The 115,343-nt window shown below is 45.8% G+C and carries 107 protein-coding genes, 1 tRNA gene, 6 pseudogenes and 1 riboswitch (2 of these 115 cut by a window edge); of the genes and pseudogenes, 78 read left to right on the forward strand and 36 right to left on the reverse strand.

All coding sequences use genetic code 11. The annotated features are described in order from the left end of the window. Positions 1 to 745: the 5' portion of an aspartate kinase gene (locus RBH91_RS02560; protein ID WP_307893372.1), read on the reverse strand. It extends 617 nt beyond the left edge of the window; only the first 745 of its 1,362 coding nucleotides appear in the window; its start codon is at positions 743 to 745; the stop codon falls past the left edge of the window. 281 nt (positions 746 to 1,026) lie between these two features. Between RBH91_RS02560 and RBH91_RS02565 the strand changes: the two genes are divergently transcribed. The 4 genes from RBH91_RS02565 to RBH91_RS02580 are packed head-to-tail and all read left to right on the forward strand — an operon-like array spanning position 1,027 to position 4,636. Continuing rightward, on the forward strand, positions 1,027 to 1,980 hold the full coding sequence (locus RBH91_RS02565) for an ABC transporter permease (protein ID WP_307893373.1): 954 nt from the start codon (positions 1,027 to 1,029) through the stop codon (positions 1,978 to 1,980). Then, positions 1,970 to 2,914: an iron chelate uptake ABC transporter family permease subunit gene (locus RBH91_RS02570; RefSeq protein ID WP_307893375.1), complete on the forward strand. Its 945-nt coding sequence runs from the start codon at positions 1,970 to 1,972 to the stop codon at positions 2,912 to 2,914. Before RBH91_RS02565 ends, RBH91_RS02570 begins: the two co-directional genes overlap by 11 nt. Continuing rightward, positions 2,914 to 3,675, forward strand: coding sequence for an iron ABC transporter ATP-binding protein (locus tag RBH91_RS02575; RefSeq protein ID WP_307893376.1), 762 nt, complete (start codon positions 2,914 to 2,916; stop codon positions 3,673 to 3,675). The genes RBH91_RS02570 and RBH91_RS02575 overlap by 1 nt, the downstream gene beginning before the upstream one ends. A 10-nt stretch (positions 3,676 to 3,685) precedes the next feature. After that, positions 3,686 to 4,636 carry a siderophore ABC transporter substrate-binding protein gene (locus tag RBH91_RS02580; protein ID WP_307893377.1) on the forward strand — a complete coding sequence of 317 codons (951 nt, stop codon included), beginning with the start codon at positions 3,686 to 3,688 and terminating at the stop codon, positions 4,634 to 4,636. A 269-nt stretch (positions 4,637 to 4,905) separates the two neighbouring features. On the opposite strand, the gene hxlB is transcribed toward RBH91_RS02580, so the two are convergent. Then, entirely contained in the window at positions 4,906 to 5,463 is a 558-nt protein-coding gene (gene hxlB, locus RBH91_RS02585; protein ID WP_307893379.1) for a 6-phospho-3-hexuloisomerase, read from the reverse strand. A gap of 4 nt (positions 5,464 to 5,467) precedes the next feature. Further along, positions 5,468 to 6,100, reverse strand: a complete 633-nt coding sequence (gene hxlA / locus RBH91_RS02590; protein WP_076761185.1) for a 3-hexulose-6-phosphate synthase — start codon at positions 6,098 to 6,100, stop codon at positions 5,468 to 5,470. A gap of 171 nt (positions 6,101 to 6,271) precedes the next feature. Here hxlA and RBH91_RS02595 point away from each other — a divergent pair. Beyond that, a pseudogene (locus RBH91_RS02595) lies at positions 6,272 to 6,613 on the forward strand (winged helix-turn-helix transcriptional regulator); the annotation flags it as partial. Beyond that, on the forward strand, positions 6,596 to 6,934 hold the full coding sequence (locus RBH91_RS02600) for a winged helix-turn-helix transcriptional regulator (RefSeq protein ID WP_223831685.1): 339 nt from the start codon (positions 6,596 to 6,598) through the stop codon (positions 6,932 to 6,934). The pseudogene RBH91_RS02595 and the gene RBH91_RS02600, both read left to right, overlap by 18 nt. 330 nt (positions 6,935 to 7,264) lie before the next feature. Here RBH91_RS02600 and RBH91_RS02605 read toward each other — a convergent pair whose 3' ends face one another. The 5 genes from RBH91_RS02605 to RBH91_RS02625 all read right to left on the reverse strand — a co-directional run bounded on the left by RBH91_RS02605 (position 7,265) and on the right by RBH91_RS02625 (position 11,673). Next, a complete protein-coding gene (locus tag RBH91_RS02605) occupies positions 7,265 to 8,680 on the reverse strand; it encodes an MDR family MFS transporter (protein ID WP_307893380.1) in 1,416 nt (471 codons plus the stop codon). A 12-nt stretch (positions 8,681 to 8,692) separates the two neighbouring features. Then, positions 8,693 to 9,577, reverse strand: coding sequence for a TetR/AcrR family transcriptional regulator (locus RBH91_RS02610; protein ID WP_307893381.1), 885 nt, complete (start codon positions 9,575 to 9,577; stop codon positions 8,693 to 8,695). A 94-nt stretch (positions 9,578 to 9,671) separates the two neighbouring features. Next, positions 9,672 to 10,514 carry an isocitrate lyase/PEP mutase family protein gene (locus RBH91_RS02615; protein ID WP_307893383.1) on the reverse strand — a complete coding sequence of 281 codons (843 nt, stop codon included), beginning with the start codon at positions 10,512 to 10,514 and terminating at the stop codon, positions 9,672 to 9,674. 112 nt (positions 10,515 to 10,626) lie between these two features. Next, positions 10,627 to 11,364 carry an NADPH-dependent oxidoreductase gene (locus RBH91_RS02620; RefSeq protein ID WP_307893385.1) on the reverse strand — a complete coding sequence of 246 codons (738 nt, stop codon included), beginning with the start codon at positions 11,362 to 11,364 and terminating at the stop codon, positions 10,627 to 10,629. A 24-nt stretch (positions 11,365 to 11,388) separates the two neighbouring features. Next, the gene (locus RBH91_RS02625; protein WP_307893386.1) at positions 11,389 to 11,673 is read right to left on the reverse strand and encodes a putative quinol monooxygenase; all 285 of its coding nucleotides are present in this window, start codon (positions 11,671 to 11,673) and stop codon (positions 11,389 to 11,391) included. Between the two features lie 175 nt (positions 11,674 to 11,848). On the opposite strand from RBH91_RS02625, the gene RBH91_RS02630 reads away from it, so the two are divergent. Then, positions 11,849 to 12,145, forward strand: coding sequence for an ArsR/SmtB family transcription factor (locus tag RBH91_RS02630; protein ID WP_307893387.1), 297 nt, complete (start codon positions 11,849 to 11,851; stop codon positions 12,143 to 12,145). A 78-nt stretch (positions 12,146 to 12,223) separates the two neighbouring features. Here the strand turns inward: RBH91_RS02630 and gabR are convergent, their stop codons facing one another. Then, on the reverse strand, positions 12,224 to 13,642 hold the full coding sequence (gene gabR, locus RBH91_RS02635) for a MocR-like transcriptional regulator GabR (RefSeq protein WP_307893388.1): 1,419 nt from the start codon (positions 13,640 to 13,642) through the stop codon (positions 12,224 to 12,226). 101 nt (positions 13,643 to 13,743) lie between these two features. On the opposite strand from gabR, the gene gabT reads away from it, so the two are divergent. Genes gabT through gabD form a run of 3 tightly spaced genes read left to right on the forward strand, consistent with a single transcriptional unit; the run spans position 13,744 to position 17,850 of the window. Next, positions 13,744 to 15,057 carry a 4-aminobutyrate--2-oxoglutarate transaminase gene (gene gabT / locus RBH91_RS02640; RefSeq protein WP_307893389.1) on the forward strand — a complete coding sequence of 438 codons (1,314 nt, stop codon included), beginning with the start codon at positions 13,744 to 13,746 and terminating at the stop codon, positions 15,055 to 15,057. Between the two features lie 32 nt (positions 15,058 to 15,089). Further along, a complete protein-coding gene (locus RBH91_RS02645) occupies positions 15,090 to 16,481 on the forward strand; it encodes an APC family permease (RefSeq protein WP_076761195.1) in 1,392 nt (463 codons plus the stop codon). Beyond that, positions 16,456 to 17,850 carry a succinate-semialdehyde dehydrogenase gene (gabD, locus tag RBH91_RS02650; protein ID WP_076761196.1) on the forward strand — a complete coding sequence of 465 codons (1,395 nt, stop codon included), beginning with the start codon at positions 16,456 to 16,458 and terminating at the stop codon, positions 17,848 to 17,850. Before RBH91_RS02645 ends, gabD begins: the two co-directional genes overlap by 26 nt. Before the next feature lie 44 nt (positions 17,851 to 17,894). Here the strand turns inward: gabD and RBH91_RS02655 are convergent, their stop codons facing one another. The 4 genes from RBH91_RS02655 to RBH91_RS02670 form a co-directional block, all read right to left on the reverse strand. Beyond that, positions 17,895 to 18,779 carry a DMT family transporter gene (locus RBH91_RS02655; RefSeq protein WP_307893391.1) on the reverse strand — a complete coding sequence of 295 codons (885 nt, stop codon included), beginning with the start codon at positions 18,777 to 18,779 and terminating at the stop codon, positions 17,895 to 17,897. 640 nt (positions 18,780 to 19,419) lie between these two features. Beyond that, on the reverse strand, positions 19,420 to 20,049 hold the full coding sequence (locus RBH91_RS02660) for a YcnI family copper-binding membrane protein (RefSeq protein WP_404802464.1): 630 nt from the start codon (positions 20,047 to 20,049) through the stop codon (positions 19,420 to 19,422). A gap of 5 nt (positions 20,050 to 20,054) precedes the next feature. Next, the gene (locus tag RBH91_RS02665; protein ID WP_404802465.1) at positions 20,055 to 21,689 is read right to left on the reverse strand and encodes a copper resistance protein CopC; all 1,635 of its coding nucleotides are present in this window, start codon (positions 21,687 to 21,689) and stop codon (positions 20,055 to 20,057) included. A gap of 29 nt (positions 21,690 to 21,718) precedes the next feature. Beyond that, on the reverse strand, positions 21,719 to 22,294 hold the full coding sequence (locus RBH91_RS02670) for a DeoR family transcriptional regulator (protein WP_076761199.1): 576 nt from the start codon (positions 22,292 to 22,294) through the stop codon (positions 21,719 to 21,721). A gap of 260 nt (positions 22,295 to 22,554) precedes the next feature. Here RBH91_RS02670 and nirB (RBH91_RS02675) point away from each other — a divergent pair, with 260 nt between their 5' ends. The 5 genes from nirB (RBH91_RS02675) (at position 22,555) to cobA (ending at position 31,606) form a co-directional block, all read left to right on the forward strand. Further along, entirely contained in the window at positions 22,555 to 24,864 is a 2,310-nt protein-coding gene (gene nirB, locus RBH91_RS02675; RefSeq protein WP_307893392.1) for a nitrite reductase large subunit NirB, read from the forward strand. Between the two features lies 1 nt (position 24,865). Next, positions 24,866 to 27,025, forward strand: coding sequence for an assimilatory nitrate reductase catalytic subunit NasC (gene nasC / locus RBH91_RS02680; protein WP_307893393.1), 2,160 nt, complete (start codon positions 24,866 to 24,868; stop codon positions 27,023 to 27,025). A 114-nt stretch (positions 27,026 to 27,139) separates the two neighbouring features. Continuing rightward, positions 27,140 to 29,560 carry a nitrite reductase large subunit NirB gene (nirB, locus tag RBH91_RS02685; RefSeq protein WP_307893395.1) on the forward strand — a complete coding sequence of 807 codons (2,421 nt, stop codon included), beginning with the start codon at positions 27,140 to 27,142 and terminating at the stop codon, positions 29,558 to 29,560. A gap of 30 nt (positions 29,561 to 29,590) precedes the next feature. Next, positions 29,591 to 29,911: a nitrite reductase small subunit NirD gene (gene nirD / locus RBH91_RS02690; protein ID WP_076761203.1), complete on the forward strand. Its 321-nt coding sequence runs from the start codon at positions 29,591 to 29,593 to the stop codon at positions 29,909 to 29,911. 231 nt (positions 29,912 to 30,142) lie between these two features. Then, a complete protein-coding gene (cobA, locus tag RBH91_RS02695) occupies positions 30,143 to 31,606 on the forward strand; it encodes a uroporphyrinogen-III C-methyltransferase (protein ID WP_307893397.1) in 1,464 nt (487 codons plus the stop codon). A gap of 37 nt (positions 31,607 to 31,643) precedes the next feature. Here the strand turns inward: cobA and RBH91_RS02700 are convergent, their stop codons facing one another. Further along, on the reverse strand, positions 31,644 to 32,627 hold the full coding sequence (locus tag RBH91_RS02700; RefSeq protein ID WP_307893399.1) for a glycerophosphodiester phosphodiesterase family protein: 984 nt from the start codon (positions 32,625 to 32,627) through the stop codon (positions 31,644 to 31,646). Next, positions 32,624 to 33,307, reverse strand: coding sequence for a GntR family transcriptional regulator (locus tag RBH91_RS02705; protein WP_076761206.1), 684 nt, complete (start codon positions 33,305 to 33,307; stop codon positions 32,624 to 32,626). The genes RBH91_RS02700 and RBH91_RS02705 overlap by 4 nt, the downstream gene beginning before the upstream one ends. 228 nt (positions 33,308 to 33,535) lie before the next feature. Here RBH91_RS02705 and RBH91_RS02710 point away from each other — a divergent pair, with 228 nt between their 5' ends. Then, entirely contained in the window at positions 33,536 to 35,176 is a 1,641-nt protein-coding gene (locus tag RBH91_RS02710; RefSeq protein WP_307893400.1) for an SLC13 family permease, read from the forward strand. Positions 35,177 to 35,235: 59 nt separating this feature from the next. Here the strand turns inward: RBH91_RS02710 and RBH91_RS02715 are convergent, their stop codons facing one another. Together RBH91_RS02715 and RBH91_RS02720 are read right to left on the reverse strand one after the other, a co-directional pair. Further along, positions 35,236 to 35,517: a VOC family protein gene (locus RBH91_RS02715; RefSeq protein WP_307893401.1), complete on the reverse strand. Its 282-nt coding sequence runs from the start codon at positions 35,515 to 35,517 to the stop codon at positions 35,236 to 35,238. Beyond that, positions 35,501 to 35,632 (reverse strand): hypothetical protein, encoded by a 132-nt coding sequence (locus tag RBH91_RS02720; RefSeq protein ID WP_307893402.1) that lies wholly within the window; start codon positions 35,630 to 35,632, stop codon positions 35,501 to 35,503. Before RBH91_RS02720 ends, RBH91_RS02715 begins: the two co-directional genes overlap by 17 nt. Before the next feature lie 61 nt (positions 35,633 to 35,693). Between RBH91_RS02720 and RBH91_RS02725 the strand changes: the two genes are divergently transcribed. Beyond that, positions 35,694 to 36,116, forward strand: a complete 423-nt coding sequence (locus tag RBH91_RS02725; RefSeq protein WP_076761209.1) for a 3-hydroxyacyl-ACP dehydratase FabZ family protein — start codon at positions 35,694 to 35,696, stop codon at positions 36,114 to 36,116. A gap of 47 nt (positions 36,117 to 36,163) precedes the next feature. On the opposite strand, the gene RBH91_RS02730 is transcribed toward RBH91_RS02725, so the two are convergent. Next, positions 36,164 to 36,880 (reverse strand): YrpD family protein, encoded by a 717-nt coding sequence (locus tag RBH91_RS02730; protein WP_125921359.1) that lies wholly within the window; start codon positions 36,878 to 36,880, stop codon positions 36,164 to 36,166. Positions 36,881 to 37,523: 643 nt separating this feature from the next. On the opposite strand from RBH91_RS02730, the gene RBH91_RS02735 reads away from it, so the two are divergent. The 19 genes from RBH91_RS02735 to RBH91_RS02825 all read left to right on the forward strand — a co-directional run bounded on the left by RBH91_RS02735 (position 37,524) and on the right by RBH91_RS02825 (position 61,142). Next, positions 37,524 to 41,375 carry an isopeptide-forming domain-containing fimbrial protein gene (locus RBH91_RS02735; protein WP_307893403.1) on the forward strand — a complete coding sequence of 1,284 codons (3,852 nt, stop codon included), beginning with the start codon at positions 37,524 to 37,526 and terminating at the stop codon, positions 41,373 to 41,375. A gap of 333 nt (positions 41,376 to 41,708) precedes the next feature. Then, on the forward strand, positions 41,709 to 43,757 hold the full coding sequence (locus tag RBH91_RS02740) for a BglG family transcription antiterminator (RefSeq protein ID WP_307893404.1): 2,049 nt from the start codon (positions 41,709 to 41,711) through the stop codon (positions 43,755 to 43,757). 17 nt (positions 43,758 to 43,774) lie between these two features. Beyond that, positions 43,775 to 44,056: a PTS sugar transporter subunit IIB gene (locus RBH91_RS02745; RefSeq protein WP_307893405.1), complete on the forward strand. Its 282-nt coding sequence runs from the start codon at positions 43,775 to 43,777 to the stop codon at positions 44,054 to 44,056. Between the two features lie 21 nt (positions 44,057 to 44,077). Then, complete coding sequence (locus RBH91_RS02750; protein WP_307893406.1) at positions 44,078 to 45,451, forward strand: PTS ascorbate transporter subunit IIC; 1,374 nt, start codon at positions 44,078 to 44,080, stop codon at positions 45,449 to 45,451. A 21-nt stretch (positions 45,452 to 45,472) separates the two neighbouring features. Next, positions 45,473 to 46,306, forward strand: a complete 834-nt coding sequence (locus tag RBH91_RS02755; protein WP_307894635.1) for a transketolase — start codon at positions 45,473 to 45,475, stop codon at positions 46,304 to 46,306. Beyond that, positions 46,303 to 47,256 carry a transketolase family protein gene (locus tag RBH91_RS02760; RefSeq protein WP_307893407.1) on the forward strand — a complete coding sequence of 318 codons (954 nt, stop codon included), beginning with the start codon at positions 46,303 to 46,305 and terminating at the stop codon, positions 47,254 to 47,256. The genes RBH91_RS02755 and RBH91_RS02760 overlap by 4 nt, the downstream gene beginning before the upstream one ends. A gap of 73 nt (positions 47,257 to 47,329) precedes the next feature. Continuing rightward, complete coding sequence (locus RBH91_RS02765; RefSeq protein WP_307893408.1) at positions 47,330 to 48,085, forward strand: Cof-type HAD-IIB family hydrolase; 756 nt, start codon at positions 47,330 to 47,332, stop codon at positions 48,083 to 48,085. Positions 48,086 to 48,373: 288 nt separating this feature from the next. After that, positions 48,374 to 49,135, forward strand: coding sequence for a 5-oxoprolinase subunit PxpA (gene pxpA / locus RBH91_RS02770; RefSeq protein WP_076761218.1), 762 nt, complete (start codon positions 48,374 to 48,376; stop codon positions 49,133 to 49,135). A gap of 24 nt (positions 49,136 to 49,159) precedes the next feature. Then, the gene (locus RBH91_RS02775) at positions 49,160 to 50,371 is read left to right on the forward strand and encodes an NRAMP family divalent metal transporter (protein WP_076761219.1); all 1,212 of its coding nucleotides are present in this window, start codon (positions 49,160 to 49,162) and stop codon (positions 50,369 to 50,371) included. Then, positions 50,362 to 51,165: a putative hydro-lyase gene (locus RBH91_RS02780; protein WP_076761220.1), complete on the forward strand. Its 804-nt coding sequence runs from the start codon at positions 50,362 to 50,364 to the stop codon at positions 51,163 to 51,165. Before RBH91_RS02775 ends, RBH91_RS02780 begins: the two co-directional genes overlap by 10 nt. 91 nt (positions 51,166 to 51,256) lie before the next feature. Then, on the forward strand, positions 51,257 to 51,967 hold the full coding sequence (gene pxpB, locus RBH91_RS02785; RefSeq protein ID WP_307894637.1) for a 5-oxoprolinase subunit PxpB: 711 nt from the start codon (positions 51,257 to 51,259) through the stop codon (positions 51,965 to 51,967). Continuing rightward, positions 51,964 to 52,977 carry a 5-oxoprolinase subunit C family protein gene (locus tag RBH91_RS02790; protein WP_307893409.1) on the forward strand — a complete coding sequence of 338 codons (1,014 nt, stop codon included), beginning with the start codon at positions 51,964 to 51,966 and terminating at the stop codon, positions 52,975 to 52,977. Before pxpB ends, RBH91_RS02790 begins: the two co-directional genes overlap by 4 nt. 22 nt (positions 52,978 to 52,999) lie before the next feature. After that, positions 53,000 to 53,749, forward strand: a complete 750-nt coding sequence (locus tag RBH91_RS02795; RefSeq protein ID WP_076761222.1) for an IclR family transcriptional regulator — start codon at positions 53,000 to 53,002, stop codon at positions 53,747 to 53,749. Between the two features lie 92 nt (positions 53,750 to 53,841). Then, positions 53,842 to 54,480 carry a GDSL-type esterase/lipase family protein gene (locus RBH91_RS02800; RefSeq protein WP_076761223.1) on the forward strand — a complete coding sequence of 213 codons (639 nt, stop codon included), beginning with the start codon at positions 53,842 to 53,844 and terminating at the stop codon, positions 54,478 to 54,480. A gap of 277 nt (positions 54,481 to 54,757) precedes the next feature. Beyond that, positions 54,758 to 56,185 (forward strand): PTS mannitol transporter subunit IIBC, encoded by a 1,428-nt coding sequence (locus RBH91_RS02805; RefSeq protein WP_076761224.1) that lies wholly within the window; start codon positions 54,758 to 54,760, stop codon positions 56,183 to 56,185. Positions 56,186 to 56,256: 71 nt separating this feature from the next. Continuing rightward, complete coding sequence (locus RBH91_RS02810) at positions 56,257 to 56,697, forward strand: PTS mannitol transporter subunit IIA (RefSeq protein ID WP_307893411.1); 441 nt, start codon at positions 56,257 to 56,259, stop codon at positions 56,695 to 56,697. Then, positions 56,694 to 57,827 carry a mannitol-1-phosphate 5-dehydrogenase gene (locus RBH91_RS02815; protein ID WP_307893413.1) on the forward strand — a complete coding sequence of 378 codons (1,134 nt, stop codon included), beginning with the start codon at positions 56,694 to 56,696 and terminating at the stop codon, positions 57,825 to 57,827. Before RBH91_RS02810 ends, RBH91_RS02815 begins: the two co-directional genes overlap by 4 nt. A gap of 255 nt (positions 57,828 to 58,082) precedes the next feature. Beyond that, positions 58,083 to 60,161 carry a BglG family transcription antiterminator gene (locus RBH91_RS02820; protein ID WP_076761227.1) on the forward strand — a complete coding sequence of 693 codons (2,079 nt, stop codon included), beginning with the start codon at positions 58,083 to 58,085 and terminating at the stop codon, positions 60,159 to 60,161. Between the two features lie 111 nt (positions 60,162 to 60,272). Next, positions 60,273 to 61,142: an SDR family oxidoreductase gene (locus RBH91_RS02825; RefSeq protein WP_076761228.1), complete on the forward strand. Its 870-nt coding sequence runs from the start codon at positions 60,273 to 60,275 to the stop codon at positions 61,140 to 61,142. A 438-nt stretch (positions 61,143 to 61,580) separates the two neighbouring features. On the opposite strand, the gene RBH91_RS02830 is transcribed toward RBH91_RS02825, so the two are convergent. After that, positions 61,581 to 61,958 (reverse strand): DUF2283 domain-containing protein, encoded by a 378-nt coding sequence (locus RBH91_RS02830; RefSeq protein WP_076761229.1) that lies wholly within the window; start codon positions 61,956 to 61,958, stop codon positions 61,581 to 61,583. 82 nt (positions 61,959 to 62,040) lie between these two features. Between RBH91_RS02830 and RBH91_RS02835 the strand changes: the two genes are divergently transcribed. From RBH91_RS02835 to RBH91_RS02845, 3 genes are all read left to right on the forward strand, one after another. Next, a complete protein-coding gene (locus tag RBH91_RS02835) occupies positions 62,041 to 62,463 on the forward strand; it encodes a pyridoxamine 5'-phosphate oxidase family protein (RefSeq protein ID WP_076761230.1) in 423 nt (140 codons plus the stop codon). A 471-nt stretch (positions 62,464 to 62,934) separates the two neighbouring features. Next, a complete protein-coding gene (locus RBH91_RS02840; protein ID WP_307893415.1) occupies positions 62,935 to 63,744 on the forward strand; it encodes a lipid II flippase Amj in 810 nt (269 codons plus the stop codon). Positions 63,745 to 63,902: 158 nt separating this feature from the next. After that, on the forward strand, positions 63,903 to 64,847 hold the full coding sequence (locus tag RBH91_RS02845) for an LCP family protein (protein ID WP_307894638.1): 945 nt from the start codon (positions 63,903 to 63,905) through the stop codon (positions 64,845 to 64,847). Positions 64,848 to 64,884: 37 nt separating this feature from the next. Here RBH91_RS02845 and RBH91_RS02850 read toward each other — a convergent pair whose 3' ends face one another. Both RBH91_RS02850 and RBH91_RS02855 read right to left on the reverse strand, forming a co-directional pair. Then, positions 64,885 to 65,178: a DUF3817 domain-containing protein gene (locus RBH91_RS02850; RefSeq protein WP_076761232.1), complete on the reverse strand. Its 294-nt coding sequence runs from the start codon at positions 65,176 to 65,178 to the stop codon at positions 64,885 to 64,887. Positions 65,179 to 65,259: 81 nt separating this feature from the next. Beyond that, positions 65,260 to 65,670: a carboxymuconolactone decarboxylase family protein gene (locus RBH91_RS02855; protein WP_307893416.1), complete on the reverse strand. Its 411-nt coding sequence runs from the start codon at positions 65,668 to 65,670 to the stop codon at positions 65,260 to 65,262. A gap of 117 nt (positions 65,671 to 65,787) precedes the next feature. On the opposite strand from RBH91_RS02855, the gene RBH91_RS02860 reads away from it, so the two are divergent. The 3 genes and pseudogenes from RBH91_RS02860 to solA all read left to right on the forward strand — a co-directional run bounded on the left by RBH91_RS02860 (position 65,788) and on the right by solA (position 69,663). Then, positions 65,788 to 66,216, forward strand: a complete 429-nt coding sequence (locus RBH91_RS02860) for a transcriptional regulator LrpC (protein ID WP_150195470.1) — start codon at positions 65,788 to 65,790, stop codon at positions 66,214 to 66,216. Positions 66,217 to 66,286: 70 nt separating this feature from the next. Next, complete coding sequence (locus tag RBH91_RS02865) at positions 66,287 to 68,470, forward strand: DNA topoisomerase III (protein WP_307894639.1); 2,184 nt, start codon at positions 66,287 to 66,289, stop codon at positions 68,468 to 68,470. Positions 68,471 to 68,575: 105 nt separating this feature from the next. Continuing rightward, positions 68,576 to 69,663: pseudogene (gene solA, locus RBH91_RS02870) on the forward strand (N-methyl-L-tryptophan oxidase). A gap of 520 nt (positions 69,664 to 70,183) precedes the next feature. Here the strand turns inward: solA and RBH91_RS02875 are convergent. From RBH91_RS02875 to RBH91_RS02885, 3 genes are read right to left on the reverse strand one after another with little or no spacing between them, the layout of a single operon-like run. Beyond that, positions 70,184 to 71,113: a prephenate dehydrogenase dimerization domain-containing protein gene (locus tag RBH91_RS02875; protein ID WP_307893417.1), complete on the reverse strand. Its 930-nt coding sequence runs from the start codon at positions 71,111 to 71,113 to the stop codon at positions 70,184 to 70,186. After that, positions 71,110 to 73,206 (reverse strand): aminodeoxychorismate synthase component I, encoded by a 2,097-nt coding sequence (gene pabB / locus RBH91_RS02880; RefSeq protein WP_307893418.1) that lies wholly within the window; start codon positions 73,204 to 73,206, stop codon positions 71,110 to 71,112. Before pabB ends, RBH91_RS02875 begins: the two co-directional genes overlap by 4 nt. After that, a complete protein-coding gene (locus RBH91_RS02885; protein ID WP_307893420.1) occupies positions 73,175 to 73,564 on the reverse strand; it encodes a chorismate mutase family protein in 390 nt (129 codons plus the stop codon). Before RBH91_RS02885 ends, pabB begins: the two co-directional genes overlap by 32 nt. 770 nt (positions 73,565 to 74,334) lie before the next feature. Here RBH91_RS02885 and RBH91_RS02890 point away from each other — a divergent pair. From RBH91_RS02890 to RBH91_RS02905, 4 genes and pseudogenes are all read left to right on the forward strand, one after another. Next, positions 74,335 to 74,880 (forward strand): annotated as a pseudogene (locus RBH91_RS02890) (helix-turn-helix domain-containing protein); the annotation flags it as partial. 206 nt (positions 74,881 to 75,086) lie between these two features. Continuing rightward, positions 75,087 to 75,407 (forward strand): N-methyl-L-tryptophan oxidase family protein, encoded by a 321-nt coding sequence (locus RBH91_RS02895; RefSeq protein ID WP_307894838.1) that lies wholly within the window; start codon positions 75,087 to 75,089, stop codon positions 75,405 to 75,407. Between the two features lie 254 nt (positions 75,408 to 75,661). Further along, positions 75,662 to 77,383 (forward strand): pyruvate oxidase, encoded by a 1,722-nt coding sequence (locus RBH91_RS02900; protein ID WP_307893422.1) that lies wholly within the window; start codon positions 75,662 to 75,664, stop codon positions 77,381 to 77,383. A gap of 192 nt (positions 77,384 to 77,575) precedes the next feature. Next, positions 77,576 to 78,193 (forward strand): annotated as a pseudogene (locus RBH91_RS02905) (lytic polysaccharide monooxygenase auxiliary activity family 9 protein); the annotation flags it as partial. A 171-nt stretch (positions 78,194 to 78,364) separates the two neighbouring features. On the opposite strand, the gene RBH91_RS02910 reads toward RBH91_RS02905, so the two are convergent. The 5 genes from RBH91_RS02910 to aspA all read right to left on the reverse strand — a co-directional run bounded on the left by RBH91_RS02910 (position 78,365) and on the right by aspA (position 82,536). Beyond that, complete coding sequence (locus RBH91_RS02910) at positions 78,365 to 78,616, reverse strand: hypothetical protein (protein ID WP_076761241.1); 252 nt, start codon at positions 78,614 to 78,616, stop codon at positions 78,365 to 78,367. Positions 78,617 to 78,687: 71 nt separating this feature from the next. Then, complete coding sequence (locus RBH91_RS02915) at positions 78,688 to 79,239, reverse strand: GNAT family N-acetyltransferase (RefSeq protein ID WP_076761242.1); 552 nt, start codon at positions 79,237 to 79,239, stop codon at positions 78,688 to 78,690. 56 nt (positions 79,240 to 79,295) lie between these two features. Beyond that, entirely contained in the window at positions 79,296 to 80,576 is a 1,281-nt protein-coding gene (locus tag RBH91_RS02920) for an Nramp family divalent metal transporter (RefSeq protein ID WP_307894641.1), read from the reverse strand. 176 nt (positions 80,577 to 80,752) lie between these two features. Then, positions 80,753 to 81,019 carry a GlsB/YeaQ/YmgE family stress response membrane protein gene (locus tag RBH91_RS02925; protein WP_076761321.1) on the reverse strand — a complete coding sequence of 89 codons (267 nt, stop codon included), beginning with the start codon at positions 81,017 to 81,019 and terminating at the stop codon, positions 80,753 to 80,755. 95 nt (positions 81,020 to 81,114) lie between these two features. After that, positions 81,115 to 82,536: an aspartate ammonia-lyase gene (gene aspA, locus RBH91_RS02930; protein ID WP_307893423.1), complete on the reverse strand. Its 1,422-nt coding sequence runs from the start codon at positions 82,534 to 82,536 to the stop codon at positions 81,115 to 81,117. A 307-nt stretch (positions 82,537 to 82,843) separates the two neighbouring features. On the opposite strand from aspA, the gene RBH91_RS02935 reads away from it, so the two are divergent. Further along, positions 82,844 to 84,043, forward strand: coding sequence for a macrolide family glycosyltransferase (locus tag RBH91_RS02935; RefSeq protein ID WP_307893424.1), 1,200 nt, complete (start codon positions 82,844 to 82,846; stop codon positions 84,041 to 84,043). Between the two features lie 241 nt (positions 84,044 to 84,284). Here RBH91_RS02935 and RBH91_RS02940 read toward each other — a convergent pair whose 3' ends face one another. Beyond that, the gene (locus tag RBH91_RS02940) at positions 84,285 to 84,731 is read right to left on the reverse strand and encodes a DUF2188 domain-containing protein (protein WP_307893426.1); all 447 of its coding nucleotides are present in this window, start codon (positions 84,729 to 84,731) and stop codon (positions 84,285 to 84,287) included. Between the two features lie 121 nt (positions 84,732 to 84,852). On the opposite strand from RBH91_RS02940, the gene RBH91_RS02945 reads away from it, so the two are divergent. After that, entirely contained in the window at positions 84,853 to 85,701 is an 849-nt protein-coding gene (locus tag RBH91_RS02945; RefSeq protein ID WP_307893428.1) for an EcsC family protein, read from the forward strand. Between the two features lie 42 nt (positions 85,702 to 85,743). On the opposite strand, the gene RBH91_RS02950 is transcribed toward RBH91_RS02945, so the two are convergent. After that, positions 85,744 to 87,180 carry a Na+/H+ antiporter NhaC family protein gene (locus tag RBH91_RS02950; protein WP_307893429.1) on the reverse strand — a complete coding sequence of 479 codons (1,437 nt, stop codon included), beginning with the start codon at positions 87,178 to 87,180 and terminating at the stop codon, positions 85,744 to 85,746. A gap of 3 nt (positions 87,181 to 87,183) precedes the next feature. Between RBH91_RS02950 and RBH91_RS02955 the strand changes: the two are divergent. The 9 genes and pseudogenes from RBH91_RS02955 to RBH91_RS02995 all read left to right on the forward strand — a co-directional run. After that, a pseudogene (locus tag RBH91_RS02955) lies at positions 87,184 to 87,501 on the forward strand (cupin domain-containing protein); the annotation flags it as partial. 21 nt (positions 87,502 to 87,522) lie between these two features. After that, positions 87,523 to 87,870, forward strand: a pseudogene (locus RBH91_RS02960) (YdbC family protein); the annotation flags it as partial. Positions 87,871 to 87,981: 111 nt separating this feature from the next. Next, the gene (gene gsiB, locus RBH91_RS02965) at positions 87,982 to 88,362 is read left to right on the forward strand and encodes a glucose starvation-inducible protein GsiB (protein WP_307893431.1); all 381 of its coding nucleotides are present in this window, start codon (positions 87,982 to 87,984) and stop codon (positions 88,360 to 88,362) included. 224 nt (positions 88,363 to 88,586) lie between these two features. Then, positions 88,587 to 89,627 (forward strand): AI-2E family transporter, encoded by a 1,041-nt coding sequence (locus tag RBH91_RS02970; RefSeq protein WP_307893432.1) that lies wholly within the window; start codon positions 88,587 to 88,589, stop codon positions 89,625 to 89,627. A 71-nt stretch (positions 89,628 to 89,698) separates the two neighbouring features. Next, positions 89,699 to 89,840, forward strand: a riboswitch (cyclic di-AMP (ydaO/yuaA leader). Positions 89,841 to 89,913: 73 nt separating this feature from the next. Beyond that, positions 89,914 to 91,158 (forward strand): dicarboxylate/amino acid:cation symporter, encoded by a 1,245-nt coding sequence (locus RBH91_RS02975; protein WP_307893433.1) that lies wholly within the window; start codon positions 89,914 to 89,916, stop codon positions 91,156 to 91,158. A 70-nt stretch (positions 91,159 to 91,228) separates the two neighbouring features. Next, on the forward strand, positions 91,229 to 92,155 hold the full coding sequence (locus RBH91_RS02980; RefSeq protein WP_307893435.1) for an ABC transporter ATP-binding protein: 927 nt from the start codon (positions 91,229 to 91,231) through the stop codon (positions 92,153 to 92,155). Next, on the forward strand, positions 92,148 to 92,915 hold the full coding sequence (locus RBH91_RS02985) for an ABC transporter permease (protein WP_307893436.1): 768 nt from the start codon (positions 92,148 to 92,150) through the stop codon (positions 92,913 to 92,915). The genes RBH91_RS02980 and RBH91_RS02985 overlap by 8 nt, the downstream gene beginning before the upstream one ends. Before the next feature lie 123 nt (positions 92,916 to 93,038). Then, entirely contained in the window at positions 93,039 to 93,377 is a 339-nt protein-coding gene (locus tag RBH91_RS02990) for a hypothetical protein (protein ID WP_076761253.1), read from the forward strand. Between the two features lie 130 nt (positions 93,378 to 93,507). Further along, positions 93,508 to 94,656 carry an acyl-CoA dehydrogenase family protein gene (locus tag RBH91_RS02995; RefSeq protein ID WP_076761254.1) on the forward strand — a complete coding sequence of 383 codons (1,149 nt, stop codon included), beginning with the start codon at positions 93,508 to 93,510 and terminating at the stop codon, positions 94,654 to 94,656. Positions 94,657 to 94,699: 43 nt separating this feature from the next. On the opposite strand, the gene fbpB is transcribed toward RBH91_RS02995, so the two are convergent. The 3 genes from fbpB to RBH91_RS03010 all read right to left on the reverse strand — a co-directional run bounded on the left by fbpB (position 94,700) and on the right by RBH91_RS03010 (position 95,789). Continuing rightward, positions 94,700 to 94,855: a Fur-regulated basic protein FbpB gene (fbpB, locus tag RBH91_RS03000; RefSeq protein ID WP_076761255.1), complete on the reverse strand. Its 156-nt coding sequence runs from the start codon at positions 94,853 to 94,855 to the stop codon at positions 94,700 to 94,702. Then, a complete protein-coding gene (locus RBH91_RS03005) occupies positions 94,855 to 95,016 on the reverse strand; it encodes a Fur-regulated basic protein FbpA (protein ID WP_076761256.1) in 162 nt (53 codons plus the stop codon). Before RBH91_RS03005 ends, fbpB begins: the two co-directional genes overlap by 1 nt. Positions 95,017 to 95,468: 452 nt before the next feature. Then, a complete protein-coding gene (locus RBH91_RS03010) occupies positions 95,469 to 95,789 on the reverse strand; it encodes a thioredoxin family protein (RefSeq protein WP_076761258.1) in 321 nt (106 codons plus the stop codon). Positions 95,790 to 95,947: 158 nt separating this feature from the next. Between RBH91_RS03010 and RBH91_RS03015 the strand changes: the two genes are divergently transcribed. The 6 genes from RBH91_RS03015 to RBH91_RS03040 all read left to right on the forward strand — a co-directional run bounded on the left by RBH91_RS03015 (position 95,948) and on the right by RBH91_RS03040 (position 103,269). Beyond that, positions 95,948 to 97,033: a D-alanine--D-alanine ligase gene (locus RBH91_RS03015; protein ID WP_307893439.1), complete on the forward strand. Its 1,086-nt coding sequence runs from the start codon at positions 95,948 to 95,950 to the stop codon at positions 97,031 to 97,033. A gap of 146 nt (positions 97,034 to 97,179) precedes the next feature. Then, complete coding sequence (locus RBH91_RS03020; RefSeq protein WP_307893441.1) at positions 97,180 to 98,550, forward strand: UDP-N-acetylmuramoyl-tripeptide--D-alanyl-D-alanine ligase; 1,371 nt, start codon at positions 97,180 to 97,182, stop codon at positions 98,548 to 98,550. A gap of 59 nt (positions 98,551 to 98,609) precedes the next feature. Then, positions 98,610 to 99,323, forward strand: a complete 714-nt coding sequence (locus RBH91_RS03025; protein WP_307893442.1) for an alpha/beta hydrolase — start codon at positions 98,610 to 98,612, stop codon at positions 99,321 to 99,323. A 411-nt stretch (positions 99,324 to 99,734) separates the two neighbouring features. Next, positions 99,735 to 101,204 (forward strand): degradosome RNA helicase CshA, encoded by a 1,470-nt coding sequence (cshA, locus tag RBH91_RS03030; RefSeq protein ID WP_148958881.1) that lies wholly within the window; start codon positions 99,735 to 99,737, stop codon positions 101,202 to 101,204. Between the two features lie 111 nt (positions 101,205 to 101,315). Continuing rightward, positions 101,316 to 101,795: a PH domain-containing protein gene (locus RBH91_RS03035; protein ID WP_148958882.1), complete on the forward strand. Its 480-nt coding sequence runs from the start codon at positions 101,316 to 101,318 to the stop codon at positions 101,793 to 101,795. After that, positions 101,785 to 103,269: a PH domain-containing protein gene (locus RBH91_RS03040; RefSeq protein ID WP_307893444.1), complete on the forward strand. Its 1,485-nt coding sequence runs from the start codon at positions 101,785 to 101,787 to the stop codon at positions 103,267 to 103,269. Before RBH91_RS03035 ends, RBH91_RS03040 begins: the two co-directional genes overlap by 11 nt. On the opposite strand, the gene RBH91_RS03045 is transcribed toward RBH91_RS03040, so the two are convergent. After that, positions 103,266 to 103,865, reverse strand: coding sequence for a rhomboid family intramembrane serine protease (locus RBH91_RS03045; RefSeq protein ID WP_076761265.1), 600 nt, complete (start codon positions 103,863 to 103,865; stop codon positions 103,266 to 103,268). The two genes, RBH91_RS03040 and RBH91_RS03045, sit on opposite strands and share 4 nt — an antisense overlap. Before the next feature lie 287 nt (positions 103,866 to 104,152). Here RBH91_RS03045 and RBH91_RS03050 point away from each other — a divergent pair, with 287 nt between their 5' ends. The 13 genes from RBH91_RS03050 to RBH91_RS03110 all read left to right on the forward strand — a co-directional run bounded on the left by RBH91_RS03050 (position 104,153) and on the right by RBH91_RS03110 (position 114,506). Further along, entirely contained in the window at positions 104,153 to 105,169 is a 1,017-nt protein-coding gene (locus tag RBH91_RS03050) for a LolA family protein (RefSeq protein ID WP_094777322.1), read from the forward strand. A 226-nt stretch (positions 105,170 to 105,395) separates the two neighbouring features. After that, a complete protein-coding gene (gene alr / locus RBH91_RS03055; RefSeq protein ID WP_307894644.1) occupies positions 105,396 to 106,565 on the forward strand; it encodes an alanine racemase in 1,170 nt (389 codons plus the stop codon). A 110-nt stretch (positions 106,566 to 106,675) separates the two neighbouring features. Then, positions 106,676 to 106,957 (forward strand): CopG family ribbon-helix-helix protein, encoded by a 282-nt coding sequence (locus tag RBH91_RS03060; RefSeq protein WP_026585993.1) that lies wholly within the window; start codon positions 106,676 to 106,678, stop codon positions 106,955 to 106,957. A 4-nt stretch (positions 106,958 to 106,961) separates the two neighbouring features. Continuing rightward, positions 106,962 to 107,312 (forward strand): type II toxin-antitoxin system endoribonuclease NdoA, encoded by a 351-nt coding sequence (gene ndoA, locus RBH91_RS03065; RefSeq protein ID WP_003179128.1) that lies wholly within the window; start codon positions 106,962 to 106,964, stop codon positions 107,310 to 107,312. 118 nt (positions 107,313 to 107,430) lie between these two features. Then, complete coding sequence (locus tag RBH91_RS03070) at positions 107,431 to 108,258, forward strand: RsbT co-antagonist protein RsbRA (RefSeq protein ID WP_076761267.1); 828 nt, start codon at positions 107,431 to 107,433, stop codon at positions 108,256 to 108,258. Between the two features lie 3 nt (positions 108,259 to 108,261). Next, the gene (locus tag RBH91_RS03075; RefSeq protein ID WP_026585995.1) at positions 108,262 to 108,627 is read left to right on the forward strand and encodes an STAS domain-containing protein; all 366 of its coding nucleotides are present in this window, start codon (positions 108,262 to 108,264) and stop codon (positions 108,625 to 108,627) included. A gap of 2 nt (positions 108,628 to 108,629) precedes the next feature. Further along, a complete protein-coding gene (locus RBH91_RS03080; RefSeq protein ID WP_076761268.1) occupies positions 108,630 to 109,031 on the forward strand; it encodes an anti-sigma regulatory factor in 402 nt (133 codons plus the stop codon). A gap of 10 nt (positions 109,032 to 109,041) precedes the next feature. Next, positions 109,042 to 110,049 (forward strand): PP2C family protein-serine/threonine phosphatase, encoded by a 1,008-nt coding sequence (locus RBH91_RS03085; protein ID WP_076761269.1) that lies wholly within the window; start codon positions 109,042 to 109,044, stop codon positions 110,047 to 110,049. A gap of 57 nt (positions 110,050 to 110,106) precedes the next feature. Continuing rightward, entirely contained in the window at positions 110,107 to 110,433 is a 327-nt protein-coding gene (locus RBH91_RS03090; RefSeq protein WP_307893445.1) for an anti-sigma factor antagonist, read from the forward strand. Further along, on the forward strand, positions 110,433 to 110,912 hold the full coding sequence (rsbW, locus tag RBH91_RS03095) for an anti-sigma B factor RsbW (protein ID WP_076761271.1): 480 nt from the start codon (positions 110,433 to 110,435) through the stop codon (positions 110,910 to 110,912). The genes RBH91_RS03090 and rsbW overlap by 1 nt, the downstream gene beginning before the upstream one ends. Continuing rightward, positions 110,878 to 111,669 (forward strand): RNA polymerase sigma factor SigB, encoded by a 792-nt coding sequence (gene sigB, locus RBH91_RS03100; protein ID WP_076761325.1) that lies wholly within the window; start codon positions 110,878 to 110,880, stop codon positions 111,667 to 111,669. The genes rsbW and sigB overlap by 35 nt, the downstream gene beginning before the upstream one ends. Continuing rightward, a complete protein-coding gene (locus RBH91_RS03105) occupies positions 111,666 to 112,265 on the forward strand; it encodes a PP2C family serine/threonine-protein phosphatase (protein WP_307893446.1) in 600 nt (199 codons plus the stop codon). Before sigB ends, RBH91_RS03105 begins: the two co-directional genes overlap by 4 nt. A 78-nt stretch (positions 112,266 to 112,343) precedes the next feature. After that, positions 112,344 to 114,506, forward strand: a complete 2,163-nt coding sequence (locus RBH91_RS03110; protein WP_307893447.1) for a Tex family protein — start codon at positions 112,344 to 112,346, stop codon at positions 114,504 to 114,506. Positions 114,507 to 114,512: 6 nt separating this feature from the next. Here RBH91_RS03110 and cmpA read toward each other — a convergent pair whose 3' ends face one another. Then, positions 114,513 to 114,626 carry a cortex morphogenetic protein CmpA gene (gene cmpA, locus RBH91_RS03115; RefSeq protein ID WP_094777318.1) on the reverse strand — a complete coding sequence of 38 codons (114 nt, stop codon included), beginning with the start codon at positions 114,624 to 114,626 and terminating at the stop codon, positions 114,513 to 114,515. Positions 114,627 to 114,734: 108 nt separating this feature from the next. On the opposite strand from cmpA, the gene RBH91_RS03120 reads away from it, so the two are divergent. Then, entirely contained in the window at positions 114,735 to 115,193 is a 459-nt protein-coding gene (locus RBH91_RS03120) for a SprT family protein (protein WP_076761274.1), read from the forward strand. Between the two features lie 115 nt (positions 115,194 to 115,308). After that, positions 115,309 to 115,343: transfer RNA gene (locus RBH91_RS03125), tRNA-Asn, on the forward strand; it runs 40 nt beyond the window's last position.

The following is a 115,343-nucleotide window of genomic DNA, read 5'->3' on the forward strand; positions in this document are numbered from 1 at the left end:
GCTCGCGCATTTCCCGATATGTCAATTCGCGAATTTCTTTAGGATCGGGAACGATCGATGGGTTGACGGAATATACGGCATCAACATCCGTGAAGTTTTCATACAGCTCCGCTTTTAAGCCGTTGGCCAAAATGGAGCCCGTAATATCTGATCCGCTCCGCGAGAACGTAATGACTTCGCCTTCCTGGTTAAAACCGAAGAAGCCCGGAAATACGATGATGCCCTCCTGCTGTCTCAGCCGAAACAAATTGTCATACGATTCGGGCAGCACTTGGGCGTTCCCCGGTTCACTCGTAACGAAAAGCCCGGCATCTTTTGGACTGACATAATGGGCTTCAGCACCCCGATGCCGGAAATAAGCAGCCACCAGCTTGGCATTGTTATCCTCTCCGCTTGCTTTTATCGCATCGATATAGCGGTCGGGGTCTTGTTTCTCACCTTCAAGCAGATGAAGCAGGTCGGAATGGATGAGATCGATCACATCTTCCGGAAGTCCCAGCTCCACTGCGATGTCGGCATATCGTCCAACAATTGTTTTAACAAGCTCTGGCGCTTCTCCTGATAATAAATACTGCTTGGCGCAGGCAATTAACAGATCAGTGACTTTCGTATCTTGTGCATGCCGTTTCCCGGGTGCTGATACGACGACAGCTCTCCTCTCAGGATCAGAAATGACGATTTGAAAAACCTTTTCAAGCTGAGCCCCTGTTGCTAACGAACTGCCGCCAAATTTAACGACTTTCATTCATGACATCTCCTAAAGTTTAAATTTTCACAATAAATTTAATTTTTATTATCACGCTTTTTACGAGAAGAATCAAGGTTTTTCTTTTCTGAATAAACAAATGTGTTTTTGAGGAGGACTTTATCGTGAGAAATCGCTTCAAGTCCGCGTTTTATCTAGATTGATCATATTGACTATGTGTGAAAAGATGATAATATAATGAAAGGCCCTTATTGATAATGATAATCATTAGCGCTCGGCGCGAGGGGTATGTTTTTGTTGTGCAAGGAGGCTTTTGCAGCATGAAATTACGGTATTTATTGCTACTGCTCATCATTCTTTCTTTCTGTTCTATTTTCATCGGCGTTAAGGAATTGTCGCCTCTCGATCTTTTTCAATTGAATGAGGATGAAATCCAAACGCTTTACATAAGCCGGATTCCGCGTATGATCAGCATTGTGCTCGCGGGAATGAGCCTCAGCATCTGCGGATTGATGATGCAGCAGCTGACGCGCAATAAATTTGTCTCACCGACTACAGCCGGAACAATGGATTGGGCGAGACTCGGCGTCATCATAGCCATCTTGCTTTTTTCTTCCGCCGGCATTTTTGTAAAAATGCTGTTTGCCTTTGTTTTTGCACTGATTGGCAGTTTTCTGTTTGTTAAAATTTTGGACAGAATCAAGTTTAAAGATGCCGTATTTATCCCTCTTGTCGGCTTAATGCTAGGAAGCGTTGTCAGCGCCATCTCCATTTTCATGGCTTATCAGTATAATCTCATTCAAAACGTCAATGCATGGTTTGAGGGGAATTTCTCGCTGATCATGAAGGGGAGGTACGAGCTTTTATACCTGAGTATCCCGCTCGTTATCATTGCCTATCTTTTCGCCAACAAATTTACCGTGGCCGGGATGGGGGAAAGCTTTGCCGTCAATCTGGGACTGAATTATAAGCGGGTCATCAATATCGGGCTGATCATTGTATCTGTTATCTCATCCGTCGTCATTCTGACGGTCGGCACGCTTCCATTTCTGGGTCTGATCATTCCAAACATTGTCTCGATCTACCGCGGGGACCATTTGAAAAACAGTCTGCCTCATACGGCAATGCTCGGCGCCGTTTTTGTCCTGATATGTGATATTTTGGGCCGGCTCGTCATCTATCCGTATGAAATTTCTGTCGGCTTGATGGTCGGCATCATTGGAAGCGGCGTTTTTCTTTATTTGCTTTTAAGGAGAAAAGCCTATGCGTCATAAACAAAAAATGTTCGTACTGATCATCATCGCAGCTGTCTGCATCGGCTTATTCCTTTTTTACGGCCTGCCGTCCGTCTGGGAATATGCCCTGCCGAGAAGACTGACCAAAGTGTTGGCTATTATCATCGTGGGTACAGCGATAGCATATTCTTCGATGATTTTCCAGACGATCACAAACAACAGGATTTTAACGCCCAGCATTCTCGGACTTGATTCGCTTTATGTGCTCTTGCAAACGGCCATTATTTATTTTTTCGGTGCTGCGCAATTGGCCGACCTTGGGAAGATCGGCAACTTTCTCTTATCGACGGGCCTGATGGTCTGCTTTTCATTTGCGCTGTTCGCCCTGATGTTCCGCCGCGGAGGGAAGCACATCTTTTTGCTTCTGCTTGTGGGCATCGTGTTCGGCACTTTGTTCAGAAGTTTGTCTTCCTTTATGCAGATGCTGATTGATCCGAACGAATTCCAGGTCGTCCAAAGCAAGATGTTTGCCAGCTTCAACAATTTGAATACGGACATTTTATGGCTCGCCTCGGTCATTATTCTGGCGGTTCTTGCCTATGCATGGCGGTTTAATCCGTACTTCGATGTGCTGTCGCTCGGCAGGGATCAGGCCGTCAATCTTGGGGTGGATTATGACCGGACCGTGAAGAAAATGCTGATCGTGATCGCCGTGCTTGTTTCTGTATCAACCGCGCTTGTCGGACCTATCACCTTTTTGGGGCTTCTCGTTGTCAATGTGGCGAGGGAAGTGTTCAAAACATATAAGCACAGCATCCTGATTCCAGGAGCGGTTTTGTTCAGCATCATCGCGCTTGTCGGGGGTCAGTTCATGGTTGAAAAGCTGTTTGGTTTAACGGTGACTTTGGTTGTGATCATTGATTTTATTGGCGGGATTTATTTTATTTACCTGCTGCTGAAGGAGCGTAAATGATGATAGAAGTTCAACATGTCAATAAACAGTACGGAGGCCAAACCGTTGTCGAGACGACGTCGCTGGCGATTCCAAAAGGGAAAATCACATCTTTTATCGGTCCGAACGGAGCGGGTAAAAGCACGCTGCTTTCCATGATCAGCAGGCTGATCGGCATGGATTCGGGGAAAGTCCTGATCGACGGCCAAGAAATCAGTGCATACAAAAGCAATGACTTGGCTAAAAAAATCAGCATTTTAAAGCAGTCCAATCAGATCAACGTCAGGCTGACCGTCAGAGAGCTGGTCAGCTTCGGAAGATTTCCTTATTCACAGGGAAGACTGACGAAAGAGGATTGGAGATACGTTGATGAAGCGATCGAATATATGAAACTGAGAGACATTGAATATAAACATTTGGATCAATTGAGCGGAGGTCAGTGCCAGCGGGCGTTTATCGCGATGGTCATCGCGCAGGACACCGACTATATTTTGCTGGATGAACCATTGAATAACCTTGATATGAAACATTCTGTAGATATTATGAAACTTCTGAAAGACCTCGTCGCAAAGTTTGGCAAAACGATTATCATTGTTATTCATGACATCAACTTTGCCTCGGTTTATTCAGACAGGATCGTCGCCCTGAAAAACGGGCGGATCGTAAAAGAGGGGCCGACGGAAGATATCATTCAGACGCCGGTGCTGAAAGAAATCTATGATATGGATATCCCGATTCAGCAAATCGGAGATCAAAAAATCTGTGTTTACTTTAAAGGATGAGGTGATTGTAATGAAAAAACTATCATTATTTTTCATGGCGTTAATAACAGTGCTCGTCATTGCGGCGTGCGGGAGCAAATCTGCGGATTCTGATGGAAAATCTGATTCAAAAAAAGAAGAAACGGTTTCGATTAAACATAGCAGCGATACAACAGAATTCCCGAAAAATCCGAAAAAAGTCGTTGTCTTCAACTTCGGAATGCTTGATACATTGGATGAACTGGGACTGAGTGATCGTGTTGTCGGTCTTCCAAAACAGAATCTTCCTTCATATCTTAAACAATACAAAGATAGCAAATATGAAAGTGTCGGCGGTCTGAAAGAGCCGGATTTTGAAAAAATTGCAGAGCTTGAGCCTGACTTGATCATCATCGAAGGCAGACAGTCTGAACAATATGACGAATTTAAAAAGATTGCTCCAACGATCGACATCCAGCTTGACCAAAAAAACTACATGGAAAGCTTTAAAGAAAATACCGAAAGCATCGGAAAAATCTTCGGCAAAGAAGATGCTGTGAAAGATGCCCTTGCGAAAATTGATGACCAAGTAGAGAAAGTCAATAAATTGTCGAAAGAAAAAGGCGGAAAAGGATTGGTCGTCCTGACGAGCGATAAACAAATCAGCGCTTATGGAAGCGGCTCTAGATTCGGTTTGATCCACGACGTGCTCGGCGTTGCACCTGCTGATCAAAATATCGATGCTTCCCTTCACGGCCAAAGCGTCTCTTCTGAATATATTTCAGAAAAAAATCCGGATTACCTGTTTGTCATTGACAGGAGCGCTGCCATCGGTGAAAAAGGATCAGCTAAAGAAGTGATCGAAAACGACATTGTAAAATCAACAAACGCGTATAAAAACGGACATATCACATACCTTGACCCTGGCTACTGGTACTTGTCAGGCGGCGGTCTTGAGTCTGTGTCTGAAATGACGAAGGAAATCGAAAACGGTTTGAAATAAACAAGCAGGCAGCCGGCAAAGGTCCGGCTGCTTTTTTGTGCACTTTACATAAAAAAAGACACAAAAAAATCGCCCAATCGTTTAAAATAAAGTTACCACAACAAAACCTTAAACGATAGAAGGCGCTTTTTTTGTACCCAAAAGGCTGGCTTAAAAGCAGTATGGATTTTTCCGGTCTCATTCCAGAGAATCATGTTGTGAGCGAAATGGTCGACCAGTTGGACGATCAGCTCTTTGACGAGTGTACAAAGAAGGCGGACGCCCTGCAATTATTCTAGATTGGCATGTTTTCCATACATTTTATTTGTATCTAATCCCTTTTTCTCCATAACTCTTAAGATAACTGCATCATAAAAAAGCAAAAGGGTTTGCTCAAATAGTGACCCCATTGGTTGAATGGTTTTATAATCGCTATCGGTTCGGTCTTTGGTTGCCCCAGGTAGTTGAATCGTAAAATGAGCAAGTTTTCCAATCGTGGATTCTGGCACTAATGTAACAGCGGCAATGGTTCCGCCAATACTTTTTGCTTTTTCGGCAATGGTAACTAAACCCTTCGTTTCTCCTGAACCTGATCCGATAATTAAAATATGATTTTCTTCAAAGTTCGGGGTCACCGTTTCACCTAAAACATAAGCGTCGATCCCCATATGCATCATTCGCATAACAAAGGATTTTGCCATAAACCCTGATCTGCCAGCTCCAGCTACAAAGACCTTTTTGGATTCAAGAATTTCGTCTGCTAATTTTTCAGCTTCCTCATCAGCGATTAAGTCTACTGAATGATTTAGCTCTTTCATGATTTCTTGTAAAAATTCAGTGGTCTTCATCGTATTAACCTTGCTGAATCATTTCTTGCATTTTTGCTGCAACAGCTTTTTTATCCGCTTGTCCAGCAATTCCTCCACCAACAATAACTAAATCCGGTTGGGCTTTGATCACTTCTGGTAGTGTTTCTAGTTTAATTCCGCCAGCGATAGCTGTTTTAGCATGTTTAACAACACGTTTTATTGTTTGAAGATCTTCGAATGAGTTCTTGCCAACGGCTTGAAGATCATAACCCGTATGTACACAAATGTAATCTGCACCGAATGTGTCCAGCTCTTTTGCTCGTGCTTCGATATCTTTCACCGCGATCAAATCAACAAGAACCTTCTTCCCTTGATTTTTCGCTTCTTCAACAGCACCTTTAATCGACTCATCTTCAGCCACACCTAGAATCGTAACGATATCCGCATTTGCTTCAGAAGCTTTCTGTACTTCATACGCTGCAGCATCCATTGTTTTTAAGTCAGCCAATACTTGCAATCCGGGGAAAGCTTCTTTTATTTCCTTCACAGCTTTAAGGCCTTCAATTTTAATAATTGGTGTACCAATCTCTACGATATCAATATGTTCTTCTACCTCTTTGACTACTTCCTTCGCTTCCGGAATGTTGACAAGATCTAACGCTAATTGTAATTTCATTGATTATTGCCTCCTACTATTTTATTTAGGCAGATTTTTATCAAATCACTTAAGGCTTCCTAATGAAAATCTGTCATAATCTATAATAGAGACAAAACTTTATCTATGTAAGTAGGCACTTTTTTCTGATATAGTATCTTAAAATAGACTAATGCAAGAGAGAGGGATTGGATGATTACTAAAACACTCAAAGGAATATATCCTGAAAAAGAATTAACATTGTCTATCCTAGAGGGGAAATGGAAACTTACTCTTTTATGTCATTTAGGTTTAAAAGGGACAAAACGCTTTTGCGAGCTTAAGCAATTAACACCTAAAATCACACAACAAATGTTAACGAATCAACTTAGAGAATTAGAGGAAAACGGACTCGTTCATCGAGAAGTATATCGTGTTGTGCCTCCTAAAGTAGAGTATTCCTTAACAGAACAAGGGGAAAGCTTATTGCCCATTCTAGATATGTTATATGACTGGGGAAAAAAACATTTAGAACATATGACGGAAAAGGATGACGGCATGTATTCTGAGAAGAAAGTCACATTGTCTGTGATAGAGGGTAAATGGAAGCTCATTATTTTATGTCATTTAGGCTTAAAAGGAACAAAGCGATTTGGAGAACTTAGAAAACTAATTCCTAAAATAACGAAGAAAATGTTGACGACTCAACTTAGGGAATTTGAAGAAGACGGACTCGTTCATCGGGAAGTATATCCAGTTGTTCCCCCTAAAGTAGAGTATTCCTTGACAAAACAAGGTGAAAGTCTATTTCCAATTCTAAAAGCATTAGAAGATTGGGGGCGCAATTATATGGAACAACATTGTGGAATTGAATGACGCTGGTTGAATTAAAAAAGGAGCAGCATACCACAGGTTATACTCCCCCTTTTTTAATTCAACCAATAAAATACTATATATTTTCCCATAGATAATCGATAAAGAGGCCATGTCCTACTCTCTTAAAAATTCGTTTTTTCTACGTCTTTGCTTACCATATCATCATCTTCTTCACTGTCGATTATCCAGCTTTTCTTCTCTTCATCGCCCTGCCTGAACGCCGCCGTTATCACATTTAAAAGTAAAAATGACAAAATCCTAAAACTTTAAATCGTTTTAGGATTTTGTCAACAATTTAACACCAGTTCAATCTGAACTGGTGTTAAGCATTCAGCGCGCCGGCTGCTCCTGTTTCTGCGGTTTCTTTTTCAGCGTAAATGAGAGAATAAACCCGATCAGCGCCAAAACAGCTGCAACGATAAAGGCTGAGTTCATTCCGTGAATCATTGCGTTTATCGGGCTTGAGGTGCTGGCGTTTTTGGCCGAACTGCTCATGACCGAGATTAAAACAGCTGTACCGATAGATCCGCCGATCTGGCGCATCGTATTGTTCATTGCCGTACCGTGCGGGATGAGATGATTCGGCAGTGCGTTGATGCCCGCCGTTGTCAGCGGCATCATAATCATTGATGTACCGATCATCCGCAGCGTGTAAATCACGACAATGAATGTGAGTGATGTATCGATTTTCAGATCCGCAAACGGAATCGTTGTTAACAGCAAGGTGGCAAAACCGATGATGGCCAGGCCTTTGCCGCCGATCTTGTCAAAAATCCTGCCGATGATCGGAGACATGATGCCCATTGCGATCGCTCCGGGAAGCAGCATCAAACCGGAATCAAAAGCTGTAACGCTTCTAGCGTTTTGTGTATATAGCGGCAAAATCGTTTCCGTACCGATCATTAATGCAAAGACGAGCATTCCCAAAAACGTAGTGATGCTGAATGTCCATGATTGGAAAACGCGGAATTCGAGTATCGGTCTTTCGATCTTCATTTGTCTGATGATAAAGAAGAGTAAGGCGATGGCGCCAATGATAAATGAAGTGACAACGGTATGGCTTCCCCAGCCGTCTGAACCGGCGCTGCTGAATCCGTATAGCAATCCGCCGAAGCCTAAGCTGGACAGGATAATGGAAAGAATGTCCACAGATGTTTCTCTCAGTTTTGTCACGTTTTTCATCAGTATGATGACCAGTACAAGGTCAATAAGTGCAATTGGCAAAATAATATAGAATAAGTATCTCCAAGTAAAGCTGTCGACGATCCAGCCTGACAGTGTCGGCCCGATGGCAGGGGCAAAGGCGATGACCAAGCCGACCATTCCCATCGCTGATCCGCGTTTTTCAACCGGGAAAATCGTTAAAAAGATCGTTTGCATCAACGGCATCATAATCCCGGCGCCTGCGGCCTGAATAATCCGCGCAGTCAAGAGAATAGGGAAGTTAGGCGCAATCGCGCCGACGACCGTTCCGGCCGCAAATATGCTCATCGCTGTGATGACGAGCGCGCGGCTTGAAAACTTCTCAATTAAAAAGGCGGTAATCGGAATGAGAATGCCGTTCGTCAGCATGAACGCTGTCGTCAGCCATTGTCCTTTTGTTGCATCTATGTTCAAGTCTGACATAATGTGCGGCAGTGCGGTCACTAAAAGCGTTTGATTCAAAATCGCGATAAACGCTCCAGCCAAAAGCAAACCTACGATGATTTTTCGATTATATGTGTGCTGTTCAGTTTCTGTATTCATGTGAAATCCCTCTTATTCTTTCATACATATGGTTTTGATTTGTGAAATGTCATGCTGCAGCCCCTCGATTTTTCCCAAGTAATCGAGAAGGGCCCGTATTAAAAACGGACGAGGCTCTTTTTCGAACAATTCCTCGCTAAGCAATCCTGCTGCAGACAGCAGTTCTTTGCTTTCAACGTCATCCTTTGAAAGCGAGGAAATCGTATCTTTCAATTTTTGCAAATGCTCGGCCAGTAATTCTTCCTTTTTCGGCGGACGGCAAAAGGCCACATTCATATAGGCGGCAATCACATCATCATTTAATGATGTTTTCTGATCTCCAGCCCGCTTTTTTTGGATGTACAAATCCATCACAGTCATGATAAAACGGGGAATCGTTTCAACATCCGGCTGTGTTTTTTCGATAGCGACTAAGAAAAGAAACTCCCTCATCAGGCCGTGAAAAATGATCACGAGATCCCATATAAACGGCTGCACCTCTTCTCCATACGCTTGAATAATGGAATCTCTGTGCCAGCTGATGATCATGGACTTCGTCTGTTTGAGGTGTTTTCTAAAAACGGAGGTATCAGGAGAAGAACCATCATTGGACATGAAGTTGATAAATTGGCGGTTTTCTCTGAACTCCGTAATTTCAAGGGCGATTTTCTTAGCAAATCTCTCTTTTGGCGTCAAAGAGGTTTCCGCATTGATTTTAGCGGATTTTTTCAGCATTTGTTGCTTATTGAAGTTGCTTAATGCCAGCAGCAGTTCCTCTTTTGATTGAAATATTTTATAAATAGAAGCCTTTGACATTTTGCATTCTTCAGCGATCGCCTGCATCGAAACATTGATATAGCCTTTTTGGGCAAACAGTTTTTTGGCAGCTTCTATGATGTCTGCTTTTTTATCCTTCATCCTTACTCCTTCTCTCACAATGATAAAACTCATGAGTCACTAAAAAACCCATGAGTTTTCATAAAAGAAATATTAGCAGACCCATCAGGTCCGGTCAATCATTTTGTCTCGGATTATTTTTTAAGTGAATCCATTCTGCCGCATCATCATAAGAAAGCACATCATCCGTCATATGCTGAAAACGTCCATGACGGATGATGTCTTCGCCGATCTTTTTCAGCAATGTCAATCCGGCTCTGAAAGGTGCAGATCCGCAGCTGATTCTCTCAATTCCGATTTCAGAAAGAAGTTTTAATGAAGGGGTAGACGCACCTGCCAGCAGATTGAGCGGACCGGAAATGCCTGTTCTCAGTTTTACGATGGTTTCAGTATCTTCAACCCCGGGGATAAATATGCAGTCTGCACCCGCTTGCCGGTATAGATTTGCCCGCTCGACGGCTGACTGGAGGCGGAAGCCGGGATCGCCTGCTTTTAGCCAATACACATCAGTGCGTGCATTGATAAAAAGAGGAACATTCAGATCTCTGACCGCCGCGATTTTTTTAGCCTGCAATAAAACATCACTCAGGGGCTGATCGGGATTTCCTGTTCCATCTTCAAGATTAATGCCGACAACACCGGCTGCAATGACTTTTCTGACATGATCAGCGACTTCTTCAGGTGATGTGCCGTATCCTGCTTCAATATCTGCACTGACGGGAACATCGACTGAATTAACGATCGTTCTTAATGTTTCAAGTAATTTTTCAAAGGGGAGGTTTTCACCGTCTTTACAGCCCCAAGACATGGCGATCCCGGCGCTTGTTGTGCCAATGGCTTTAAAACCGTTTTGCTGAAATGATTTGGCGCTTGCCGCATCCCAGGCATTCGGGAGTACAAAGGTGCCAGGCTGATGATGGAGCTGCTGAAAGGCCTTAAATTTCGTGAATTGCTTCATATATTCCACTCCTTTTGTAAAACATTTTAAATGTTATATCTTTCGATGCTCATCGAAATGTGGAATGTGAAGCATGAAAAAAGGCTATCGCTTACCGATAGCCTAAAGGTTTCTATTCGAGTTTAAAGCCTTGCTTCTCAAGCATTGCGCGGATGTGCGGATAATACACGCGATTGTAATAAGCGGAAATGCCTTGTGACCAGTTTCTTGATTCCTGTCCGTTTGTGCGCTGTTTCATGTATTCGGACATTTCTTCATCGTACGCGTCAATCAGCGGTTTTACATCTGAATGATATGTTTCGCTGTGTCTCACCGCTTGTTCAGGCAGGCGCGGCTTTTTCGCAGAGCGGTCCGCCGGATGGCCGACGACAAGGCCTGCGACAGGAAAGACATATTCGGGAATGTCGAGCAGCTCAATCAGTTCTTCAGCGCGGCCGCGGACTGCGCCGATCGGAACAGTGCCAAGTCCCAACGATTCGGCGGCAGCTGTTGCAGTTCCGAGGGCGATGCCGGCGTCGACTGCACCGACGAGCACGGATTCGACTCCGTCTGTTATCGCAAGGTTCTGGTCGTTTTTCTCAAGAGCGATTTTCGCCCGGTTGAAATCAGCGCAGAATAAGAGGAAAACGGGAGCTTGTTCGATCCAGGTCTGTCCTCCGGCCAGTTCGGCAATTGTCTTTTTCCTTTCCTGATCCTGAACGGTGATAACGGTAACCTGTTGGCCGTTGATCGATGTCGGAGCGGCTTGGACGGCTTCGATGATGCTGTCCAGCTGCTCCGGGTTGACGGGCTCATCAGTATAGCTGCGGATGGATCTGTGGTCTGTCAATGTTTTCAATACTTCATTCATGTTTTTCGCCTATCCCTTCTTCATTTAAGTCGTTTGGGTGCGTACCACATTGAGCGGCTCAGCTAAAAGATCGCCTGCTGCTTGAACAAACGTTTGAAAATGCTCTGTCTGATTATGGGCATTAAGCACTTCTTCGTCTTTCCATTGTTCAAGCATGACAAATGTATTGGCATTTTCCACATCCTCGAACAGCTGGTATTGAGCGTTCCCTGCTTCAGCTCTTGAATGCTTCAGCAATGGCTGCACGCTTTCTAGAAATGATTCGCGCTTTTCTGGTTTTACTTTCATGTAGGCTTGCAATACGATCATCGGATAAAACCTCCGTCATTAAATTTAGAATACCTTTTGCCTTATGTTGTATACATTCGGTTTATTGTTCGAAAGTCATCGAACAATTGAATCGTATCATGGAGATCATCTGGCGGCAACCATTTTGCATTTTAGGGCAATTGTCTTGAAGTGAAGATTATGATACATTTAACCCATGAAAACACATGACATGAAGTTAATCTCCGTTCTTCAGGCGCTGAGTGATCCGGTCAGACTGGAAATTGTCAAAGCTTTGGCGGAAACAACCGAAAAAACGTGCGGTGCCTGCACCAATCTCAAAGTCGCTAAATCAACGCTGTCCCACCATTTCAAAGTGCTTAGGGAGGCAGGCCTTCTCCAAGTGCGGATCGAAGGGAAGCATCATTACTATTCGCTTTGCAAAGATGAGCTTGAACAGCAGTTTCCGGGATTGATCTGTGCGGTCCTTCATGTTGACAAAGAACGGTGGTAAGCTTGCGGCGCCTCATACCGAAACTGAATTTCGGGGCTAATTGGATACCGGCAGACGGACTCTGCCGGTACATTTGTATTATCCGCACACCGCTTGATAAAGCTTGACAACGCCTTCATCAATTTGATCCATGCCGATTTTTGCAAATCCCAACACAAGAGACGCCGTTCCGGTGCGAATCTCTTTCATACTATTTAAACTAAACCGGTTCATGCCGTATACTTCAACCCGGTTTTCCCTGGCCCTCATCAATATCTCTTCTTCACTGCGTTCTGTTTCAAAATCAGCCACAAAATGCAGCCCTGCGCTCGCGCCTTTGATTTTCACCCGTCCTGTGAAGGTTTTCTCAAGGCTGCCGATCAGCCTTGTCCGTTTCTCCTCATAAATCTGGTTCATTTTTTTGATGTGCTTTTGATATTCCCCTGATTCAATCAATTCCTGAAGCGCAAATTGCGTCAGGACGCTGCTTGATTGAATCGAAAAATGATGCCTTTTTCTGTAGCGTTTCAAAAGCTTTTGCGGAAGTACCATATAGCTGATTCTAAGGCCGGGAAGAAGCGACTTTGAAAACGTTCCAATGTAAATGACTTTTTCAGAGCGGTCAAGGCTTTGCAGAGCCGGGATCGTATCGCTGCCGTATTTAAACTCGCTGTCATAATCATCTTCAACTATATAGCGGTCTTCTCCGTCAGAAACCCAGTTCAAAAGCTGAATCCTTCTTGATACAGGCATGATGATTCCCGTCGGAAACTGGTGTGAAGGCGTGACAAACAGCACGTCGGGGTCCAGGGCTTGAATATCGCCGATTCGTATTCCTTTATGATCAAGACCAATCGTGACAACCCGTTTGCATTCATTTTTCAACAATTGATAAATGCGGCTGTAGCCCGGCTCTTCCATCGCATATAAAGCGGATTCCGGAAGAAGATCTTGAATGATATGAATGAGCGGCTGAGTGCCGGCGCTGATCACGATTTGCTCCGGGTGGCACTTGACACCTCTCGTTAAAGCGATGAATCGTGCGATCGTTTGACGCACTTGGTAGACGCCTTGAGGATGCGTCATTTCCCCGAGTTCATCGGTATGGGAAGCGACGGCTTTTTGCTCACAGCGAAGCCATGTTTTGAAAGGGAAATGAGCCGTATCAACGCTCATATGAGAAAAAGAAATCCAGCCGCTGCCTCTGTTTTCTCCTTCAGCCAATTCTTTTTCGAGCTGGAGCGGCTTTGAATGCTCGGTGGCGTGGAACGTTTCGATCTGCTCCACAAAAAAGCCTTTTCTTTCCTTTGAATAAAGGTATCCTTCGGCAAGAAGCTGCTGGTAAGCTGCATTGACGGAATTAATGCTGACGTTCAGTGCTTTGGCAAGCTCGCGTTTTGAGGGCAGCTTTTTGCCGGGCAAAAGATTTCGGCTGAAAATTTCTTCTTTGATTCTTTGATAAATTTGATGATAAATATAATCCGCGTCTTCAGAGCGGTCAATCGGTATTGTGATCATAGCGCCTCCTTCTGGTACCTTGAAAAATAAAAAGTTGGTACTTTTCATCATACCAAATAATATTCAGAATAATAAGAAATAAAAAGGGGGAGAGATGATTCATGAGTCTTAACACAACAGCATTCACTACGAAAGATTGGCAGGCAAAACGGGATCAATATGTGGCAAGAGGGGTCGCAAACGGCAACCGCCATCTTGCAGCAAGGGGAGAAGGCGCGGTTTTATATGATATCGACGGCCGGCGTTTTATCGATTTCGCAGGAGCGATCGGTACAATAAACGTCGGGCATTCCCATCCGAAGGTCGTGGAAGCGGTGAAGCGGCAGGCCGGCGAGCTGATCCACCCCGGCTTTAATGTCATGATGTATCCGGCATATCTGGAGTTGGCGGAAAAGCTTTGTCAGCTTGCACCAGGCACTCACGATAAAAAAGCCATTTTCTTAAACTCGGGGGCAGAAGCTGTCGAAAATGCCGTGAAAATCGCGAGAAAATATACAAATCGCCAAGCGGTTGTTTCTTTTACCCGCGGATTTCACGGCCGTACAAACATGACGATGAGCATGACCAGCAAGGTGAAGCCATATAAGTTCGGATTCGGACCATTCGCACCTGAAGTCTATCAGGCACCGTTTCCCTACTATTATCAAAAGCCGGAAGGAATGACTGATGAAAGCTATGATGACATTGTGATTCAGGCTTTTGACGATTTCTTTGTTTCTGCTGTTGCTCCGGAAACGGTCGCATGCCTCGTGATGGAGCCGGTGCAAGGAGAAGGCGGCTTTATCATTCCTTCGAAACGGTTTGTGCAGCATGTCGCCGGCTTCTGCCAAAAACACGGAATCGTTTTTGTCGCCGATGAAATTCAAACGGGCTTTGCCAGAACCGGCAAGTATTTTGCAATTGAGCATTTTGATGTGGTGCCTGACCTTGTGACGGTATCAAAATCGCTTGCCGCCGGCGTTCCGCTCAGCGGTGTCATCGGGCGTGCAGAAATGGTTGATGCCGCAGACCCAGGGGAACTCGGCGGCACATACGCCGGAAGTCCGCTCGGCTGTGTCGCCGCTCTGGCAGTGCTCGATATCATCGAAGCAGAACAGCTGAACAAGCGCTCTGAGGAAATCGGTAAAGTGATCGAAAATAAAGCGCTTGAATGGAAATCAACATACCCGCAGATTGGCGAAGTCCGCAGACTTGGCGCAATGGCGGCGATTGAAATCGTCAAGGATCAAGGGACACGCCAGCCGGATAAAGCGGCCGCGGCTAAGATGGCAAAGTATGCAAATGAACACGGCCTGCTGTTGTTGACGGCAGGAATCAACGGCAATATTATCCGCTTTTTGTCTCCGCTCGTGATCACGGACGAACTGCTTCAAGAAGGGCTCGGCATCATCGAAGAAGCGCTGGAACAACTCTAGTTTGACAGTTTCAACAAAGGGGGCGGATTTTCATGGGAAAATACGAAATGAAAAAGTCAATGTCGCAGACAGATGTGTTATTTTTGGCAATCGGAGCTATGCTGGGCTGGGGCTGGGTCGTTCTTTCAGGAGACTGGATTTTGACAGCCGGCTTTTTAGGCAGCACCATCGCGTTTATCATCGGCGGGATTCTTGTGATATTGATCGGTTTAACTTATGCGGAGCTTTCTTCTGCGATCCCGGAGACGGGGGGAGGACTGATTTTCGTCTACAGGGCGTTCGGGCGAAAGCCGGCGTTTATCGCGGCCTGGGGCGTGCTGTTCGGCTATGTTTCAGTGATCACCTTTGAAGCGGTCGCACTGCCGACTGTGATCGATTATGTACTGCCTGTTGAGCATCAAGGGTTTTTGTGGTCGCTCAGCAGCTGGGATGTATATCTTACCTGGGTTTTGATTGGTTCCGGAGGAGCGGTCATTTTGACAGCGCTCAACTATTTCGGCGTCAAGCCGGCAGCTGTTTTTCAGTCGGTCTTTACGATTGCAATCATCGCAACCGGCTTTCTGCTATTGAGCGGCGCTTTAGTAAACGGTGATTTTGAAAATGTACAGCCGCTCTTTAAAGACGGTTTTTCCGGAATGATGTCCGTCCTCGTCATGATCCCGTTTTTGTTTGTCGGGTTTGACGTGATTCCTCAGGTGGCGGCAGAAATCAATGCGCCGAAAAAAATCATCGGCAAAATTTTAATCATTTCGATTATCAGCGCGGTTGTGTTCTACCTTTTAATCGTTTTCGGCGTGACGATGGGATTATCTGAAAGCGAGCTGGCGGCGACTTCTTTGGCGACTGCAGACGCCATGGTCAATCTTCTTGGCAGCCAGATGTTCGGCACTGTCCTGGTACTTGGAGGTGTGGCCGGCATTATCACGAGCTGGAACGCGTTTATCATCGGCGCGAGCCGCATCTTGTTTGCAATGGCTGAAAAGGGGATGGTTCCGAAATGGTTCGGCTACATCCATCCGAAGTATAAGACGCCGACACATGCGATTTTGTTCCTTGGAGCGCTGGCGTTCTTCGCTCCGCTTTTGGGGCGACCCGCCCTCGTGTGGATCGTCAATGCCGGGGGAACCGGGATTATTGTCGGGTATTTGATCGTGTCAATTGCATTCCTGAAGCTGAGAAAAACAGAGCCGGACTTAAACAGACCTTATAAAATCAATAAGTGGAAAACAACGGGTTTATCTGCTATCCTCTTAAGTGTTATCTTTCTTGCCTTTTATTTGCCGGGCATGCCGGCCGCATTGTCGTGGCCGTATGAATGGCTGATATTGGCGGGATGGACATTGATCGGATTGATTTTATACAACAGCAATTCAAATCATAAAGGGGAGGAGATTCAACATGACCAGCATGCTAGAAGTGTTTAACCCGGCGACTGGAGAAAAAATCAAAGCGGTTCCCCGGCAATCCGGAAAGGAAGTCGAAGAAGCGGTCGAGCGGTCGCATGAAGCGTTTCAAACATGGTCCAAAACATCTGCTTCTGAAAGAGCGGGCTTGCTGAAAAAATGGTTTGACCTCATTGTGGAGCAAAAAGAAGAACTGGCGAAGCTGATTACGCTTGAGAACGGAAAACCTTATCAAGAAGCACATGGGGAAGTGATGTACGCCGCGGGCTATATCGAGTGGTATGCAGAGGAGGCGAAGCGCGTCTACGGCAGAACGGTTCCCGCATCTGTCACCAATAAGCGGATTGTCGTCACCCGTCAGGCTGTCGGTCCCGTTGCGGCCATCACGCCGTGGAACTTTCCGGCGGCGATGATCACGCGTAAAGCGGCGCCGGCACTCGCGGCGGGCTGCACCTTTATCATCAAGCCTGCTCCTGATACGCCATTGACAGCGCTTGAGCTGGTGCGCCTCGGACATGAAGCCGGCATTCCGAAAGACGTCCTTCAATGTGTAAACGGCGATGGGGAAGAGATCGGTTCTATTTTTACGAGCCATCCATTGATCCGCAAAATTACATTTACCGGGTCAACGCCTGTCGGCAAACATTTGATCAAAAACAGCGCCGATACTGTGAAGCATGTATCAATGGAGCTTGGCGGACATGCGCCGCTGATCGTTGATGAAGATGCAAATATTGACCTGGCCGTTCAACAGACAATGCTTTCGAAATACAGAAATGCCGGACAAACCTGTGTCTGTGCAAACCGTCTGATCGTCCATGAATCGATCAAGGACGAATTTGCAGAAAAACTCCGTGCAGAAGTCACCAAACTGAAAGTGGGGAACGGGCTTGACGAAGGTGTTTCAGTCGGTCCGATCATCAATAAAAAGGGCTTTCAGAAAATCGTCGATCAAATAAATGATGCGGTCGATAAAGGTGCAAAGGTTTTGATTGGCGCGGAATATGAACGTGATGATGAGAAATCATGCTATTTTGTTCATCCGACAGTACTGACGGATGTGGATGCTTCGATGACGATCATGCATGAGGAAACATTTGGTCCTGTTGCGCCGATTACGACTTTCAAAACATTGGACGAAGCGATCAAGCTTGCCAATGATACGCCATACGGCTTAGCCGCGTATTTCTTTACGGAAAACTACCGCCGCGGCATCTATTTGTCGGAAAACCTTGATTACGGTATTCTCGGCTGGAATGACGGCGGGCCGTCAACCGTACAAGCGCCGTTCGGCGGCATGAAGGAGAGCGGAATCGGCCGTGAAGGCGGACTGGAGGGCATAGAGCCTTATTTGGAAACGAAGTATTTGTCCATTGGTTTGGATGAGTAGTAACAGAGCAGAGCCCGTCCGGGGCAATCCGGGCGGGCTCTTTTTTACGCATTCACATTTTCGGCGCTCATTTTATTCTTTCTGGGCTGATAGGAGACGTAAAAAATGCCCAGCAGAAGAAGAGCAATGCCGGCCCATGAAATAAGAGGCAAAGACTCTCTGACAAGCGCGATCCCCAAAAGCGATGCGGTGAGCGGCTCGGCCAATGACAGGGTAACGGCTGTTGAAGCGGGTATTTTTGCAAGCCCTGCAGTAAACAAGAGATAGGCCGCTCCAGTGGCGATCACCCCGATATATACGCTCACAGCCATTCCCTGCACGGAGACGATCCAGCCAAGGTCATAGAGAAATAATAACGGCGCCAGCAGTACACCGCCTAAAGAGAAAACAACACCCGTAACAGCCTCAGGCTTTTGCTTCTGAAGAAGCTGTTTGCTAGTCAGCGTGTAAACGGCAAAGGAAAGCCCTGCCCCGAGCGCCAGCAAAATCCCTAAAAAGCTGCCTCCTGAGGAGGCGGATGGAATAAACAATAAAGATACGCCTGCTATTGCTGCCATCGTTGCGATCCACCATCTTGTCCGAGGGACCTTTTGATAGATGAGCCATTCGAGGCAGCCTGCGATAATCGGAGCGCTGCCGATCGCGACAACCGTTCCGACGGCAATGCCGGATAAGCTGACGGCTGAAAAAAAGAAAGGCTGGTAAAATGCCATGCTCAAGGCTGCGATGATGAGTGTTCGAACAGGCCAGCCTTCGCGTTTCAACTGTCCGCGGAAAGCCGCGAAAAGCAGCAGGGTTAAGCCGCCGACTGCCATTCTGACGGCGCCAAAAACGACGGGTGTCGCTTCTTTTGGCGCAAATGCCTGGGTTGTTCCCGTCGTTCCCCATAACATGGCGGCAAGCAAGACAAATAGAATGGATATCCTCATACTCTGATCTCTCCCCACGAAAAACTCGGTCATTAAGAGCTTTTTTTATTGTAAGACAAGTTTGACTTTTTTTAAATCGCCGTTGTATAAAAAGAGGCATGTTGATGAGATGACCGCGCCGACGGTGCCGGACTTTACGCCATTCGGGTTCCGCAAAAGGAATAGGCTAAAAATCGAAAAATAATGGAGGAACCGGATGAAGAAATGAAAGTTCGTTACAGGCGGATGTTCGAGGGGAAAACAAATGTTTAATAGTGAACAGAAAGCCATTGAGTACGCCATTCAAGAAGAAAATATAAACAGAAAAATAGATTTGAATGAAGAAACGTAATTGTTTTTCGATGCTCCGAATCGGACGGAAATGGCTCACTTCATTCATCAAAATAACAAATATCAATGGTGTCACAGCTTAAATCAGTCGTTTTGATATCGGATAAACCCAATTTAAACGCTTCTGATGAATTCAAAACCCCTTAAACTTAGGGATTGCTGATACAGGACACGATATTGCACAGACCGTCGATGAAAAAACGGGCATGTATTATGAGATTACGCCTGAATAGTCTGAGACGCCGCCTTTCCAGAAAGATGAGAGAGTTTAAAAAGGCTGCCGAGAACTCTCGACAGCCTAAAGCTTTTTTTACGATTTTTTTCTGCGTACTGTTACGAACAATGCCGTTCCCCCAAGCAATACGGCCAGGATCGACAAAATGAGAGAAGCGGTTTGAATACCTGAGTTTCCCTGTGTTTCTGCCGGACTCTCTTTTGTTGTCGCTCCATGTTCATCAACCGTTTCGTGTCCGAGCTTGGAAGCATCGACGATGTTTGTCATCGAGTGGGGGGTATCGGCGTCTTCATCACCGGTCCATTCGACAATGCTTCCGTCTTTATAATACTGGAAGGCGTCCCATGCGGCTTGCTGTTCTTTATCAGGGTTTTTCGCCGTGAAGGTAAACTGCTGGAATTGCCCTGGCTGAATGCCTCCGTCTTTAGCTTCCCATGTCACCCTTGTCACTTTTCCATCTTTTTCTTCAGTGCTCGTTTTCCAGCCGGGGACAGGCTCATGCTGCTGGAATTCAACGCCTTTCGGCATACTGAGAACGACTTTTGTCGTTGCAATATCTTTTTCAACCGGTACTTTGATTGTATATGTTTCCCATGATCCCGCCGCGGATTCGTCCGGTTTTACGGTGACGTGGGCGCTGACAGGTGTAGCAATAAGCAGAAGCGCTGCACATACGGCGCTTAAAAACATGTTTCGTTTAAACATTGACATCAAAACTCCTTTTTATTGATTTTTGCGTTAAAAACCGTTCTGATTTCATCAAATGATGCTGTTAATCCATGCACCCGGATTTTCCAGATACCTTCTTCGTTCAAGTTTAAATTTTTTGACTGGAACACGCCCTTTTCATTTTTGGAAAGGGTGAAGGTGCTTTCCTTGCTGTCGCCGAAAAGCCCTGTTTTCGAGACCGTTAAGTCGATTTTCTGAATATCTTTGATCACTTCTCCGTTCCGGCCCCTGACAATGACTTCAAATGTATTCGATCCGGGCATGTTCGGGCTGATTCTCAGTGACAGGGTTTCTCCGTCCGTCAGCTGTTTTGTTTCATTAAACGGCTGCGGAAGCGGTGCCGGCGGGCTTGGAATATTGGTGAAAACGGCTGTTGTCAAGAGAATGAGAAGTCCGATTGCCCACTCGGCTTTGATCGTGCGTCCAGAGTTTTTCGGTTTTTTTCTGAAGCGGACATAATGAAATGCTCCGAAGCCGATCATCACCAGGACGAGTGCTGATTTCATGAGAAGCGTTTTTCCGTAATGGGTCTCCAGAAGGTTATTCAATGTGTGCACAATGAAAAAACTGTTTAACAGTCCAGAAAACACGAGCATCCCTGCTGAACCAAGCGCCCATGGTGAAAAGCGTCTGATCGTCGCCCAAATGTGGTCTTTATCAGGCTTGAGCCAGTCTTTTCCGAAAAACAGCACAATGGCCGCGAGCCCCCCGGTCCAGACGGAAGCTGCCGTCAAATGAATGAAGTCCATAGCTGTCGTCATATAGCTGTAGCTCGTTGCAGCGGCATGGCCGGAAAGTGATTTCACAAATAAAAGACCCATAAACAGGATCATACCCGCTATGCCGTTCAACCGGCCGGTGTTCAGCGAGAAAACGGCAAGCAGAGTGATCAAGGCGATGTTGATCATCCATAACATCCCGCCTGTCGTATGCAGAAGCGTTTCCTTTAACAGCCCAGGCTGAAAGGCCTCTGCCCATGAAACACCAGCATTTGTTTTTGTCTGCAGCGGCAGCTGAATGATGATGGCAGCGCCGATGAAAAGGAGTGCGAGCTTCATAACCCGCTGAACGCGGCGGCGCCTGTTTTGCGGCCAGCCGTTTTCCGGACGGTGCCAGACAAGCTGAAAAAGGACTGCTCCCATGAACAGGGAAAAGCCTGTATAAAGAAGCGCGCGTTCGATGACGGTATCGGCCGAAGGCAGGATTGCCGAGCCGCTCTGCTGGTCTTTCGGCAATCCGCCTTGTATGTTCCCGATGCTGAATGGGATCGTTCCTGAAACGGGATGCCCGTCAGCTGAGACGGCCCGCCATTCAGCCGAATAAATATCATCCTTTAAATTGTTATTCAGCTTGACGGTCATGATTTTTGGGTTTTGCGGATCGATTTGAGTCTTGCCTGAATCGACGCGCTTGCCCGAAGAATTTCTGACCGTTATCGAATGAAACCCTTCCTGTATCGCTTCATTGAACTCAATTTTCATTTGGTCCGGCGCTTTTTTCAGCTCCTGGTTTTCTGCAGGCGCCGAATTGACGATATAAGCGTGAGCAAAGGCGGCTTTTGGCAGCAGGATGAAACAAAGAACGGCCATGACTGTCCAGAGTGTTGCTCTTTTCATAACATTCATCCAATCTTTCATCAAAAATTTCACGTTTTCAGGCTGCAGCAGCTGTCCTTCATATTTTTCTGAATGTCTCGCGCTGCATCATCGAAAGATAAAAGCTTTCCCCCGAAACCCTTTTTAAATTTCTCCGCATCAGCCGCCGAAGCGAACGGAATCGCCTGCGGCTCGCAGCAATGCAAATGCAGCTCCGCATCCAGCAGAAAAACGGCCATTCTTGCGCTGATCGTTGTATCCAATAAAAAGTCCCTGCAGATGATCTGTGATATATCATCCTTTATTTTTTCATAACGCAGCATAGCACAGTGGGCACAGCAAAAGTGTTCAATCCGGCTGTCGGTTCTTACGATCTGCACGGACAGCCTCGAGTTTGCCGCTCCTTTTCCGCAAACGAAACAAAGCTGACCCGGCTGCTGTTTCGGCCGATTTAAAGCGATTCCGCCCGCCGTCTTGATGACTTGGCCGTTTTCGATCAGCGGTTTAATATCACGGTACACCGTCATTTCCGAGACGTTCAGTCTTTTTGAAATGTCCGAAATCCGGAGCGTCTCCTCTTCTTTGATCCATGATAAAATTTGCTGCCTCCGTTTAATTGGTAGCATTCTCCCCCTCCATTCTTCATTCCTATATGTATTAGCCTAGTAGATTGAAGCAAAAGAAACAAGCAGGCGATGATAAAAAATGTGATAATATGTTGAACTTTAACAACGGTGTTTTGCAGTGCGCATTTCCTGATGGGAAATGGGTGAAACGTTACGGTTTCAAAATTCTTTTGTCAGGAAATGTAACAGGTTTGAACGCTTTAGCAAAGCAATGTGAAATAATAATACGGAGTTCAACAACTGCAGAGGGGAGGGAGAATATGGGGAAACAAAGGTTGGTTTTAATAGGAAACGGCATGGCGGGGGTTCGTTCGATTGAAGAGATTTTAAAGCTGGAAAAGGAGTTTGAGATCGTCATCATCGGCAGCGAGCCCCATCTGAATTATAATCGCATTTTGCTGTCTTCCGTCCTTCAGGGCGAAGCTGATATGCAGGATATAACGCTCAGCACCCGCAGCTGGTATGAAGAAAACGGGATTGCTCTTTATACTGGAGAAACAGCTGTCAGAATCAACACTGATAAGCGGACGGTGGCTACTGACCAAAACCGTGAAATATCCTATGACAAGCTGATTATCGCGACAGGATCTTCCCCGTTTATCCTCCCGATTCGGGGTGCAGACAAAGAAGGGGTATATGGATTTCGCACGATAGAAGACTGCCGGGCATTCATAGATGCATCAAGACGGTTTCAAAAAGCCGCCGTCATCGGCGGAGGCATTTTAGGGCTTGAGGCGGCGATGGGACTTGTGAATCTTGGGATGGACGTCGATGTGGTACAGCATTCCTCCCATATCATGCAAAGCCAGCTTGACCCGCCTGCCTCTGCCATGCTGCAGGATGAGCTGGAACGCCGGGGCATTCGTTTTCTTTTAGAAAAAGATACGGAAGAGATTTTGGGATCGGGCCGAGCCGAGGGGATGCGGTTCAAGGACGGAACGAAGATCCGCGCCGATCTGATCGTCATGGCTGCCGGTGTCAGACCGAATATTGAGCTGGCAAAGACGAGCGGCATTTCGATCAACAGGGGCATCATCGTCAACGACTATATGCAGACAAATGTCCCAAATGTTTATGCTGTCGGAGAATGTGCGGAGCATAATGGAACCGTATATGGATTGATCAAGCCGTTATATGAGCAGGGAGAAGTGCTGGCAAAGCATATTTGCGGCTCGGAATGCGGCGGATATCATGGGTCCGTCCAGTCCGCAACTTTGAAAATAGCGGGAGTCGACGTATTTTCAGCGGGCAACATCACAGAGGATGAAACGACAACGGCCATCAAACTACTTGATGAGTCAGCCGGAATTTATAAAAAAGCGGTTTTTCAAGCTGACAAAATGGCCGGTGTCATCTTATACGGGGACACAAGCAGCAAACAAAAGCTGCTCGAAAGCATCGTCAAACAAAGGGATATTACAGTTGTGAAAAAAGAGTTTTTTCAATCCGGGGAAGAAAATTCAGTTGCTTCAATGCCGCTTGGAGAAACGATCTGCCAATGCAATGCGGTTTCAAAAGGAACGATTATCGAAGCCGTCCGCATCCACGGGTTGAAAACGGCTGATGATGTGAAGCGCTGTACAAAGGCTTCCGCATCCTGCGGAGGCTGCAAACCGTTGATCGAAGAATTGCTGATTCATGCCTCAGATCAGCAATATGACGCACAGATCGTAAATAAAGCGATGTGCTCCTGCACTTCATTAACGGAAGATGAAGTCGTGAACGAAATACAGATGAGACATCTTTCTTCCGTTCAGGACGTCATCTCAGCGCTGGGATGGAAAAACAGCAGCGGATGCTCTTTCTGCGTGCCTGCGATTCATTATTATTTAAGGATGATTCGGCCGCGGGCGGAAGAAAGCGTCCTGTTTGAGCCGGAGCAGGAAGACGGCACATCCGTGCTTGTTCCGCAAATGTACGGAGGACGGACAAATGCCGATGAGCTGAAAAGGATTGCCGATGTGATCGAAAAATACCGCATTCCCCAGGCATTTATTACACATGGGCAAAGGCTGAAGCTCTCAGGAATCAAACGGGAGCATCTGCAAAGCGTAAAAGAAGAGCTGCAAATGCCTGTTTGTCCGCCGCAGAAGCAGGCGATCGGCACGATTAAAACATGTTCATGCGGACCGGATGACGCGGTTCAAACATTGGCGGCTGATTTGGAAAGAGCAGCGGAATCCCTGCTGATTCCGGCGAAAGTCTCGATCGGAATATCGGCATGCTTGGATGATTGTGTATATGCAGCCGTACAGGATATCGGGATCCTTAAGGCAAACAGAGGATGGGACATATATGCCGGCGGTCAAGGAGGCCAAAACGCTTCTGCCGGAGAGCTGCTATCTGTGGCTGAAACGGCGGCGGAAGCTGGAGAATTGCTTAAAGGTTTTCTCCAGTATTACCGTGAAACGGCAAATTACCTTGAACAAATCAGGCAGTGGATCGAACGCGTCGGCATCATTCATATAAGAGAGGTTTTATTTGATAACTGGCTTCGAAGTCAGCTGATCGAACGGCTCAAAGCAGAAAAGAGGCTGATGGAGCAAGAAATGATAAAAGGGCTGATGTGAAGTGACAGAGTTCATGCTGAAATACTTTCGCACAAAGCAGAAAGAAGTACAATCCGAAAAAACGTATGATACGCAATGCCCATTTTGCAGCATGCAATGCAAAATGCAGCTTATCGAACAAACGATTGTTACAAGAAAAAAGTACAGCGCGGTTGGAAAAGACAATCCGACAACAAAAGGGCGCTTATGCATGAAAGGAATGAATGCTCATCAGCATGCATTCCATTCAGAGAGGATCACCCACCCGCTGCTCAAAAAGAACGGCGAGTTTGTGCGTGTCTCCTGGGAAGAAGCGCTTCAATATATCAGAGAGCAAGTGACAAGCATCCAAACTAAAGACGGTCATGATGCATTAGGGGTTTACGGAAGCGCGTCTATTACAAACGAAGAAGCCTATCTGCTCGGAAAATTCGCCCGTGTGGCCTTGCAAACGAAGCATATTGACTATAACGGCAGGCTCTGCATGTCAGCCGCGGCAACAGCGGCAAATCAAACCTTCGGGATGGATCGGGGGCTGACAAATGCACTTTCTGAGGTTCCGCATGCAAGAGTGATCATGCTTGCCGGCACAAACATCGCCGAATGCCAGCCAACGATCATGCCTTATGTTGAAGAAGCGAAAGAAAACGGCGCCTATATCATCGTCATTGACCCCCGTGAAACGGCAACAGCCCAAATCGCTGATTTGCATATGAAGATAAAGCCCGGGACAGATGCCGCCCTTGCAAACGGCATGCTGAAGATCATCATTGAAGAGCGGCTCACAGACGAGGCCTTCATCAAACAGAGGGCAGAAGGCTTTGAGGGTGTGAAGCACTATGTGACATCTTTGTCTTTGGAGGATATTTCAGAGCAGACCGGTGTACCGGTTGAACAGATGAGAAAGGCTGCCGTGAAATTTGCCCGTGAAGAAACGGGCATGCTCTTTACCGCAAGAGGAGTTGAGCAGCAGACAGACGGAACGGCGGCTGTCAGGAATTTACTGAATATTCTAATATCCGTTGGGAAGATCGGCAAATTCGGCTGCGGCTACGGGGCCATCACGGGACAAGGAAACGGACAGGGAGCAAGAGAGCATGGCCAAAAAGCAGATCAGCTGCCCGGATACCGTTCGATCGAAAATCAAAAAGACCGTGCTTATATTGCAAATATCTGGGGAATTGCGGAGGAAAACCTGCCGCAAAAAGGGGTCTCGGCTTTTGAAATGATGAAAAAGGTTCATGAGGGAGAGATTACCGGAATGTTTTTGATGTGTTCAAATCCTGCCGTATCCAATCCGAATTCCAATTTTGTCAAAGCAGCTTTAAAAAAGCTTAAGTTTTTTGCGGCCGTCGATTTGTTTATTTCAGAGACGGCAAGGCTTGCAGATGTCATTCTGCCCGCTTCATCCTATCTTGAAGACGAAGGGACGATGACGAATGTAGAAGGCAGGGTGACATTAAGGGAGGCATCGAAACCATGCCCTGGGGAAGCAAGGCATGACTGGCAGATTATTTGCGACATCGCAGCTGCGCTTGGAAAAGGCCGTTTTTTCTCCTATGAATCTCCTGAGGACATTTTTAATGAACTCCGCAAAGCGAGCCGGGGCGGAATCGCCGACTATTCGGGAATCACCTATGAACGGATCAGAAAGGAAGGCGGCATTTTGTGGCCTTGTCCTGAACACGGGCACCCGGGGACAAAGCGTCTGTTTGAAACGGAATTCTCTCATCCGGACAAAAAAGCAAAAATGTGTGTCGTTCCAAATGAACCGACTGTTAAAAAAGACGAGCCGACTGAAGATTATCCGCTGTGTTTAACGACCGGGAGGGTGATGTCACACTATTTAACCGGTGTGCAGACGAGGAGGAGTGCAGGCCTCAGAGCGAGACATTTTGAATCCTTTATGGAAATCCATCCGAAAACGGCGGAGAAATACAAGATTGAAGACCGCGTTTTGGTGAAGATCGAATCAAAAAGAGGCAGCATCATCGTGAGAAGCAAATGGTCTGAGTCGATCAGGCCTGACACCGTTTTTGTGCCGATACATTGGGGGGACTCGCAAAATGTGAACTGCTTAGTCGCAGAAGATTTGGATCCTTCATGTCAAATGCCGGGCTTTAAGGTTTGTTCCGTCCGAATTCGTCGGGCCGATGACAAAGATGTGAATAAACTGTCATAAAAAGTCATAAAAAGTTTACAAAATTAAATATAATTTGTGATAGTTTTAAAGATGTAGATGAAATACATTTTTTGGACGACATTGTGAATTGTTTTGAAAAAGGGGAGGATCATAGTGAAAAAAAAGCAGCTAGTCCTTGTTGGGAATGGTATGGCCGGGGTCAGGGCCATTGAAGAGATAATCAAAGTGTCAAGCGAGCAATTTCAAATCACGATTTTCGGAAACGAGCCGCATCCGAACTATAACCGAATTCTTCTTTCTAAAGTGCTGCAGGGAGATACGGATATTAAAGACATTACACTGAATGATTGGGATTGGTATGAAGAAAACGGCATTCAGCTATTTACAGGTGAAGAGGTTGTCAAAGTCGATCCTGAGGCCAAAACCGTGACAACTGATTCCGGAAGGGTTCAGCCTTATGATGAACTGATATTGGCGACAGGTTCTCTCCCTTTTATTCTGCCATTGCCTGGAGCGGATAAAGAAGGTGTTACGGCTTTCCGCGATATCAAGGATACGGATGTCATGCTCGAGGCTTCCAAAACGTACAAAAAAGCGGCTGTCATCGGCGGCGGTTTGCTGGGCCTTGAAGCTGCGCGCGGACTGCTCAACCTTGGCATGGACGTCACCGTTATTCATCTTGCGCCATATTTAATGGAACGCCAGCTTGACGCGACTGCAGGCCGTCTTTTGCAAAAGGAATTGGAAAAACAGGGCATGACATTTCTGCTTGAAAAGCAAACAGAAGAAATTTACGGAGATGAACGTGTAGAAGGATTAAAATTTAAAGACGGATCAACGCTTGATGCTGATTTGGTCGTCATGGCAGTCGGAATCAAACCGAACGTTCAGCTTGGAAAAGACTGCGGAGTCCCAGTCAACAGAGGGCTGATCATCAATGATTATATGGAGACTGAGATCCCTCACATCTATGCTGTCGGGGAATGCGCCGAACATAGAGGAATTGCCTATGGGCTTGTCGCGCCTCTTTATGAGCAGGCCAAAGTAATGGCCAAGAAAATCTGCGGCGTTGAGACGAAGCCGTATGAAGGTTCTGTTTTATCAACACAGTTAAAGGTTTCCGGAGTCGAGGTATTTTCCGCAGGCGACTTCAACGAGGACGATGATGAAGGCAAAAAAGCGCTCAAGGTGTTTGACGAACAGGACGGCATCTATAAAAAAATCGTGCTGCGTGGAAATCAAATCATCGGAGCTGTATTGTTCGGCGACAGCAGTGAAGGCAACAGATTGTTTTCGATGATTCAAAAAGGAGCCGACATTTCAGAAACTTCTAAAGTTTCAATCTTGCAGCCTTTGAATCAAGAGGAAGGCATGAGCATTACTGCGGCAATGAGTGATGATGAGATCGTTTGCGGCTGCAACGGCGTTTCAAAAGGAATGATCGTTCAGGCCATTAAAGAACAGGGCTGTGCGTCAACGGATGAAATCAAAGCCTGCACCGGTGCTTCCCGCTCTTGCGGAGGCTGTAAACCGCTTGTAGCGGAGATTCTCCAGCATACACTCGGCTCAGAATTTGACGCATCCGCCCAAAAAGAAGCGATTTGCGGATGTACTGACCTTTCAAGAGATGAAGTGGTAGCCGAAATCAAAGAGAAAGGCCTGACACATACGAGAGAAGTCATGAATGTGCTCGGCTGGAAAACGGCAGAGGGCTGTTCCAAATGCCGCCCTGCGCTCAACTACTACCTTGGCATGATCAATCCGAAAGAATATGAAGATGAAAGAGAATCCCGTTTCGTTAATGAACGGATGCACGCCAACATCCAAAAAGACGGCACATATTCCGTCGTACCGCGGATGTATGGCGGTGTCACCAATGCGAATGATTTGCGGCGCATCGCCGATGTTGTCGACAAATATGACATTCCTCTTGTGAAAATGACGGGCGGTCAGCGGATCGACTTAATCGGCGTCAAAAAAGAAGACCTTCCGAAAGTATGGACTGATCTTGACATGCCTTCAGGTTTTGCTTACGGAAAAACGCTCAGAACGGTTAAAACGTGTGTAGGCGAACAGTTCTGCCGCTTCGGTACGCAAGACTCAATGGCGCTCGGAATCGACCTTGAGAAAAAATTCGAGGGCCTCTACACGCCTCACAAAATTAAAATGGCAGTTTCTGCTTGTCCGAGAAACTGTGCCGAGTCTGGTATCAAAGATGTCGGTGTCGTCGGTATTGACGGAGGCTGGGAAATTTATGTCGGCGGAAACGGAGGGACGCATCTGCGTGCCGGCGACCTGTTAATGAAAGTCAAAACGACTGAAGAAGTCATTGAGGTGACAGGCGCTTATCTCCAATATTACAGGGAAACGGCCAACTATTTAGAGCGGACGTCCGCATGGCTCGAACGCGTCGGCCTGGAACACGTCCAGTCCGTATTGAACGATGAAGCAAAACGAAAAGAGCTGAATGACCGTATCAATGAAGCCCTGTCTGTCCACAAAGATCCGTGGAAGAACTTTTTGGAAGATGAAAAGACAACAAAGCAGCTATTCGAAAATGTTGTCACTTCTTAACGACAGAAACCATCTTGAGGAGGAATTCACATGGTGAACAAAGACTTAACAAAGGTATATGTTGCGAAAATCGGCGATTTGCCGAATCAACTGGGAAAGACAGTGGTTATCGAGGGTAAGGAAATAGCGGTATTCAAGCTTTCAAACGGCGGCGTCCGCGCGGTTGAAAACCGCTGCCCCCATAAAGGGGGCGTGCTTGCCGAAGGAATGGTAAGCGGCGAATTCGTATTCTGTCCGATGCACGATTGGAAGATCAGCCTTGAGGACGGCAAAGTTCAAGAGCCGGATACAGGCTGTATCCAAACCTATGAAACAGTGGTTGAAGGGGAAGACCTGTTTATTGTCTATTAAACAAGATTGACAGATTCGCTGCTCTAGGGAGAAAAGGATGCCGGTGCCGGCGTTTTGCTAAACGCCGCCATTCTTTTTCCGCTTAATGGTCAGCGGGGGCGCACTGAAAATCTGAATGTTGAAGAATATGGGTGAAAGCGGCAGCCTCATTGGATCACTCCTGATGTGATCCATCTTTATATTTAAAATTAAACGCATTCACAGAATCGGCAGATGGAAGGATGACAGTTGATGGGGAATGGGAAAGTATATTTTATAGGAGCCGGACCGGGAGATTCAGGGCTTATCACATTAAAAGGGAAAGCGTTGATAGAGTCGGCCGACGTCATTTTGTATGACAGGCTGGTCAATGCCCGGCTGCTTGAGCATGCAAAAGCATCTTGTGAATTCATCTATTGCGGGAAGCTTCCCAACCGGCATTTTATGAAGCAGAGTGAAATCAACGCTCTTTTGATCGATAAAGGTTCAAAAGGCCTTCATGTCGTCAGGCTGAAAGGGGGGGACCCCAGTGTGTTCGGCAGAGTCGGAGAAGAAGCGGCAGCTATTAGCGAACACGGCATACCGTATGAAATGGTGCCGGGGATTACCTCTGGAATCGCAGCGCCTCTTTATGCCGGATTGCCTGTGACCCACCGCGATTTTGCTTCATCCTTTGCCGTCATTACCGCTCATGATAAATCTGGAAAACCGGATATGGATTGGGAAGGGCTTGCCAGAGGCGTTCAAACGCTCGTCTTCTATATGGGCATCAAAAATCTGGACTATATATGCGAGCAGCTGATCAAAAACGGCAAGTCTCCTTTTGTTCCCGTGATGGTGATCCAATGGGGCACATGGAGCCGCCAGCGCAGTGTAAAAGGAACATTGCAGGATATCCGGCAAAAAATAACGGAGCATCATATTAAAAATCCTGCGATTATCGTCATCGGCGATATCGTCTCTTTCCGGCAGCACAGCTGGTTTGAAGAAAAGCCGTTAATCGGCCTGAATATCATGGCCGTTCAAAGCGGAGAAGAAGAAAGCCTGCCGGCAGACGCACTGCGGGAACAAGGTGCTGAGGTCATTGAATGGCCAAAATGGAAGCCGCTTAAAACGGCGGAGAAAGATGTGGTTTTGCGTCAGATCGCTCGTTTCGACAGTCTGCTGTTCACATCGCAGAGAGCGGTGGATGAGTTTTTCAGCCGATGTAAAGCCCTGAAAATCGATGTTAGACAAATACGCGCCAGGCTTTACGCTTCAGAGCCTTTAGTAAAAGCAGCGCTTGAAGATCGGGGATTTCTAGCCTGTCTGCGGAAGGATATGCCTTTTTCGGGCGCATGTTTAATCATCGGCAGCCGGCAGGCCGTTCAAAATAAACCCCATCCCGATTGTGAGACGTTCATTACACATGATCAAATGATCGACGGCCGTTTTACATCGATTATGAAAAGGGAAATGAATGAATTTCCAATTGATATCATCCTGTTTTCGAATAGAAAATGTGTCGAGCTTTTTATGAAAGAAGCAGGCAGCATCGGCATGCCGCCTGAGGATGCTGCAGACCTCCATGCCGTCTGCCTTAGCGAAGAAGCGGGAAGAGCCGCTGTTGATTTTGGATTGAAGCATGTTCATGTTCCTGGGGAGGATGTCTCCCTTGAAGATTATTTAAATGAGCTGAAACATGACAGACCGGAAGTCTGCATCATAAACCGCTAAAAAAGCAGGGGAATTCCCTGCTTTTTGCCATCTGTCATTATTTTTCGTATAAAGGTGCAATCCGATCAATTCGGTTTGTCCAGATGCCCCCTGTATAATCTTCCGGAAGGCGCTTGATATCCTCAGGTGTATCAAAGCCGCTTGAGAAATGACTGCCGCTTTCGCCCGTCACAATCACCCGCGTATTTGCTTTATCCATCCGGTTCAAAAATCGATCCGGCCATCCCCACAGCCAAGGAGTAATCTTTTCAGGAATGTGCAATTGCGTATGTTTGCAGGTGTCCGGAATAAATCCTGTCCAGCCGGCTGAAATATATGGAATGAGACAGCTTTTCATCGTTTCTTTTGACATGACCCGCAGTGAGGGAAGCTCTTTCTTTAAAGCTGCAATCGGTTCATCGCCGCCATATACAGTCAGCTTGTTCAGCCGTTTTTGCGGAAGTTCGGCGAGTTTCCCTGCCAGTTGCACGCCTTCATTCAGGTCATTGCTTTTGATATGGATGAGAAGCGAACGATGTGGAAAATGTTCAAGAACCTCATCAAGCGACGGCATAAGGCCAATGCCTTTGCCGCGAAAAGGATGTGTTTTTCCGTGGTCAGCGGTATAGCCGTAACCGATATCAAGTTTTTTTAATTCAGCCATTGTATAATCCTTTGTCATCCCTGTGCCGTTTGTCCGGCAATCGAGCGTCCAATCGTGAAACACGGCGAATTTCCCGTCTTTAGTCGGTTTAATATCGAGTTCTACGATATCTGCTCCGGCTGCAAAAGCTGCTTCCATTGAAGGCAATGTATTCTCAAGATAAGAGTGTTCCGGCTGATCAATTCGTTCCGCCGTGCATGTATCATTCGTGATCCCTTCCATACGAAAGGTCTGTGACAGTCCTCTATGCGCCAAAAGCACCGGCTTTCCGCTCCGTTCTTTTACGAGAAAAGAAGAGTTGCCGACATATATAAAGGCAATGAATAAAAGGAAAATCCACCAGACTTTTCTCTTTGAAAGCTTTTTTCGTTTTTTCATGGATTCTCTGTAAATGAAGGGAACAAAACCGTTTTTAAATAATCAAGGTCAGCTTCTATGTGTCTTTTCATCGACTCAGCCGCTTTTGTCTCGTTTCTTTCCTGGATGTGCCGGAAAATCTCCTCGTGCTGGCTGATGATGTCAAAACTGCGCTCTCGTTTTTCAAGGTTTTTGCTTCGATAGAAAAAGGTGAGCGACCGCAAGTCCAGGAGCTGTTTTTGCAGACGGATATTTTCGCTCGCTTCTATGATTAAATCATGAAATTTCGTATTCAAGTGAAGGAGAGCATTGGCCGAGCCGCAGCTTTGTATTTCAAATTGATGATTCGCTTCGCGCAGCGTTTCTGCTATGAGCTCCAGCGTTTCATTTGCTGCAAGGCGCGTCGCCAAAGCGACGGCCAGTGATTCGAGCGCTTGACGGCATTGATAGATGTCTTCCAAGTCTTTAATGGTCGGTTCATATACTGTAATTCTTGATTTGTCGTCAATCAACAGGAGGCCTTCTTGCTCAAGGGTCCGTATGGCTTCTCTTACAGGGCTCCGGCTGACCTGAAGTTCTCTGGCGATTTTTGCTTCGTAGATTCGCTCACCAGGCTGATATTCCCCTTTAATAATCATATCTTTTAAATAATGGTGGACTTGATCATGGTAAGAGAGTGCACGTTGTATCGAAAACTTCACGCTGTTCACCTCATTCATTTTTCGCTGACAGAAATCACTAATAGTCTAGCAGAAATCGAGGGAAACCCCCAACCTTAATTTTCCACAAAATTGATCGTTTTGTGACAAAAAATTGTTGACTGCGAGTCTGTGTCCGCTATAATTGAATTATAGCTGTCGACAGTCGGCAGATTATTTTTTAATTATTATTGTAAGCGCTTTATCGACATAGGGGAAGGGGGAATTATTATGAAATCAAGTGTTGCAACAGCATGGGATATGCTTTGGAGGTCACACCGGGAAGCAAAAAAGCTGCTTTTGTTCGCTATGCCAGTCAAAGCTGGAAAAGATGCCGGGTTAAATATAAAGGCGGATCAGGCCATGAAAGACGAAAAGCCGCCAAGCTATAAAACGCCGCAAAAGATTGGTTTGCTTCTCGGGCCTGCACTGTTTTTCGCCGTCATTTTGTTCTTTTTTCCTGAGGGGCTGAGCTATGAAGGCCGCATGGTATTGGCGACTACTTTATGGGTGGCGGTTTGGTGGATCACGGAAGCTGTGCCGATTCCTGCGGCATCCCTGCTGCCGATCGTGCTGCTGCCGCTGACGGGAGCACTGGAAAGCTCTGCTGTCACAGCAAGCTATGGCGATCCGATCGTGTTTCTGTTTTTAGGAGGATTTCTCATTGCCCTTGCCATGGAGCGCTGGAATCTCCATAAACGGATTGCTCTTAACATTATTTCCGTCGTCGGCACCAGTACGTCAAGAATTGTTCTCGGGTTTATGGCTGCCACAGGATTTTTGTCCATGTGGGTTTCAAACACGGCAGCCGTTATGATGATGCTGCCAATTGGAACCGCTATCATCCATCAGGTATCAGCTGTCATGAAGTCTGAGAGAAAAGATCTGGCAGGGGAAGAAGCGAGATTCTCAAAGGCTCTCATCTTCAGCATCGGGTATGCGGGTACGATCGGCGGACTTGGTACACTGATTGGCACACCGCCAAACATTATTTTGGCAGCCAATATTCAAAAGCTCTACGGGGTTGAAGTCTCTTTCGGAGGCTGGATGGCCTTTGCCGTGCCGGTTGTTGTCGTTTTGCTTGTGGCGGTATGGCTGTACTTGACAAAGGTTGCACACCCGATCAAAATAAAACAGCTTCCAGGCGGAAAAGAATTAATTCTGGAAGAAAAAAGAAAGCTCGGGAACATTCGTTTTGAAGAAACAATGGTGCTGCTTGTGTTCGGATTTGCCGCATTTATGTGGGTGACCAGAACATTTTTATGGAAAGAGAGGATACCGGGCATCAATGATACAATGATTGCGATTTTTGCAGCTTCATTGCTTTTCCTCATCCCATCGCTGAATAAAGGCGGGAGGGTCTTGGACTGGAAGGTGTCAAAAGACTTGCCGTGGGGAATTCTGCTGTTGTTCGGCGGAGGGCTCGCGCTTGCAACGGGCTTTAAAGAAACGGGGCTGGCCGAATGGATCGGCGGACAGCTGACGATATTGGACGGGTTTAACTTTGTCATCATTGTCGTCATCTCAGCAACATTGGTGCTGTTTTTGACTGAAATCACGTCTAATACGGCCACGGCTACCATGATTTTGCCGGTGCTGGCATCGCTTGCTTTGGCGCTGAATGTGCATCCATTTGCGCTGATGGTGCCTGCCGCAATGGCGGCGAACTGTGCTTTCATGCTTCCGGTCGGAACGCCTCCGAATGCGATTATTTTCGCGTCGGGAAAATTAAAGATCAGCGAAATGGTCAGGACGGGCTTTGTCATTAACATCTTTACATTGATTTTAATTGTCGGGGCTGTGTTCTATATTCTTCCTCATCTTTGGGGAGTAGATTTGACCGTCTTTCCTGATCAGCTGAAATCAAATTAAATGAAAGTAAAGCCGGGCATGTTAGCGCCCGGCTTTATGTCATGATTTAGTCCGTCTGCCTAAGCTTGCATTTGATAATTCAGCAGCCATCTGACTCCATACTTGTCCGCCACATTCGCATGCAGCGCGCCCCAAAACGTTTTTTGCAATTCCAGAGCCGCGTGTCCGCCGCTTTTCAGCGCATCATACACCGGGCGGATTTCATCCTCATTTTCACACTCCAATGTAATGCCGACATGGTCTCCTTTTTCAATCTTTCCAAAAACGTCGGAGAAATGGATGATGCTGTTTCCGAGGTGAAGTTCGGCATGCAGATATTTTCCTTCATGTCCTTTGAACATCTCGATTGCCGTCAGCAAGCTGAATATTTTGAACGTCTCCGCCCAGTGCTTCTTGATAATATGCGACTGCTTCTTTACAGCCGTCTATAAAGAGATAAGGATTTGCGCTTTTCAATCTGGATTCCTCCTTTTTTCTCAGTATACCCTAAGCCAAAGCAGATAAGAGAGGTGGTATAATGAGAATAAAAAGGATGATGACTGTGACTATGGCAGCATTGCCGCACCAATACCCATTTTTATTGGTTGACCGCGTCGTTGAAAATGACCCTGGCAAGTGGGCGAAAGGATATAAATTAATATCGGAAAACGACTGGTTTATAACAGATACCCAAAAGGACATGCCGTTTTCCCTTATCATCGAGGCCCTGGCGCAAATCGCGGCGTTCACCGCAATGGGGGATCATACCGGGCTCGGATTTCTTTCCTCTGTCAAAAAGGCTGAGTCCAGCGGCATGGCGCTTCCGGGAGACAAGCTTGATCTTTATTTTGAAGCGGTGCGCTATAAACGGGGATTTTTATTTGGGAAAGGACTGGCGTCTGTAAACGGCAGAAAGATTGCGGAAGCCGAACTGGGGATTTTTATGGAGAGCGGAAAATAAGAAAAGGCCGTCCGGCATTGCCGGCGGCCTCCTTATGCTGCTTAATGTTATTTCTTCACGGAAATCGTGACATTGTTGCCGGAAGGGATAACTTTTGCGAAATCCTGTGTATCCACGACAGGTGTGACCGCCTTTTGGTCGATTGTGATATTGGTAAAAGAGGTTGAAAAGCCGGCTGTGATGGAAGACCGCTGGCTCTCAGACGATACCGCGGCGGTGGCAAGCGTTTTCCATTTTAAAAGGGTGCCGATGTTCGTTCCTTGAATTTCCATGATGATGCGTCCGGTATAGCCGTCATTGTTCGTTCCCCAGAAGGTCGCGCGGGTATTCCCATTCAAGTTCTTATAGATCGTCATTTGCACCGTGCTTCCAGGGCGGAAGCCTTTATGATTTGTGAATTGTTCTTTTCCCTCGATATACGTTTCCTCATTTTTTGAACCGACCTTCATGAGCGGTTTCCAGACCTTGTAGACGGTGCTGTACTGAAGGCCGATATCTGACTCGGTTCCATTTTTCGCGCGGAAGCCGGAATAAATATAAGCGGTAGCGTTTTCGATTTGTATCGTATCGGGAAGCTTGATTTTAGCCGTGAAAACAGAGCCTGTACTGTTCAGATAGGCACGCCCGCCGATCCCATTAGGCAGCTGTGAAGCTGCTTTTGCGACTTGGGCGTCTGTACTTGGAAGGCCCGGGATGCCTCCTGAAAATGTTGTGAAAAGGACCGCTGTACCAACTGCACTTGCCATCAACCATTTTTTCAACAAAATTCCTCCTGTTCATTGTGTTATCAGTCTTAATTATACCGTTTTTTGGAATTCTGTTTGTGGAAATAAATCGACAAAATGTCGGATTCAGACCAATTTTGTAAATATGAAGTCCCTTCATTTGTGCTCAATCGACAAACAAAATGTATAGGTTTTATTATAAGATGATCCTTGAAGAACATCTGTTTTTTTTATTTTCGCAGGCAAATGCCGCTAAAAACGATGAACGAATCGATGTGGGGGTTGGCAGAAATTTTGTTTCTACTTGATCAAATAAGTCATTCCTCTGTTCAATAAAAACCCATCACAAGTAACTTGTCCTGGGGAAAATCGATGCAGTTGGGTGAGCTGAAAATGCTGCCGACGTAAGTGCCGAACGATACTCCGATCTACATCTCCTTTCGTCAAACCAATGCAAAAAAGCAGATTCAGAGATTATAAAGTTTTTCGATATTCATCTACGTTATTAAAAAATATAAATATTTTATCATATTTTGAAAAATACAACTATTTAGTTGTATTTTAATCACCGAAAGGGGGTCATATTAAGAACAAATTTCGAAATATTATTAATATTTTGACTAATGGTAACAGTTATGGTGAATGTCATGTTTTAAAAATGGACTATTGGAGTGAGATGTTGATGCGAAAGGGCTTTATTCCTAGGTCTTGCAAACTGCAGATCAAAAAAAGTTTTATGCTATTAGCTGTCTTTTTATTAGTCGTCAGCAATCTGCTGACCGTTTTGCCTGAGCAGATCCATGCTGAGGATAATACGGGGGTAAGCCCGGCGGCAGATAACCCTTGCCCGGCACCGGTCGCGCTGATTAACGGAAGCTTTGAGCAAGGTGCTGCCAGAGGAACTGCCTATAATAATTCAGGTTACTTTTTTCATGAATCTGAGGTTCCTGGCTGGAAGACGACTGACGATGCCGTTGGTTATAAAGTCATTGAATTATGGAATTATGCAGAGAATCTCCCTGCATCCGTAAAAAATTTCCCTGCGCCTCCTGATGGAAATCGGTGGGCGGAATTAAACGCTTTTGAAAACGGTATGTTGTATCAAGACGTGAAGACAACGCCTGGACAAACCATTTATTGGCGCTTATCCCATATGGGGCGTGGAGGGGTTGACACGATGCAGGTCCGCATTGGTGCGGCAACTGCTAACCCTTATGATACTGTGGTCCAAAAACAACTGTCTGATGGGAAAACTGCATGGGGAACCCATACAGGATCTTATACCGTTCCGGCAGGACAGACGACAACGCGATTTGGTTTTGAGGCGGTGAGTTCAGCCGGCGGAAGCTTAGGAGCCGGCAACTTTTTGGATGATATCTTTCTGGGCACAGAGCCGTGTGTCACGGCAAATAAGTCAGTTTCTCCACAGGGAGAAGTGCACGCCGGCGATGAGTTGACATATTCGGTTCAAGTCAAAAACGAAGGCGGAGATATCGCCGCCGGTGCGAGCTTCAACGATCTAATCCCAGAGGGTACGGAATATGTCCCTGGGTCGATAAAATTGATCAATGGTTCAACCACGAAAAATCTAACCGATGCGTCCGATCGTGATGAAGGACATTTTGACGGAAGTAAGGTAAATGTTAAATTAGGTAATTTACCTAATACGACCGATTTGCCTAATGGAGTCACCGTCCAATTTAAAGTGAAAACGCTGACGGATTATGCGGTTACAAAAGTTAACAATAAGGCGCAAATTAACTACAATAATTTGTTAACGAAGAAAAATGAACAAACGGAATCGAATGAAGTGACGACACCGATCATATTTAATGAGCCTAAACTTGAATCAAAGAAAACGTCAGCCATTCAAGAAAAAGCGGATGGGAATACCGATGCGGATCATCCTGAAGTGGGGGATACGCTTCTGTACACGATTCAAACACGAAACACGCTTGAAGACAGTCAAGTAAAAAACCTCGTCATTTCAGATACAATTCCGGAAGGACTGGAATATGTCCCGGGCACACTGAAAGTAGACGGCACTGCGGTGAGCGATGCTCAAGACGGTGATAAGGGACATTACGCCAATGGCAAAGCAGCGGGCCTGTTCGGTGATGTCAAAGATACCGAATGGCATACTGTGACATTCGAAGCGAAGGTAAAGTCCGGCCAAGCTGGTAAGGATATTGTCAATACTGCAAATGTGACAGGAGACAATATTGACACTCCAGATAAGCCGAATCACGAAGTCAAAGTCTATCCGCGAAATCCGGAGTTGGAGTCAAAGAAAACGGCAGCCATTCAGGAAAAAGCGGAAGGTAATACAGACGCAGACCATCCTGAAGTAGGGGACATGCTTCTCTATACAATTCAGACCCGAAACATCTCTGAAGACAGTCTGGTGAAAAACCTCACCATCTCAGATGCGATTCCGGAAGGACTGGAATATGTCCCGGGCACATTGAAAGTAGACGGTACTGCGGTAAGCGACGCTCAAGATGATGATAAAGGTCATTATGCCGACGGCAAAGTGGATGGTCAATTCGGTGATATAACCGACATGGGATGGCATAATGTGACATTTGAAGTGAAGGTGCTGCCTGGACAGGCGGGAAAAGATATTGTTAATACGGCAAACGTCGGCGGCGACAATGTTGACAAGCCTAATAAACCAAACCACGAAGTCAAAGTCTACCCGCGCGATCCTGTGTTAGAGTCGAAAAAAACGGCGAAGAATCTGGATGCAGACAAGGATAAATTTGAAGTAGGCGACACAGTTGTCTACACCATCAAGACCCGAAATAAAATTACCGAAAGCAATGTGGAAGATCTGTCCATTTCAGATGAACTTCCAGCCGGCCTCACGTATGTCGGAGGCAGCTTAAAAGCAAGCCATAGCGGCAAAGCGACAATCGAAGGCGGCAAAATCACAGCGAACTTTGGCGATGTCACCGACACCGAGTGGCGGACAGTGACATTCCAAGCGAAGATCGAGTCCGGCTATGTGGGTAAAACGATTGAAAACGTCGCAGATGTCGACGGCGGGAACATCGATGATCCTGATAAGCCGGGAACAGACATTAAAGTTGATCCGAAAGACCCTAAGCTTGAATCAAAGAAAACAGCAAACCTTCAAGAAAAAGCGGAAGGGAATAAGGATGAGGCTCATCCCGAAGTCGGGGATACGCTTCTTTACACGATCCAGACTCGAAACACGATCAATGACAGCCTGGTGAAAAATCTCGTCATCTCAGATGCGATTCCTGAAGGACTTGAATATGTTCAAGGTACATTAAAAGTGGACGGTACAGCGGTGAGCGACGCCCAGGATGATGATCAAGGCCATTATGCCGATGGCAAGGCGGCAGGCCAGTTTGGCGATGTCACTGACACGAAGTGGCATACGGTGACATTCGAAGTGAAAGTCAAAGCCGGTCAAGCTGGCAAAGATATTGTCAATACGGCGAAAGTCGGCGGCGACAATGTCGACACTCCTGACAAACCGAGCCACGAAATCAAAGTATATCCGCGCGATCCTGTGTTAGAGTCGGAAAAAACGGCGAAAAACCTTGATTCAAACAAGGAGAAGTATGAAGCAGGCGACACGGTGGTTTACACGATTAAAACCCGCAACACGGTAACGGACAGTAAGGTTGAAAATCTCGTCATTTCAGACGAACTTCCAGCCGGCCTCACATATGTGGAAGGCAGCTTAAAAGCGAGCAACGGCGGGGAAGTGAAATTTGAAAACGGCAAGATCGCGGCGAACTTTGGCGATGTCACTGACACCGAGTGGCGGACAGTGACATTCCAAGCGAAAGTAGAATCAGGCTATGCGGGCAAAACGATTAAAAACGTGGCAGCAGTCGACGGCGGAAACGTCGATGATCCTGATAAGCCGGGAACAGACATCAAAGTTGATCCGAAAGACCCTAAGCTTGAATCAAAGAAAATAGCGAAGAACCTTGATGCAGAAAAGGACAAGTATGAAGCGGGAGACACGGTAGTCTACACGATTAAAACCCGCAACACGGTAACGGACAGCCGAGTGGAAAACCTGACGATTTCGGATGAACTTCCGTCCGGTCTGACATATGTAGAAGGAAGTTTAAAAGTAAGCCACGGCGGTGAAGGAACATTTGAAGATGGCAAGGTTACAGCGAATTTCAGCGATGTGAGCGATACCGAGTGGCGGACAGTGACATTCCAAGCGAAAGTAGAATCAGGCTATGCGGGCAAAACGATTAAAAACGTGGCAGTCGTAGACGGCGGAAATGTCGATGATCCTGATAAACCGGGAACAGACATCACGGTCGAATCGAAGAAGCCGGAAAAGCCGAATGAACCTAATGAACCGGCTAAACCGGAAAAGCCAAGCAAATCAGAGCCTAAGGATACAGAGCAAAAGACAGATGGAAGAAATGAGCTTCCGGATACGGCAACAAATATGTTTAACTTGCTTCTTGCGGGCTTTGTGCTGCTGGGAGCCGGGGCAGGCCTTTGGTATTTTAGAAGAAAACGAAATGTCTAGAACAAAATTGTTTTAGAGTTGGAAGGGTCGCTAAATCAACAATTTGGCGACCCTTTTCTTATGCTTTTGAACAAGTTGGGAAAATGAAAATATCAATACATATATTAATATAAGCCGGCCATCTTTAACACATGACGATTCCGCATCACCATTAGAAAAGTCGATGAATTGTCTCGGTTTGTTTTCTGATATGTTAAGAGGTTTTGACTATATTGCGGAGGCGCTGCTTTTATTCAGCCCAATTTTGCGGATCTGAAGTCCTGTTATTTGTGCTCAAACAGCAAACGGAATAAAAACATTTTATTGTAAGATGACAGCAAGGAGGATATTGAGATGATCACTGAGAAACGCCCGGCCAATCTGCTCCAATATTTAGTCCGTGTAAAAGAAGCTACGATGCATCAGCTGATCGATCATTTTCAATTAACAAAACGCCAAATCTATTATGATTTTGAAAAAATCAATCATTGGCTGGCCGGGAACAAGCTTCCCCAAATTGAATATAAAAGAAAAAACACGGTGGTCGTTCCGGAAGAAGTGCTTCAATTAACAAGAAATCGAACAGGAGCAGACGGAAAATATTCCTTTATTTTCACCCAGGAAGAACGAATCAAAGCTCTTTACATCTTCCTCTTTATCAGGCGAGAGCCGATTTCATCCGCTCATCTGACACAGCTGTTGCAGGTCAGCAAAAACACGGTAATGAATGATGTAAAAAAAGCAAATGAAGCGTTACATCCATTTTTGGTCACCGTCGGCTATACGAGGCATCAGGGCTATCATTTAAAAGGAAGCGAATTCGACAAAAGGGTTCCTGTCATGCATTACCTGTCTTCTTTTTTGCGAAAGCCGTACGGAAAAAAAATGCTTCGGTATATTTTAAAAACCTCCGGGGCATCAGGCGGCACAGAGGGCATAAAAACAGCGATCGATTCTATATCCGAAGAATTCCATCTTCAGTTTGTTGAAGAAAGGCTGAATGAATTTATCCATTTCCTAAAGCTGTATTCCCTCAGAGTGGCAGAGGGCAAGGTGATCCAGCTTCATCAGGAAGAAAAAGAAATGTTAAAGCAAAATCCGTTGAGATTCGCGGCAGAAAAGCTATTGGGAAAACTGTACATCCCAACATACGAAACAGAAGTATGCTATGTCATGATCCAGCTTTTAGGACTTTCTTTTGGAAGCCGCTCAGCAGACGATCCTCTTTTTCAGATGTGCGAAAAGCTTGTTCTCGAATTTGAATCAAGAGCCTGCATTACCTTCTCAAAGCGAAATGAAGTGGCTGAATCCCTATACCGCCACATAAAGCCGGCGTATTTCAGGATGAAATACCGCATTCCAATCCACAATCCTCTATTAAACAAAATAAAAAAAGATCATAAAGAATTGTATACGATCGTGCAAAAGCTCGTTCAGCCGTTTGAATCTTGTCTGAACATTCCGATACCGGAAGAAGAAATCGGTTTTATTACGATTCACTTCTGTGCAATGCTTGAAAAACCCATACAGACAAATTCGTTCAAAAAGACAGCTGTCGTCATTTGTCCGGGAGGGGTCAGTTCATCACTTATGGTCAAACGCCAGCTTGAGTCTTTGTTTTCCGAAATTTGTGTAGAAAAGACGCTGTCTTTACAAGAATACACGCCCGAGCTCTTCGACCAGTATGACGCGGTGTTTTCTACCATTGAACTTGAGACGGAAAGGCATTATTACATAGCCGAGCCGCTAATGACCCCCGCTGAAAAGAGCAGGCTCGTCAATGAAGTGTATCAGAATCTGTTTGGCATCAAGCAAAGAGAAATACTGACAGAGGAGTTTATTGAGCTGCTCAATAAACACGTCCGCATCATTGATGAAAAAGGGCTGAGAGACTCATTGAAAGATATTGTGTTCCTGCAAAAAGCAACGGAAATAAGGAGGAAACGACCAGTGCTGAAAGAGCTGTTGACAGATGAAACCATTCAAATGGCCGATCAAATCACAGGCTGGGAAGAAGCGATCAAAAAAGCGGCAAAACCTTTGCTCGATAAGGAGGTGATTCAAGAAAAATACAAAGACGCCATGATCGACAATGTCAAAACGATGGGTCCTTATATGATCATCGGCCCGGAGATTGCCATTCCTCATGCGCGGCCTGAAATGGGCGTGAACAAAGTAGGGATGAGCCTGCTGAAGCTGAAAAAGCCCGTCTATTTTTTAGATGATAAACAATACCCTGTAAAGATTTTGTTTTGTATTGCGGCCGTTGATCAAACCACACATTTGAAGGCGCTTTCACAACTAACCCGCCTCCTCAGCAATAAAGATAATCAGAATGTCTTGAAGGAAACTGAATCAATGGAGCGTGTAAGAGAGTTAATCAAAGCATATTCATCCTATTAAAACAGGAGGTTTTCACTATGAAAATATTGGCGGTTTGCGGATCAGGCCTTGGCAGCAGCTTTATGCTTGAAATGAACATTCAGGATATTTTAACGGAACTTGGAACAGAAGGCATAGAGGTCAATCATTCTGATTTAAGCTCGGCATCGCGTGATCAGGCGGATTTATTTGTCGTTGCCAAAGATATTGCCGAAGGTGCATCCCATTTGGGAGACATGGTCGTGCTTGAAAGCATCATCGATAAGGATGAACTGAAAACAAAACTGGTACAAACATTGCAGGGCAAAGGAGTGCTTTAAAAACAGAAAGGAGAGTTGCAAATGGGTGAAAGAGCACTGAAGCTGATCGTGGATGTTTTAAGCCAGCCCGCCGTTTTAATAGCAATCATTTCTCTTATTGGGCTTATCCTTCAGAAAAAGCCTGCCAATGAAGTTGTGAAAGGGACGACGAAATCATTTTTAGGTTTTATCGTCATCTCGGCCGGTGCCGGGATTCTTGTAAACTCGCTCGAACCGTTTGGGAAAATGTTTCAGGCGGCCTTTCATGTTAACGGCGTTGTCCCGAACAATGAAGCGATTGTCGCCATGGCCCTTAACGAATACGGCACGGCAACAGCGCTGATCATGTTTTTTGGGATGTTTGCCAACATCTTAATCGCCCGTTTTACAAGATTAAAATATATTTTTTTGACAGGACACCATACATTGTACATGGCTTGTTTAATCGCAGTGATTCTGGCGGTCGCAGGTTTGAAAGGACCGCTCTTGATCGGCGTCGGCGCAGTTTCGCTCGGTCTGGCAATGGGGATATTTCCGGCAATCGTTCAGCCGTTTATGAGAAAAATAACAGGCAATGACAAAGTTGCTTTCGGCCATTTTTCAACGATCGGCTATTGTTTGTCAGGATTAATTGGAAAAGCTGTCGGAAAAGGCTCGCGTTCAACGGAAGATATCCGTTTTCCAAAAGGCCTCGGCTTTTTAAGGGACAGTTCTGTCAGCATTGCGCTTACCATGACCGTACTGTACGTTTTCATTGCATTATTTGCGGGGGCCGGCTATGTCGAAGGCGAGCTGAGCGGTGGTACGCATTACCTTGTATTCTCAGTCATTCAGGCGGTTACGTTTGCGGCAGGGGTGTTCATCATCCTTTCAGGCGTCAGACTTGTGCTCGCAGAGATCGTCCCGGCTTTTAAAGGAATATCCGACAAGCTTGTGCCCGATTCCAAACCTGCACTTGATTGCCCGATCATTTTTCCGTACGCGCCAAACGCGGTATTGCTCGGCTTTTTTTGCAGCTTTGCGGGAGGAATCACCGGTATGTTCATTCTCGGTGCAGCCGGAGCCGTCATCATTCTTCCCGGAGTGGTTCCCCACTTCTTTACGGGTGCCTCGGCCGGGGTGTTTGGAAATGCGGCCGGAGGCATAAGAGGAGCTGTCCTGGGTTCCTTTGTCAACGGGCTGATCATCACGTTCTTCCCTGTATTTCTTCTGCCTGTCATGGGTGATTTAGGGGTTGCCAATACGACATTTTCTGATACCGACTTTGCCGCGACAGGAATTGTTCTTGGAAATGCGGTGAAGCTGCTCGGCCCGGCCGGGATCACCATTGGCATAGCAGCTGTCGCAGCCGCTAGTGTCCTGCTCGGCTTTAGACAAAAAAAGCAGCCGGAATCCGATCAAAAAGCTGAAGCTTAAAGGAGGGGTTTGATGCGTGAAATGGAAGTTGACGTCGCTCGCTTATGCAGCCAAATCAGGCTGCTGACGCTCAAACAGCTGCATCATCTTGGTTTTGGCCATTATGGAGGAAGTCTGTCAATCGCTGAAGTGTTAGCCGTATTGTATGGAAAGGTCATGAAATTTGACCCCGCAAATCCGGCCTGGGAAGAAAGAGACTATTTTATCTTGTCAAAAGGGCACGGCGGACCTGCGCTTTATGCGGCGCTGTATCTGTCAGGATTTTTTGAGGAAGAGGTTCTCTACACATTGAATCAAAACGGCACGGCTCTTCCGTCACACCCTGACCGGAATTTAACGGCGGGAGTCGATATGACGACGGGATCACTCGGGCAGGGGATTTCAGCCGCGGTTGGCGCCGCGCTATCGCACAAGCTTTCCGGCCGGCCAAACCGCACCTTTGTCATTGTCGGCGACGGAGAACTGAATGAAGGGCAATGCTGGGAAGCCGTTCAGTTTGCGGCCCATCATAAGCTCCACAACCTTTATGTGTTCGTAGACGATAATAAACAGCAGCTGGACGGACCGACAAAAGATATTATCGACCCGTTGGATTTTGTCCGTAAATTTGAGGCTTTCGGGTTTTATTCCGAGAGAGTGAACGGACATGATACAGCGGCAATCATCGATTCGATTGAAAGGGGAGGGGCGCAGCGGGAAAAACCGGCTGCCATCATCCTTGATACAGTGAAAGGCAAAGGTGTCCCATATTTTGAAAGAATGGATAACAGCCATCATATTAGAGCGAATGACGAACAAAACCTCCTGATTGAGAAGAGCATCCGTGAGCTTGAAGAAAAGGGAGTGAGGACATGAGGCAGCCGTCAGCCGTGGGAGAGCTTGACGCGATTGAAATGAGGCAGGCCTACAGCTCAGCCATTTTCGAAATGGCAAAGGAAAACAAGGAGATCATTGCTTTGGAAGCGGATTTGATGAGTTCGATCTCCATGGATAAAATCAAACGGAAAATTCCGGAGCAAGTCATCAATTGCGGTGTAATGGAAGCTAATATGATAGGGGTGGCCGCCGGGCTGTCCCTGACCGGGAAAATTCCGTTTGTCCATACATTCGCCCAGTTTGCGACAAGGCGCTGTTTTGACCAGCTGTTTGTCTCAGGAGCCTATGCCAAAACGAACATTAAAATTTTCGGATCTGATTCAGGGATTACCGCTGAACATAACGGTGGAACCCATATGGCTTTTGAAGATTTGGGCCTGGTCCGCCTGATTCCAGGTGCATTTGTATATGAAGCAAGTGATGCGGCCATGCTGGCCTTTCTTTTGAAGAAAATAGCCGGAGAATACGGGATTCACTATATCCGTTCGATGAGGAAAAAAGCGGTCAAACTTTATGGTGAACATGAAACATTTGAAAGCGGAAAAGCAAAAGTGCTGAAAGATGGGAGTGACGCGGCGCTTTTTGCCAGCGGAATCATGGTTGCTGAAGCGTTAAAAGCATCTGAACTGCTAAAGGCAAAAGGCATAGAGGCTGCGGTCATCGACATGTACTGCATGAAGCCGATCGACAAAGAAACCGTGATCCATTATGCAGAAAAAACAAAAGCGGTTGTCACTGCTGAAAATCATAATGTCATCGGCGGCTTGGGCAGCGCAGTTGCGGAAGTGCTGAGTGAACATTGTCCGGTTCCTCTTAAGAGAATCGGGGTGCACGAAGCATTCGGACAGGTCGGGGATACGGATTATTTGAAAGAATTTTATCATTTGACTGCGGAACATATTGCTCAGGCGGCTGTACAGCTTGTTTAGGAAACTCTTTGTCCTGGCCGATTTTTATATTAGAATAGATAGAAGCCTAAAAAAGTGGAGGTATCTGAATATCGTGTCAGTCAGTCAAAGAGATCGAATCGATGTGAAGCTTGTAGCATTGGATATGGATGGGACGTTGTTGAATGATGAACAGACCATTTCAGATGAAAATAGAAAAGCGATTAAAGAAGCCGAAGAAAAAGGGGTTTATGTCGTGGTCAGCACCGGACGGACCCTGATGACGTGCCGCGAATTGGCAGAGTCTTTGGAGCTGTCTTCATTTTTGATCACGGCAAACGGAAGTGAAATCTGGGATTCTTCCTTTAACTTAGTCGAACGCCAGCTGCTCCATCCCGATCATGTGCAGATGATGTGGGATTTGCGGAATACGCACAATACCGATTTCTGGGCGTCCAGTGTCGATAAAGTGTGGAGAGGCGAGTTTCCCGAAGATATACAGTCTTATGAATGGCTGAAATTCGGGTTCGACATTCCGGATGATGATGTCAGGAATCGGGTCTTGGAGGAGCTGAAAAAGAACAAAGAACTCGAAGTCACAAATTCCAGTCCGACCAATATTGAAGTAAACGCCCTCGGCATTAATAAAGCAGCTGCTTTGGCAAAAGTGTCCGAGCGCCTCGGCTTTACAATGGAAAATGTGATGGCTGTTGGCGACAGCTTAAATGACATCGCCATGATCAAAGAGGCCGGATTGGGCGTCGCAATGGGGAACGCTCAGGACATCGTCAAGGAAACAGCAGACTGGATTACAGATCAAAATACAGAACACGGCGTCGCCAAAGCGATCAGACATTGGGTATTGTCTTAGCCGATAAAAAGAGCCTCAGGTCGGGCTCTTTTTTTGTTGGACAGCAAAACATTCATGCTTCTCAAAACTTCTTATCAAACGCGTGAAGAGCGCTTCTTCGACCGCAAATTTTTAGGAAAATCGATTTATTTTATGTTAGGTTTTCTAACAATGTGATGCCAAGAAGGCAAATCCCTGATATAATCATTCTAAGTTTGATTATTCGGAATTAAGGTTCCGAAAATCGGAACAAAAAGGGATATACTAAAATTCGATGAATTGCGGCATCAATAAATAGGGGGGACTATGATGAATCTTGTTGATTTAAACTGTGATCTTGGAGAAAGTTTCGGCGCCTACAAAATAGGACTTGATGAGGATATTCTCGAATTTGTCACATCGGCCAATATTGCTTGCGGATTTCATGCCGGAGATCCGGGCGTCATGCGGAAAACCGTTGAGATGGCTGCTGAAAAAGGGGTTCAAATCGGCGCGCATCCCGGTCTTCCGGATTTAGCGGGATTCGGCCGGAGAAATATGGCCATTACGCCAGATGAAGCATATGATCTCGTTGTTTATCAAATTGGCGCACTGTCCGGATTTTTAAAAGCCGAAGGCGTTAAGATGCAGCATGTAAAGCCTCATGGTGCACTTTATAATATGGCTGCAAAGAGCAGAGAACTATCGGATGCGATTGCTCATGCGGTCTATAAAACAGACCCCGACCTGATTTTGTTCGGATTGGCGGGAAGTGAGCTCGTGCTTGCGGGAGAAAGAGCCGGTTTGAAAACGGCGCATGAAGTGTTTGCTGACCGTACATATCAAGAAGACGGGACACTGACCTCCCGTTTGCAGGATGATGCGCTGATTCAAGATGATGATGAAGCGGTTGCTCAAGTGATCCGTATGGTCAAGGAAGGAAAAGTCCGCAGTCTGCAGGGGACTGATGTCGGTCTTAAAGCAGATACGATATGTATTCACGGCGATGGCGCACATGCGCTGCAGTTTGCGCAAAAAATCCGCCGGGAACTAAAGTTTTCAGATATTAATGTACAAGCTTTTTCAACATGATGCTGACAAAAGGAGGAATACAATTTGAAGCAAAACAAAAAAGCAAAGGGCGCTTCTAGCAACTGGACATTATTATTGGGAGCGGCTTTTTTAATGGCCACATCCTCAATTGGACCAGGCTTTTTGACGCAAACCACAGTTTTCACCCAAAGCTTAGCCGCAAGCTTCGGCTTTGTCATCTTGGTGTCCATTATTTTAGATATCTTTGCCCAAACCAATGTGTGGAGAATTATCGCTGTTTCTGAAAAAAGAGGCCAGGAAATCGCCAACCTTGTCTTTCCTGGGCTTGGCTATGTGATCGCCTTTCTCGTCGTTCTCGGAGGGCTTGCCTTTAATATCGGCAACATTGGAGGCGCGGGTCTTGGACTGCAGGTTTTATTCGGAATCACGCCTCAGACAGGAGCCATTATCAGCGCCGTCATCGCCATTCTGATTTTCGTCATTAAAGAAGCAGGAAAAGCGATGGACCGATTTACGCTGATCGCGGGCTTTGTCATGATTCTGTTAACCGTGTATGTAGCTGTCACAACAGGGCCGCCGGTCGGAGAAGCGCTGTCAAAGACGGTCATGCCTGATAAAATCGATATTCTTGCGATCGTCACGCTTGTCGGCGGAACGGTCGGCGGATACATTACGTTCGCCGGGGGACACCGTTTGCTTGATGCGGGTGTAAAAGGAAAGGATTCAATACCTGAAGTGACGAAAAGTTCTGTTTCCGGCATTTTTATTACTTCTATCATGAGAATTGCACTTTTCCTTGCTGTACTCGGTGTTGTGTCGAAAGGCCTCCAGATTAATCCGGATAACCCGCCGGCTTCTGTATTCCAGCTTGCTGCCGGAAATGTCGGCTATAAAATCTTTGGTCTTGTCATGTGGGGGGCTGCCGTTACATCCGTCATCGGCGCCGCTTATACATCGGTATCTTTCTTTAAAACGTTTTCGCCTAAAATTGAAAAAAATACCAATCTCATTATTATCATCTTTATTATTGTCTCAACGCTCTGCTTTGTAACGATCGGAAAACCAGTCAATCTTCTGGTCCTTGCTGGTGCGTTAAATGGGTTGATCCTCCCGATCGCTCTGGGCTCCCTCTTAATCGGCGCCCATAAAAAGAATGTTGTCGGAGATTACAGACATCCGGTTTGGCTGACGATTCCCGGCATTATCGTCGTGGTTGTTATGGCGGCTATGGGAGGCTATACACTGATCAATCAAATTCCTAAGCTATGGGGATGATATCGTTGCAAAACTTAAATGTGATGCGTCCTGAAGAAGTCCGCGGATTGATCCGGCAGGGCAGGCTTTCAGAACCGACGGCCGGCATGGCCGCGGGCTACACTCAGGCGAATTTGGTTATTTTGAAAAAGGAGCTGGCCTTTGAATTTCTGTTGTTTTGCCAGCGGAATCAAAAGCCCTGTCCGATTCTGGATGTCACAGATCCAGGTTCCCCCGTCCCGTCTATCGTAGCGCCAGGCGCCGATATTCGCACCGATTTTCCGAAATACCGCGTGTACAATAGCGGGAAACTGACGGAAGAAGTAACAGATATCTCACCGTTATGGGAGGACGATATGGTCGGCTTTTTAATCGGCTGCAGCTTCACATTCGAACAAGCGTTGTTAAACAACGGTATTCCCGTCAGACACATTGAAGAAAAGCGAAATGTTCCGATGTATCAAACGAATATTCCATGTGTACAGGCGGGCCGTTTTCAAGGACCGATGGTCGTCAGCATGCGGCCGATTCCGGAAGAACAGGTAGTGCGGGCCGTTCAGGTTACATCAAGGTTTCCCGCCGTCCACGGAGGTCCGGTTCATATTGGCCGTCCTGAAGCCATCGGTATTCAAGACATCGCCAACCCTGATTTCGGTGACGCGGTGACGATCAAAGAAGGGGAAGTTCCGGTATTTTGGGCATGCGGTGTTACACCACAGGCTGTCGCTATGCATGTGAAGCCGGAGCTGATGATTACACATTCACCGGGTCATATGCTGATCACGGATGTGCGGGATGAACAGTTTGGTGTTTGATAACATGTAAAATCAATACAGATCAGTTTGTCTGTATTGATTTTTGCTTTAGGGGAGTGGTGTAGAATTGAAAAATGTATCTGGTGTAAAAATGGCGCCGCTCGGGGACTCTGCGGTCATCATTCAGCTTGGAACCGACATAAATGAACAGACACAGCTTTTGGCAAGTGCCCTGACAAAACAACTTGAAAACGATCCGTTCCCAGGCTTCATTGAATGTGTACCAGCTTTCACGAGCGTAACCGTTTTTTATCATCCTTTTGAAGTATATCAACAGATGAAGAACAGCACGTCTTTTGATTCTCCGTATGAAAAGGTTAAAACCCTCATCAAAAAAAGCATCCAAGAGCTGACGATAGAAGAAGAAGCAGAAAAACGCACGGTTGAAATTCCCGTCTGCTATGGAGGCCGTTTCGGTCCCGATTTGGAGGAAGTGGCCCGGATCAACGGTCTGACTCCAAAAGAAGTGATTGACATCCACATAGCAGGTGAATACCTCGTATATATGATCGGCTTCGCGCCGGGATTCCCTTATTTAGGCGGTATGTCGGAAAAAATAGCTGCGCCGCGGCGATCTTCTCCGCGGACTTCTATTCCGGCTGGTTCAGTGGGAATCGCCGGCATGCAGACAGGTGTCTATCCATTATCAACACCAGGCGGCTGGCAGCTGATCGGCAACACGCCTCTTGATTTATTCAGGCCTCATGAACAGCCTCCAAGTCTCCTGAAAGCTGGAGATATGGTGAAATTTGTCAGCGTGACAGAAGAGGAGTACGAAAGGTTGAAGGAGGGAGAATCGTGAGCATAGAAGTATTAAAGCCCGGCCTCATGACGACGGTTCAAGATCTGGGTCGCACCGGATTTCAAAAGTACGGCATCCTTGTAAGCGGGGCAATGGATGCGGATTCCTTGCGCCTAGCCAATATGCTGGCTGGAAACAAGCAGAACGAAGCGGCGCTTGAAGTGACGCTGATGGGGCCGGGTCCGTCTCTCCGCTTTCAGAAAACAGCTCTGATAGCGGTGGCAGGAGCCGATTTTTCCCTGACTGTAAATGATGAAGAAGCTCCGCTGTGGAGGCCCGTCTTGGTTGAAGAAGGAAGCATCATCACATTTGGGATGTGCAGGCGGGGCAGCCGCGCATATATGGCGGTCGCCGGTGGAATCGACGTTCCGCCAGTCATGAACAGCAAAAGCACATATGTAAGAGCCGGAATCGGCGGCTGCAAAGGAAGACAATTGCAGAAAGGCGATTCTTTAACAGCCGGTGAGCTGACAGCTTTATCAGAAAACATCATAGAGAAGCTAAGGGCTCAAATGAATCCGCACGGATTTGCGACCCCCAATTGGGCTGTAGACCGCCAATATTTTCTTCCGTTAAAGAAAAATCCGGCGATTCGCGTGATAAAAGGGGAACAATTCAGCCGCTTTACCCAATCCTCGCAGGAAACTTTTTTCGCAGAGCCTTTCCGGGTCACGGCCAAATCTGATCGAATGGGATACCGTCTGCAAGGGGAAGCCCTTCAACTCGAAAGCCCGCTGGAAATGATCTCTGAAGCCGTATCTTTCGGAACGATCCAGGTTCCGCCTGACGGCAACCCGATCGTGCTTCTTGCAGACAGGCAGACAGCCGGAGGGTATCCGAGAATTGCCCACATCATTTCAGCCGACTTATCTGCTGTTACACAGATGATGCCGGGAGAGCAAGTGCAATTTCAGCTTATCGGCCTGCATGAAGCAGAACGGCTCTACATTGAACGCGAGACAAAAATCAGCGAACTTGCCGCCCGCTTAAAGCTTGAATACATGTTATGATGTGTATCAGGAGGGGGAAGGGATGGAAAACAGAAATAAAACGGTTGTTAAAGCTATGACCCTGCTCAATCTGTTTTTGACGAGAAAACGGCTCTCGCTTAATGACATGATTGAGCTTACGGGTATGCCGAAAACATCTGTGTATCGTATGGTTTGCTCTCTTGAAGAAATGGGGTTTCTTGATCGTGATCAAAATGGGATGTATGCCTTAGGTTTGTTATTTTTGCAATACGGCCAGCTTGTTTCAGAAAGATTGGATATTCGAAAAATCGCTTTGCCTATTATGGAAGAACTCCGGGATGAAGTGGACGAAGCCGTCCATTTGATCGTCAGACAGGGAAATGAAGCGATGTACATAGAGAAAATAGAAGGCACGCAGACCGTTCGCCTCTACACGGCTATCGGGAGAAGATCTCCTTTATATGCCGGAGCTTGCGCGAGAAGCATCCTGACGTTTTTGCCGAAGGAGGAGCGGGAAGCCTATATCGAAAAAATCGAATTGGAGCCGATGGCGTCTGGAACAATCCGCGATAAGGACGAGCTTGTCCGCGTGATTGAGGAGTCATACCGAAACGGGTGCACCGTCAGCCATTCAGAGCTTGAAGACTATACATCCGCCATCGCTGCACCGATTTTCAACCATAAGCGCCAGATAGCTGCGGGAATCAGCATAGCCGGATTTGAAGCCCGCTTTCAAAAAGACCGCCTTCCTTATTTAACGGAAAGAGTGAAAAAGGCGGCGCTTGATATTTCAAGAAAGCTAGGTTTTTAAAGAAAGAGAAGAAGAGTATCCTTTTTCACTTCTGCCGAGTACATATATGGTAGCCGTCACACTAAAGTGACATAGCCGGAGGGGGAAAGGATATGACGCTTCAATATACGGCTCTCGGCGATTCTTTAACTGTCGGAGTCGGCGCCGGTTTTTTTGCACCGGGGTTTGTTCAGCGCTACAAAAGAAAGATGGAAGAGGATTTGCAGCAGGACGTTTCCTTAGTGGTGTTTGCCAAATCAGGTCTTAAGACGGCGGAAATTCTCGAGATGCTTGATCAGCCATTCATCAGGGAGCAAGTCAAAAAGGCGGATGTCATCACCATAACGGGCTGTGGCAATGATCTGCTTCAATCCTTGGACATTTACGAAAAAGAACAGGATGAACACGTTTTTTGGGAAGCATCCTCGCATTGCCAGAAAAACTACTCAGACATGCTGGCGAGAATCGAGGAAATAAAGGGAGCCGAACATTCGAACTTCATTGTCAGGCTGCTCAATCTTTATAATCCGTTTCCAAACATCGAATTGGCTGAAAAATGGATTTCCGGTTTTAACAGGCATTTAAAACAGCTGGAGACAGCGCCGCAAATCAAGGTTATCGATACTTATGCCGTATTTAAAGGGCATGAAAGAGAATACTTGTCATTTGATCAGGTTCACCCGAACGGCAGAGGGTATGAAGCGATGGCAGAAAAGCTGAGAGCGGCCGGTTATGGGCCGTTGGACAACTAAACATTTTTAAGAAAGATCTTCTGGTCAAAGAAGGTCTTTTTTTATGCCTTCGTATAACCTCAAGCGTCCGCCCCTGTAGTTTCCGCGAGTCGATGACGGCATTCGAAGACACACTAAAAAAGGAAACTATTAAATTTTGTCACACCGCTACTGCCAAAGTGGCGTTTTCTTTCAATTGAGACGAGGCTGTAAGCGTTTTAGTATAAAAACAGGGGGCGACATTATTCGACATCATTTTTTATCACTTGCTTTAAAGGACAACAAAGGAGGTTATGAAATGGAAGATAAACAAAATAAAGATTTCAAAGTAAAGATTCAACGTTTCGGAAGCTATCTGAGCGGAATGATCATGCCGAATATCGGCGCATTCATCGCATGGGGCATCATCACCGCCTTATTTATTCCGACGGGCTGGTTGCCGAATGAAGCACTTGGTACATTGGTTGACCCGATGATTAAATATTTGCTGCCGCTTCTGATCGGCTATACGGGCGGTAAGATGATTTACGATCACCGCGGCGGAGTCGTCGGGGCGACGGCAGCAATCGGAGTGATTGTCGGTGCTGATATTCCGATGTTTCTCGGGGCGATGATCATGGGGCCGTTAGGCGGTTATCTGATCAAACAGACGGACAGGCTCTTCAAAGATAAAGTCCGGTCAGGCTTTGAAATGCTGATTAACAACTTTACGGCCGGGATTCTCGGATTTATTCTGACCGTCCTCGGGTTTTTGGCGATTGGTCCGGTTGTTCTCGGCTTGAATAAAACATTGGCTGCGGGTGTGGAAGTGATCGTCAATGCGAATCTGCTGCCTTTGGCAAGCATTTTTGTAGAACCGGCAAAAGTTCTTTTCCTGAACAATGCGATTAACCACGGTATTTTAAGCCCGATCGGGATTGAAGAGGCGGCCAAAACAGGAAAGTCAATTTTATTCCTGCTTGAAGCCAATCCCGGACCTGGTCTCGGCATCCTTTTGGCCTATATGGTATTCGGCAGGGGGACATCAAAGCAAACCGCTCCCGGAGCTGCGGTGATCCATTTCCTTGGCGGAATTCACGAAATTTACTTCCCTTATATCCTGATGAAACCGCTTTTAATATTAGCGGCGATAGCAGGGGGAGCAAGCGGTGTACTGACTTTCTCCATCTTTAACGCGGGATTGGCGGCCGTTCCTTCTCCTGGAAGCATCATCGCGATTTTGGCTATGACGCCGAAAGGGAACCACATCGGCATCATTCTCGGCGTTCTGGTCGCGGCGGCTGTGTCATTCATTGTGGCATCACTCATTCTCAAAACGTCTAAAGCTGCTGAAGAAGAGGACTTAACAGCAGCTGCGGAAAAGGTGCAGCAAATGAAAGGGAAGAAGAGTCAAGCCGTCTCAGCCTTGACTTCGGCTGAACAAACAGAGGAAACCGCTTCCGACTACAAAAACGTCGGAAAAATCATCTTTGCATGTGATGCAGGGATGGGGTCGAGTGCAATGGGAGCGTCCATCTTGAAAAACAAAGTCAAAAAAGCTGAACTCGACATCGACGTATCCAATACGTCAATCAACAATCTGCCGGATGATGCTGATATCGTCATCACGCACAAAGACTTGACAGAGCGTGCAAAGACTAAGCTTCCAAACGCCAAGCATATATCAGTCGAAAATTTTCTAAACAGCCCAAAATACGACGAACTGATCGATCAGCTTAAACAATAAACAATCTGACAACCTGGCTGAGCCTGCTCAGTCAGGCTCACACAACAAGTAAGAAAGAGAGTGATTTCCCAATGAAACCAGTACTTGCAAAAGAGAACATTCATCTCAACCAATCTGCCGCATCACAAGAAGAAGCGATCCGTCTTGCAGGAACGGCTCTTGTTGAATCCGGATATGTCACCGCGGACTATATAGAGAAGATGCTGGAGAGAGAAGGCATTACATCTACTTACATGGGAAACGCAATTGCCATTCCGCACGGTACAGAGGACAGCAAGCAAAATGTTCTTCACTCAGGCATTTCCGTCATTCAAATCCCTGACGGTGTTGAATACGGCAGCGGAAATACTGCAAAAGTGGTTTTTGGCATTGCAGGGAAAAACGATGAACATCTCGAGATCTTGTCAAAGATCGCAATCGTCTGCTCTGAAACGGACAATGTCGAGCGGTTAATCAACGCTAAAGACAAAACCGAATTAATGGCGGTTTTTGAAGAAGGTGGCCAGCTATGATCGCCTTGCATTTTGGAGCGGGCAATATCGGCCGCGGATTCATCGGAGCTCTGCTCTGCAAATCGGGGTATGAGGTCGTGTTTGCTGATGTGAATGAAAGCATCATCAATGAACTGAACGAAAAGCGGCGGTATACCGTCGAATTGGCTGACACAGCCCGGGAGACGGAAACGATCGGTCCTGTCCGGGCGATCAACAGCGGCAAACAGCTTGAAGAGTTATATGAAGTGATTGAGAAAGCGGATCTCGTGACAACGGCTGTCGGCCCGTCAGTGCTCAAGCTGATTGCGAAACCGATAGCTGACGGCCTGAAAAAGCGGCTTAAAACGAACAAGCATCCTCTTCATATCATCGCCTGTGAAAATATGATCGGCGGCAGCGGTCATTTGAAAGAGGAGATTTTCAGCCATTTAACAGAAAATGAGCGTCTCGCACTAAGCGGACTCGTTGAATTTCCGAATTCCGCAGTAGACAGAATTGTGCCGATTCAGCATCACGAAGATGTGCTGAAAGTAACGGTTGAACCTTTCTTCGAATGGGCTGTCGACAAAACCGCATTCATCGGTGATCCACCCGAAATTCAAGGGGTAACATATGTATCCGATCTTGCACCTTTCATTGAAAGAAAGCTGTTTACCGTCAATACCGGCCATGCCCTGGCGGCATATGCCGGTTATCAAAAGGGGCTCAAGACGATAAAAGATGCGATTCAACATCCTGAGGTTCGCCAGACCGTTGTCGGTGCGCTTGAAGAAACAGGACGGTACCTGATTCAGACATACGATTTTACAAGGGAAGAGCATCAAAGCTATGTGCAGAAAATTCTCGGCCGCTTTGAAAATGAATGTCTGTCAGATGATGTTGCACGTGTGGCAAGGTCGCCGCTTCGCAAGCTGGGTCAGAACGACCGCTTGATCAGCCCCGCTCAAAAGCTGAGCAAGCTCGGAGATGAACCAGTCCATTTAGCGGAAGGAATTGCACTGGCTTTGCAATTTGATCATGCAGATGATCCGGAAGCCGTTCAACTGCAAAGCATGATCGATGAAAAAGGCTATGAGGACGTGCTTCATGAAGTATGCGGCCTGCAAGCGAATGACCCTTTGTTTTCATTGGTTTTGAAGCATTTGTAAAAGCCGGCGGTCAGGGGGGCCGGATGAAAACAGAAAACAGCCGAATGAAGAAGATGAAACACACGCAATCTAATGTAGAAGCATCAGCCGCCAGCTGGTGCTTCTCATCTTGGTATATATATTTATCAAATTTTATAAAAAAATTTATTAGTTTGATTTGAAGGTTTTCTGTAAGCGTTTTATTATAGGGATACCACCTTTCCCCAGCAGCCCCTTTAAACCTGCGAAAATGATAATCACCGGAGGCGGCGCTTTATGTATATGACAGCAAGGGAACAAAAACTCATCAAATATCTTTTAAACCAAAACCGTTATGTGAAAATCAATGAAATCGCTGAATATATTGAAGTCAGCACAAGAACGGTTCACCGTGAGCTGAAAGGGGTTAAATCCGCCCTGGAAAAGTATCAGCTGAAGCTTGATAAACAGCCGGGCAAAGGTTTAAAGCTTGTCGGAGCTTACAAAGACAAACAGCGGCTTTTCAGCGATCTTACTTATGAAAGTCATGTTGAATACAGCGCTGATGAGCGAAAGCTGCTGATTCTGTGTGCGATGCTTGAAGCAGGGGAACCGATCAAGCTTTATACGATCGCCAACGATTTGCAGGTGACTGCCGCAACGATCAGCCATGACCTCGATGAGCTTGAGAATTGGATCGCCCCGTTCGGTCTTTCCCTTATCAGAAAGAGAGGCTATGGCATTGAACTGAGAGGCCCCGAAGACGCCAAACGAAAAATCGTCGGCAATCTAATGGCGGACAAGCTTGATGTGCAGCAGTTTTTGGAAACCATTGAAATGAATATAAAAGGCAAAAACCAGACAGCGGAAAAAATCTTCGGCGTTGTCAGCAGAGGAAAACTGCTCAAGGCGGAAAAAACGTTGTTTCATATAAAAGAAAAGCACGGCCTCTCGCTTTCTGACAGTGCATATATCGCCCTGGTCGTCCATTTGACGTTTGCAGTCGAACGAATCCAGCTTGGCGAAGTGATTAATATGAATGAAGAAGAACTGAAAGAACTGAAAAACACAAAAGAATTTGAGCTGGCGCTTGCGCTTGCAAAATCTCTTGAAGAAGCATTCCGCGTCAAGATTCCCGAAGCAGAGGCCGGCTATATTACGATGCATCTCAGAAGCGCAAACCGAAGCTTTAAAACGGACTACAGTGCGGAAGAGATTGAGCTCGACACCGCTCTTCGAACGAAAAAGCTGATTGATTTCATTTCCTGCAAGACAGGGCAGAGCCTCAATGACAATCATTCGCTTTATGAAGGATTGATCGCCCATCTTGAACCTGCCATGATTCGCATGAAAGAAAAAATGTCGGTCTACAACCCGTTGACAGAGCAGATTAAAAAGGACTATTTTCTCTTATACATGGCAATCGAGGAAGGCGTCGAAAAGTTTTTCCCGGAAATTCATTTTCCTGATGAAGAAATTGCGTTCATCGCTCTTCATTTTGGTTCTGCACTCGAAATGAATAAACAAAAAATAAACATCAGTGCGCTTGTCATCTGTTCAAGCGGGATCGGCTCATCGAAGATGCTCGCGTCAAGGCTGAAAAAAGAGCTCCCTGAAATCGCATCGTTTGAGATTTCTTCGCTGATGGAGCTGAAGACAAAAAAAGCCGAAGCATATGACATCATTGTCTCAACCGTGCCGATTCCATATGAAGGAATCGATTACGTCACCGTCAGCCCGCTGCTTGATGAAGAGGATGTCAAACAAGTTAAACATCAGTTGACCCGAAAGATCCCGCTGATTCTTAAGAAAAAACGAACGGCACAAAAACAGCGGGAGCCGTTTCCGGATATGCTGGACATCGCCCGGAAAATCGATCATTATGCAGCGGCGATTCAAGACATCTTAAGCCACTTTGCAGTTGAAGTGCTGGAGACCGAAGGCAGCCATGAAAATACGGTAAGGCACATTTGCCGGATGCTTGAAGAACAAGGCTTGATTACAGATGCCCGGCAGATGGCCGAAGGACTGTTAAAACGAGAAACACAAGGAGGACTCGGAATCCCCGGGACGTCTTTCGCCTTGTTTCACTTAAAAAGCGAAGCGGCGGCTCTTCCGTTATTCAAAACGGTTGATCTGACAAAGCCGTATGAGATCAGAGGGATGGACGGGAACGTCATGAAGATGTCGCGGATGCTCATCATGCTTGCTCCAGATGACCTGTCTCCCGAAGGATCTGAAATATTAAGTCTCATCAGCTCTTCGATTATTGAAAGCGATGAAAGTATACGTGCGTACCAGACCGGAGATGCCGGCCAGCTTTACAGCAGGCTGAATACACTGTTTCATAAATTCATACAGGATAAAGAGTGGTGAAAACCCCGGAACATCTTCCGGGGTTTTGCTGTTTTAGGCATACGGACATGTTTAAAAAGAAAAATCGGCGGTTAAAAGGAAAGTAGCATTCGCAAAAGGGAGGAATTAATGATGGATTTACGCAATCGGCAAACGGATGGACAGCCGCCGCAGACGCAAGACCGCCAGCCCGGGATCGAGAGCGTGATGAATCCGCGTCCGATTTACGAAGATGAAAACCATAAAGGAACGGATAAGCTTAAAGGAAAAGTCGCGCTTATTACAGGCGGCGACAGCGGGATCGGCAGAGCCGTCGCAGTCGCTTATGCCAAAGAAGGCGCGGACATTTCAATTGTGTACTTGAATGAACATGAAGACGCTCAGGAGACAAAAGCACGGATTGAAAAAGAAGGCGTCAAATGCCTTCTGCTTCCTGGAGATGTCGGGGATGAAGCGTTCTGCAATGATGCCGTCGAACAGACCGTCAAGGAATTGGGAAGGCTCGATATTCTTGTCAACAATGCGGCTGAACAGCATCCGAAAGACAGCATTAAAGAGATATCCGGCGAACAGCTGGAACAAACTTTTAAAACCAATTTCTATTCGTATTTCTACTTTACAAAAAAAGCGATCGATTATTTAGAACAGGGCAGCGCCATCATTAATACAACATCGATCAACCCTTACCGGGGAAATCCGCAGCTGATCGACTATACAGCGACAAAAGGCGCGATCAATGCCTTTACACGGTCAATGTCTCAAGCGCTTGTTAAAGACGGCATCCGCGTCAATGCTGTTGCACCGGGACCGATTTGGACGCCGCTTATTCCGTCCACTTTCAGCGCTGAGGAAGTCGCAACCTTTGGCACTGATACACCGATGGGGCGCCCTGGCCAGCCCGTGGATCATGTCGGCTGCTATGTGCTTTTGGCATCTGATGATTCTTCTTATATGACAGGACAGACTCTCCATGTGAACGGCGGAGACTTTATTACGACATAAAAGGGGGAAGCTCGAGCGAAGGTGTTATTCAATACGACGGACTGATGGCGCAAAAAGAAAACATCCAAATGATGGACTGTGGCTTCAATAAACTGAACAAGCCGGGGCTTCAGTTGTTCGTTTATGTCAATACAGACCTCTGCTGTGCCATTCCCTGAACAAATTTGTCTTGAACAACGCCATTCCTCTATAAATGAATAAGGGGAAAGAAAAGACATTCAGATGATGTAGGAAGGAGAAAAAACAGACATTCCCGCCGTCCTGCCGCCTGAAGAAGACATGGATCATGTCGACGCCTGGCACGAATTCCAGCTGTCGCCCGGCGAACAGTACACCATTCCCCAAACACAAAGCATTGATCCAAAGCCGGCAGTGAAGACGCGGTTTTCTTAAGGCAGGCACGGATGACTACGAGAATGTAGCGGATGGGAGCATTTCTCATTCGCTTTTTTCTTTCCGATCGAAAACATCAAAACCGATGAAGTGTTGGCAGCCGGTGTCAGCAAAATGAAACCCGACTCCGTTCATTAGAATCGTTTTTGCAGCTTTTAAGCGGTTCGAACGAAACGAATAGACGCGTTCCCCGTTTAAGAAAGCCGGTTCAAGTTTTTGTTTTTTGCCGGCTATGGTTCCGAGACGGGCAATATCTGGTGCGGCGTCTCCCGAAAATTCAATTCCGATGATCCGGTTATCGCGGTCAAGGTCAGCCATCAAAGCCGTCTCTCCGATATCCTCAGTGGTGACAGGATCCGTGTGCTTTTCTGTCATATAAATGTAGCCCATCTCAGCTTCATCATCATATGTAATCAAAATCATGTCATCACTCCATTCAATTGTTTAATATACCGGACATTGTGGAAAAGTAACAGTGGACACAATGAAAAGGAGGGACCTTACAATGGATCAGCAGCAAATCAAACAAAAGGTGCTCGATATTCTCGATCATCATAAAATTGGTACGCTTGCAACAGTTGAACAGGGAAAACCCAATTCCCGCTATATGACCTTTTTCCACGACGGGATGACGCTTTATACACCGACAAGCGATGAAACGCACAAGGCGGAAGAGATTGACGACAATCCGAATGTCCATGTGCTGCTAGGGTATGACGGCGAAGGTTTTGGCGATGCGTATCTTGAAATCAAAGGTACGGCAAAATTGAACCACTCAAAAGAATTAAAGGATCAAATCTGGCATGAACAGCTTGAGCGCTGGTTTGACGGCAAAGATGATCCAAACCTGTCCGTGCTTGAGATTCACCCTTCAGAAATCCGGCTGATGAATGAAGGGGAAAGCACACCGGTGACGCTTGATTTGTAGAAAACTGTGTTGAACAGTTTGTCATATAGGGAGAACTGTAGTATAATACAAAATAGGAACACGCAAAGGGCAAATAAATGTAGATGGAAAGTAAACTTCTTTTTTCTTTCTTAGAAGATGCTTATTCTCTTCCTCTGACCGCCCCTAACAGGATAGAGGGAAAAAAGACTTTTTGTTTCACAATTCACACTGGCGCGGCTTCGGAGCCGTAAGGACGAATGAGAGGTAGGGCTTTCGTTGTCTTGTATCAGAAATTCCATGGTGTTTACTTTCACTCGGAAAGATAGATGCTGATCTTACGAATTTTAAATCATCCGCAGTTTCAGCGGACCCTTATAATATAGGATTTATTTGCTCGAATAAAAGAATAAGACAAAAAAACCGCTTTGGCATCTGCTAAAGCGGTTTTTCAAATGAACGCAACATTTGCCCTCATGAAACAGTCTAATTTGTAGACTGGAGGTCTCGAATGTGGATTTTTTATCATCTAAAGTACTGTTGATTTTTTGTTTTTTATTGCTGATACACTCTATTGAAACATTGGCGTATGCAGCCCGGCTGTCCGGCGCCAAGGTCGGGTTTATCGCCTCGGCCCTGTCCTTGTTTAATGTGATGGTGATCGTGTCGAGAATGTCCAATATGATTCAGCAGCCTGTGACCGGAAAGCTCGTTGATGTGGCAGGTACGGATGCTCTCTCACTCGTAGGACAGCAGTTTCGGTTCTTAATCTTCGGCTCAACCGTCGGCACGATTTGCGGAATGCTGCTTCTGCCGACGTTTGTCGCTGTTTTTTCGCGGGCGATCATACATTTAGCCAGTGAAGACGGTTCTGTTTTGCAGGTTTTCCGAAAGGCGTTTTCGAAAAACGGCCTGAAAAACGTCAAACAATATGTGAAAAGACCGACCGTGCAATATGTAAAAGGCTTTCAGCTCCGCTTTATACCGAAACGGCTGTTCGTTTTAAACATGGTGATCACAGCCATTTATACGATCGGTGTGCTGGCCGCTCTTTACGCTGGAGTTCTCGTTCCTGAAAGGCATACGACGGCAGTGATGGCATCGGGACTTGTAAACGGGATCGCGACCATGCTCTTGGCCCTGTTTGTCGATCCGAAGGTTTCGGTTCTTGCAGATGACGTGGCCAAAGGGAAACGGAACTATGTCTATTTAAAGTGGGCTTCGATTACAATGGCGGTATCAAGAGTGGCAGGAACAGTGCTTGCCCAACTTTTATTTATACCTGCCTCTTACTATATCGCATGGATGACCAAATGGATGTAGCTGGTTTTTGACGAAATGATTATAAAACGATATTTTTGATTTCGTTATGAAAGTTAAGGAATCTATAATCATTCCTTTTCATCGAGTATAGACGTTTTTGGCTTTCTTATATTAATTGCCGGCAGTTTCATCCTGTGATAGTCTTATTTGTGGCGGTGATAAAAGTGGATAGGGAAAGAACGAGAAAACCAAAGAGAAAAAGACGAAAAATCATAAAGCGTCTGTTTACATTAACCTTGCTGTTTGTCATAGCTGTTGCAGGCTATGTCTTTTATGAATACAGGCAAGGATTGTCTGAATCTGAAGGCGAATTTAAAGACGACGGCCAGTTTGAATTTAACGGAGAAGGTTCAGATGTTGATGAAGTGAATATTCTCGTGCTCGGTATTGATTCAAGAGGGGAAGACCATTCAAGGTCAGACTCGATGATGGTTGTTCATTACAACAAGAAACAGAAGCAGCCCAAATTGATTTCGATCATGAGGGACAGCTATGTCGACATCCCGGGCTATGAAAAACAAAAAATCAATGCCGCATATGCTTATGGAGGACCGGAGCTCGTCCGTAAAACGCTCAAGGACAACTTTGATTTGGATATTAACTACTATGCTGTCATTGATTTTAAAGGCTTTTCCAAAATCGTCGATGCAATTGCACCTGACGGCATCGAAGTCGACGTTCCGAAAAGAATGTCCTATGGCATCGGGATGACTTTGGAGCCGGGCAAACAGGTTCTTCACGGCGATAAACTGCTGGGCTACGTCCGTTTCAGACATGATGCAGAAAGCGATTTTGGACGGGTCAGGAGACAGCAAGAAGTCTTTTCAAAGCTTGAAAAAGAAGCGGTGAGCGTCGGAAATATCGCTCAGCTTCCCAAGCTGTGGGGGATCATTGATCCTTACATTGAAACAAACCTACCGAACGGGTTGTTATTCTCAGTCGGAAAAGACTTTATTTTAGGAAGCGTAAAAGAAACGAAAAGCTTCAGACTGCCTGTTGACGGTTCGTTTACAAATGCGGACGATCCCAAGTATGGAGCGGTATTGGATTTGGACCTTGAAAAAAACAAAGAAGAACTAAAGACTTTTTTAGAAGATTCATAAACAGACGATCCGCCGTATCTTTCGGCGGATCGTCTATTTATTTATCGTATTTTTTTAATCCTCGGTCATAAAGAAAATTACCGAATGGTACAAATGCGACGATAAAGCCGGCAGCCGGCCATTTCAGAGACCACCTCAACACAAATGTCGCATACAAAAGAACAAGCAGATATATAATAAATAATCCGCCGTGAAGCGAGCCGACAATCGTGACGGCCATCGGATAGCCCGCCCAGTATTTAAGGGGCATGGCGACAAAAAGCAGGATAAGCAGTGACATGCCTTCAATAAAACCCATCGTGCGAAGACGTCCAATTGGCGTTTGCAGCATGAAATACCTCCTGTAGCTCATATTCTTCCTTTATACTATAAACTAAAAAGGGACAAATATGACAGGTTTTTCTCATGTATTTTAAGTTTGCGCCGGAATCTTCATTAATGCCCCGAAATATTGCTGGGCCGTCGTAAAACAAATAAAGGCTGTCAATTCGGCTATTTCTTCTTCTGAAAAAACGTCTTTGAGAACGTCAAACTGCTTGTCTGAAATGCGCTCCCTCTGCGCCAAAAAGACTTCTGCAAATCCCATCGCAAAGCTTGTTTTCTCCTGATTAGGGATAGCAGGCTTCCCCTTGGCCTTGCAATATTCACAGCCGTTCCCCTGAGCAAGCACCCTGCGCACCTGCTCCTTTAATTCTTTTGATAAAAAACCGTCTCCTGCCAGCACCTCAGCCAAAGCCGTCCAGCTTGACAGAAGGCTTTCAGAATACCCAAGCAGCCGCTGAAACGGAGTGTTTCCCTTTTCTGAAGGATTGATTCTTGTCATTTGCTGATCACCTCTCCATAATGATATCTAAGAGAGTGATGAATATGAATGTCGAATAAAAGGATTTTTATGGGGATATTTAAAAAATGAAACGAAATGAAGGTAATAACATTGCAATTGAAAATAGATGATCTTGATCTTAAAATCATAGCCGAATTAAAAAAAGACAGCCGCCTGTCCATGCGGGAGCTTGGCAGAAAAGTCAGCCTCTCCGCACCATCTGTAACAGAAAGAGTCAGGCGCCTCGAATCGTTCGGCGTGATCAAACAATATACGTTGGACATTGATTACCCGAAAGTGGGTCTCCCCGTCTCCTGCATCATTGAAGCTACAGTGAAAAACGGAGAATACGACAGATTTAAAACCTATATCGAAAGGCTTTCCAATATCGAATTTTGCTACCGGATTGCGGGAGCGGCCTGTTATATGCTGAAAATCAACGCGGAAAGCCTGGCGCAGATTGAAGCGTTTATCAACGAAACTTCCGCATACGCCCAGACCGTGACACATGTGATTTTTTCTAAAATCGAAACAAAGGAATCATGAACATTAGAGTTGCATTGTTTTTATCTGTTATAATAAAAGGATGCATGAACAAGAAAGTGATGTGATGGACTTGTCAAAAACAGTCGTTTTAGCAGAAAAACCTTCAGTCGGCCGGGACTTGGCCCGTGTGCTGAAGTGTCATAAAAAAGGAAATGGATATCTTGAAGGGGACCGCTACATTGTGACATGGGCGCTCGGCCATTTGGTCACCTTGGCCGACCCTGAAGGATATGGAAAGGAATTTCAGTCGTGGCGCCTTGAAGACCTGCCGATCATCCCTGAGCCATTAAAGATTGTCGTCATTAAGAAAACCGGGAAGCAGTTTCAGGCGGTCAAATCGCAGCTGATCAGAAAAGATGTCAAAGACATCGTCATTGCGACAGATGCGGGGCGGGAAGGCGAGCTTGTCGCCCGCTGGATTATTGAAAAGGCGAAAGTGAACAAACCGCTGAAGCGGTTATGGATCTCATCTGTGACAGACAAAGCGATAAAAGAAGGCTTTAAAAACTTAAAGAGCGGCAAGGAATTTGAAAACCTGTATCATTCAGCCGTGGCAAGAGCTGAAGCCGACTGGATTGTCGGCATTAACGCAACAAGGGCGCTGACGACGAAATTCAATGCCCAGCTTTCCTGCGGCCGTGTGCAGACGCCGACATTGGCAATGATCGCGAAAAGAGAGGAAGACATCAAGAACTTTAAACCGGTTCCTTATTTCGGCCTGCGCGCCGCCGTTGACGGCATGACGCTGACATGGCAGGACAAAAAAACAAAGCAGACACGTACATTCAATGAATCTGTGACATCCCAGCTCGCAGGAGCGCTCCAAGGCAAACCGGCCGTGATTTCCGACTTGAAGAAAACGGCGAAAAAAAGCTTTGCGCCCGGCCTCTATGATTTAACAGAACTGCAGAGGGACGCCCATAAACGTTTCGGTTTTTCCGCGAAAGAAACGCTGTCCGTTCTCCAGAAGCTTTACGAACAACACAAGCTTGTCACCTATCCGCGGACAGATTCAAGATTTCTTTCAAACGACATTGTCCCGACGTTGAAAGACCGCTTGGAAGGGATGCAGGTCAAGCCGTACGCCCAGCATGTGACCCGAATTTTGAAGCGCGGCATTAAAGCAGGCAAAAGCTTTGTCAATGATGCGAAAGTTTCCGATCACCATGCGATCATTCCGACGGAAGAGCCGCTTGCGCTCGGCGCTTTAAGCGACAAAGAGAGAAAGCTTTACGACTTGATTGCCAAGCGTTTCCTCGCGGTATTGATGCCTCCGTTTGAATATGAAGAAACAAAGGTGTTTGCTGAGATCGGCGGAGAAACCTTTACGGCAAAAGGAAAAACCGTTCAGTCCCAAGGCTGGAAAGCGGTATATGATCATGTGGATGAAGATGATGACGAGGAAGAAAAAGATCAAACCCTTCCAAAGCTCGCAAAAGGTGATACACTTTCTGTTCGGTCTTTGACAGAGACAAAGGGAGAAACAAAGCCGCCTGCGCGCTTTAATGAAGGAACGCTCTTGTCGGCAATGGAAAATCCGGCCGCATTTATGCAGGGAGAAGAAAAAAATCTCGTCAAAACGCTTGGAGAGACAGGCGGACTCGGAACGGTCGCAACACGGGCCGACATTATCGAGAAGCTTTTCAATACGTTCCTGATCGAGAAAAAAGGAAAAGATATTTTCATCACCTCAAAAGGAAAACAGCTCCTTGAACTTGTCCCGTCAGATTTAAAATCTCCGGCGCTTACCGGCGAATGGGAGCAGAAGCTGTCAGGCATTGCAAAAGGCAAGCTGAAATCCGCTGCGTTCATTAAGGAAATGAAAGAGTATGCGAAGCAGACGATCAAGGAAATCAAGAGCAGCAATCAAAAATTCAAGCATGATAATGTTACGGGCACGCACTGCCCAGACTGCGGAAAACTGATGTTGAAAGTAAACGGCAAGCGCGGCACAATGCTCGTCTGCCAGGACAGGGAATGCGGCCACCGCAAAACGGTTGCCAAGCAAACGAATGCCCGTTGTCCGAAATGCCATAAACGCATGGAGCTGCGCGGCCACGGGGAAGGCCAGACCTTCGCCTGCGTCTGCGGCCACAGAGAAAAGCTCTCCGTTTTTGAAAAACGCAGGGGAAAAGACAAAAATTCAAAAGCAACAAAACGCGATGTACACTCCTACATGAAAAAACAAAACAAGGATGAGCCGATCAACAACGCACTCGCCGAACAGCTGAAAAAGCTGAAGCTTGATCAATAAAATCACGCAGCCTGCCGGAAACGGCAGGCTTTTTTATATTTAACCAATACTTACTTAGAATGAAGGAATTTTGCGGTGATCATTGTTGGGGCGGGTTCAATGGGAATGGCAGCGAGGTATTTTCTCTCCAAAAAAGGCGTCGATGTCCTCTTGGTTGATGCGTTTGATCCTCCGCACGAATTGGGAAGTCACAATGGCGATACACGGACGATTCGGCCACGCTTATGGCGAAGGTGCCCAGTATGTCCCGCTTGTGTTAAGAGCGCAGGAATTATGGTATGAACTTGAACAAGAAAGCGGTGAATCGCTGTTTGTTCAAACAGGTGTTTTAGGAATCGGCAGCGGGAATTCAAGGTTTATCAAGGAAACGATCAAAAGCGCTCAAATCTATTCATTGCCGGCCGAAGTACTAAGCAGTGCGGAGATTCGGCAACGCTGGCCGCAAATCGATGTTCCCGACGATTTTATTGGCTGCTTTGAAACAACATCGGGCGTGTTGTACAATCAAAATTGCATCGGCTTATCGAAAGCTGGCTGAGGCATACGAGGCCAGCTTTTTAATGAATACACGGGTTGAACAAATTGACCTGCGTGCAGATTCCGCTGAAATTGTAACGAAGTCCGGCCGCATCAGGGCTGACAAGCTGATTGTGACATCAGGCGCGTGGACGGGCAAACTTCTCATTGGCATGGAGCCGCGATTACAACCCGTTCGCAAAGTGCTTGGATGGTTTGAAGCGGAAGAATCGCTTTATAATGACTGCCGATTCCCGGCATTCTTTTTCGAACTTGGAGGGCCATTCTACTATGGAACGCCGAGCCTCGGAGGGAGCGGAATCAAAATCGGCTGCCACGACGGAGGCCTAACGACAGACCCTGATATGACCAATCGAAGCTTTGGGGTATATCCGTCTGACGAACAAGATCTCCAACAATTCATTCAAACCTACTTGCCAAAAGGTGTGGGACGATTTTCAAAAGGCGGAGTCTGCCTTTATACAAAATACCCTATACACAAGCGGGAAATCATAGCAAATTGGCCAAAAGCCCGCCAAGGATACCATGTGATATTGGCTGTTCGAGATATGGCGGATAATAAAAACGCTTTCTATCAATCGATCGATCGATATTCAACTAGTGAACCCATAAGTGTTTGGTGCAATCCCTTTGTTGAAAAAAGAACTGTTCAATGAAAATGTCGGGAATCTTCATGATGTTTTCATACTTCTATTTGTCCTAGAAAGCCGTTTCCTCTATCACCTGAGTGGAGTTTGGCCTATTTTTTCAATAGCGGTGTGTTTTTACTTTCTGGACTCCACGGTAGCGTGCATATCGCAAGTAGTGGATTTCTTTGCTGTGGGCAAAGCCGTACGGAGCGGAGAAATAAGGGAAGAACACCTAAATACCGATGTAAAGCACACCGTCGGAACTCCCGCGTGTATTGCGGTAAGTAAATCTACTAATTCCGCTGGGTAGGAAGGTCGAAAGCAGTTTCGGGATGTGGAAAGTGAACGCTAAATTTGTCCACCGCCCACAAGCTCAGAATGTACCTCTAGACTCTAAGTAGGAGCAAGAAACAAACTCGACAGCTTCCTTTCTGTCCTCAAGACGAATTTTTTGCCATCCCTCTATGTAAAAACATGTTAAGTTCGTCACTCTTTCATCGCCTGATCAAAGGAATCAGTTGTTTTCAAAATCCTTGATTCTACCCAATTAACCGGGTTGGTTAGTTTGGCTATGTTTTTCCTCCTTTAGTGCTTGATTAAGTTGTGATAGTGGACCTTCAAAGATACTAGTACAGAGATCTTGATAAAGGGCTATTTCATTTCCAAATACCTCTCGGGATTTACGCAGCAGTTCGATGAATACGGACTTATCCCTCACCGATTCGTCCAACGATCCAACTGCTTCAGCTAGTGCAGCACGAGCCGTCATTGCTTGGTGGTTGACGGATTGGACGTCCCAATACACATCCGGTGTTCCAGAACTAATCCGTGCTAGTAGTGCAAGCATAGTTGCATGCGGAGGGGGTGCAAGGGAACTAAGTTTTGCAATGTCAACATCTAATTCTGCGAGCGCCAATCCAAAGGTGAGTATCGCTGAATGAGTGAGTGCCTGCATAGCCGCGACCAATTGATCATGCTCCTCAGCTTCTAATAGCACCGGACGTCCTTTCCAATCTAAAATCATCTGAATCAAATGACTTCCTTTAGGCCCATCGTTTTGGACTATGACAGCTACCGGTCTACCCACGATACTAAGACTAGGAGCAAACATAGGGTTAAGACCTATGCTTTCGAAAGGCAAACCCAAAGAGTGTATTTTTTTAAATATGGGCGACTGTACCGAAAGAGTGTGCACAAAGAGAGAATCAGGCTTCATTAACGCCCCAACAACTTTTACTGCTTGAAGAGCTACGTTCTCTGGTAAAGCGAGCATCACCATGTCCGCCTTCTGGATCATATCTTTGGCCTGTGGAGTCGGAACAGTGATGTCACACTTCTTGAATTGTCGACTAACGGAAGGAGGATTCATATCGATAATACATACTTCAACACCAGATCCTTCAAGGAGGCCTGCAAACATCCCGCCAACACCACCAGCTCCTCCCACAATAACACACTGCCTTATTTCCTGACTCATCTTGAACCTCCCACTGCAGAGACTTCCGCTGCTGCGATAGCTGAGACCATAGCTCGCGCTTTAACCTGAGTTTCTTTGAACTCCTCTTCTGGATCTGACAATGCTACGATGGCTCCTCCGACACCAAAAGTCGCCTTGTCATCGGTAACAACAACTGTACGAATAACAATACTAAGATCCGCAGCGCCACTCAGTCCAAACCAACCGAGGCTGCCCGAATAGACACCGCGAGGGCCGCTCTCGAGTCGGTCTATGATTTCCATCGTCCGAATTTTCGGAGCACCAGTCATCGAACCACCTGGAAAAGCAGCACGGACGCAATCAACCGTTGATTTGTCTGGACGTATAGTGCCACGAATAGTCGAGATCAACTGGTGGACGGGAGCATACGTTTCTACATCGAACAGCTTAGGTACATGAACAGATCCTATTTCACAAACAGTGTTAAGGTCATTACGGACTAAGTCAACGATCATTAAGTTCTCTGCGAGATCTTTTTCTTGACTTAGTAACTCATTTCGTAATTGATGATCTTCAGCAGAAGTCCTACCTCTCATACGGGTACCCTTGATCGGTTTGGACTCAACGATACGATCAGTACCGATTGAGAGGAACCGTTCCGGAGAGGCACTCAGTACTGTAGCATCCGCAAAGTTTAAAAATGCCCCATAGGGCACCGGACTGATTCTTCGCAGGTGTGTATAAGTAATCCAAGGATCTATAGGGGTATAAACAGTGGCGGAATTAGTCAAGCATATCTCATAGGATTCCCCATTACGAATTTCTTCTAAGCAATTGTTGATCAGTTGAAGATAAGATGGTCGGTTATGACGAAACTCGATTGGGATATTGTGGTCTGGCACGGACGTAAGTACTGAATCCTTGTCCAAATCATTTGCTGCAACAGGAATTTCATTCAAGATTTGCTCTGTAGCATTTAGCCAGTTGATTGCTTGCTTATCCTCATCCCCAGTCGAAAGACACAACAGATAGGCTTCCTGTTCAAGATGATCAAAAACAAGCATGCGGTCAACGAAAAGCAGGGCCGCATCCGGAATCTCAGATTGATACCGGTTACTCCCACAAGTTTCAGCTTTTAGCTCATAGCCAATGTAACCCACATAGCCGAGATTGAAGTCAAAGGGAAGGCCTTCCGGAGTAGATGTTGCTCGACGGCGGATTTGCTCATCAAGATAATCATAAAATGACTGTTGAATGAACTCCGTCTCTTGACCCGAACGTTGTACTTTTACAACACCCTCTGCTACTTTATAGGTAATATATTCAGCATTCTCTCCGGTACCATCGCCAAGATATGAAAATCGTGACAAGCCTTCGATGACACTACTACTGTCAAGCCAGAATCCATGAGGTGCATCAGCAAATAGTGTCTGGTAACTTGACTGAGCGTCAGGAAATCCCGATAATTTTCGAAAATGAATCTGGTAGAAATCATTTTTAGAATGAGAAGGCTTCTCTAATTCGGGAGACTGTCTTGATCGTCTAGTGCGCTTCGGAGTTAGGTCTCGAAAGTTGGCAAGCAACTCGTGCCCATAATGACTACAGATTGACTCGGGGTGGAATTGCACACCCCAAATCGGCAGATTGCGGTGTCGAAGCCCCATAATCAAATCATCTTTTGTCCACGCAATCGCTTCCACATCATCACCCAATTCAGTAACTATAAGGGAGTGATAGCGTACGACAGAGAACTCAGGAGGAAGCCCGTCAAAGATATCGATCCCTGAATGGTGAATGACTGATGTTCGTCCATGCATGGGCTCAGAAGCGTGGTTCACCTTCCCGCCAAACAAATGAGCTATACCTTGATGTCCAAGGCAGACCCCGAGGACTGGCAACTTAGATTCTAGAATAACGGTTGTATTAATACCAAAGTCCTCAACCCGTTCCGGTCGACCAGGGCCTGGGGAGATCACGATGTTGTCAATCTCATCAATCGGTACTTGTGACCAGTCTACATCATTACGGACAACTATTGGCGGTCGGCCATTTACTTCGCCGATCATTTGATAGAGGTTGTAAGTAAATGAGTCATAGTTGTCAATTAGAAGTGTTTGTATCCCTGCCCCCATTAAACAATTCCTCCCTTTTTCTTTTTTGGTCGACTAGGCTTGAAGAAATTTCTTGCCTGCGATTTTCTGAGTTGTCAATTACTATATTCTCAACCCTGCACGTTTCAGAAATAATGAGCTCATAAAGGTTACGCAAAAACTCTTTACTTAAACCATTCTCGTCAGCGTACCGAGCTGCTCGTTCCTGGACAAAGTTAATTCGGTGCGGTTGCATCATCGGAATATTATACTCGCGTTTGTACAACCCAATCCTAATGCAGCATTCTAAACGTGCTTTCAATGTATCCAACAATTGTTCATCAATACTATCAAGTTTTACACGCAGGCCCTCAAGCCCCTTTTCTATTTCTGATAACATGTAAATTCCTCCGATTCTACATTCTTTTGATAAAAGAGAGGGACGCGTCTACCCTTTCCACCCGAAACTTAGACAATCGAGGGTTATTAAGTATACGACTCATAAGATAAGAAGATTTGAGTGTATTGACTATAGTTTCAGTGAAAATACCTAACAACCGAATCTCGAAGGTAGATGGATTCCATGGCACTTGAAACTGACAATCTACAGCATTATGAATACCTAACGTGCCGAGGAGACTCAACAAGTTGATTGAGATACATTAATAGATAGACCAGCTCGTCCTTTAAAATGGAGTAACCTTGATACACTGCCACATGACAGGTTGAAGTATGCAAACGCACGGAATAACGGCATGCCAGAGTCGTTCAATGGTGTAACCACAACATCCTCGTGAACATCATGTGTTGAATCACCTACGTACGAGCACTGCTAACCAATCAGAGCAGGCTCATTGGATGAATAAGCCAGTGAACAAATGTTTAAATATAGAGAACAGCCGCGAGATTACACTTGTGATCCTCGAGTACTACAAATTTTATAAAAGCAGATTATAAAAAGTGTCGCCACGAACACCCCAGTGTTTGACGAAGGATTTAACAACCTTAACTTTCATCGAAGTTATGCAAATTCGGTTTGTTTATTGTTAAATTATAACTTGAAACCTAAATTGTAACAATTTAAATATTGCAAAAAAATTCAACACTTGTGTGAATGAACTGCACCCCAATTGTTAGACACCATCTAACAATCGGAGGTGCAGTTTTCTTATGGCTAAATTTACAGCTGAGGAAAAAATACAAGCGGTCAAAAGGTATCTTGAAGGTATTGAAGGATACAAAACGATTGCCAAGGAGATCGGCGTTTCGCACAGCGTCTTTCATGTGTGGATTCGCTTTCAAAAAATCTATACAACCTATTCCGCAGAAGATAAACTAGTGGTGCTTCACTATATGATCGAAAATGGGACGTCTATCCGTGAAACAGCCGTCACCTTTAATATTCAATCGCATTCTACACTCATTCAGTGGCAGAAACAGTTTGAAACCGGAGGAATAGATGCCCTAAAACCAAAGAAAAAGGGGCGTTTACCTATGAAAAAGCAAAACCCCAAAAAACGGAGCGCAAGAAGGATCAACTGAAGCGATGCAAGCAGAAATTGAGCGAATGCGAATGGAGAATGCCTGCTTAAAAAAGTTGAATACCTTAGTTCAAAACAAGACAAAGCGCAAGTCGTATTTGAACTAAGGACCGAGTTTCCGGTCAAAGCGCTGCTTCAACTGGCTGGAATACCGTGCAGTACGTATGATTACTGGGGATCGAACATTTTAAAAAAGAACTCGCAGAGTATATTGATTACTACGATCACAAACGGATTAAGATCAAATGAAAAGGCAGGAGTCCAGTACAATACCGGATTCATGCCAGTCAAACTGCTTCATGACATTTTATTGTCTAACTTTTTGGGGTCATATCAAAATGAGCGGCAGGTTTTTAGTATGGTTGACCATGTTTACATTGAGTGGTGTTTAGGAGCGGATGGTTTGAAGCAGAAGAATCACTTTATAATGACCGCCGATTCCCGGCATTCATTTTCGATCTTAGAGGGCCATTCTACTATGGAACGCCGAGCCTCGGATGGAGCGGAATCAAAATCGGCCGCCACGACGGAGGCCTAACGACAGATCCTGATATGACCAATCGGAGCTTTGGGGCATATCCGTCTGACGAACAAGATCTTCAACAATTCATTCAGACCTACTTGTCAAAAGGTGTGGGACGATTTTCAAAAGGCGGAGTCGGCCTTTATACAAGAACGGCTGACGAAGATTTTCATCATTGATCAGCATCCAGAACATCCTCATGTTTCGATCACCGCCGGATTTTCCGGGCACGGCTTCAAGTTCAGCAGTGTGGTGGGGGGATCTTAAGCGAGATGAGCACGGCTGGGAACACGAAGCATGATATTTCAATTTTCTCCTTACCAAAGGCTGCTTTGCAACAGCCGCTGTAGTGTTTTCTTCACTTTCGTCAGCATGCCGTATCACGTTTCCCGTCAGCGAAAAAGTGGTATGGATAAACAAAGGAGGACGTGATATGGCAAACAAAACCGCAGGAAAAATAGGGGCAGAGCTGCTGAAGGAATGGAATATTGATCATGTTTACGGCATGCCGGGGGACAGCATCAACGAATTTGTTGATGAATTGCGGCATGAAGAAAACAATCTCCGCTTCGTTCAAGTGCGCCATGAAGAAACCGCGGCTCTTGCTGCCGCGGCCGATGCGAAGCTGACAGGCAAAATCGGTGTCTGCCTTTCAATCGCGGGGCCCGGCGCCGTTCATCTGCTGAATGGGCTGTATGATGCAAAAGCTGACGGTGTACCTGTGCTTGCCATTGCAGGACAGGTATCTTCAAATGAAATCGGAAGGGATACATTTCAGGAAATCGGCCTTGAGAGGATGTTTGAGGATGTAGCTGTCTTCAATCAGCAGGTTCATTCGGCCGAAGCGCTGCCTGATCTTTTAAATCAAGCGATCCGCACCGCATACAGCCAAAAAGGGGTCGCCGTTCTGACCGTATCTGATAACCTGTTTGCAGAAAAGATCAAGAGGAAGCCGGTTTATACGTCCGCGCTTTATATTGAAGGCGATCTTTACCCGAAGCAAAGCCAGCTTATGCAGTGTGCGCAGCTGATCAATGAAGCGAAAAAGCCGGTTATTTTGGCGGGAAGGGGAATGAAATCGGCAAGGGAGGAACTGCTGGAGTTTGCAGATAAAGCAGCCGCCCCGATCATCATCACGCTTCCGGCAAAAGGCGCCGTCCCTGATCGGCATCCGCATATGCTCGGAAACCTCGGACACATCGGCACAAAGCCTGCATATGAAGCGATGGAGGCATGCGATCTTTTGATCATGCTGGGGACTTCATTTCCTTACCGTGATTATCTGCCGGAAGATACGCCGGCCATCCAGCTTGACAACAACCCGGCAAAAATCGGCAAGCGGTATCCTGTCACCGCCGGCCTTGTCTGTGATGCGAAGACCGGACTATTTGAACTGACGAAAACAATTGAACGGAAAACGAGCCGCTCATTTTTGGAAAGCTGTACAGAGCATATGAACAAGTGGCGATATCAAATTGAAAAAGATGAGCAGGAGGCGACATCACCGCTTAAGCCTCAGCAAGTGATCGCAAGGCTTGAAGATGCTGTCGCAGATGATGGGGTCCTTTCCGTTGACGTCGGAAACGTGACGGTCTGGATGACGCGCCATTTTAATATGACCAATCAGGATTTTCTTATATCAAGCTGGCTTGGCACGATGGGATGCGGCCTTCCCGGCGCTATTTCCGCAAAGCTTTCTTATCCGGAACGCCAGGTTGTAGCTGTATGCGGAGACGGCGGCTTCAGCATGTCCATGCACGATTTTCCGACCGCTGTCAAATATGATCTCCCGATTGTTGTCATCATCTTAAATAATCAAAACTTAGGCATGATTCAATATGAACAACAGGAAAAGGGGCATCTTGAATATGCGACAGCGCTCGAAAACGTCGATTATGCCAAATTTGCCGAAGCATGCGGAGGGAAGGGGTTCAGCGTGACAAGGCATGAAGAACTCATTCCTGCCCTGAAAAATGCTTTTCAATCACAAGAACCGGCGATTATCGATGTGGCAATTGAAGACGAACCGCCGCTCCCCGGAAAAATATCCTATACACAAGCGGCAAACTACAGCAAATATGTGATGAAGAAATTCTTTGAGAAAAAAGAACTTGACCTGCCGCCGTTAAAGAAAAGTTTAAAAAGGATATTGTAGTGAATGGCCAAGGGGCATAATGTTGCTTCCTTGGCTGTTTTTTTATTTTTTGAAGATTCTGTTGATTTATCATTTCCACATGTTAAAATCAGTATGGAAAATATAAGAAGGAGAGCGTAAGGCGCTTGTTTGTTTTTTCTTTTTGCATCAAAACCCATCTCATCATCTAAAAAAGAGAGAGGGGATATCCATATGCAGCGTAAATTTTCATTTCATTTTCAAAAAACGCTAAGCGCCGCTGTTATATTGGCGGCAGGATTGTTGGGTTCATCAATCATTCCTCAGCAGGCTTATGCACATGGTTTTGTTGAAAAACCCGGAAGCAGAGCGGCTTTGTGCAGTGAGGCTTATGGGCTGCTTAACTTGAATTGCGGAAGCGTGATGTATGAGCCGCAAAGCTTGGAAGCGAAAAAAGGGTTTCCGCAGGAAGGACCTGCCGATGGACAAATTGCGTCTGCGGGTGGATTGTTCGGCGGCATTCTTGATCAGCAAACCGGAGAACGCTGGTTTAAACATATCATGACCGGTGGAGAACATACATTTACTTGGAAATATACCGCCCCCCACAAAACCAGCCAATGGCATTACTATATCACCAAAAAAGGCTGGGATCCCAATCAACCGCTGGAGCGGGCCGATTTTGAGCCGATTGGAACAATTGAACATGACGGTTCGCCTGCATCGAATCATTTATCACATCAAATCTATGTACCTGAAGACCGCCAAGGATATCATGTGATATTGGCTGTTTGGGACGTGGCTGACACTGAAAACGCTTTCTATAATGTCATCGATGTTGATTTAGAGAATAAATAAAGCCCCGGTTGCTTGATCTGCTGATCAAAACGATCTGGACATTCGTTTTGCATATGAGTGGGTTTTGGTGCAAACAGATTAAATGAAAATGAAAAAGCCTGTTCTTCGAAAAAATCGAAGCAGGCTTTAAAATTCGTGTATTTTACTTAGTTTAGTATAACCGGATTATTTCTTTTTCTTCATTGCCGCTGCTGTGAATGGAAGAAGGGTTCCAAACAGCATCGTGCCTCCGAAGAAATTGCCGAGATACGGCTGTCCGATCAAATAGCAGACAGCAAAAACGCCAGCAGCCAGCCCGATCATCACATAGCCCGGATAGAACCTTTTTTGAAAGCTCGTCCTTTGGGTAATCCGAAAAAATATCAGCCCTATGATAAGCGGGACGATCCATAGGTAAAACAGGATAAATACTCTCATAGCCAAAACTCCATATTTTTTAATTTATCATACCAGATTGGGGCCGAAAATGCGTGTGACAAATTTCGGACTCATTTGCTGCGTGCGTCGTATTCTTCCTTTAGCAGACCGTAGACAAAATGATCGGCATAGTGATCATGGAGCCACTCGCATTGTCTGAGGCAGCCTTCCTTCGTAAATCCAAGTCTTTCGGGAATCGCCTGGCTTTTAAAGTTTTTTGTTGCGGCCCTGATTTCGATCCGGTTTAGCTCATATTCATTAAACAGCATATCAATCAGCCCCTGGCATGCTTTCGTCATCATTCCATTCCCCTGAAAAGACTTCCCAAGCCAGTAGCCGAGCGAAGTCGTACGGTTGATCCAATTGATATAGTGGAGGCCGATGATGCCGGCAAATTGATTTTGCTGCCAGATTCCGGCCTGAAAGCCGTTATTCGCGGCGGCCTGTTTCATACAATCTTCAATAAAGGCTTCGGTGTCTTCAAGCTTCTTTGTTCCGTCCACCCAATACAGCCAGTTTCTTAAATCATCCTTCGACTGCTGGATCTGCATATAGACACTAGGTGCATCTATCGGTTCGAGTTTTTTTAAGTAGAGGTCATCATCGATCTTCAGTTTGAACATCCATAATCCTCCTTTTCTTCAGTATAATATAAAAAAGCCGACCGAAGTCAGCTTTTTTAGCCGAAAAATGTATCGAAGATAAGGAAAATGTTCAGGGTGACGATCAGCACAGCGATGAGCCAAGAGACGCCTGTCACCCACTTCGCATTTTTGAGGCTTCCCATAATGCGCTTACTGCTTGTAAATAAGATGAGCGGGATGAGAGCGAAGGCGATCCCGAATGACAGGACGACCTGGCTCATAACAAGAGCATTTGTCGGATTGACGCCTGATGCAATGATGGCAATAGGCGGCAGAATCGTAATAAACCGTCTTAAATAAAGCGGAATCCGAAAATTGATAAATCCCTGCATGATGATATCTCCGGAAAGCGTTCCGACAGATGAACTGGATAAGCCCGCTGTTAAAAGCCCGATGCCGAATAAAACGGCGGCCAGCGGACTGACCATGCTGCTGAAGTGGCTGAAGGCCACATCCAAATCCTCGACAAAAATACCGTGTTTGAAAAACAATGCAGCAGCGACGATCAGCATGCTTGCATTAATAGCTCCGGCGATCAGCATGGCGATCAAAATATCTATAAATTCAAAACGGAAAATTTTCTTCTTCTCTGCTTCTGTTTTTCCGACTACTCTTCGCTGGGTGAGAGCGGAATGCAAGTAAATGGCATGCGGCATGACAGTTGCTCCCAAGATACCCGCCGCCAGCAGGATGCTGTCGGTTCCGTTAAAACGGGGAACAAACATGCCCTCCAAAACAGATCCGAGGTCAGGTTTTGCGAAAAAGGTTTGAAAGGCAAAGGCAATCACAACGATAAACAGCATTCCCGTAATCGCCGCTTCAAGCGGCCGGACGCCGCGTCTTTGCAGTTCCAGGATCGCAAATGATCCTGCCGCCGCAATAATGGACGCTTCAAGAAGCGGAATGCCGAACAGCAGATAAAGGCCGAGAGCCGCTCCGATAAATTCGGCAAGGTCTGTCGCAATGACGACAAGCTCTCCTTGAATCCACAAACCGACTGACACCGGTTTTGGAAATTCTTCTCTTGCGATTTCGGGAAGGTTTTTTCCAGTCGCAATGCCGAGCTTTGCGGATAATGATTGAATAAGCAGTGCCATGATATTAGAAAAAAGAATCACCCATAAGAGCAAATATCCATATTTGGAACCTGCGGCGATGTTCGTTGCAAAGTTGCCGGGATCGATATAAGCAATGGCTGCAATGAAAGCCGGCCCTAAAAAAGGAAGCAGCCTTTTGAATCCTCTGCTTTTTCCGTCTAGTGCATCTTGAGCTGCTTTAGATATTTGTGCGTGTCTGGATAGATCCTGACTGACCATATGATTCACCTAGATTCTCCGTTGTTTTTCCTTATACACAAAAGTTTCCTTAGTGCAAATTCTATATTCATCATATGCCCTTATATCCTAAATTGTCAACTATGTGATGCTATAGTTTATGCAGGAATTGTTTAGCGTAAACAAAAACCAGCATCGCTTCTGCGATGCTGGCTAATTTATGCTTCTGATCGGGAACCCATTCTTCCGCGGAAGATGAGGCTTAAAATAAAGACGAGAATCGCGGCGCCGATAATGGCCGGAAAGATGGCAAATCCCGCAATATCAGGCCCCCAGGTTCCGAACAGCCCGTGGCCGATCCAAGCTCCGATAAAGCCGACAACCATTGAGCCGATGATGCCGCCGGGAGCGCCATTGCCTCCGATTGCACCTCCGATTAAACCGATGACAATTGCAACGATTAAAGAAACGAGAAATCCCAACATTGTCATTCCACCCTCTTTCAATTGATTTATATTACGTGTTTAGCCTCTCTTTTACTTTGCTAAACGTTCGAAAGCATATCGGGCGGGACGACTGTTTATTCCTCGAGCAGGGAAGCGCCGGCAATTCCGGGGTGCGTCATCTCATACGGATCTAGAATGAGATCAAGCTCCTCCTCTGTTAAAACATCATGCAATAAACAAAGTTCGCGTACAGATTGGCCTGTGGCAATGGCCTCTTTTGCAATTCTGGCAGCTGCCTCATACCCTAGATGGGGGTTGACGGCGGTAATGACGCCGACGCTTTTTTCAACAAATTCTTTCAGCCTGATTTCATTTGCTTCGATCCCTTTGATGCAGTAATCGGTGAACACGCGGAATCCGTTGTTCATGATTTTGATTGATTGCAGCAGGTTAAATACAAGAACAGGCTCCATCACGTTTAATTCAAGCTGTCCCGCTTCTGAAGCAAGGCAGATGGTGTGATCGTTGCCAATGACCTGAAATGCGATCTGATTCATCAGCTCGGGCATGACCGGATTCACTTTGCCCGGCATAATGGAAGAACCGGGCTGGCGCGGCGGAAGCCGGATTTCCGCAAGCCCCGCCCTTGGTCCAGAGGCCATTAAGCGAATATCGTTCGCGATTTTAGACATGTTCATCATCCCTACTTTTAGGGCGGCGGAAACCTCTGTGTAAGCATCGGTGTTTTGGGTGGCATCGACAAGGTGATCCGCTCCTGTCAGCTGATAGCCGCTGATCTCTGACAAATGCTCAACGACATTTTGAATGTATATTGGATCAGCGTTCAGTCCTGTGCCGACCGCGGTCGCTCCCATATTGACTTCATAAAGATGGTGGCGGGATTGTCTGATCCGCTCGATGTCGCGCTCAATCACGCGCGAATATGCCTCAAATTCCTGTCCGAGCCGAATGGGAACCGCATCTTGAAGATGAGTCCGCCCCATTTTGATGACGGAATCAAATTCGGCCGCTTTTTTGCGGAATGCATCAAGCATATCTTCCATCGTCGCCAAAAGCTTTTTTAAGTGATTCAATGTTGCGAGATGAATGGCTGTCGGAAAAACGTCATTCGTTGATTGGGCCATGTTGACATGTGTGTTCGGGCTTAAATGAAAATAATCGCCTTTTTCTTTTCCTAAAAGCTCCAATCCTCTATTTGCGATGACCTCGTTTGCATTCATATTCATTGAAGTGCCGGCTCCGCCTTGAATGGGATCGACGATAAAATGATCATGCCACAGCCCTTCCAATATTTCGCCGGCCGCCTTAACGATGACTTTGCCAAGATCTTTATATAACCGTTTGATATCCATGTTGGCGAGAGCTGCTGCTTTTTTGATCATCGCCAAACCGTTAATCAATTCTTCATCGATCTGATAGCCTGTGATCGGAAAGTTCTCTACCGCCCTCATGGTCTGCACGCCATAGTAAGCGTCAGCCGGAACTTCTTTTTCGCCTAGAAAATCTTTTTCAATTCGGGTTGTTTTCGTTTCCATGGTTATAACCCTCCGTATGTCGTTTCTTATGATGTAGTGTGCCACGATCCGCCGTGTTTTACTTTGCTTTAAAAAAAGTAAAATCGACTCCTGAAAACAGGCTGTCAAGTATTAAAAAGCCTGTTTTTAGTAATGATATCGGATCATTTGCATGTCAAAAAAATTTAAGGAAAGATATGCAGAAAGAGACAACTGGTCAAATAGTTATGTTTGTATATTATTAACTTAATTAAATTCCTTTACTTGTTTCACTTTTTTGTAGTAAATTCCTTATATAAAATTTTCATATGAGAAAGGAAGAGCCGTGATGGGAAACGTACTGATGATCAATTTTCCCGGGGAAGGTCACATCAACCCTTCGCTTGGTGTGACAAAAGAGCTTCAGAGACGAGGAGAAAAGGTTGTATATTATGCGGTCGAAGAATACGCAGAAAAAATTAAAAAAACAGGGGCTGAAGTTCGTTTATATCCCGATTTCAGAGATTTTTTGTCATTGGGGAAAAACGTAACAGATGAAAAGGAAATGGACTTTGCCGAAATAGGCTACAACATGGCCAAAAAAGCGGACGAGATCGTTCAGATCATCTATCAGGAAGTGAAGGACGAATCTTATGACTATGTGATTTTCGATCATCATTTTCTGGCTGGGAAAATCATTGCTGAAATGCTGGAGCTGCCGAGCATTTCATTATGTACGACATTTGCAATGGATGAAGGGTTTGTCAGCTCATTTACACAAAATCCTCAAAACGATCTTGAACGTTCGCCTTACTTTGAAAAATTCAAGCAGTCTCTCTGCGAATTAAATGACCAGTATCCTATCAGCCTTCGTCAGCCGTTCGATGTGTTTTCATGCCGCGGAGATATAACAATAGTCTTCACATCGAGAGAATTTCAGCCTTATGCCGAACGATTTGATGAGGATTATCTGTTTGTCGGGCCGTCTATCACAAACCGCCAAGATCCGGAAGGCTTCCCATTCGAAGAGCTGGAGGGTGAAACCGTCATCGTCATCTCAATGGGGACGATCTTTAATCAGCAAAAAGACATTTATAACATGTGCATTGAAGCCTTGAAAGACTTCGACGGAAAAGTGGTGTTGTCAATTGGCAAAAATACGAATCCAAATGAGCTCGATCAAATACCGGATCACTTTATTGTCAGGTCTTATATTCCGCAATTGGAGCTTTTGAAAAAAGCCGATTTATTTGTCACACACGGTGGGATGAATAGTACAAATGAGGGGCTTTACTTTGACACGCCGCTGCTCGTCATCCCGATGGGTGGTGATCAGTTCTTCGTCGCCAGCAGGGTAGAACAGGTAGGCGCAGGAATGATGCTGGACAAAACAGAGCTTTCCTCATCTATTCTGCGAACAAAAATAAAAGAAATCATCGAAAACCGCTCTTATGCAAACGGTGCTGCCAAAATCGGCAAATCGCTTCGCAACGCCGGCGGCTACCAAAAAGCTGCAGATGCTGTTTTTGAACTTGTGCATAAAAACTAAAGACGCTCCCCATCAGGAGCGTCACAGCGTGTCGACAAACCCTCGCATTCGTTGTCAGGTATACTGAAGTCGGTGCTCACATTCAAGAAAGGAACGGCGGCTAATCGCTCAGGCGTCCTGCCTGAACGCCGCCGTCATCACATCTAAGTGCGCGGATGTCCTGTCCGAACACCGTCGTTATCACGTCCTGTAAAAGCCCGATGCTCGCCCTTCCTAGACTGCAAAGGTTTCGGGTCACACTTTAGTCCATCCGTATCTTTTTCTGAACACTGCCGTCCTTTTTGTGGACGATAACGGCGGTCCCTTTATTTCGGGCGATTTCTTTCGCCCGTTCAACCGCCTCTCGTTTTGTCTCCTTCACATCGCTGGCCCGCTTGGCATCTTCGGCTTTCACCGCCCATCCTTTTTCATGCTTGATGACGTGTTCACACGTTTCCGCCAGAGCTGGACGCGAATTTGAGCTGTCATCATCGCGCTCTGTCTCATCTGCTTCTTCTGAGTAAGCCTTGAGTTCACTTTTGCTTCTGTTTTCGGCCCATTCCTTTGCCTTGCTCGTTGCAATCGGAATGGCGCGGTTTTCCTCATAGCCTTCATCCATCATCGCGTTTGCAATTTCAATAGCTTTCTTTTTAACCGGTTTGTCTACATTTTTGAGTGAAGCGGGATAGTCTTCCATTGACCAAGGCATCGCTTGATTCCCCCTTTTTAGGTATGGTTTTTATTTACCCGTTTCAAGCGAATGAAAAAACCGGAATTCTGAGGTGAAACATTGTATACTATAACAAAACAATAAGGAGGACGGACTCTCCGTGCGCAACGTGCAGACAGATTTAGAAGAACAGTTGAAAATCATTGAAAAATGGGAAAAAGAACAGCAGAAAGCATGGTTTTGGGAAAGAATCGGAAGGCTTCCGTTCAAAGTGCTGGACAAGCTGACGCCTGCATTTATTCAAGACAAAATCGGCCTGCTGCTGGATGAAATCGGCGGCTTTATTCAAAACGGCGGGCAATATCTGACTTCTGAAAAACATCTGATTCGCAAGTATCAGAAAAAGCTTCCGAATGAAACGATTCAAACGATTGAAGATATCCAAAAAGCTCCTTTAGCGGTTATGGATCAAATCTGTGAAGATCTTGGGAAAAACAGAGCAAACACCGCGGCCGTACAAGGGGCGACAACGGGGGTAGGCGGCATTTTTACACTCGCAGTCGATATTCCCGCAATCCTCGGCCTTTCTTTAAAAACCTTGCAGGATATCGCGGTATCTTATGGCTACAACCCGCAAGAGAAAACGGAACGGATGTTCATCATCAAGTGCCTGCAGCTCAGTTCGGCTGACATTGTCGGAAAGAGAGCGATTATAGAAGAACTCAGCCACTATCACCAAAGCCCCGGCACCCGCAATAATATGGTCTCGCAAATTCAAGGCTGGCGGGAAGTCGTTTATACATACCGTGATTCCTTCGGCTGGAAAAAACTATTTCAAATGGTGCCCATAGCAGGCATTCTCTTTGGTGCGATCTCGAATCGTTCGATGATGAACGGAGTGGCTGAAACAGGGATGATGATGTATAAAAAGCGGAGAATCCTTGAGAAGCTTGCAGAGATTGAGAAAGAAAATGAGGAATGTCCCCGGGAAAACACAGATCAAGAGTAAATGAAAAGGGATGCCGGTTTGACCATGCATCCCTTTATGCCGCTAAGATTTTTCTGTAAAACGCGGGAGCGCGAAGACAATCGCAAAAATCCCGCAGATGCCGATCAAAACCGGATAGAAAGAATAAGGAAGAATGCTGATCGGCGATATCTTCGCAATTTGCGCCGCTGACAACATTTGTGCTCCGTAGGGGATCAGTCCTTGAATGACGCATGAAAAGATATCAAGGATACTTGCCGATTTCCGATTGTCGATTCCGTATTGGTCGGATAGATCCTTGGCGAGAGGTCCGGCTGTGATGATAGCAATTGTATTATTGGCCGTAGCCAGATTGGCTGCGCTGACGAGCCCCGCAATTCCGGCTTCCGCTCCTTTTTTTGTGCGGATCCGCCGGGAAACGAATTCGAGCAGGAAGGTGATTCCGCCGTTCCGCTTCATCATTTCCGCCATTCCGCCGATCAGAAGAGACAGGATGATCAGCTCAGACATCCCGCCAATCCCTTCTGTGATCGCCGTTAAATAAGAGTGGAGGGTCAGGCTGCCGTCGAAAATTCCGATCACACCGGCTAAAACGATTCCGCCAAGGATGACGGCCATCACATTAAAACCGAGAAGCGCAAAAATCAAGACGCCGAGATATGGCAGCACTTTTATCCAGCTGTATGTCCCTTCCTGGGATTCAAGTTGTCCTCCCGACGAGAAAATCATCAGCAGAATGATCGTTACGATTGCGGCGGGCAGCACGATCAGGAAATTCGTTTTAAATTTGTCCGACATTTTCGTTTTCTGAGTGCGGACAGCGGCAATCGTCGTATCAGAAATAAAAGACAAGTTATCTCCGAACATGGCGCCGCCGACAACGGCAGCTACCGAGAACGCCGCGGGAACGCCTATTTCGGCGCTGATCCCTGCACTGATCGGAACGAGTGCCGCAATCGTTCCGGTCGAAGTTCCCATCGAAATGGAGATGAAAGCGGCAATGATAAATAAACCGGCGACCATAAACTGCTCCGGTACGAATGATAGAGCCAGATTCACGGTCGAATCTACAGCCCCCATTGCTTTTGCAGCAGAAGAAAACGCCCCCGCCAAAATAAAGATCATCACCATGATCATAATATCAGGATGTCCCGCGCCTTTTGCAAACCATTCCGTCTTCCGGCTAAGCGGTTCCTTTCGGTTCATGGCGAGCGAAACAACGGATGCAGCCAAGGCCGCGACTACAATTGGAAGGCTGTAAAAGTCGCCCGTTATAAGTCCTGATCCGACGAATAAACAAACAAATAAAAATAGCGGCAAAAGCCCGGAAGCTTTTCCGTTTTGTTTTTCCATGCTGTACACCTCTTCTATCGTTAAAACCGTTTTTTCATCAATATCCAACACTTTAAAAGGCGAACGGTCAAAAGTCAAATGGTAAAATAAGTTCGGGAGAAAAACAAACAAAAAGAGGGGAAGCTGATCAACTTGAAACCTGGACATAAAATGAACTTTTCCGATCTGACAAAGGACATCAAGGAGAAACACGCCAATTTCATCGTCTCAGAGGTGAATGATCACTGCATGCGGATCGCAGTCTTGCAAGGCGATTATGTGTGGCACTTTCACCCTGATTCAGATGAGCTGTTTATTGTTTTGGAGGGGGAGCTATTGATCGACTTTAAGGATCGTGGCACGGAAGCGGTGAAACCGAACGATTCACTGCTCATTCCGAGAGGCGCGATTCACCGGACGCGCGCGAATGTGAGGACGGTTAACCTTTGTATGGAAAAAACAAGCGCGGAAACCGTGATATTTGCAGAAGGCCATGTGCTGAAGCTGATTCAGTGCAAGCCGGCCGGACAAAACAAACGGCCGTTTAGTGAAGCCCAGGCCAAATGGCGACCGCTTCAAAACATCAATGGGCTCATCAGGCAATGGGGAGGATGGCGGGAGTCCGAGAACGGTCCGGAAGCTGTGATTATGGCGCTTTGGAAGACAAAACGCGATTATTTGCAATTTATGGAGAGAGAGCACGATCTGATATATGAAAGAACGAGTCAGAAAGGAACGTTTGAATCAAGCAATATTGAGCTTATCGAGAATCCGATCGATATAAGCCGCACCCTTGAGAAGCGCGCGCTGGGGCTTGTCCTTGAACCGGAATGGACGGTAAACGGGGTGAGAGGCTAAGCGGGCTGTCCACTGATGTTCTCCGCGACTTTCGTGAATGTGCTATTTTTGTTTACTCTTTTTCAGATGTGGAATGTAAAAACCATAACACTTCAAAAGGAGGAGTTAAAAATGGCAAACAATAACGAAAATAACAAAATGAGCCGTGAAGAAGCAGGTAGAAAAGGCGGGGAGAAAACAAGCCAAAACCATGATAAAGAGTTCTACCAAGAAATCGGCCATAAAGGCGGGGAAGCAACAAGCCAAAACCATGATAAGGAATTCTACCAAGAAATCGGCGAAAAAGGCGGAGAAAAGACAAGCCAAACTCATGACAAAGAATTCTATCAAGAAATCGGTGAAAAAGGCGGAGAAAAGACAAGCCAAACTCATGATAAAGAATTCTACCAAGAGATCGGTCAAAAAGGCGGGGAAAAAACGAGTCAAAATCATGATAAGGAGTTTTATCGGGAGATCGGCGAAAAAGGCGGACGCCAAAGAAGAAGCGGTTAATCAGCAGGAGAGAGGGGCTTTACAGCAGCCCCTCTCTTTTTTTATGCTTTAACCGCCCGCTAACCTGGATTTGTCTATATTAAATTATTATTAATTATTGATCTTGAAATGAGATTTCCGCGGTGTTTTGTTATATAATTTACAGAAGGTACTCTAATTGTAATGATGTGACTTTGAATATGCTAAAAAGTTAAGGACTAAAGTACTGGTGGGAGTGTACTCGAATGGCAGCGTTGTTTAAATTTTTTCAGCACCCTGGGGTCAGGCGTTTTTTTGTTTTTGTAGTTTTGGCGGGGGTTTTATATCTATTCCGAAGCATGATGAATCTCATTTTGCTTACATTTATTTTCACCTTTTTAATGAACCGTTTGGAAAATGTGATCAGAAGCTTTTTAAACCGTTTTATTAAGGTCAGCCAGAGACTGATTATATCCTGTTTATACGCGGCTCTTGCCATCGGGCTTTCGATTGGCGGAGTGATGTATTATCCCGTGATCATCACGCAAATACAGCAGATTATTAAACAAGGAAAATATATCGCTTCTCACCCTGACAGTATTCCTTTTCTTGATATGATCACCGATGTATTCGGCGATTTCAACCTGACATCATATTTGGAAAAAGGGCTTAACTTTATCTATACATATGTTACGGATATCAGCGCATTTGGCTTGCAAGTGATCCTGTCATTAATTCTCAGCATGTTTTTCCTGATTGAAAAAGATAAAGTTATGAGCTTGATGAATAAATTTAAAACGAGCAAGGTCGCCGTTTTCTATGAAGAAATTGCGTACTTTGGCAAAAAATTCACGAGAACGTTCGGCAAGGTGCTCGAAGCTCAGTTCATCATTGCCTCTATCAATTGCGCCTTAACGACAATCGCTCTCGGAATCATGGGTTTTCCTCAGCTTTTCGGCCTGGCGGTGATGGTGTTTTTCCTTGGATTGGTTCCGGTCGCCGGTGTTGTCATTTCCCTCATTCCGCTGAGCATCATTGCGTACAGCATCGGCGGGATCGCTTATATTGTTTCTTTGGTCCTGGTCATCATGATTGTTCATGCGATCGAAACCTATTTCCTGAATCCGAAATTGATGTCCGCAAAGACGGAGCTGCCGATTTTCTTCACGTTTATCGTGTTGATTTTCTCTGAACATTTTATAGGGATTTGGGGACTAATCATCGGGATTCCAATATTTGTTTTCTTATTGGATATACTGGATGTGACAAATCGAGAAGAAAACCGAACGGCCGGCATTGATAAATAGCATATATTTGTAAATCAAAAAAGGTGGTTTACATATTTCGAATTTTCAGGTATAACTGTTATATAATTATATAGCGCCACACGTTTAATCCTTTTGTAGGAGTGGGGGACCCGATCATTTGGGGTGAATTTTTCTGTTCTATAACGGACAGAAAGACGGACATCTCTTCGTCCGAACCCGTCAGCTAACCTCATCAACGTGAAGAGAGTCATGTGGAACCAAATTGAATGGTAAAAGCCCGTGGGAGATCTCTCATGGGCTTTTTTTAGAAAGGGGAGGCATCAATATGAAGTTAGCTACAAAGATTATCATTGGCTTATTGCTCGGTGCAGCTGTCGGTATTATTTTAAATGTCACTTCACCGGACGTATTTAACAAGCTAAATACATTTTTATTCGGACCGCTCGGCACGATCTTTTTAAATCTGATTAAAATGCTTGTTGTACCGATTGTTTTCTTCTCTCTCACTTTAGGGGTAGCGGGACTTGGAGATCCGAAGAAGCTTGGCAGAATCGGTGCGAAGACGATTTCTTACTTTTTGACAACGACTGCGGTCGCTATTACTATCGGACTTATTTTGGCACTGGTCATAAAGCCGGGGAAAATTGGGACCTATGATACAAGCGCTGCCGAATACTCTGCGGAGAAAGCGCCAAACGTTGCTGAAACGCTTTTGAATATCATTCCGACAAACCCGGTTCAAGCGATGGCTGAAGGAAATATGCTGCAAATCATCGCCTTCTCCATCTTAGTCGGCCTCGGGATTACAATGCTTGGGAAAAAAGCGGATGCCCTTCTGAAAGTGGTTGAACAGGGGAACGATTTAATGATGTACCTCGTCAACTTTGTCATGAAGTTCGCGCCATATGGAACGTTCGGCTTGATCGCAGGCGCAATCGGAAGTCAAGGCTGGGATGCCATCAAAGCGATGGGACTTTATATGATTGTCGTTATTCTTGCTCTTTTCATCCATGCGGTCGTTACGTACGGCTCGACAGTGGCTCTGATTGCAAAACGAAATCCTTTAACATTCTTTAAAGATTTTTCAGAAGTGATGGTTGTTGCGTTCAGTACGTCAAGCAGTAATGCGACATTGCCGGTTTCGATGGACGTCGCTCAAAGAAAGCTGAAAGTACCTGAGCCGATCAGCAGCTTTGTTCAGCCGCTCGGAGCTACGATCAATATGGACGGAACGGCGATCATGCAAGGGGTTGCGACAGTGTTTATCGCCCAGGTTTACAATGTTGACCTGTCATTTACCCAGCTGATAACAGTCGTACTGACAGCAGTGCTTGCCAGCATCGGAACAGCGGGGGTTCCCGGCGTTGGATTGATCCTTCTGGCAATGGTTCTTCAGACGGTTGGTCTACCTGTTGAAGGAATTGCGCTAATATTGGGAATTGACCGACTCTTGGACATGATCCGGACGGCTGTCAACACAACAGGGGATGCGGCATGTGCCGTCATTGTCACCGAGACAGAGAAAAAACACGGCAAAATCGAAGCCCCTCATACAGAAGTGTCCATGTAAAGCAAAAATGCTATAATCAAACAGTGCCTGTTTCAGGCGCTGTTTATTTTTTTGGATTGAGGAGGAAATCATGGCGAAACATCCTGTTTTACATATAGAAAACGTAGATAAAAACATGGACGGCCGGAGGATACTGCACGATATTCATTTGACGGCGGAGGAAGGCGAAATCATCGGCCTGCTCGGTCCGAACGGTTCGGGAAAAACAACGCTCATCAAATTGATCACCGGTTTAATCCAAATGAGCGGCGGGTCGATTGCCATAAACGGTTTCCCGATTGACCGCCAATTTGAACAAGCGATTCAAGCGGTCGGAGCGATCGTCGAAAATCCTGAATTTTACCCGTATTTGACAGGCTATGAAAATCTGAAACATTACGCCAATATGCATCACGATATTACAATTGAAAGATTAAAAAAAGTGGTCATAAGAGTCGGTCTGGAAGCGGCGATTCATGATAAAGTGAAAACATATTCGCTCGGAATGAAGCAGCGTCTCGGAATTGCTCAGGCGATTCTTCACCGGCCCAAGCTGCTGATTTTGGACGAACCGACGAATGGATTGGATCCGGCGGGAATGAAAGATTTCCGTGATCATTTGCGGGAACTGGCCAAAGAGGAAGGGACGGCGATCCTTTTTGCCACCCACTTGCTGAAGGAAGTGGAAGACTTGTGTGACCGCGTCGTCATTCTTCAAAAAGGAAAGATCAAATCGGAAGTCATCCTGAATGATAGAGACGAAAAACGGGAAAAGGCGCTTTTGGAAGTGCAGCCTCAGGAAAAGGCGCTTCAGTGGCTGTCAGAGCATGGATATGAAGCATATGCAGAAAAAGGAATGCTGGCCGTCAAAGTCGCGAAAGCGCAAATACCGGCTTTAAACCAACAGCTTGTCGCAAACGATATCGACGTCTATTCGATATCGCCGTTTAAACATTCTCTTGAGGATGAATATATGGTGTTGACGAATGGGACGGAAGAGAGGAATTCTGATGTTTAGACTGATTCAAAACGAGCATGTCAAACTGCTTAAGCGAAGAGTAACATTTGTATCGCTGGCTCTGATTGTTATCCTGCAATTTCTGCTTGCTTTGGTGACGAAGAGGATCCTGATGGGAGCCGGCGCCGATGATCATTTTATCGGCTATTTTTCGTTTGCGCCAAACCTCAATATTCTCTTGCAGGGACTTTCGATTGTGGTGGCAGCCTCCATCATATCGTTTGAATATGATAAAAAGACGATCAAATTTTTGCTGATCCGCCCTGTCAGCAGGGAGAAAATTTTAGTTTCAAAGTTTTTGACGAGCGTGCTCGCAAGCATTTGGCTTTTTTTCATCTACTACGGATTTTCTTTGCTGTTCGGCCTGCTCTTTTTCGGTGTGAAGCTTGACGAAAAAGCGGAGCCGTTATTTTTAAATACGCTCCAGCTAATCGGCTCACAGTGGCTTGAAGTTTTTTTGATGGTTTCGTTTGCCTTTTTATGCTCGGCATTGTTTAGAAGCAGTGCGCTCAGCATCATGGTTTCGATTGTCGTACTGTATGGAGCGAAAATGCTTGTTACGATCATGTCGTACTTGGAAAACCCGCTTGGGAAATTTTTGCTGTTTGCCAACACCGATTTAACCCAATACGCTGGACAGACAAAGCCGCTGTTTGCGGGAATGACGCCTTTATTTTCACTGTTTATCATCTTCATCCATTTCGTATTTTTTCTCGGTGCGGCTTGGTGGAGCTTCTGTAAACGAGATATGAGGGTATAAAAGATATTTGTCAAAAGTGTGACGAAAGGAATGACACTTTTGTGAAAAATGTCGCATTTACCAATTCATAATCCCTTTTTCCCTTATAATTTGAACGATAAGGGAATGGGGGATGAGACATCTATGAGAAAATTTATTACGGCTATGCCGATGATTTTGCTGTTGTCATTTTCATTCGCATCTTTTGCATTTCATTTCGATCATCTCGTTTATTTTAGACTTGCACTTGGAATGTTTTCGCTTGCAGGTTTGTTTATGTTATATCAATTAAAAAACGGCGTCCGCCTTTTTATGGGTTATCTGTATGCAAGCTGGATCGTGCTGGCCGGCATTGCCGCATATGAAGAACCGCTTTTTTCCGACTTTTTCTTCGGCGGTCTTGCGGTCACGATGGGCTATTTAACATACATGCTGATCTACCTCGGTATGAAGGTGGACGGCAGGGACGGTCAAACCGTTTAAATCAAAAGAAAAGTGCGCACTCCCCGAGTGCGTGCTTTTTTGCATGATCATGGTTATTGGTTGCACATTCGCTTTTATAAAACTATAATACTTATTAAACTTATCGGAATTATGTCAGGAGGGTGCCGGTGTGTGCTCAGTATTTGTAAAAAATGAAAAACAGCAGGAATGGCTAAGCAAAATTGGGAATCTTGCAGATGAGTTTGCGAAAACGTCAGCCTATTATGATGAACATGCTTTGTTTCCTGAAGAACATGTTCAAAAGCTGCGTGATTCAGGCTATACAGCGCTGACTGTCGGCAAAGACTACGGAGGAGAAGGCATTTCGCTTTATGACATGCTGCTCTTTCAGGAAAGGCTGGCGAAAGGCGACGGACCCACGGCTCTCAGCATCGGCTGGCACTTGAGTGTGATGGGGGAATTGGCAGAAGGAAACAGCTGGGACAATGATGTGTTTACTTTGATTTCTGAAGAAGCGTTAAACGGTGCGCTTATCAACAGAGCAGCCAGCGAAGCGCAGACAGGCAGCCCGACGAGAGGCGGCCGCCCTGGTACGAATGCCGTCAGAGAAGGGGACGGCTGGGTAGTCAATGGGAGAAAAACCTTTACGACAATGTCTCCCGTGCTAGATTATTTTCTTGTCACCGCATGGGTTGAAGAAAAACAAACGATCGGCGTTTTTTTAATTCATAAGGACACGGAAGGACTGGCAATCGAAGAAACATGGGATATGATCGCGATGAGAGGCACTGGGAGCCATGATCTAGTTCTGACTGATGTCCGCCTGAACGATTCCATGCTCGTTGAGCTGCAAATGAAAAAAAGAACGGATAAAATCAATGGCTGGCTTTTGCACATTCCGGCCGTTTATCTTGGGATCGCGCAAGCAGCGAGAGATGATGCCGTCCGATTTGCAAATGACTATACGCCCAACAGTTTGAAAGGGCCGATTAAAGAAGTGCCCGCGGTTCAGCGGCATATCGGTGAAATGGATCTTGAGCTGATGAAAGCCCGTCATTTTTTGTATCATGTCGCAGAGCTTTATGATGATCCAAAACGCCGCGGCCTTTTAACAGGAGAGCTTGGAGCCGTTAAGCATACGGTCACAAATACAGCTGTTGCTGTCGTAGACAAAGCGATGAGAGTCGTCGGAGCGAAAAGCCTGGCCAGAACAAACCCGCTGCAGAGATACTACCGCGACGTCCGGGCGGGACTCCACAACCCGCCGATGGATGATGCGACAATCAGCAAGCTTGCAGGATTGGCATTCAGCGAATAGGATCTACGCCAAAAGAAGCCGGACAAAAACGTCCGGCTTCTTTTTATAGTCGTTTTTCTTTAGAGACGGAGAGCAGACTGTTTTCATGTCTGCGGTCCATTTTCGCATAGATCATATCCATTTCTTTAGGGCTGCGGATGATTTCTTTCTTATATTCTTCGACAAGCTGATGGTAGGTTTTAATCTTTCGTTTTGACATTATTGTCCGCCTTTCTTTAATGATCGGTATTCGCTTTCAAGTTCGCTTAAAGTCAATTCATAAAGATGGCGTTCTGCTTTTTTGTATATACCCAGCTGAATTAACCGCTGTATTAATCGTTTTCTTCTAATTTCCACCGCTTCTTTTAATTGAGGGGCCATTGATATTCACCTCATACTCATAATTGATATTGATAATCATTATCATTTATCATTATACAAAACAAAACCACATCATGTAAAGGGATATCCCTTAAAGAATATTGAAGAAGAAAACAAAATATGAATTATTATCCAATTGAAAGACAAAAAAAAGAAGCCGACATGGGCTTCACAACTAGAAAAAATAATTGCAAAATAGGAACAAAAATCATTCTACCTGATTATAAAAAACGAATCAAGAACTTTTTGCGAAATTTCGACATCAACACGTTTCCCGGGAAATACTTTATGTCGAATCTTTGCTATACTGTTAAAAATTTTTGAATCGGAAGCATAAAACATATTCAGCTGAAACAATTTTGACCGCTGCCCCGTCTTTTAAAGAGATAAGAAAATGGACATGGCTGCCCCATGTCCAAAGAAAAAGACACAAAAATCCGACTTGATACGAATTAGCTTATATGTTCGGACAAAAATTCGTTTACTTCTTCAGGCGTTTTGGCATTTGCGCTGTGAAGATGCCCTGTTTTTTCGCCATTTTTGAAAATTAATAGGCTTGGAATGCCCATGACTTGATATTTGTCGGCAAGCTCCGGAAGATCATCTTTGTTCAGTTCATACCACTCATTGTCCTGATATGCGTCAAGAATGTCGCCGATGAACATATTCATGCGGGTGCAGTCAGGGCACCAGTCAGCGTAAAACTTAACAATGATCTCTTTATCGGATTGAATCAATTCATTAAATTGTGCTTCTGTTGTGATTTTTTTCAATTGGCACCTCTCCTTTTCAATGCCATTTTAATATAAAATGAAAAGGATTTACATACAAATGCTTTTTTCTATACTGCTCAATGTATCTAAAATAATTAGATCATTTTCCTGGGAAAGTGATAAGATAGTAAAGATGAATCCAGTGGGGGGAGTACGAATTGAAGACAAAATTAGGATTGGTATACGGCGGGAAATCAGCGGAGCATAACGTTTCCCTGCAAACTGCGCTAGCCGTCACGAAAGCATTAGATACTGAAAAATTTGATATACATCCGATTTATATAACAGAAAAAGGCGAATGGGTGCGAGGGCCGCAGCTGTCAGAGCCAGTTTCAAACGTTAAAATGCTTCAATTTGAGCAGACGGGAGAGACGTTTTCTCCTGCAGCCTTAAACCGCGACATGTTCCCAGGCGAGTCAAATTCGCAAGAAAAAGCAATCGATGTTGTTTTTCCGCTTTTGCACGGGCCGAACGGAGAAGACGGCACGATTCAGGGCATGCTGGAGCTTTTAAATGTTCCTTACGTTGGAAATGGGGTATTGGCTTCGTCAGCAGGAATGGATAAAGTGGTCATGAAGCATCTGTTTGCACAAGCAGGTCTTGATCAGGCGAAATACGTTTCTTTTGTGAAAAGAAACTGGAACACAGCAAAAGAAGAAAGCTATCATCAAGTTGAAGAGGAGCTTGGCTATCCGTGCTTTGTTAAACCGGCAAACCTCGGGTCAAGCGTCGGCATCAGCAAATGCCGAAACCGCGCCGAGCTTGATGAGGCTTTTGAACTTGCATTCCAATATGACCGGAAAATCGTCGTAGAGGAAGGCGTCATCGGCCGCGAAATAGAAATCGGCGTTTTGGGGAATGATGAACCGATCTGTTCAGTCGCAGGCGAAATTGCTCCGAAGAAAGATTTCTATGACTATAAAGCAAAATATGAAGACGGTGACACCGATTTGATCATTCCGGCTTCCTTAGCGGAAGATGAATACGAAACAATGTGCAGTATGGCGGTCAAAGCTTTTCAGGCGATTGACGGCTCAGGCCTTGTCAGAGCTGACTTTTTCCTGACAAACGAAGGCAGGGTGCTGATCAATGAGGTCAACACAATGCCCGGATTTACGCCGTTCAGCATGTTCCCGCTTCTGTGGAAGCAATCAGGAGTTGAGTATGCTGAATTGATCGAAAAGCTCGTCGCTTTGGCAATCGAGCGCCACGAAGAAAAACAGCAGATTAAACATACTTTTTAACGGGCGGCCGGACACCCGGCAGCCCCTGACTACATCCGGCATGGTTTTCGAAAGGTGCGGGACGCGCCGTTCGCTTTGATATCTTAAGACACTATCTTTTTTGTGATAGTGTCTCTTTTCCTTGCTGGAGAAAGAGAGGGACAAACATGATAAAAAGAACGGTAAAAGAAATTGCTGATATGGCGGAAGGCTTCCTTGCCGATGAATCTTTTGGCGAACGGCTGGTGAAGGGCGTTTCAACAGATTCAAGAAAACTGGAAAAGGATCAATTGTTTATTCCGCTTGCAGGAGAACGGTTCAACGGCCATGCTTTTGCAGAACAGGCTTTTCGCAAAGGCGTTGCGGCTGTGCTCTGGAATCGAAACGAACCGAATCCGCCGGAAGGAAGCGCGGTCATTATCGTGGATGATACGCTGGAAGCGCTGCAGAAGCTTGCGAAAGCATACCGTCATCAGCTTGATATAAAAGTAGTCGGTGTAACCGGTTCAAATGGGAAGACGACGACGAAAGATATGATTCATTCCGTTTTAGAAACCGAATACAAAGTGCATAAAACGGAAGGGAACTATAATAATCACATCGGTTTGCCTCTTACCATTCTCGCGATGCCGGAAGATACAGAAGTCGCCGTGCTTGAGATGGGGATGAGCGCCAAAGGAGAAATCGATTTTCTCACCCGTTTGGGGCGTCCCGATATTGCTGTCATCACGAATATCGGCGAATCGCATCTGCTTGAACTCGGTTCAAGAGAAGGGATTGCCCAAGCAAAGCTGGAAATCGTCAACGGTCTTTCCAAAGAAGGTACACTGATTTATGTCGGGGATGAGCCGCTTCTGTCCGAAAAGCTGGAGCAGCCTTCTTATCAAACAAAAACGTTCGGCGAAGACCCGGCTTTGGACTATCAGCTAGAGGATATGAGCCAGACAGAAGAAGGGACTGCTTTTCGCGTCAGAGGGATCGACAACAGTTTCTTTATCCCTGTGCTCGGCAAGCATAATGTGAAAAATGCTCTGGCGGCAATTGCAGCGGGAGATCTTTTGAATATAAGCCGCACACACATCGCCGAAGGGCTTACAAAGCTGAAAGTAACGGGAATGAGACTTGAACTGATGAAAACCCGAGCCGGCATTGCGGTCATTAACGATGCCTACAACGCAAGCCCGACATCCATGAAAGCGGCGATTGAGCTTGTGGAGCAAATGAAGGGCTACGGGAAAAAAATGCTGGTTCTTGGCGACATGCTTGAACTTGGCGAAGGGGAAAAAGCGTTTCACGAAGAAATCGGGCAATCGATTCATCCGGATTCCGTCGACCTTGTATTTGCATACGGCGACCTCGGTGCATATATTGCAAAAGGGGCACGTAAACATTTTCCGGAGCATCGCGTCATGCATTTCAGCAAGGAAGACAAAGACAGTCTCAAAAACGCGCTGAAAGAAAAAGCGACTGCCGGAGATTTAGTCCTTGTGAAAGCATCAAGGGGAATGAGACTTGAGGAAGCGGTAAAAGAGTTGTAAAGGAATCATAAAGTCGTTTTTTTTATATGATAAACAGTAAAAGAAACGGGTGATAAGTCATGATAGGATGTTTATGCATTCATGGTTTTACCGGAGCTCCGTATGAAGTAGAGCCGCTGGCTGACCACCTCAAACAAACGGCCGGCTGGCATGTCGAAATGATCACACTTCCGGGACACGGAGACATGCCGGTTTTGAAAGGCGTCTTTTTTCAGGAGTGGATTGCCTGTGCTGAAGTGGAGCTCATCCGTCTTCTTAAAACATGTGATACCGTATGTTTAATCGGCTTTTCAATGGGAGGAATGATTGCCGCCTATTTAGCGGGAAAGTATCCTGTCAGCCGGCTCGTTCTTTTGAGTGCGGCTGCCCAATATATCAGCCCCGGACAGCTGATTCAGGATTTGAAAAATGTCATCAAAGATTCATTCCAAGGCAGGCTGGAGGACAATCTGCTTTACAAAAGATACAAGCAAAAGCTGACAAGCACACCGGTTTCTTCAGCGCTGCAGTTTCGCAAGCTTGTGAAAGCAACAAAACCGGCTTTGAAAAACCTCGACATCCCTGTGCTCATCGTTCAGGGGGAATGCGATTCAATCGTCCCATTATCGAGCGCTCATTACCTATATGAGACGATTCCTTCCGAGGAAAAAAAACTTTGTCTTTTGCCAAATTCTAAGCATCATGTCTGCCTTGAAGAAAATCCTGCATTTCTTTTTCAAACCGTGGAAGCATTTCTGAAAAAAATTCCGATTGATTCAATAAAAAATAAATAATTCATCGGCAATCGGCAAAAAATAAGTGTGCGGGATGAAGCTTTGAAAAAAATAAATATGTACTGTCGAAACCCTCTAAAGCCTGTGTTACAATGTTAAAAAGGTGTAGAAAAAACGATGCCTCTAAAGGGGCTGCCGACTTTTACCAACAGTTCTGTTTCTCGGGCTACATAGGAGGCAAGCCTTCATAACAGGCCTTGATCTCGCCCTGAAGGAACAGCTGAAAAAACCGCCGCACAGAGCACATCCCTTATTCTCGTCTTGTTGAAAAACATATAACGGAATGGTAATATAACATGTAAAGTAATTCGGGCTTTGTATAAAGTATGAACCTGTCCTTTATAAAAAGGGCAGTTTTTATTGATGAAACACGACATTACTGAAACAGTAAGCAGAAGGAGTTTGAATACATTGACTATAACGTTTCAAGATTTTCAATTAAGTTCTGATCTCACAAAAGCGATCAATCGTATGGGATTTGAAGAAGCAACACCGATTCAGGCGCAAACGATACCGCTCGGACTTGCAAATAAAGATGTGATTGGACAAGCGCAAACGGGAACAGGAAAAACAGCTGCATTTGGCATTCCTCTTGTTGAGAAAATCAACCCCGAGTCTCCTAACATTCAAGCCATTGTTATCGCACCTACTCGTGAATTGGCCATTCAAGTATCTGAAGAGCTATATAAAATTGGACAGGATAAACGCGCTCGAGTTCTTCCAATTTACGGAGGCCAGGATATCGGCCGCCAAATTCGCGCGCTCAAGAAAAATCCTCACATTATTGTTGGTACTCCGGGCCGTCTGATTGACCATATCAACCGCCGCACAATGCGTCTTCAAACCGTGAATACCGTTGTGCTTGATGAAGCGGATGAAATGCTGAACATGGGATTCATCGAAGATATCGAATCCATTCTTTCCAATGTGCCGGCAGAACACCAGACATTGCTGTTTTCTGCAACGATGCCTGCACCGATTAAACGGATTGCCGAACGCTTCATGAACGACCCTGAACACGTTAAGGTAAAAGCGAAGGAAATGACGGTTTCCAACATTCAGCAGTTCTACTTGGAAGTGCAGGAACGGAAAAAGTTCGATACATTGACACGTCTGCTTGACATCCAGTCTCCTGAATTGGCGATTGTATTCGGACGTACAAAACGCCGCGTCGATGAGCTGACTGAGGCGCTGAACTTGCGCGGCTACACAGCCGAAGGAATTCACGGAGATTTAACACAGGCAAAGCGGATGGTTGCGCTTCGTAAGTTTAAGCAAGGCGCAATTGAAGTGCTGGTTGCGACAGACGTTGCTGCCCGCGGTTTGGATATTTCAGGCGTAACCCACGTCTATAACTTTGATGTCCCTCAAGATCCTGAAAGCTATGTCCACCGCATCGGAAGAACGGGTCGCGCGGGTAAAACCGGAATGGCGATGACGTTTATCACGCCGCGTGAAAAGGATATGCTGCGTGCCATCGAGCAAACGACAAAACGTAAAATGGATCGGATGAAAGAACCGACTATTGATGAAGCCATTGAAGGCCAGCAGCAGGTGACGGTTGACCGCATCCGCACCATTATCTCTGAAAACAACCTGAACTTCTATATGACTGCTGCGGCAGAACTTCTGGAAGACCATGACTCTGTGACAGTCGTTGCAGCAGCGATTAAAATGATGACAAAAGAGCCGGATAACACGCCTGTACGCTTAACAGAAGAGGCGCCGCTCAGATCGAAGCGAAACAAAAACCATCACCACCGTTCATCAAAACGCAGAGACGGCGGCGGTTATAGAGGAAAAGGAAAGAACAACCGTTCATCCTATGATAAAAAGCGTTCATCAAATGACAGACGCCAAAAAAAATCATATAATTCATAATCAGAAGGCGGATCCTTTTAACGGATTCGCCTTTTTTAAAAGCTGACAATTTAGTGAAACAAATTGGGCATGAAGTTCGTACATAAAATATAAGATTGGGGGAATCGAGTTTTGAGAAGCGAGCCGAAAAATCAAATCAGCCGTGATGGCGTAAAAGTGTGGAGAATCAGCGCAATCATCACATCATTTGTTTTATTCCTGATTGCCGCAGGTCTGGTTGTGCTTGGCGTGATCTTTAAATGGCCTTTGTGGATTGGAATTTTGGCAGCCGCCGTATGGCTGGTCATTTCAATTTTTATTATATTGATCATCCCGAACCTCCGTCACAAGATCTGGCGCTATGAAGTGCATGAGCATGAAATTGATATTCAGCACGGAATCTTTGTAGTGACGCGTGTGATCGTCCCGATGGTCAGGGTTCAGCATGTTGATACATCACAGGGGCCTCTGCTCAGAAAATACAACCTTGCATCCGTTCAAATTTCAACTGCCGCGACAACCCATTCAATTCCCGCTCTTGATCTGGAAGAAGCGGATCAGCTCAGAGATTTCATATCCCGTTTGGCAAGGGTGACTGAAGATGATGTCTGAACCGAAACGCATGCACCCGGCAGCCATGATTCTCAACTTTTTTACGGGGCTTGTTGAAACCGTCAAAAATTTTATCATCCCGTTTGGCGTGGCCTTTTTTTTAAATCATAATCATGTGATCAACATAATAGCGATTTCTGCGGTCGTGCTGTTTTTCGTTTTTTTGATTGCAAGCAGTATCATAAAGTGGAGAAAATTCACCTATCGGATTGAGGAGGATGAACTGCGGATCGAGGAAGGCCTGATCACAAAGAAAAAGAGGTACATTCCGATCGAACGGATTCAAACGATCAACACAAGCGCAGGGATCATCCAGCAAATCTTTAAGCTTGTCAAACTTCAGGTCGAAACGGCCGGAGACGGCAAAGAAGCGGAAGTTTCCCTTGTCGCCGTTACACAGGCCGAAGCTGAAAATATCCAGAAGGCGCTCTTTGAGCGAAAGAAAGAAATGGCCGATATTGCAGCTGACAATGCAGAGCCTCAAAAAAATGCTGTCGTGAAAACGGAAGAAGCGCCGCCGGCACCTGAGACGACATATAAAATGAGCGGACAGGAGCTCTTGATCGCTGCTTCAACATCAAGCGGCATAGGGGTCATTATTTCAGGGATTTTCGCCTTTATTACTCAAATAGACGAAGTGTTCAATTTGGATTGGCTGTATGATCGATTTTCCTTTTTGAACAGCGCCGGAGCAGCGGTGATTGCATTGGTTGCCTTTGCCGCCCTATTCATCGCATGGCTGCTCAGCATCATCGGCATGCTGTTGAAGTATGCGAACTTTACCATTGTCCGCAAACAAAAAGAAATCATCATTTCCCGGGGACTGATTGAAAAACATCAAGTCACCATTCCGCTCCAGCGAATCCAGGCGATTAAAATAAAAGAAAGTCTGATCAGGCAGCCGTTCGGCTTTGCAACCATCACGATCGTCAGCGCCGGGGGAAGCGCGATGGAAGAAGACAAATCGACCGTCTTGTTCCCGATCATCAGCAGAAAGCTGATCAAAAAACGCCTCGGCGAGTTGATACCTGATTATGCTCCTGAAGAAGGGCTGAACCGCTTGCCGAAGCGCGCATTGGGCCGGTACATGCTGCGCTCATCATGGCCTGTCCTGGCGGTGATCCCGCTCAGCATTTTCTTTCCGCCTTGGGGGTATTTGTCCATCATATTGATTCCTTTTTACTGGATCTTCGGATATTTGGCATATCGTGATGCGGGGTGGAAAATCAGCGGCAGCAAACTGATCATGTCATCCCGCCTCATCGGCAGGACAACCGCTGTCATCCAGCACAAACGCATGCAGGTTTTTGAGGTCAGCCGCTCTTTTTTCCAGCGCAGAAAGAAGCTTGTCTCCATCCACACATCAACAAAATCATCGATGTTGATGGAGAAGTTCTCCGTAGCGGATGCAGACGAGAAGGATTCAGAAGACATTTTTAATTGGTACTCCTATGAAAAAAGAGTGAACGGTTAATAACCGTCACTCTTTTTGCTTAAAAACAGCGGAGCAAGCGCCAGTCCGCCCAAAAGGCCGAAAATGTGCGCCATGATATTAATATTATGATTGATAAAAGTCATCAAAACCGAAATGGCGAGAATCGTTACGATGATTTGTGAATTGGCGCTCCCCATCAGCTCTTTGCGAAACAGAACGATATATAAATAAACGCCGAACAACCCGAATATCGCCCCGGAAGCCCCGACATGCATATACTCCAGCGGCTCTATGAAGTATGTGCCGATATTGCCGATCACGCCCGCTCCGAAATAGATGATCATAAACCGCATCTTCCCCAGCATCCGCTCCAGTCCAGGCGCAAATAAAAACAGCGACATCGAGTTGAAGAGCAGATGAGAAAACCCTCCATGAATCAAAATCGGTGTGGCAAACCGCCACCATTCTCCATTTGCAATTCCCCAGTTAAACCCGATCATTAAATCAGACCACATTTGCACAGAAGGAAGGGGGATTAAAAAAACAATCCAAATGGCAAGCTGCAGGGCCAATATAGCGGTCGTAACCGGATAAAGTCTGATAAACGTCTGAAAATTTTCTGTTCTGATAAACATGCTTTAGCTCTAAGCCCCTTTACAATGATCTCGTACATATTGATATAGTAACACGTTTATGACCATGCTTTGATAAATAGTACGCCGATAAAATGAATTGAAAGGTTGTCATGCTAGTCTGCATATTGTCTCCCCCACTCTCATATATTGGGTAGTGCAATAAGGGAGACAAGTCGTTGCAGGCTTTTATGGTACGCATGCCGATCTAGCCGGCCCCTATTCCAAAAGCGTACCGTTAAAGTCGAACAAGCGGTTTCTTCCTTTTTACATCAATGATTAAAAAGGGGTTGAAAAAGGTGAGAAAAAGCTTTGTTTTGCTTTTAACGGGGCTGCTTGTTGTCTTTATGCTTTCTGCCTGCGGCCAAAAATCGCAAGAAGATGTTGTGACGGGGCTTGACAAGAAGGCAAAAGAATACACGTCCTATAAGGCAAAAGCAAAAATGACGATTGAAACGGGAAATGAACCGCAAGAGTACGATGTAGAGATCTGGCATAAAAAACCTTCTTTTTACCGGGTTTATTTGGAAAATCCGAAGAAAGACCAGAGCCAGGTGATTTTGCGGAATGAGAACGGCGTGTTTGTATTGACACCGTCCCTGAACAAAAGCTTCCGATTTCACAGTGATTGGCCCAACAACAGCAGCCAGGTCTATTTGTTTGAATCGCTCGTAAAAGATATTAAAAATGATGGAGAAGCTTCCTTCTCAGCAAAGGATTCAAAGTATATTTTTGAAACGAAGACAAACTATCAGCATAACCAGATGCTGCCTACACAAGAAATCGTATTCCATAAGAAAAATATGGCCCCTCAATCTGTCAAAGTGATGGATACAGACCGCAAAGCCATGGTAAAAGTTGAATTCAAGAGCTTTGAATTTAATAAACCTTTTGATAAAGATTCATTTGATGAAAAGAAAAACATGACGCTTTCTCAAATAGATGTCACCACAAGCGCTGAGCCGTCGGATTCATTTGCCGTCAAAACGCCGCTTGATCTGCCGCAGGGTGTCAAAAAGCTGGAAGAGAAAGAGGTGACGACAGATGACGGGAAAAGAATCATCATCACATACGGCGGAGAAAAATCATTCACTCTAATCCAGGAAAAAGCCCGTGTTGCCAAAACTTCCGCTTCGGTTTCCATGAACGGTGAACCGGTTAATCTCGGATTTACAGTCGGTGTTTTGACAGACAAATCGGTTTCTTGGACATATGACGGAGTCGATTATTTCATCTCATCAGAGGATCTTTCCCAAGATGAACTTCTGATGGTTGCTAAAAGCATGCAAGGCCAGTCATCCAAGTAGACTAGACTAAACGTCCAAACAGCTTGTTCTTCGATATACGGAGAACAGGCTGTTTTATTTTAATGCCTGCGGTGTATGTTTTCGGCCGGTTTTCCGTAAAATGTATATGGAACCAAGAACTTTTTGTTGGGCTGCGGCATCATACACAGTGCAAAATTTCCCTTTCCCCTGCTTTTTTAGTATGATGGGGGAAGATGATTTGAAACAAGGAACAGGAAGTGTCATGATGAGCTTAAAACCATTCTATAGGAAGACTTGGGCGGAGATCGACTTAACGGCTTTAAAAGAAAATGTCCGCAATATGAAACAGCATATTGGCGAGCATGTTCATCTGATGGCCGTCGTGAAAGCGAATGCCTATGGTCATGGAAGTGCACAAGTGGCAAAGGCGGCTCTTGAAGAAGGAGCGTCAGTTCTTGCCGTTGCTTTACTTGATGAGGCGCTCTCACTAAGAGCAGAAGGAATAGAAGAACCGATTCTCGTCCTTGGTGCAGTGCCGCCTGAGTACACCGGCATTGCCGCAGAAAAGAGGATTATTGTAACGGGCTATTCCGTCCAATGGCTGAAAGAAGTGCTCGGTTTCTTGGATGGGGTCGATCCCCCTCTTGAGTTTCATCTGAAAATCGACACGGGCATGGGGAGACTCGGCTGCAAAACGGAAGAGGACATAAAAGAAATGATGGAGATGGCAGAATCGAGCTCAAAGCTCAATTGCACAGGCGTTTTCACTCATTTTGCGACAGCCGATGAAACAGATACGGATTATTTCAACATGCAGCTTAACCGTTTTGAAGAACTGACCAAACCCCTCCCGCTTGACCGTTTAATGGTGCACTCATCAAACAGCGCCGCTGGTCTGCGTTTTAAGAAACAGCTTTTTAATGCGGTTCGTTTCGGCATCAGCATGTACGGCTTGTCACCATCTACAGAAATAAAAGACGAGCTCCCGTTTCCTCTGCGGGAAGTGTTCTCGCTCCATACGGAACTTTCCCACGTGAAAACAATCAAGAAAGGTGAAAGCGTCAGCTATGGAGCGACGTATACCGCCGAGCATGACGAATGGATCGGAACCGTACCGGTCGGTTATGCGGACGGGTGGCTGCGCCGCCTTGCAGGAACCGAAGTGCTGATAGATGGAAAAAGGCAGAAGATTGCCGGAAGAATCTGCATGGATCAGTTCATGATTTCTCTTGATGAAGAATATCCTGTCGGCACAAAAGTGACATTAATCGGAAAACAAGAAGACGAATGGATATCAGTCGACGAAATCGCTCAAAAACTGCAGACGATTAATTATGAAATCACATGTATGATAAGTTCACGGGTCCCCCGTATGTTTTTGGAAAATGGGAGTATAATGGAAATAAGGAATCCGATCTTGCCAAATCATATTTGAAAATAAATAATAAGCGGAAAAACAGCTTTGCTTGCGGATCGAATAGTGATATGATTATGATTGGAATGGATAACATGTTGTATCCGTAAGTTTGGTGGAGGTGTATGTTTTTGTCTGAATCCAGCGCTACAACTGAAATTATGATTCGCTTGCCAGAAGCCTTAGTATCAGAACTGGATGGTGTCGTCATGCAAGATAACGGGAGCAGAAATGAACTGATTTACCAAGCCACAAAAATGTATTTACGCGAACGCAAAAATCGACAAATTCGGGAATCGATGAGACGCGGTTATATGGAGATGGCAAAAATCAATTTGAACATCTCTTCTGAGGCACAATTTGCAGAGTATGAGGCTGAAAACACAGTAGAGCGCTTAGTAAGCGGAGGATAATCATTTGATTGTTAAACGCGGCGATGTTTATTTTGCTGACCTATCTCCTGTTGTTGGCTCAGAACAAGGCGGAGTGCGCCCGGTTTTAGTGATTCAAAACAACATCGGCAATCGCTTCAGCCCAACTGCTATTGTTGCAGCCATAACAGCCCAAATACAGAAAGCAAAATTACCTACCCACGTCGAAATTGATGCGAAACGCTATGGTTTTGAAAGAGATTCCGTTATATTGCTCGAGCAAATTCGGACGATTGATAAGCAAAGATTAACGGACAAAATCACTCATCTCGATGATGAAATGATGGAAAAAGTCAACGAAGCCTTACAAATCAGTTTGGCACTTATTGATTTTTAATAAGAGAACAGAGTTGCTCGATGAGAAAGAGCAACTTTTTTTGTGTTCAAAAATAACAAACGATATAATGATAATGTTAGTCCAAAAATTGTTATCGTATGTAGTTAGGGGGATGAACATGTCGAATCAAGCGGTATTAAAGTTTATTTCAGAACACCAAAATGAACTTTCTGAAAATTTGGCAGGTATTCTGAAAGAAATGAACGGAAAAATATCGAACGCAAAACTGACTGAGCACATGTATCAGACGATCAGCAATGAATATATTCATATTTTAATGAATTATTCAGCGGCTGATGATGAAAACGTGATCGACACGATTTATCAATTTTCTTCTAAAGCCGTGCAGAGGAGTATTCCGTTAAAGCTTCTGTCCTCAGGGCTGGCGGCGTTCTGGAAGCATCTTTACTATGAAATGAACAAGGGTGTTCCTGAAGACAAGCAGTGCTATGATCTGATTTGGCAAATCGACAAATTGATCGAACCGATCAACAGTGAAATTTTAAATCAGTACGCTATTTCTTGGGAAAAAACCGTCGCTATGCAGAAGGTCGCTTTACAAGAGCTTTCAGCGCCGCTGATCCCGGTCTTTGATAACATTACGGTGATGCCTCTCGTCGGAACGATCGATACAGAACGCGCCAAAAAAATCATGGAAAACCTTTTGAGCGGCGTTGCCAAACATCGTTCCGAAGTGGTTTTAATCGATATTACGGGAGTGCCTGTCGTCGATACGATGGTTGCGCACCACATTATCCAAGCTTCTGAAGCCGTCAGACTGGTCGGCGCCAAGTGCCTGCTCGTCGGAATTCGCCCGGAAATCGCGCAGACGATTGTCAATTTGGGAATCGATTTAACCCAGGTTATTACAAAAAATACCCTGCAAAAAGGAATTCAAACCGCACTGGAAATGACGGACAGAAAAATTGTTTCATTGGAGGAATAGACTTTGAGAGTACCTAAAATTCCGATCCTGAAACTGTATAATTGTTTACTGGTGTCCATTCAGGTAGAGCTCGATGACCAAACCGCTCTGAACTTTCAAGAGGATTTGCTCAATAAAATTTATGAAACTGGATCGAACGGAGTTGTGATCGACCTGACTTCGGTGGATATCATCGATTCATTCATCGCCAAAGTGCTGGGCGATGTAATCGCGATGTCAAAACTTATGGGGGCTAAAGTCGTTCTAACCGGCATACAGCCGGCTGTTGCGGTGACATTGATTGAACTCGGCATTTCTTTGGACGAGATCGAGACGGCGCTTGATCTCGAAAAAGGGCTCGAGACATTGCAGCGGGAATTGGGGGAATAGATATGAAAGACCAGTCCTGTGTAAAGATTTTGACAGAGTGGGATATTGTAGCTGCCAGACAGCTCGGGCGAAATGTCGCAAAAGAACTGGGATTCGGCACGGTTGATCAGGCCAGGATCACAACGGCTATTTCAGAGCTGGCCCGGAATATCTATTTATATGCCGGCAAAGGCCAAATTTGTATTGAACAGGTTGAAGAAAGGGGGAAAAAGGGATTGAAAATCGTTGCGGAGGATGAGGGACCGGGAATTGCCGACATCCGTAAAGTGATGGAAGACGGTTTTTCAACCTCAGGCGGCCTTGGAGCCGGACTCCCAGGAGTAAAGCGTTTAATGGATCAATTCGAATTGAATTCAGACGCTGAAAATGGAACGGACATACAAGCCGTAAAGTGGCTTCGGTAGGAGGGAAGGAATGGATTTCAGGGAAGTGATTGAGCAGCGCTATCGTCAGCTGCTTAGCCGTTATATATCTGAGTTGACAGAGACATCCCTTTATCAAGGGCAGAAATTCAGCAGAAAAACGATCGAACATCAAGTACCGCCGGAAGAAATTATCAGCATACACCGAAAAGTTCTGTCTGAATTGTATCCGGATCTTCCGGACCATGTGTTCCATTCGCTCGACTTTTTAATTGAAGTGATGATTGGATACGGATTGGCCTATCAAGAACATCAGACATTAAGAGGCATTCAGCAGGAAATTAAATCGGAAATAGAAATTGCCGCAAATGTACAGCAGACGCTGCTTGAAACAACGATTCCGAAAGACGAAGCGCTCGAGATCGGAGCGGTAAGCGTTCCGGCAAAACAAATGAGCGGCGATTATTATCATTTTGTCCGCGACCAGGAATCGATCAGTATCGCCATTGCAGATGTGATCGGGAAAGGAATACCAGCTGCATTATGCATGTCGATGATCAAGTATGCGATGGATTCCCTGCCGGATTCAGGCTCACATCCTTCACAGGTGCTCAAAAACCTGAACAGGGTCGTCGAGCAAAATGTCGATCCGAGCATGTTCATTACGATGTTTTATGGCAACTATCACCTTCAAAAACACCTATTCACGTTTGCATCTGCCGGTCATGAACCTGGCTTTTATTATTCTTGCAGGGAAAACAAATTTTACGATTTACATGCGAAGGGCCTCGTTCTCGGCATTTCTTCAGATTATGACTATGAACAGTATGAGCAGAAGCTTGAAATCGGCGATATGATTATTCTTTTTTCGGATGGAGTTACTGAATGCAGAACGGACAACGGCTTTTTGGACCAGGCTGACCTTCAGGATCTCATCAGCTTACATATGAGGGAACCGGCACAGCAAATGGTTGAAAATATATACGACAATCTGCTTAAGCTTCAGGAATTTCGGCTTCATGATGATTTCACCCTCATTGTTTTAAAAAGAAAGGTTTAAAGCTTCTCTTTGCCGGGTAATAAAACTGTAGCGATTAAGAGAACTAGAGGTGATATTGTGAATTTGGCAGTCGATACGAAAAAAAATGATCATGTGGTAGAGATAAAAGTAGCGGGAGAAATTGATGTCCACTCGGCCCCCACATTGCGGGAAGAGCTGCTGCCGCTCGCAGAAGACGGAAAAGATCTAAAGGTTTGTCTGAAAGACGTTTCATATATGGACAGCACGGGACTGGGCGTTTTTGTAGGAATATATAAAACGGTGAACAGAACTGGGGGTTCTTTGGTGCTTGAAAATTTGTCTGACCGTTTGATCCGTTTATTTGATATTACAGGCTTAAAGGACATCATTGATATTTCTGGAAAGTCAGAGGGTGGATTGTAATGAAGACAGCAGCTGATTACATTGAAATGAAGTCACCTGCAAAACCGGAATATGTAGGAATCATTCGTTTGACCCTGTCGGGAATTGCAAGCAAAATGGGGTATTCCTATGATGATATCGAAGATTTGAAAATCGCTGTAAGCGAAGCTTGTACGAACGCTGTGCAGCACGCTTACAAACTGGATAAATCAGGAGAGGTCTCCGTCAGATTCGGCGTTTTTGAGGATCGGCTCGAAATTGTTGTCGCAGACCAGGGGGACAGCTTCGATATTCGGGACCAGGAGGCGCTTGGGCCATATTCTCCCGAGCATACGGTAGATCAATTGTCAGAAGGAGGGCTCGGCTTATATTTGATGGAAACGCTGATGGATGAAGTGAATGTGCAAATTGACTCAGGCGTAACCGTTTCGATGACAAAGTTCTTAAACAGGGAGCGAGTTGATGATGGCACAACCGTCCAAAACTACGAAACGAACTAAAGACGAAGTCGATCGACTGATTAAACAATATCAGGAAAGCCAGGATGAAAACGCTCAGCTTACCCTTGTCGAGTCTTACACCAATTTGGTGGAAACACTAGCTAAAAAATATTCAAAAGGCAAAAGCTTTCACGAAGATCTTTGCCAGGTCGGAATGCTCGGTTTGCTCGGAGCGATCAAACGCTATGATCCTGATATGGGGAAATCATTTGAAGCCTTTGCCATACCGACCATCGTTGGGGAAATCAAGCGGTTTCTCCGGGATAAAACCTGGAGCGTCCACGTGCCGAGAAGGATCAAAGAATTGGGGCCCCGGATTAAAATGGCTGTTGATCAATTAACAGCAGAAACCCAAAGATCTCCCCGAGTTGAGGAGATTGCCGAGTTTCTTGGGGTGACGGAAGAAGAAGTGCTGGAAACGATGGAAATGGGCAAAAGCTATCAGGCGCTGTCTGTGGATCACAGCATTGAAGCCGATGCCGACGGCAGCACGGTGACGATCCTTGACATCGTCGGCTCACAGGAAGAAGGCTATGAAAAGGTGAACCAAAAGCTGATGCTTGACAGTGTATTGCACGTCCTTTCCGACCGGGAAAAGCAAATTATTGAGCTGACATACATCGAAAATAAAAGCCAAAAAGAAACCGGAGAAATATTGGGCATATCACAAATGCACGTATCCAGACTGCAGCGGAAAGCTGTCAAACGGCTGAGGGAAGCTTTGGCGGAAGATCCCTTGATGGAGTTGAAGCAATGATCTGGACTGAGTCGAATGAACACATTCACGCACTTGTCTATCAGCTGCCCAAAGAAGGGAAATCCGTCTGCGGTGACAGCTTTTATTTCAATGCGACTGACCAAGGAATGATATGTGCGCTGGCCGACGGACTTGGCAGCGGTGCGCTGGCTTATGAATCCTCTTCAGCAATCAGCGAGGTTGTCAAAGAGCATGGGGATGAAGATGTCGCAAGCCTGATGGAACGATGCAATCAAGCTCTGAAGCAAAAGCGCGGTGCGACTGTCTCGATTTTAAAAGCCGATTTTCAAACGAGGACAATCGCTTACAGCTCAGTAGGCAATATTCGCTTTATCCTGTACGCTCCTTCAGACAAGTATATCTATCCTCTCCCTGTAACGGGATACATGTCGGGAAAACCGCAAACATACAAAACATTCACCTATACTTATGAAAAAGGGTCAAAGTTCATCATCCATTCAGACGGTTTGGACGTTCCCGCCCTTCGGACTTATTTAAAACAGCACCATTCGCCCGGAGATATTTCAAATCAGCTTGAAGCATACACATTGATGGGAAAAGACGATCTGACCTATATCATCGGACAGCTTTTTTAAAGGAGCTGTCCTTTTGATATAGGTGTTTTTCAACATCTTTTGGTACACTAAGAAGACAACATTCTTATGGAGGCTACAATGGATACTTTAGCGTTAATCGTCAAACAAGTCGCAAAAGAGACGGAACTGGCCGCAAAGCACGTCGGCAATGTCATTCAATTGTTGGAAGACGGAAATACCGTGCCATTTATCGCGCGATACCGCAAGGAACAAACAGATTCCATGGATGAAGTGCAAATTCAAACGATCTCCGAACGCTGGGGATACATTCAGCATTTAAATCAGCGAAAGGAAGAAGTCATCCGGCTGATTGCAGAGCAGGACAAGCTGACCGGCGAGCTGAAACAGAAGATTGAAAAAGCGGACAAGCTGCAAGAAGTAGAAGACTTATACAGGCCCTATAAGCAGAAAAGGAAAACGAAAGCGACAATCGCCAAAAGCAAGGGGCTTGAGCCATTGGCCGACTTCATCATCGCTCTGCCTCAGAATAAAGACATTCTAGCTGAAGCAAAGCAATACATAAATGAAGAAAAAGAAGTGATGAGCGCGGAAGAAGCACTTGAAGGGGCGAAGTACATCCTCGCTGAAAGAATCTCTGATGAACCTGAATTCAGAAGATGGATCCGCCAAGAGACCTTCAAAAAAGGAACCTTGAAATCTGCGGCAAAAGACGCCGAAGCGGACGAAAAGAAAATCTATGAGATGTATTATGAATATGAGGAGCCGATACAGAAAATCGTTCCCCATCGTGTGCTCGCCGTCAACCGCGGTGAAAAAGAAGACATTTTAAAAGTGTCTGTCGAACCGCCGGCCGATCATATCCAAGCTTATTTGGAAAAGCGGATATTAAAACATAAACAAACAACCGCAAAAGACATTCTGAAGGATGCGATAGAAGACAGCTATAAACGTCTGATCCATCCGTCCATCGAACGAGAGATCAGAAAAGAGCTGACAGAAAAAGCGGAAGATCAAGCGATTCATATTTTTGCCGAAAACCTGCGTAAGCTCTTGCTTCAGCCGCCAATGAAAGGAAAGCTCGTCCTTGGGGTTGATCCGGCATTCCGTACGGGCTGCAAGCTTGCGGTCGTGGATGAAACAGGGAAAATGCTGAAAATCGGTGTGATTTATCCGCATCCGCCTGTCAATAAAAAAAGCGCCGCCATTGATAAAGTGAAAAACATCATGGAAGATTTTCAAATCGAAGTCATCGCGATCGGAAACGGGACGGCTTCGAGAGAGACGGAACAGTTTATCGCCGATCTTTTGAAAGACATCGACAGAAAGGTATACTACCTGATCGTCAACGAAGCGGGAGCGAGCGTCTACTCGGCTTCAGAGCTGGCAAGGGAAGAATTTCCTGATTTGCAGGTTGAGGAGCGGAGCGCCGTGTCCATCGCCCGCCGGCTTCAAGATCCGCTGGCCGAGCTCGTCAAAATCGATCCAAAATCAGTCGGTGTCGGCCAATATCAGCACGATGTCAGCCAGAAAAAATTAAACGACTCCCTCCGCTTTGTCGTCGAAACCGTGGTCAACCAAGTCGGCGTTAATGTGAATACGGCATCGGCGGCGCTATTGCAGTATGTAGCCGGACTATCCAAATCGGTTGCGTCCAATATCGTGAAAAAAAGGGATGAAGTCGGAAAATTCACCAGCCGGAAAGAATTAAAAGATATTCCGCGGCTGGGCGCGAAAACATATGAGCAGTGTATCGGCTTTTTAAGGGTTCCTGACGGCAATGAACCGCTTGACCGCACAGGCATCCATCCGGAAAGCTACAAAGAAACGAGAGAGCTGCTCAAAAAGCTTGGCCTTGCAACAGACCAAATCGGTACAGCCGAACTTCAGGGCAAAATAAATGAATTGAATATTTCAGAAACCGCTGAACAGCTAGGAATCGGCGACATCACACTGAAAGACATTTGCGCCCAGCTGACAAGGCCTGAGCGCGATCCAAGGGATGAAGTCCCTAAACCCCTTTTAAAAACCGATGTGCTCCAGCTTGAGGATTTAAAAGAAGGAATGGAGCTGCAGGGCACGGTGCGAAACGTCGTCGACTTCGGTGCGTTCGTCGACATCGGGGTGAAACAGGACGGGCTTGTGCACATTTCAAAGCTCAGCCATTCCTTCGTCAAACATCCGCTTGACGTCGTATCGGTCGGCGATATCGTAACGGTGTGGGTAGAGCATGCAGATGCTGCAAAAGGAAGGGTGTCATTATCAATGGTGAAGGAAAAATAGCACTGCTCATAAGCAGTGTTTTTTTCTATAAAAATACCAGCATTGGTTCAGCAATTTAATCTGATAATGATCTTTTTCGTAAAAAGCTCTTTGCATCTGGTTTTTGAGCCAATTCGGCATTGCTCATCCCTCCTCAGGCTCTGATCATAGAGTGTGGGTTCTGTTTTAGTTTATGCCGGCGGGAATTTGTCCCGTTCGATCTTTTTGAAAATGAGGTGGATACAATCAATGGACGATCAGCAATTGCAGCAGCTGACTGAAGAGATTTCTCTGACATATTTTAAAAAGCCGTTCCGGCATCGGGCCTATTTCAACAGCCGTCTGAAAACAACCGGAGGCAGATATTTATTGCACTCGCACGATATCGAGCTGAACAAAAAATATTTGGCGGAGCACGGCCAAAAAGAGCTTGAAGGCATCATCAAGCATGAGCTGTGCCATTACCACCTTCATCTCGAGGGAAAAGGCTACAAACACCGGGACAGGGATTTTAGAATGCTCTTAAATGAAGTCGGAGCCCCAAGATTCTGCACGCCGCTAAGCGCGAAAAAACAAACGAGAAAAACCCGCACCTACCAGTGTGGGTCATGCGGGCAAATTTTCCTGAGAAAGCGCGCTATGGATACAAATCGCTATGTTTGCGGCAAATGCGGAGGAAAAATAAAAGAAATGACGAAAAAGGGTTGACGGATCAGGCTCGTCTATGATAAATTATAAAAGCCGTCGCAAGACGAGGCATGAAGATAAATTGTTTTCTTGACACAATTTGTCGTCATATATATAATGAAATGAGTCTGATCATTCCACAGTAGCTCAGTGGTAGAGCTATCGGCTGTT

Origin of the sequence: Bacillus swezeyi (assembly GCF_030908325.1) — a bacterium.
GTDB lineage: Bacteria > Bacillota > Bacilli > Bacillales > Bacillaceae > Bacillus > Bacillus swezeyi.

Coding starts and splice junctions, on each gene's coding strand:
- RBH91_RS02565 (WP_307893373.1), top strand. CDS start 1,027: ATGAAATTACGGTATTTATTGCTACTGCTCATCATTCTTTCTTTCTGT.
- RBH91_RS02570 (WP_307893375.1), top strand. CDS start 1,970: ATGCGTCATAAACAAAAAATGTTCGTACTGATCATCATCGCAGCTGTC.
- RBH91_RS02575 (WP_307893376.1), top strand. CDS start 2,914: ATGATAGAAGTTCAACATGTCAATAAACAGTACGGAGGCCAAACCGTT.
- RBH91_RS02580 (WP_307893377.1), top strand. CDS start 3,686: ATGAAAAAACTATCATTATTTTTCATGGCGTTAATAACAGTGCTCGTC.
- hxlB (WP_307893379.1), bottom strand. CDS start 5,463: ATGAAGACCACTGAATTTTTACAAGAAATCATGAAAGAGCTAAATCAT.
- hxlA (WP_076761185.1), bottom strand. CDS start 6,100: ATGAAATTACAATTAGCGTTAGATCTTGTCAACATTCCGGAAGCGAAG.
- RBH91_RS02600 (WP_223831685.1), top strand. CDS start 6,596: ATGACGGAAAAGGATGACGGCATGTATTCTGAGAAGAAAGTCACATTG.
- RBH91_RS02605 (WP_307893380.1), bottom strand. CDS start 8,680: ATGAATACAGAAACTGAACAGCACACATATAATCGAAAAATCATCGTA.
- RBH91_RS02610 (WP_307893381.1), bottom strand. CDS start 9,577: ATGAAGGATAAAAAAGCAGACATCATAGAAGCTGCCAAAAAACTGTTT.
- RBH91_RS02615 (WP_307893383.1), bottom strand. CDS start 10,514: ATGAAGCAATTCACGAAATTTAAGGCCTTTCAGCAGCTCCATCATCAG.
- RBH91_RS02620 (WP_307893385.1), bottom strand. CDS start 11,364: ATGAATGAAGTATTGAAAACATTGACAGACCACAGATCCATCCGCAGC.
- RBH91_RS02625 (WP_307893386.1), bottom strand. CDS start 11,673: ATGATCGTATTGCAAGCCTACATGAAAGTAAAACCAGAAAAGCGCGAA.
- RBH91_RS02630 (WP_307893387.1), top strand. CDS start 11,849: ATGAAAACACATGACATGAAGTTAATCTCCGTTCTTCAGGCGCTGAGT.
- gabR (WP_307893388.1), bottom strand. CDS start 13,642: ATGATCACAATACCGATTGACCGCTCTGAAGACGCGGATTATATTTAT.
- gabT (WP_307893389.1), top strand. CDS start 13,744: ATGAGTCTTAACACAACAGCATTCACTACGAAAGATTGGCAGGCAAAA.
- RBH91_RS02645 (WP_076761195.1), top strand. CDS start 15,090: ATGGGAAAATACGAAATGAAAAAGTCAATGTCGCAGACAGATGTGTTA.
- gabD (WP_076761196.1), top strand. CDS start 16,456: ATGACCAGCATGCTAGAAGTGTTTAACCCGGCGACTGGAGAAAAAATC.
- RBH91_RS02655 (WP_307893391.1), bottom strand. CDS start 18,779: ATGAGGATATCCATTCTATTTGTCTTGCTTGCCGCCATGTTATGGGGA.
- RBH91_RS02660 (WP_404802464.1), bottom strand. CDS start 20,049: ATGTTTAAACGAAACATGTTTTTAAGCGCCGTATGTGCAGCGCTTCTG.
- RBH91_RS02665 (WP_404802465.1), bottom strand. CDS start 21,689: ATGAAAAGAGCAACACTCTGGACAGTCATGGCCGTTCTTTGTTTCATC.
- RBH91_RS02670 (WP_076761199.1), bottom strand. CDS start 22,294: ATGCTACCAATTAAACGGAGGCAGCAAATTTTATCATGGATCAAAGAA.
- nirB (WP_307893392.1), top strand. CDS start 22,555: ATGGGGAAACAAAGGTTGGTTTTAATAGGAAACGGCATGGCGGGGGTT.
- nirD (WP_076761203.1), top strand. CDS start 29,591: ATGGTGAACAAAGACTTAACAAAGGTATATGTTGCGAAAATCGGCGAT.
- cobA (WP_307893397.1), top strand. CDS start 30,143: ATGGGGAATGGGAAAGTATATTTTATAGGAGCCGGACCGGGAGATTCA.
- RBH91_RS02700 (WP_307893399.1), bottom strand. CDS start 32,627: ATGAAAAAACGAAAAAAGCTTTCAAAGAGAAAAGTCTGGTGGATTTTC.
- RBH91_RS02710 (WP_307893400.1), top strand. CDS start 33,536: ATGAAATCAAGTGTTGCAACAGCATGGGATATGCTTTGGAGGTCACAC.
- RBH91_RS02715 (WP_307893401.1), bottom strand. CDS start 35,517: ATGTTCAAAGGACATGAAGGAAAATATCTGCATGCCGAACTTCACCTC.
- RBH91_RS02725 (WP_076761209.1), top strand. CDS start 35,694: ATGAGAATAAAAAGGATGATGACTGTGACTATGGCAGCATTGCCGCAC.
- RBH91_RS02735 (WP_307893403.1), top strand. CDS start 37,524: ATGCGAAAGGGCTTTATTCCTAGGTCTTGCAAACTGCAGATCAAAAAA.
- RBH91_RS02740 (WP_307893404.1), top strand. CDS start 41,709: ATGATCACTGAGAAACGCCCGGCCAATCTGCTCCAATATTTAGTCCGT.
- RBH91_RS02745 (WP_307893405.1), top strand. CDS start 43,775: ATGAAAATATTGGCGGTTTGCGGATCAGGCCTTGGCAGCAGCTTTATG.
- RBH91_RS02750 (WP_307893406.1), top strand. CDS start 44,078: ATGGGTGAAAGAGCACTGAAGCTGATCGTGGATGTTTTAAGCCAGCCC.
- RBH91_RS02755 (WP_307894635.1), top strand. CDS start 45,473: ATGGAAGTTGACGTCGCTCGCTTATGCAGCCAAATCAGGCTGCTGACG.
- RBH91_RS02760 (WP_307893407.1), top strand. CDS start 46,303: ATGAGGCAGCCGTCAGCCGTGGGAGAGCTTGACGCGATTGAAATGAGG.
- pxpA (WP_076761218.1), top strand. CDS start 48,374: ATGAATCTTGTTGATTTAAACTGTGATCTTGGAGAAAGTTTCGGCGCC.
- RBH91_RS02780 (WP_076761220.1), top strand. CDS start 50,362: ATGGGGATGATATCGTTGCAAAACTTAAATGTGATGCGTCCTGAAGAA.
- pxpB (WP_307894637.1), top strand. CDS start 51,257: ATGGCGCCGCTCGGGGACTCTGCGGTCATCATTCAGCTTGGAACCGAC.
- RBH91_RS02795 (WP_076761222.1), top strand. CDS start 53,000: ATGGAAAACAGAAATAAAACGGTTGTTAAAGCTATGACCCTGCTCAAT.
- RBH91_RS02800 (WP_076761223.1), top strand. CDS start 53,842: ATGACGCTTCAATATACGGCTCTCGGCGATTCTTTAACTGTCGGAGTC.
- RBH91_RS02805 (WP_076761224.1), top strand. CDS start 54,758: ATGGAAGATAAACAAAATAAAGATTTCAAAGTAAAGATTCAACGTTTC.
- RBH91_RS02810 (WP_307893411.1), top strand. CDS start 56,257: ATGAAACCAGTACTTGCAAAAGAGAACATTCATCTCAACCAATCTGCC.
- RBH91_RS02815 (WP_307893413.1), top strand. CDS start 56,694: ATGATCGCCTTGCATTTTGGAGCGGGCAATATCGGCCGCGGATTCATC.
- RBH91_RS02820 (WP_076761227.1), top strand. CDS start 58,083: ATGTATATGACAGCAAGGGAACAAAAACTCATCAAATATCTTTTAAAC.
- RBH91_RS02825 (WP_076761228.1), top strand. CDS start 60,273: ATGGATTTACGCAATCGGCAAACGGATGGACAGCCGCCGCAGACGCAA.
- RBH91_RS02830 (WP_076761229.1), bottom strand. CDS start 61,958: ATGATTTTGATTACATATGATGATGAAGCTGAGATGGGCTACATTTAT.
- RBH91_RS02835 (WP_076761230.1), top strand. CDS start 62,041: ATGGATCAGCAGCAAATCAAACAAAAGGTGCTCGATATTCTCGATCAT.
- RBH91_RS02850 (WP_076761232.1), bottom strand. CDS start 65,178: ATGCTGCAAACGCCAATTGGACGTCTTCGCACGATGGGTTTTATTGAA.
- RBH91_RS02855 (WP_307893416.1), bottom strand. CDS start 65,670: ATGACAAGAATCAATCCTTCAGAAAAGGGAAACACTCCGTTTCAGCGG.
- RBH91_RS02875 (WP_307893417.1), bottom strand. CDS start 71,113: ATGAGTCAGGAAATAAGGCAGTGTGTTATTGTGGGAGGAGCTGGTGGT.
- pabB (WP_307893418.1), bottom strand. CDS start 73,206: ATGGGGGCAGGGATACAAACACTTCTAATTGACAACTATGACTCATTT.
- RBH91_RS02885 (WP_307893420.1), bottom strand. CDS start 73,564: ATGTTATCAGAAATAGAAAAGGGGCTTGAGGGCCTGCGTGTAAAACTT.
- RBH91_RS02900 (WP_307893422.1), top strand. CDS start 75,662: ATGGCAAACAAAACCGCAGGAAAAATAGGGGCAGAGCTGCTGAAGGAA.
- RBH91_RS02910 (WP_076761241.1), bottom strand. CDS start 78,616: ATGAGAGTATTTATCCTGTTTTACCTATGGATCGTCCCGCTTATCATA.
- RBH91_RS02915 (WP_076761242.1), bottom strand. CDS start 79,239: ATGTTCAAACTGAAGATCGATGATGACCTCTACTTAAAAAAACTCGAA.
- RBH91_RS02920 (WP_307894641.1), bottom strand. CDS start 80,576: ATGGTCAGTCAGGATCTATCCAGACACGCACAAATATCTAAAGCAGCT.
- RBH91_RS02925 (WP_076761321.1), bottom strand. CDS start 81,019: ATGTTGGGATTTCTCGTTTCTTTAATCGTTGCAATTGTCATCGGTTTA.
- aspA (WP_307893423.1), bottom strand. CDS start 82,536: ATGGAAACGAAAACAACCCGAATTGAAAAAGATTTTCTAGGCGAAAAA.
- RBH91_RS02935 (WP_307893424.1), top strand. CDS start 82,844: ATGGGAAACGTACTGATGATCAATTTTCCCGGGGAAGGTCACATCAAC.
- RBH91_RS02940 (WP_307893426.1), bottom strand. CDS start 84,731: ATGCCTTGGTCAATGGAAGACTATCCCGCTTCACTCAAAAATGTAGAC.
- RBH91_RS02950 (WP_307893429.1), bottom strand. CDS start 87,180: ATGTCCAGGTTTCAAGTTGATCAGCTTCCCCTCTTTTTGTTTGTTTTT.
- gsiB (WP_307893431.1), top strand. CDS start 87,982: ATGGCAAACAATAACGAAAATAACAAAATGAGCCGTGAAGAAGCAGGT.
- RBH91_RS02970 (WP_307893432.1), top strand. CDS start 88,587: ATGGCAGCGTTGTTTAAATTTTTTCAGCACCCTGGGGTCAGGCGTTTT.
- RBH91_RS02975 (WP_307893433.1), top strand. CDS start 89,914: ATGAAGTTAGCTACAAAGATTATCATTGGCTTATTGCTCGGTGCAGCT.
- RBH91_RS02980 (WP_307893435.1), top strand. CDS start 91,229: ATGGCGAAACATCCTGTTTTACATATAGAAAACGTAGATAAAAACATG.
- RBH91_RS02985 (WP_307893436.1), top strand. CDS start 92,148: ATGTTTAGACTGATTCAAAACGAGCATGTCAAACTGCTTAAGCGAAGA.
- RBH91_RS02990 (WP_076761253.1), top strand. CDS start 93,039: ATGAGAAAATTTATTACGGCTATGCCGATGATTTTGCTGTTGTCATTT.
- fbpB (WP_076761255.1), bottom strand. CDS start 94,855: ATGTCAAAACGAAAGATTAAAACCTACCATCAGCTTGTCGAAGAATAT.
- RBH91_RS03005 (WP_076761256.1), bottom strand. CDS start 95,016: ATGGCCCCTCAATTAAAAGAAGCGGTGGAAATTAGAAGAAAACGATTA.
- RBH91_RS03020 (WP_307893441.1), top strand. CDS start 97,180: ATGATAAAAAGAACGGTAAAAGAAATTGCTGATATGGCGGAAGGCTTC.
- RBH91_RS03025 (WP_307893442.1), top strand. CDS start 98,610: ATGATAGGATGTTTATGCATTCATGGTTTTACCGGAGCTCCGTATGAA.
- RBH91_RS03040 (WP_307893444.1), top strand. CDS start 101,785: ATGATGTCTGAACCGAAACGCATGCACCCGGCAGCCATGATTCTCAAC.
- RBH91_RS03045 (WP_076761265.1), bottom strand. CDS start 103,865: ATGTTTATCAGAACAGAAAATTTTCAGACGTTTATCAGACTTTATCCG.
- alr (WP_307894644.1), top strand. CDS start 105,396: ATGAGCTTAAAACCATTCTATAGGAAGACTTGGGCGGAGATCGACTTA.
- RBH91_RS03070 (WP_076761267.1), top strand. CDS start 107,431: ATGTCGAATCAAGCGGTATTAAAGTTTATTTCAGAACACCAAAATGAA.
- RBH91_RS03080 (WP_076761268.1), top strand. CDS start 108,630: ATGAAAGACCAGTCCTGTGTAAAGATTTTGACAGAGTGGGATATTGTA.
- RBH91_RS03085 (WP_076761269.1), top strand. CDS start 109,042: ATGGATTTCAGGGAAGTGATTGAGCAGCGCTATCGTCAGCTGCTTAGC.
- rsbW (WP_076761271.1), top strand. CDS start 110,433: ATGAAGACAGCAGCTGATTACATTGAAATGAAGTCACCTGCAAAACCG.
- sigB (WP_076761325.1), top strand. CDS start 110,878: ATGGCACAACCGTCCAAAACTACGAAACGAACTAAAGACGAAGTCGAT.
- RBH91_RS03105 (WP_307893446.1), top strand. CDS start 111,666: ATGATCTGGACTGAGTCGAATGAACACATTCACGCACTTGTCTATCAG.
- RBH91_RS03110 (WP_307893447.1), top strand. CDS start 112,344: ATGGATACTTTAGCGTTAATCGTCAAACAAGTCGCAAAAGAGACGGAA.
- cmpA (WP_094777318.1), bottom strand. CDS start 114,626: ATGCCGAATTGGCTCAAAAACCAGATGCAAAGAGCTTTTTACGAAAAA.
- RBH91_RS03120 (WP_076761274.1), top strand. CDS start 114,735: ATGGACGATCAGCAATTGCAGCAGCTGACTGAAGAGATTTCTCTGACA.